Raw genomic sequence first — 115,343 nt, forward strand, 5'->3', positions numbered from 1 at the left:
GACCATCGGGCGCACGCCGGGGTCGATCACCGCGATCCGGCCGCTGCGGGACGGCGTGATCAGCGACTACGAGGCGGCCGAGGCGATGATCCGGCACTTCGTCCGCAAGGCGGTGCCGGGGCGGCGGCCCCGCACGCGCATGGTGGTGTGCGTGCCGAGCGGGGTCACGCCCGTGGAGCGGCGGGCCATCGAGCACGCGGCGCAGCGGGCCGGTGCGAAGGCCGTGCACCTGATCGAGGAGCCGATGGCGGCGGCGATCGGGGCGGGGCTCCCGGTCTCCGATCCGCGCGGGTCGATGGTCGTGGACATCGGCGGCGGCACGAGCGAGGTGGCCGTCATCTCGCTGGGCGGCGTGGTCACTTCGCAGTCGCTGCGGGTCGGTGGCGACCGGTTCGACGAGGCGATCACGGACTACGTGCGCAAGGAGCACGGGCTGCTGATCGGCGAGCGCACGGCCGAGGACATCAAGGTCGCGATCGGCTCGGCGTGGCCCGTACCGGGTGAGGACGCGTTCGAGATGCGGGCGTTCACCGTGCGGGGGCGGGAGAAGGTGGTGGGCCTGCCGAAGACGGTCGAGCTGACGGTGCGGGAGGTGCGGGCGGCGCTGGACGAGCCCGTGGAGTCGGTGATCGCCGCGGTGAAGGCGACGTTGGAGGAGTGTCCTCCGGAGTTGTCGGGGGACGTGATGGAGCACGGGATCGTGTTGACGGGTGGGGGTGCGTTGTTGCCGGGTCTTGATCTGCGGATTGCCTCCGGCACGGGGATTCCGGTGTTCGTGGCGGACGATCCGCTGGGCAGCGTGGCGCTCGGGTGCGGGAAGTGTGTGGACGACTTTGATGGGTTGCAGCGGATGCTTGCAGCGGCTTAGGCGGGTGTTCGTAGGGGCTGCGCCCCCTCGCCTGATTTTCGTAGGGGCTCGGTGAGCTTGGCGACCTACTGTCGCGCCGGGGTTTGCGCAGTTCCCCGCGCCCCTAAAGAAGCCCACTACGTCCTTGCCGGGAAGGTTGCTTCAACCTCGTATGTGGCCGCGTTCGTCGGGCCTGCTCGGAACGTGCCGCCCAAGGAGTCGACCCGCTCTGACATGCCGGCCGTGCCGGTGCCTGCTGAGACGGGGGCGGTCGTTGGGATGTGTGTCGGCAGCGGGTTCGTGACCGTGACGTGGAGGCGGTTTGCCGAGACCGATACCGTCACGGTCACCGGCTGGCCAGGGGCGTGTTTCGCGGCGTTCGTGAGGCACTCCTGGACGACGCGGTAGACCGCCGCCTGGCGCAGCGGGGACTGGGCGCGGGCGGCGGCGTCCACGTCGACCGTGACCTCGTTGCCGGCCGCCGCGCTCTCCTCGGCGAGCCTGGGCAGCGCGTCGAGGCCGGGGGTCGGGGCGCCGCCTCCGCTGCCGCGGCGCACGACGATCTCGTTGAGCAGCAGGTGCGCCCGCCGCGCCGTCTCGGACAGCTCGTCGAAGTCCTGCTCCCAGTGCTCACCGCGGGCCCGCCGTGACAGCACCTCCGCCCGCACCGACAGCATCGTCAGCTCGCGGCCCACGAAGTCGTGCACGTCGCCCGCGACGTCGGAGCGCTCCTGCTGCACGGCCTGGAGCAGCGCGGTCTCGGCGCCCTTGGCCTCCAGGGCGCGTACGAGGTCGATACGGCGCGCGGCGATCCCGACGCCGGTGGCGAGCACGCCTATGGGCACGGCGAGGGCGAGGAACTGGCTGACGCTCTCGCCGCCCCGGTACGCGGGCCATTCGAAGAGCGCGAACGCGGCGCAGGCCCAGACGAGGTAGGCGCCGCAGGCGAGGATGCCGGAGCCCCGGCCCCGGTAGCGGGCCACGGAGTACAGGGCGAACTGGATCAGGGTCACATCGTGCAGCCAGCCGAGGAAGGCCATCCCGACGACGAACGACAGCCAGGGCCCCCACGGCTCGCGCCTGCGCAGCAGCAGCGTCGCGGCGCCGAGGGCGAGCACGAGCGTGGCGGACGTCCCGTTGAGCGCGTTGTCCGCCCTGGCCAGGCCGGGGATGTCCAGGCCCATCAGGGCGAAGCAGCCGGCGGCCGTGACGAGGTCGACGGCGTGCGGGGTGCCGCGCCAGCGCTCCAGGCGCGACCAGAGACGGCCGGCGCGACGGCCCGCGACACCCGTCGCCGCCCCGCTCGCCGCCGCCCCGTCGGCCTCGTCGTGCATGCGCCTCATCTCCGCGTACCTGCGCCCGGTATGCCACCTTTCTTACCTTGATCCGGCGCGCCGGGCAGCACGAAGGCCCCGGACCCGAGAGCGGGTTCCGGGGCCTTCGTGGACCGCTGGTCAGGCCTGCGGCAGCCGGTCCAACTGGGCCTGGATCCGGGCGATGTCCTCGTCCGCCTTGGCGAGGCGGCCCTTGATCTTGTCGACCACGTGGTCCGGGGCCTTGGCGAGGAACGCCTCGTTGCCCAGCTTGCCCTCGGACTGCGCCTTGTCCTTCTCTGCGGCGGCGAGGTCCTTGGCGAGGCGCTTGCGCTCCGCCGCCACGTCGATCGCGCCGGACAGGTCGAGCGCCACCTCGGCGCCCGCGACCGGCAGCGTGGCGGTGGCCGCGAAGCCCTCGCCCTCCGGCTGCAGCTTGAGCAGCTGGCGGATCGCCGGCTCGTGCGCGGCGAGCGCGGTGCCGTCCAGGGAGAGGCGCGCCGGGACGCGCTGGCCCGCCTTGAGGCCCTGGTCGCCCTTGAAGCGGCGGACCTCGGTGACGACCTGCTGGAGCGTCGCGATCTCCTGCTCGGCGGCCTCGTCGCGGAAGCCGCTGTCCTTGGGCCAGTCGGCGATGACCACGGACTCGCCGCCCGTGAGCGTCGTCCACAGCGTCTCGGTGACGAACGGGACCACCGGGTGCAGCAGGCGCAGCATGACGTCCAGGACCTCGCCGAGGACCCGGCTCGACACCTTCGCCGGCTCGCCGCCCGCCATGAACGTCGTCTTCGACAGCTCGACGTACCAGTCGAAGACCTCGTCCCACGCGAAGTGGTAGAGCGCGTCGGAGAGCTTCGCGAACTGGTAGTCGTCGTAGAACGCGTCGACCTCGGCAACCGTCTTGTTGAGGCGCGACAGGATCCAGCGGTCCGTCGCCGTCATCTCGGACGGCTCCGGCAGCGGGCCCTCGACGGTCGCGCCGTTCATGAGCGCGAAGCGCGTCGCGTTCCAGATCTTGTTGGCGAAGTTGCGGGACGCCTGGACCCAGTCCTCGCCGATCGGGACGTCGATACCGGGGTTGGCGCCGCGCGCGAGCGTGAACCGCAGCGCGTCGGAGCCGTAGGTGTCCATCCAGTCCAGCGGGTTGACCGCGTTGCCGAAGGACTTCGACATCTTCTTGCCGTGCTCGTCACGGACCATGCCGTGGAACGCGATGGTCTTGAAGGGGATCTCGCCGTCCATCGCGTACAGGCCGAACATCATCATCCGGGCGACCCAGAAGAACATCAGGTCGTAGCCGGTGACCAGGGCCGAGTTCGGATAGAACTTGGCCAGGTCCTCGGTCTGCTCCGGCCAGCCCAGCGTGGAGAAGGGCCACAGGCCGGACGAGAACCAGGTGTCCAGGACGTCGGTGTCCTGGTGCCAGCCCTCGCCGCTCGGCGCCTGCTCGTCGGGGCCGACGCAGACGGTCTCGCCGTTCGGGCCGTGCCAGACGGGGATGCGGTGGCCCCACCACAACTGGCGCGAGATGCACCAGTCGTTGAGGTTGTCGACCCAGTCGAAGTAGCGCTGCGACAGGTCGGCGGGGTGGATGTTCACCCGGCCGTCGCGGACCGCGTCGCCCGCGGCCTTGGCGAGCGTCTCGACCTTCACCCACCACTGCAGCGAGAGCCTCGGCTCCAGCGTCGTCTTGCACCGCGAGCAGTGTCCGACCGAGTGCACGTACGGCCGCTTCTCGGCGACGATCCGGCCCTCGGCCCGCAGCGCGGCGACGATCGCGGAGCGCGCCTCGAAGCGGTCGAGGCCCTCGAAGGGGCCGTGGGCGGTGATGACGCCGCGCTCGTCCAGGACTTCGAGCGCCTCGAGGTCGTGGCGCTGGCCGATCGCGAAGTCGTTCGGGTCGTGGGCGGGGGTCACCTTGACGGCGCCGGTGCCGAACTCCGGGTCGACGTGCGTGTCCGCGACGACGGGGATCGTGCGCCCGGTCAGCGGCAGCTTGATCTGCTTGCCGATCAGGTGCGCGTACCGCTCGTCGTCCGGGTGCACGGCGACCGCGGTGTCGCCCAGCATCGTCTCGGCGCGTGTCGTCGCGACGACGATGGTGTCCTCGCCCTCGCCGTACTTCATGGAGACGAGCTCGCCGTCGTCGTCCTGGTAGTCCACCTCGATGTCCGAGATGGCCGTCAGGCAGCGCGGGCACCAGTTGCTGATGCGCTCGGCGCGGTAGATCAGGCCGTCGTCGAACATCTTCTTGAAGACGGTCTGGACCGCGCGGGACAGTCCCTCGTCCATCGTGAAGCGGTCGCGGCTCCACGCCACACCGTTGCCCAGGCGGCGCATCTGACCGGCGATCTGGCCGCCGGACTCGGCCTTCCACTGCCAGACGCGCTCGACGAACGCCTCACGGCCCAGGTCGTGCCGGGACAGGCCCTCCTTGGCGAGTTCGCGCTCCACCACGTTCTGCGTGGCGATGCCGGCGTGGTCCATGCCGGGCTGCCACAGCGTCTCGTAGCCCTGCATGCGCTTGCGGCGGGTGAGGGCGTCGATCAGCGTGTGCTCGAAGGCGTGGCCCAGGTGCAGGGAGCCCGTGACGTTCGGCGGCGGGATGACGATCGTGTACGGCGGCTTCTCGCTCTTGGGATCGGCATCGAAGTAACCGCGCTCTACCCAGCGCTCGTACAGCGGCCCCTCTACTTCGGCCGGCGCGTACTGGGTCGGCAGTTCGGAGGTGGGCGCTGGGGTCTGCTGCTGAGAGTTCTCGGTCACGGAGCCAGTTTAGAGGGGTTACAAGCTCGTACTGAAACCGAATCCGGTGGAACGGATCGCACCCACGTACGTCAGGATGTCGGCAGCACATAAGCAACGGGAGGGAACGCGAGTAATGAGCCACAACCAGCCGGGCCCCTATGGGAACCAGCCGCCCCAGCAGCCGGGACCCTACGGCCAGCAGCCCCAGCAGCCTGGACCCTACGGTCAGCCGCAGCAGCCGGGTCCGTACGGCCAGCCGCAGCAGGCGCCGCAGCCCGGCTACGGTTACCCGCAGCAGCCGCCCCAGCAGGCACCCCAGGGCGTTCCGCCCCAGCAGCCGCCGGGCCCGTACGGCCAGCCGCCGCAGCAGGCGCCCGGCGGTTACGGCCAGCCCCAGCAGCCGGGCCCATACGGTCAGCCGCAGCAGGCTCCGTACGGCCAGTACCCGCAGCAGCCGCCCACCGGCGGGGGCGGCAACAAGAAGGTGCTGGGCATCGTGCTCGGCGCGGTCGTCGTGGTGGCGGCTCTCGGGGTGGGGGGCTACTTCATCTTCGGCGGTGACAGCGGCAGTGGCGGCGGCAGTTCCGTGGCGGACGACGGCCAGCACAAGCTGACGACGCCGTCGACGGTCCTCGGCGAGTACCAGAAGAGCACCTCGAACACCTCCAGCAGCGGCACCTTCAGCGACAGCGACCTGGAGGAGGCCAAGAAGTGGGGCGTGACCGACCCCAAGAGCGTGAACGCCAGCTACAAGGCGGGCTCCGGCACCTCGGTCAAGGCGATCAACTTCGGTGGCGTGTACGGCAAGATCGAGGACCCGGAGAAGGTCGTCGACTCGATGTTCACCGAGATGGAGAAGAAGTCCAAGGAAGAGGCCGGCGGCGCGAGCGGCGCCAAGGTCTCCTTCGAGGGCGCGCCCCAGAAGTTCGAGCCGGCCGGCTTCAAGAACGGCGTCCTGAAGTGCCAGAACGCCAAGTACGAGATGCCCGGAGGCAGTTCATCCACCGCGGGTGTGCCGTCGAGCTTCAAGATGCCGATGTGCATCTGGGGTGACCACAGCACGGTCACGTACATCGTGTACTCCGACAGCGGCGCCATCATCTCGAAGAAGGAGCAGCCGCTGAGCGAGGCGGCCGACACGACGGCGAAGCTGCGCAACGAGGTACGCGTCAAGTCCTGACGGCGGGAACGCGCATGAGTAGGGCCCCGGTCGGAGATCCGACCGGGGCCCTACTCGTGCCGACTGGTGTGCCGCTACGCCGACTTCTGCTCGCCGCTGCCGCCACCACGGGCGTCGCGCGGGATCAGCGTCGGGTTCACGTTCGAGTGGACGGCGTCCGCAGTGATGACGACGCGGGCCACGTCCTTGCGGGACGGGACCTCGTACATCACCGACTGGAGGACCTCCTCCATGATGGCGCGCAGCCCTCGCGCGCCGGTGCGGCGCAGGATCGCCTGGTCGGCGATGGCCTCGAGCGCCTCGCGCTCGAAGTCCAGCTCCACACCGTCGAGTTCGAAGAGCCGCTCGTACTGCTTGACCAGAGCGTTCTTCGGCTCGACGAGGATCTGGAGCAGCGCCTCGCGGTCGAGGTTCTGGACCGCGGTGATGACCGGGAGCCGGCCGATGAACTCCGGGATCATCCCGAACTTCACCAGGTCCTCCGGCATGACCTCCTGGAACTGGTCCTTCTCGTCGAGCTCGCGCTTGGAGTGCAGGGTCGCGCCGAAGCCGATGCCCTTGGCGCCCGCCCGCGACTCGATGATCTTCTCGAGACCGGAGAACGCGCCGCCCACGATGAACAGCACGTTCGTCGTGTCGATCTGGATGAACTCCTGGTGCGGGTGCTTGCGTCCGCCCTGCGGCGGCACCGAGGCGCTGGTCCCCTCAAGGATCTTGAGGAGCGCCTGCTGCACACCCTCACCGCTCACATCACGCGTGATCGACGGGTTCTCCGACTTGCGGGCGACCTTGTCGATCTCGTCGATGTAGATGATCCCGGTCTCGGCCTTCTTGACGTCGTAGTCGGCCGCCTGGATCAGCTTGAGCAGAATGTTCTCGACGTCCTCGCCGACGTAGCCCGCCTCCGTCAGCGCCGTCGCGTCGGCGATGGCGAACGGGACGTTGAGCATGCGCGCCAGCGTCTGTGCGAGGAGCGTCTTGCCGGAGCCGGTCGGGCCGAGGAGCAGGATGTTGGACTTCGCGAGCTCGATCGCGTCGTCCCGCCCGTTCGCCCCGCCGTTCTCGCCGGCCTGGACGCGCTTGTAGTGGTTGTACACCGCGACGGACAGGGCCTTCTTGGCGGCTTCCTGTCCTACGACGTAGCTCTCGAGGAACTCGTAGATCTCGCGCGGCTTGGGCAGTTCCTCCCAGCGCACTTCGCTCGTCTCCGCGAGCTCTTCCTCGATGATCTCGTTGCAGAGGTCGATGCACTCGTCGCAGATGTACACACCGGGGCCTGCGATGAGCTTCTTGACCTGCTTCTGACTCTTTCCGCAGAACGAGCACTTGAGCAGATCGCCGCCGTCACCGATGCGTGCCACGAGGTGCTTCCCCTTCGCCTGGGAGACGCCACGTTCAGCGGCTCCTGGTGCCTGTATCCGACGGTACCTTGCCGGGCCCCCCGTTCGGGCCCCCCTTGGCACGGTTCACTTTGACGTGGACCGTGCCAAGGGGACGGCAGACGATACAGCGCCTACTACGCGATCGCCTCGTTGTTCATCTTGCGCGTCGAGACGACCTGGTCGACCAGGCCGTACGCGAGCGCGTCCTCGGCCGTGAGGATCTTGTCGCGCTCGATGTCGTCGCGGATCTTCTCGATCGGCGTCGTCGAGTGCTTGGCCAGCATGTCTTCCAGCTGAGCACGCATACGCATGATCTCGTTGGCCGCGATCTCCAGGTCGGAGAGCTGCTCACGGCCGGTGCCGCCGGAGGGCTGGTGGATCAGCACGCGCGCGTTGGTCAGCGCCATGCGCTTGCCCGGGGTGCCGGCGGCCAGCAGGACGGCGGCCGCGGAGGCGGCCTGGCCCATGCAGACCGTCTGGATGTCCGGCTTCACGAACTGCATCGTGTCGTAGATGGCCGTGAGGGCCGTGAACGAGCCGCCGGGGCTGTTGATGTAGATGGAGATGTCGCGGTCCGGGTCCATCGACTCCAGGCACAGCAGCTGCGCCATGACGTCGTTGGCCGACGCGTCGTCGATCTGCACGCCGAGGAAGATGATGCGCTCCTCGAAGAGCTTCGCGTACGGGTCGTACTCGCGCACGCCCTGCGAGGTGCGCTCGACGAAGCGCGGCACCACGTAGCGGTTGTCGACCTGGGGGCCCGTGTACAGGCCGCTGCCGGGGAAGTTGTTCATGGTCGGTGTTCCGTCCTGGTGAAGGTGGGCTTGGCTGGCTGTGCCGACGTGATCGCGAGGATCAGGCGCCGGTGCCGCCGCCGCCCGGAACGCCCGTAGCGGCAGTGATGATCTCGTCGATGAGGCCGTACTCCTTGGCCTCCTCGGTGGTGAACCAGCGGTCGCGGTCACCGTCACGGATGATCGTCTCGACACTCTGGCCCGAGTGGCGCGCGGTGATCTCGGCCATGCGCTTCTTCGTGCGCAGCAGGTACTCGGCCTGGATCTTCACGTCCGAAGCGGTACCGCCGATGCCGGCGGAGCCCTGGTGCATCAGGATGTCGGTGTGCGGCAGCGCGAAGCGCTTGCCCGCCGAGCCGCCGGTCAGCAGGAACTGGCCCATGGAGGCGGCCATACCCATGCCGATGGTGACGACGTCGTTCGGGATGTACTGCATGGTGTCGTAGATCGCCATGCCGGCCGTCACCGAGCCGCCGGGGCTGTTGATGTACAGGAAGATGTCCTTGTCCGGGTCTGCGGCAAGGAGCAGCATCTGTGCGGTGATCTTGTTCGCGATGTCGTCGTCGACCTGCTGGCCGAGGAAGACGATGCGCTCGCCGAGCAGCCGGTTGTAGACATGGTCGCCGAGGCCACCACCGATGGACGGCTCGCCTGCGGCGGAAGGCATCAGATTCGTCACGGATCCACCTGCTCGTCTCTGACGGCTACGCGCCGTCTCGCGTCTTTAGCTGGGGCCGGGGGTCACGCTCGCGACTCCCCTGCCCTCCTCTTCATGGACCCTAACGCGCGGCCCCCTCCGGGGAATCCCGCGAGTGGAACTGTTCGCTGTGAGCGCAGGTACGCTCCGCTCCTGTTCCGGGAGGCTGGGCACGGCTCCCTAGGGGCGCGGGGAACTGCGCAATCCCCGCGCATGACCGCAGGCGGCCACAGAAGCTCAGGCACGACGCGTCTTGCGCCCCACCGGGGCTGGGCGCGCAGTTCCCCGCGCCCCTACGGGGCACTGAGGCCCCCGGAACCGCACGGTTCCGGGGGCCTCAGTCACGTTCCTGAGCGGAGCGCTTACTTGTTCTCGGCCTCGGCGGCCTCGGTGGACTCGGCGGCGGCCTCCGCGGCCTCCTCCGTCTCCTCCTCGTCGTCCGAGAGGTCGACGATCTCGCCGTTGGTGTCCTTGACCGTGGCGGCCTCGACGACCGTGGCAAGGGCCTTTCCGCGGGCGACCTCGCCGACGAGCATCGGGACCTGGCCACCCTCGACGACGGCCTGGGCGAACTGGTCGGGGGACATGCCGGAGGAAGCGGCGCGGCGCATGAGGTGCTCGGTGAGCTCCTCCTGGCTGACGTTCAGCTTCTCCTTGTTGACGAGCTCGTCGAGGACGAACTGCGTCTTGATGCCCTTGACGGCCTGCTCGCTCGTCTCGGCGTCGAACTCCTCGACCGTCTTGCCCTGGATCTCGAGGAACTTCTCGAGGTTCAGGCCCATCTGGGCGAGCTGGTGGTTCTCGAGGTTGTGCTTGCGGGTCTGGACCTCGTCCTCGAGCAGCTTCTCCGGGACGGGAACCTCGACCAGCTCGAGCAGCTTCTCCAGGACGCGCTCCTGGGCCTGCGTGGCCTGGTCGTTCAGCTTCTGGTTCTCGAGGCGCTTGCGGCTGTCGGCCTTCAGCTCGTCGAGGGTGTCGAACTCGGAGGCGAGCTGCGCGAACTCGTCGTCCAGCTCCGGCAGTTCGCGCTTGGCGACCTGGCTCACCTTGACGGTGACCTCGGCGTCCTTGCCCTCGGCGGAGCCGCCCTTGAGCTCGGAGGTGAAGGTGGCCTCGCCACCGGCCTCCAGGCCCTTGACGGCGTCGTCGATGCCGTCGAGGAGCTCGCCCGAGCCGATGGTGTACGAGACGCCGGAGGCGACGCCGTCCTCGAGGACCTCGCCCTCGACCTTGGCCTCCAGGTCGATCGTCACGACGTCGCCGTCCTCGGCGGCGCGCTCGACCGGCGCGGTGGAGGCGAAGCGGTCGCGCAGCTGCTCGACGGCCTTGTCGACGTCCTCTTCGGTGACCTCGGTGGCGTCGACCTCGACCTCGATGCCGGAGTAGTCCGGGATCTCGATCGTCGGGCGGACGTCGACCTCAGCGGTGAAGTTCAGCGTCTCGCCGTCCTTCAGGTCCGTGATGTCGACCTCGGGCTGACCGAGGACGTTGAGCTCCGCCTCGTTGACGGCCTCGGTGTAGAACTTCGGGAGCGCGTCGTTGACAGCCTCTTCGAGGACCGCACCGCGGCCGAAGCGCTGGTCGATGACGCGGGCCGGGATCTTGCCCTTGCGGAAGCCCTTCACCGTGACCTGCTGGTTGATCTTCTTGTACGCCGCGTCGAGGCTGTCCTTGAGCTCCTCGAAGGGCACCTCAATGCTGAGCCGAACCCGGGTCGGGTTCAGGGTCTCGACGGCGCTCTTCACGGTGGGTCTCCTTGGGGGCTGACTTCTGGGATCGTGCCCGGCTTTAGAGACACACGGGCATGCAGCTTGCATAGTAACGGCACGCCGCTGCGGACCCACAATGCGATCTTGGAGAACCCCGGGGCGGCCTCGCGGCCTGCGCCCGAACGCTGGTCGGGGTGGCGGGATTTGAACCCACGGCCTTCCGCTCCCAAAGCGGACGCGCTACCAAGCTGCGCCACACCCCGTCGGTGCGACACGTAGGGTACATGCCTGCAGGCCGTGCGGCTCCCGCGCTGCGGGCCATGGGAAAGAGGGTGTGCACTCGGCGCCCTCGACCCGCTACGATGCCTGCGTGCCGCGGTCACCGACCTGCGGTGCAGCCGTGCGGGCGTAGCTCAATGGTAGAGCCCTAGTCTTCCAAACTAGCTACGCGGGTTCGATTCCCGTCGCCCGCTCTCGTGAAAAGCCTCCGGCCCGGATCCACTCCTCGTGGACCGGGCCGGAGGCTTTTTCGCGGACCTCAGCCGGGGCGTCCTGGCCGCCGCCTCAGAAATTGATCGCGCTGATGCTGTCCGCGACCGAGTTGAGGAAGTTGTTGATCGCAGGCGCCATTCCGGTCGATGCGAGGAAGAAGCCGAAGAGCACCGCCACTATGGCGGGTCCCGCTTTGAGCGAGCCGCCGCGCATGAGGACGACGAGGACGATCGCCAACAACAGCACCACTGACAGCGAAATGGCCACACTGATCACACCCTAGGTCGGTCCGCTCTCCCGGCCCGGGGGGTACAGCCCCACCCCCCGCCAGAACCATCGTGCCACCAACACGGCACCCCTATGCGGCCCGTGACGCATCGTCGGCCACGTACCGGCTGGTTTCGGCTTGATCGTTTCTATCGTCCCGGCCGCCCCACGCGCCCGCCACCACCACGACCTGCAGGCTTTCTCTCAGTTTCCCCTTGGTTTGCACACAGGAAAATCAAGGAAATGCGATGTCCAATTACTGACCAAGCCGTACGGGACGAATCGGTCATTTCACCAGGGGCGGGCAAACCAGTGGGGCACAACCGCACAAACTCCATGTCAACTTCCGCACAAACGGGGTACCTGGAAACACCAAGGAGGAAACGAGTTGATGGTTTTACGAAATCACAGGGGCCCCACTAAGGTGCCTCAGATGTTCCACACTGCCATCATCCCCACCGGCGCAGTGCGGCCCCCCACGATCTCCCCGAGTTCCTGGTGGGAGGGCCTGTGACCAACTCGCTGCACCCGCAGGGCTCGCACCGCACCCCGCTCCCACCGACCGCGCGGCCGGCCGCGGAAGCCGCTCCCCGGCCCCAGCAGAAACCGGCCACCGCTCCGGCCGACTCCCCCAAGCCCAAGCAGCGCGACGCGTTCTTCGACAACGCCAAATACCTGGCCATCGTCTTCGTCGCGATGGGCCACTCCTGGGAACCGCTGACGGACGGCAGCCGTACCGCCGAAGCGCTGTACGAGATCGTCTACACGTTCCACATGCCGGCGTTCATCATCATCTCCGGCTATTTCTCGCGCAGCTTCGACATGCGGCCCGACCGGCTGCGGCGCCTCATCACCGGCGTCGCCGTGCCGTACGTGATCTTCGAGGTCGCGTACAGCATCTTCAAGAAGTACGCGGACAACGATCCCGGCCATCCGATCAGCCTGCTCGACCCATGGTTTCTGACCTGGTTCCTCGTCGCGCTCTTCGTCTGGCGGCTCACCACGCCGCTGTGGAAGGTCGTCCGCTGGCCGATCCCGCTCTCCATCGCGATCGCCGTGCTCGCCTCGGTCTCCCCCGACATCGGCGACGACCTGGACCTCCAGCGCGTACTGCAGTTCCTGCCGTTCTTCGTGCTCGGCCTGTTCCTGAAGCCCGAGCACTTCCAGCTCGTGCGGCGCCGCGAGGTGCGGATCCTGTCCCTGCCGATCGCGGCGTGCGCCTTCCTGCTCGCCTACTGGTCGGCTCCGCGTATGACGTCGGTGTGGTTCTACCACCGCGACAGCGCGCAGGAGCTGGGCGTTCCGTGGTGGGTCGGCGTCGTCATGACGCTCGCCCTGTTCGGCTGCTCGATCGTGCTCACCGCGTGCTTCTTCGCGTGGGTGCCGGGCCGCAAGATGTGGTTCACAGTGCTCGGCGCCGGGACGCTGTACGGCTATCTGCTGCACGGGTTCCTGGCGAAGGGCTCCCGGTTCTGGGGCTGGTTCGACGCGGACTGGACCCACACCCCGTACGGCGAGGTCGCCGTCACGCTCATCGCCGGCGCGGTCGTCACCGCCCTGTGCACGCCACCGGTGCAGCGGGCGTTCCGTTTCGCCATGGAGCCGAAGATGCCGTGGGCGTTCAAGAAGGACGCCACCGAGACGGCACGGGCCAGGCAGCGCGCCTGACGTGGTTCGGGTAAGGGTGGGACGGGAACCCAACTCGCCCGCCCTTACCCGAACCACGAGGAGCCCGGCCTCATGCAGATCGATCTGACGGGACGCACCGCCCTGGTCACCGGATCCACCCAGGGCATCGGCGCCGCCATCGCGACGGGCCTGGCCCGGTCCGGGGCCCGCGTCGGCGTCAACGGCCGGACGCGGGAGCGCGTGGACGAGGCCGTCTCCCGCATCCGCGCCGAGGTACCCGACGCGGACCTGGTGCCGGTCGCCGCCGACGTCACCACGGAGGACGGCCTGCGGGACGCCGCCGAGGCGCTCCCCCACATCGACATCCTGGTCAACAACCTGGGCATCTTCGGCTCCGCCGACCCGCTGGAGATCACCGACGCCGAGTGGCGCCGCTACTTCGAGGTCAACGTGCTGGCCGCGGTCCGGCTGATCCGCCACTATCTGCCCGACATGACCGAGCGCGGCTGGGGCCGGATCCAGAACATCGCCAGCGACTCGGCCGTCGTGATCCCCGCCGAGATGATCCACTACGGGATGTCCAAGACAGCGCTGCTCTCGGTGAGCCGCGGCTTCGCGAAGCAGGCCGCAGGCAGCGGCGTGACCGTCAACTCCGTCATCGCCGGCCCCACCCACACGGGCGGCGTCGAGGACTTCGTCTACGAGCTGGTCGACCGCTCCCTGCCCTGGGACGAGGCACAGCGCGCCTTCATGCGCGAGCACCGCCCGCAGTCCCTGCTGCAACGGCTCATCGAGCCCGAGGAGATCGCGAACATGGTGGTCTACCTGGCATCCGACCTCTCCAGCGCCACGACGGGCGGCGCGCTGCGGGTGGACGGCGGTTACGTGGACTCGATCCTGCCGTAGGGCCGTTACGGCTTTACGGCCGTAAAAATCAGGCAAGCCCCAGCAGCGCGCGCATCGTCGCGTACTTCTGTGTCAGTCGATTCCGGGTCGGCTCGTCGAGGACGGCGAGGCGGCCCGGATCCGCGTTGTGGGCCAGGTCCGCCTCCTTGACCAGGCGGGCGCCGGGGGTGGCGAGGATGCGCCGCGCGTACGCCTCCGGGGGCTCGCCCTTGCGCTTGGTCAGCGCGCGGACGACCGCCTTCGTCTCCGCCGGGAGCGGGGCCGCGTCCAGCCACTCCTGCGTGAGCGCGTCGTCCTCGATCGCGTCGTGCAGCCATGCCGCGGCGATCTGGGCATCGTCGCCTCCCCTGGCGCGCGTGCCCTCGGCCACGGCCGCCAGATGCTCCGCGTACGGGCGGCCCGCCTTGTCCTTCTGGCCTTGGTGGGCCTGGCGCGCGAGGGCCTCGACTTCCTTCAGCGTGAGCATGCCGCCGACCCTCTCACACGGCTCAGGACTGGGCCCACAGGTCCTTTGGTAAGCTAAGTATTGACGTTTTCTTGACGCTCTCTTGACCAAAGCCTCTGGTCGACCCCTCGACCTTTACGTACGGCTTCAAGACCAAGGAGGAACGGGCCCATCGGACACGCAGACACCTTGATCGCCATGGGCGGCGCCTTTCTCGCGGCCGCCGTCCTCGCCCGCCTGGGAGGGCGGATAGGCCTCCCCACCATTCCCCTGTTCATCCTGGCCGGGATCCTGCTCGGCCCCCACACGCCGGGCGTCGTGCTGCTCTCCGACCCGCACGACCTGGAGATGCTCTCCGCGCTCGGCCTCGTACTTCTGCTCTTCTATCTCGGCCTCGAGTTCCACATGGACGACCTGAAGACGGGCGGCCGCAAGATGGCCCTCGCCGGCGGGACGTACCTCGCGCTGAACGTCGGCGCCGGCCTCGGTTTCGGATTCGCCCTCGGCTGGGGCACATCCGAGGCTCTGGTCCTCGCCGGGGTGCTCGGCATCTCGTCGTCCGCGATCGTCACCAAGGTCCTTGTCGACACCGGCCGGCTCGGGAATCCCGAGACCAAGCCGATCCTCGGGATCATCGTGGTCGAGGACATCTTCCTCGCCCTGTATCTGGCCGCGTTGCAGCCGATCCTGTCCGGGGCGGACTCGCTGTCGGCGGCCGTGCTCGACGGCGGCAAGGCCTTCGGGTTCCTGCTGCTGCTCGCCCTCGCGGCGCGCTTCGGCACGCGGCTCGTCGGCAAGCTGTTCAACACCAAGGACGACGAGCTCCTCGTCATCTCCTTCCTCGGTGCCGCGGTGTTCGTGGCCGGGGTCTCCGAGTGGTTCGGCGTCGCCGACGCCATCGGGGCGTTCATGGTCGGCCTGATGCTCGGGTCCACCGCCTCCGGCGAGCGGATCATGAAGCTGGTGCACCCGCTGCGGGACGCCTTCGGCGCGATCTTCTTCTTCGGGTTCGGTCTCTCCATCGACCCCGGTGACCTGCCGAGCGTGCTGTGGCCGGTGCTCGCGGCGGTCGCGCTGACGCTCGTCATGAACGTGCTCGCGGGACTCGGGGCGGCGAAGATCTACGGATTCGGGGCCGGGCCCGCCGCGAACATCTCGACCACGCTGCTCGCGCGCGGCGAGTTCGCGCTGATCCTCGCCACGATGGCCGCGGCCGCCGGGCTCGACGAGCGGCTCTCGCCGTTCATCGCGGGGTACGTGCTGCTGCTCGCGGTCCTCGGGCCGCTGGCCGCGGGCCGGTCCGGTTGGCTGGCCCGGATCCTGCCGATCAAGGAGCGGTCGCCGGTGCTCGATGAGCCACGGGTCGGCGCCGGGGTGTAGTACCCCTCACGCGTCCCGGCAGATCAGCAGCAGCGCCCGGTCGTCGTTGACGTCCTTGGCCACCGCCTCGATGAGGTGCCAGGCCGCGCCGTGGAAGCCGCCGGTCACATACCGGTCGGCTTCCCCGGTGAGGCGGTCCATGCCCTCGCTGATGTCCCGCTCGGAGGTCTCGACGAGGCCGTCCGTGAACAGCATCAGCACGTCACCGGGGCGCAACGTCCCCTTCGTGGCGTCGAATTCGGCCCCGTCGTAGACACCGAGGAGCGGGCCCTCGGCCGCCTTCTCCTCCCAGCGGCCCGTGCCCGCGCTGAGTTGCAGGCCCGGCGGGTGGCCCGCGGAGTACAGCTCGTAGTCCCCGGACTCCAGGTCCAGGACGAGGTGGATCGAGGTCGCGAAGCCCTCGTCCCAGTCCTGGCGGAGCAGGTAGCCGTTGGCCGCCGGCAGGAAGGCGTGCGGCGGCAGCGAGCCGAGCAGCCCGCTGAAGGCGCCGGCGAGCAGCAGGGCCCGGCTGGCCGCGTCCATGCCCTTGCCCGACACGTCCGTGAGGACGACCTCCAGCGTGCGGCCGTTGTTCGTACGGGCCGCGACAACGAAGTCACCGGAGAACGACTGGCCGCCCGCCGGGCGCAGCGCCATCTCGCGGTGCCAGCCCGGCGGCAGCTTGGGCAGCCGGCTCTGTGTGCGGATACGTTCGCGCAGGTCGAAGAGCATCGTTCCGCCGCGCCGCCAGGGCACGCCGACCCGGCTGCGGAACTGGGCGATGAGCAGGCCGAAGAACCCGCAGGCCGCGACCGTGAGCACGGTGCCGGGCGTGACCCCGGCCGCGCGCTGCGTGTAGGGGCCCAGCTGGAACGATTCCACGATCAGCGCCGCGGCCGCCGCCGCGTACAGGCCGAGCAGGCTGGCGGGGCGCAGCAGCAGGCCGCCCGCGACGATCGGCAGGACGAGGACGGCGGGCGCGCACCACACCGGGTTGAGGATGGTGGCGAAGGCGATCACCGGGATGGTGATGAGCAGGCCGACGAGCGCGATCCAGTCGGAGCCGTCCCCGCGGAAGTAGTCCACTCCGGATTTGCGCACGGCTGTGCGGACCCGGTGGACACGCATTCTCAACCGGGCCGGGAACGTATCGGCCTCCGCGCGCTGTTTGCGCCCGCGCCGCTCTCGTCGTAGCGCCATTGTTCGTGGACCCTATCCACCGGGTCAGGGCCTGTGCACGGGAGGTCCCACTTGTCCCCCTTTCCGGGCACCCCTGTCAGCGCCGGTACGGGAGGTAAATTCCCTCGCCCGTCGCTGCCCGCCCTGGTAGGGATGGCGTATGGCGACCGATCTGCGCACCTTGCGGGACAGCGAGTGGGACCACTGGTACGGGAAGCTGGAGCGGGCCTTCGGCGGAGTCGCCGAGGCGGCCGAGGAGCGCGGGCTCTACCGGGAGCTGACCTCCTTCGACCGCTCCCTCGGAGTGTGGGACGGGGACGAGTGCGTGGGTACGGCCGGCGCCTTCCCGTTCCGCGTCGCGGTGCCCGGCGGGGCGTTCGTGACCGCGGCGGGCGTGACGATGGTCAGCGTCGCCGCGACGCACCGCAGGCGCGGCATCCTGACCTCGATGATGCGCCGTCAACTCGACGACGTACGAAGGTGGGGCGAGCCCCTGGCGGTCCTCACGGCGTCCGAACCCGTCATCTACGGGCGGTTCGGCTACGGCATCGGGACCCGTAAGGCCGCGGTGCGCATCGAGTCCCGGCAGGTCCGGATCGACGCGCCCGCAGAGGCCGACCTGGTGCGACTGCGGTACGTGGAGCCGGCGGAGGGCGCCGAGCGGTGCGAGTCCGTGTATCTGCGGACCGTGGGGACGCGGCCCGGGATGCTCGCCCGGACGCCCGGCTGGGAGCGGCTGCCGCTGCTCGACCCGGAGCAGGACCGGGACGGGGCGTCGCCGCTGCAGTGCGTCGTGGCCGAACGCGACGGGGAGACGGTCGGGTTCACGCGCTTCCATGTCCGGCCGGACTCCGCGGAGGGGGTGGATCGCAACCGGGTCCTGGTGCGCGAGGTGACCGCGGTCGAGCCCGCGGCGTACGCGGCGCTGTGGCGGTTCCTGTGCTCCATCGACCTGACGGAGACCGTGGAGTGCGGCAACCTTCCCGTGGACGATCCGCTGTTCTCGCTGGTCTCCGACATCCGGCGGTGCGGCGTACGGGTGCGTGACTCGATGCACGTACGTCTGGTGGAGGTGGGCGAGGCGCTCGAAGCGCGTACGTATCTCACGCCCGTGGACGTCGTGTTCGAGGTCGCGGACGCCTTCTGCCCCTGGAACGAGGGGCGTTGGCGACTCACGGGCGACGCGAAGGGCGGCGCGTCCTGCAAGCGGACCGAGGAGCCGGCCGATCTCGCCCTGTCCGTACGGGAGTTGGGTGCGGCCTATCTCGGTGACGCGTCACTGATGGAGCTGGCCGGGGCCGGGCGGGTGCGGGAGCTGCGGCCCGGAGCGCTCGCGGAGGCGTCGGTGGCGTTCGGCTCGACCGTCGCGCCGTGGCTGCCGCACGGGTTCTAACGGGGCGGTTGGCACGTCGGGCACCAGAAGAGGTTGCGGGCCGCCAGTTCGGCCGTGCGGATCTCGGTGCCGCACAGGTGGCAGGGCCGGTGCGCGCGCCGGTAGACGTAGACCTCGCCGCCGTGGTCGTCGACGCGCGGCGGGCGGTTCATCGCCTCGGGGGTGTGCTCGGGGCGGACGGTGTCGATGCGGTTGGCGCGGACGCCGTCGTGCATGAGCGCCACCAAGTCGTCCCAGATGGCGTGGAGTTGGGGCTCGGTGAGGTTCCTGCCCGGGGTGTACGGGTCGATGCCGTGGCGGAAGAGGACCTCGGCGCGGTAGACGTTGCCGACGCCCGCGATCACCTTCTGGTCCATGAGGAGCGCGGCGATGGTGGTGCGGCTGCGGGAGATGCGGGTGAACGCGCGGGTGGGGTCCTCGCCGGGGCGCAGCGGGTCCGGGCCGAGGCGGTCGTGTATCGCCTGCTTCTCGGCGTCCGTGATGAGGGCGCAGGTGGTGGGGCCGCGGAGGTCCGCGTAGTGGGTGTCGTTCGCGAGGCGCAGACGGACGGTGTCCGTGGGGGGCGGGGCGGGGGTCGCGCCGAAGGTGTACTTGCCGAAGAGGCCGAGGTGGATGTGGATCCAGGCGCCCTCGTCGCCGAAGCCGAGGAAGAGGTGCTTGCCGATGGCCTCGGTGCGGGTGAGTTCTTGGCCGGTGAGGAGCGCTGCCGCGTCGGAGAACTTGCCCTGGGGGCTGGTCACGGTGGCCTTGCGGCCGGCGAAGCGGGTGGCGTGGTCCTGGGCGAGGCGGTGGATCGTGTGGCCTTCGGGCACGCCGGTTCCTTTCGGCTGGCCGTGGTTGACGTCACGGGGCGCTGCCCCGGACCCCGCGGGCTCTCGTCACCAGAGCGGGGCTGATCTGGGGCTCTGCCCCATACCCCGCTGGCTCTCGTCACCAGAGCGGGGCTCAAAATACCCATCCGCCGCTGGGCTCGAATGGCTCCGCCCCGGGGGCGTAACCCCGGGGCGGGTGCGGACCCGGAGGGGCTAGTCCTGCTGCGGGTGGTGCGCGGGGATCGCGGGGAGCACGCCCGACGTCTCGTAGGCCGAGAGCATGTCGATGCGGCGCTGGTGGCGCTCCTCGTTGGAGTACGGCGTCGCCAGGAAGATCTCGACGAACTTCGTCGCCTCCTCCTCCGTGTGCATCCGCCCACCGATGGAGATCACGTTCGCGTTGTTGTGCTCACGGCCCAGCGCAGCGGTCTGCTCGCTCCAGGCGAGGGCCGCACGGACGCCCTTCACCTTGTTCGCGGCGATCTGCTCACCGTTGCCGGAGCCGCCGATCACGACGCCGAGGGCGTCCGGGTCACCGGCCGTCCGCTCCGCGGCGCGGAGGCAGAACGGCGGGTAGTCGTCCTGGGCGTCGTAGATGTGGGGCCCGCAGTCGACGGGCTCGTGGCCGTGGGCCTTGAGCCATTCGACCAGGTGGTTCTTGAGTTCGTAGCCGGCATGATCCGAGCCGAGGTACACGCGCATGGGTCCGAGTGTGGCACGACGCGCGCCGGGTAGCCGCCTCCGGGTGCCCGCCGGGGCGCCTCGTCGTGGCCTTGACAACAATCCGGACTCAAAGCTTCCGCACGGGCGACCTGGTGCGTTGAATGCGAACCCACGTTTACCGCAAACGTAAGGACCCAGTGCATGACCACGCAGTCGCCCCCCACCACCGGGGCCTCTTCCGGTACGCCGCCCACCGGCGGCGACGGTGACGGACTCAAGGCAGGGCTGAAGAACCGGCACCTGTCCATGATCGCCATCGGCGGTGTCATCGGAGCCGGTCTGTTCGTCGGCTCCGGCTCCGGCATCGCCGCCGCGGGACCCGCCATCCTCGTCTCGTACGCCCTCGTCGGCGCGATGGTCGTCTTCGTGATGCGGATGCTGGGCGAGATGGCCGCCGCACGGCCGTCGTCCGGTTCCTTCTCCGCCTACGCCGACCAGGCCCTGGGCCGCTGGGCCGGCTTCTCCATCGGCTGGCTCTACTGGTTCTTCTGGGTCGTGGTGCTCGCCGTGGAGGCGACCGCCGGGGCGAAGATCCTCAACGGCTGGATACCGGGCGTCCCGCAGTGGGGGTGGGCGCTGATCGTGATGGTCGTGCTCACCGTCGTGAACCTTGCGGCCGTCGGCAGTTACGGAGAGTTCGAGTTCTGGTTCGCCGGGATCAAGGTCGTCGCGATCGCGGCGTTCGTGATCGTGGGAATGCTCGCCGTGTTCGGGCTGCTGCCCGGCTCCGACAACCCGGGCTCCGGGCTCGGACACCTCACCGACTCCGGCGGCTTCTTCCCCAAGGGGCCCGGAGCGATCCTCACCGGTGTCCTGATGGTCGTCTTCTCCTTCATGGGCTCCGAGATCGTCACGCTCGCCGCCGGTGAGTCCGAGGACCCGCAGAAGGCCGTCACCAAGGCCACGAACTCCGTGATCTGGCGTATCGGCATCTTCTACCTGGGCTCGATCTTCGTCGTGCTGACCCTGCTGCCGTGGAACGATCCGTCGATCGTCAAGGAGGGGTCCTACGTGGCCGCTCTGAACTCCATCGGCATCCCGCACGCCGGGCAGGTCATGGACGTCATCGTGCTGACGGCCGTGCTGTCGTGTCTGAACTCGGGGCTCTACACCGCTTCCCGTATGGCCTTCTCGCTCGGGCAGCGCGGTGACGCGCCGAAGGCGTTCGCGAAGACCACGTCGAGTGGTGTGCCGCGGGTCGCGATCCTCGGGTCCGTCGTCTTCGGGTTCCTCGCGGTCTGGTTCAACTACCAGTGGCCGGACACCGTCTTCAACTTCCTGCTGAACTCCTCCGGAGCCGTCGCGCTGTTCGTGTGGCTCGTCATCTGCTTCACGCAGTTGAAGATGCGCGGGATGATTCTGCGGGACCAGCCGGAGAAGCTGGTCGTCAAGATGTGGCTGTTCCCGTATCTGACGTGGGCGACGATCGCGATGATCTCGTTCGTGCTTGTGTACATGTTGACGGATGACGCGGGGCGGGAGCAGGTTCTGCTGTCGCTGCTCGTTGCGGCGTTCGTCGTGGGGTTCGCGCTCGTACGCGAGCGCCTGCAGCGGCGCGGGTAACTGTTCCGGTGGTCCGGGGTCGGCGTCACGGGGCGCTGCCCCGGACCCCGCTGCTCAATCGCCGCAGGGGCTTAAATTTGCTGGTCCGGGCCTGACGCTGCCCGGATTTCAGCCGTCAGAAGTACCGAGCGGAGTGAATGTCGACTTCACGCGCTCGTACGTCTTCCGCGCCTGCCCCTCCACCTCCGGGCGGTACCACGTCCCCACCTGGAAGGACCGGCTTCCGCGGTCGAAGCCAAGGAGTTCCGCGTGCCAGCGGGCGCCCTTCAGAGTGAAGAGGTACTCCCAGACCACCGCGGGGCGGCCGCGGAACGTGGTGCGGGTCAGGCGGAGCTTTTCGTAGTCCTGGCCCTGGTGGGCGGCGCGTTCGGACTTCTGCCACGTGGCCAGGAGGTCGTCCTTCGCGAGGGCCGACTGGGCGACGAGTTCCTGGGTGCCGTCCGGTGACGTGTAGTGCACCTCGGACGCCGTCTTCACCACCCGCTCCCAGCCCTTCGGCGGCACCCATGCGTACCCCGCCTCCCGCCGCGCGCCGGCAGGGAGGCTCTCGGTCGGCGGCCGGGACGTGCCCTCGACGGTGGGCGGGCGGGACGTCGTGGGTGTCGAGCCGCCCGCCTTCGGGTCCCCGTTCGGCAGTGTGAGGGCGAGGGCCGCCGCGAGGCCCACGGTCAGCGCTCCCCCGGTCGCGACGAGCGTGATCCGGCGGCGATTCGGGCCGGGAGGCCGCTGGGGTGAGGGCGGGGGCGGCGCCGGGGGCTCGACCGGTGGTGGCGGCGCCGGAGTCGTGACCGGCGTCGATGACGGCGTCCGTGTCGGCAGCAGTGTCAGCGCCCACGTCACCTGGTCCAGGTCCGCGCGCTCCGCCGGTTCCTTCGTCAGCAGGGCCGCCAGGAGCGGCTCCAGGTCCCCGGCCGCGTACGGCAGTTGTGGTTCCTCGTGGAGGACGGCGTGCAGGGTCGCGAGGGTCGTCTCCCGGGAGAACGGCGAGCTGCCGCCGAGCGCCGCGCAGAGTGTCGCCCCGAGCGACCAGAGGTCGGACGGCGGGCCCTGCGGCCGGCCCGAGACCCGCTCCGGGGCCATGTAGTCGGGCGAGCCGACCAGCATCCCGACCATGGTGAGCGCCTTGGCGTCCTGCATCGCGGCGATGCCGAAGTCCGTGAGCATGACGCGACGCTGCCCCACGCGCTCCATCAGTACGTTGCCGGGCTTGATGTCCCGGTGCAGCACGCCGCCCGCGTGCACCTGGCGCAGCGCTCCGGCCAGGCTCAGACCGATCCGCGCGACCTCGTCCGCCGGCAACGGCCCGTCGTCGACGAGCAGCTGCTCCAGGGAGCGGCCGTCGACCAGCTCCATGACGATCCACAGACGTTCGCCCTCGTCGACGACGTCATAGACGCGCACCACGCCCGGGTGGTCGATGCGGGCGGTGGCGCGGGCCTCGCGCAGCGTGCGCTCGCGGCGGGTGCGGGCGTCCTCGGGGTCGAGGCCGTCGACGCGCATTTCCTTGACGGCGACCCGGCGGTCGAGCATTTCGTCCACCGCGCGCCACACGCGCCCCATTCCACCCTGGCCTATGGATTCGTCCAGGCGGTAGCGGGACGCCACCAGTAATCCCTGAACGCCTCCGCTTGTATTTCCAGGCAATCGACTGCACCCCCGGCACACAACGTCGACACTTCACGCCGCCCCAGCATAGTGCGGAGAAATCTTGTGGTACCTCTTCAAGTGCCGCGAATTCGGCCGCGGTTGGGGGAAGCGGAAATACCTAGGGGGACGATGAGCATGGGTTCACGACGTCAGGTCAAAATCGCCGGGTCGCTGTGCGCGGCCGCCGTGACGGCGTTCATGGTGCTGCCGGGGGCCGCGCTCGCGGACGACGGGCCTGGTCCGGGCAGTGGTGAGGGGGGAAAGCCGGTGGACGCGGCGCCCTCGGGCGTGAAGCTGACCACGGCGCTGCCGAAGCAGATCTCGGCCGACAACTCGACCGGCGAGACGCAGAATCTGATCGCGAGCGTCAGCAATCAGGGCAGCAAGGGAAGCGGCCGGATATTCCTGGCCGTGGTGGGGTTCGACGGGCTCGTGGTGAAGGATGTTCCGAACTGCACCGCGATTCCGGAGAACAAGCTGCCGAAGGGTTCCAACAGCGGATTCTCCTGCCCCATCGACAACCTCAAGGCGGGAAAGACACAGTCGTACAAGGTCGCCGCGACATTCGATCTCGAAAAGACCGGGAAGATCTGTCTGCCGGTGCAGAGCGGGGACACGAAGAAGACGTTCTGGCAGCAGGGCCCGGTGCCGTTCGGCACGACGAGCCCCTCGCCGAACGCGCCCGTCACACCGCTGCTGCTCAACACGGAGAACAAGCCGGCCGCCCCCGCGGGCGACAACAGCGACAAGGGCGGGGGCGGCGGGGGCGACGATCAGGAGAACCTGCCGTCGACCGGCGTCGGTGACGCCGCGCTGCCGCTGGGCGCGGTCGGCGCGGCTCTGATGGCCGCCGGCGGGGCGGGCCTGTGGTGGACCCGCAGGACCGACCCGGGCGCGGGCTAGGTGCTTACTTGTCGGCGAGCTTCCAGGCGGCGGGCAGCGCGCCCATCGCCAGGGCCGCCTTCAGGACGTCGCCGATCAGGAACGGGGTGAGGCCCGCGGCGATCGCGGCCGTGAGGCCCATCCCGGTGGACAGCGCCAGGTACGGGACGCCGACCGCGTAGACGATGGCCTCGCCGAGCAGGAACGTGCCTGCGGTGCGCAGCATCGAGCGGTCCGCGCCGCGCCGGGCGAGCGCGCCGACCGCGGCCGAGGCCAGCATCAGACCGATGACGTAACCGAACGAGGCCATCGCCATGCCCGAGCCGCCCTCCGCGAACCACGGCACGCCGGCCATGCCCGCGAGCGCGTAGACGGCGAGCGCGAGGAAGCCGCGGCGGGCGCCGAGCGCGGTGCCGACGAGCAGCGCGGCGAAGGTCTGACCGGTCACCGGCACCGGCGAGCCCGGGACCGGGAGCGCGATCTGCGCGGCGATGCCGGTGAGGGCGGCGCCACCGAGGACAAGCGCCGTGCTCTTCAAGGCCACGGCGGACTTCGTGCGGGAGGCGGGCAGGAGGTCGGCCAGGACCTTGCCCGGACGGGCGGTCGTGACAGCGGCGGTGCTCATGGGGACTCCGCGTTCAGTTAAGAGACCTTGCGGTCGGGCAGGGCAGGACTTTGTGACGCTATCCCAGGGGAGTTGAGGCGATCACGGTCGCCGGTCGACAAAGGCCCCCGCATCGGGTTGGTGGGCTCTGAACAAACAACGGCAGCTACACCTCGTACAAGGTGATGCTCGTCACTGGGAGAGTCCGTTTTGCGTGCGGAGGTGCTTGAACGGGAGACTGTAGGTTCCCGCCAAACCGCGCACGCCCGCGCGACCCGCACATCCGAGAACGGCTGAAGCCCCATGCAAGACGAACCACTCTCCGCCGGGCTGAAGCAGCGCCACCTCACGATGCTCGGCCTCGGCGGGGTCATCGGCGCGGGCCTGTTCGTCGGCTCGGGAGCCGGTATCGCGGTCGCGGGGCCCGGCATCGTCGTCTCGTACCTGATCGCGGGCGCGCTCGCGATGCTGGTGATGCGGATGCTCGGCGAGATGTCCGCCGCGATGCCCGCGTCCGGTTCCTTCTCGGTGCACGCGGAGCGGGCGCTCGGCCGGTGGGCCGGGTTCACCGCCGGATGGCTCTACTGGTTCATGCTCGTGGTGGTGCTCGCCGTCGAGGCGACGGGCGCGGCGCAGATCGCGAACGGGTGGGTGCCGGGCGTCCCGCAGTGGGCGTGGGTGCTGCTCTTCATGGTCGTGTTCACCGTCGCCAACCTGACGGCGGTGAAGAACTTCGGCGAGTTCGAGTTCTGGTTCGCGGCCCTCAAGGTCTTCGCGATCATCGCGTTCCTGGTGCTCGGCGCCCTCGCGATCTTCGGGATCCTCCCCGACACCGATCCAGTCGGTCTCACCCATCTGACCGGCGACGGCGGGTTCCTGCCGCACGGCTGGGAGGGTGTCATCTCCGGTGTCCTCGCGGTCGTCTTCGCGTTCGGCGGCCTGGAGGTCGTCACGATCGCGGCCGCCGAGTCCGAGGACCCGGCCCGCTCGGTGGCGCGCGCGGTGCGCAGCGCGGTGTTCCGGATCCTGTTCTTCTACGTCGGTTCGATGCTGGTCATCGTGACCGTGCTGCCCTGGACGGAGCAGAAGGCGGGGATCAGCCCGTACGTCACCGTGCTCGACTCGATCGGCGTCCCGTCGGCGGCGCAGATCATGAACATCGTGGTGTTCGTGGCGCTGCTCTCCGCGCTGAACGCCAACCTCTACGGCTCCTCGCGCATGATCTTCTCGCTGGCCGAGCGCGACGAGGCGCCGAAGTCGCTGCTGAAGGTGAGCGGTGGCGGGGTGCCGCGCCGCGCGGTCCTGGCCTCGGTGGCCTTCGGCTTCATCTCGGTCCTGCTCAACCTGGAGTGGCCGGACACGATCTTCCTCTACATGCTCAACTCGGTCGGCGCGGTGCTGCTGTTCGTGTGGGCGCTGATCGCCGTGTCGCAGCTGCGGCTGCGGCGGCGCATCGAGCAGGAGGCCCCCGAGCGCCTCGTGTTGAGGATGTGGGCGTTCCCCTGGCTGACCTGGGTGGCGATCGCCGCGATGGCCGCGGTCTTCGGCCTGATGCTGACCGACGACACGGCGCGGCCGCAGCTGATGTGGTCGACCGGGGCGACGCTGCTGGTCCTCGCGGTCGCGGGCGTACGGGAGTTGCGCGCACGGCGTGCCTGAGTGGTGTTCGTGCGTTCACCGAACGTCGACATGATCATTGCGGCGTGTGAGCGTCGTGTCCGTATACCGGAAACCTATTCCCTCTGAGCGGGCCGCGCCCTGACACTGTGGCGGTTTTACGCACCGTTTACGCCAGGACCGTCAGGACCTTCAGGACCGTCACCGCTACTGAACAGGGCACACCCATGTCTGGGAACTCAGCGCAGTCCACCGCAGAGAGTGCGGACGCGCGGCCGGACGAGCAGGCGCCGGCCGAGCCGTCGCTGTCGCACGGCCTCAAGCAGCGCCATCTTTCCATGATCGCGCTCGGCGGCGTGATCGGCGCGGGCCTCTTCGTCGGCTCCGGCACCGCGATCGCCGCCGCGGGCCCCTCGATCATCCTCGCCTACGCGATATCCGGCGCGCTCGTCATGCTCGTGATGCGCATGCTGGGCGAGATGTCGGCCGCTTACCCGGCTTCCGGATCGTTCTCCGTGCATGCCGAGCGGGGCATCGGGCCGTGGGCCGGATTCACCGCGGGCTGGTCCTTCTGGTTCCTGCTCTGCGTGGCCGTCGGCCTGGAGGGCATCGGCGCGGCGGGCATCGTGCACGGCTGGGTGCCGGGCGTGCCCGAGTGGGCCTGGGTCGCCCTCTTCATGCTGCTGTTCACGATCACGAACCTGTCGGCCGTGAAGAACTTCGGCGAGTTCGAGTTCTGGTTCGCCGCGCTCAAGGTCGGCGCGATCGTGCTCTTCCTCGTCATCGGCGTCCTCGCCATCCTCGGCGTGCTGCCCGACGTCGACGCCCCCGGCATGTCCAACCTCACCGGCCACGGCGGCTTCATGCCGAACGGCACGGAGGGGTTGATCGTCGGCCTGCTCGCGTCGGTCTTCGCGTACGGCGGTCTGGAGACGGTGACGATCGCCGCCGCCGAGTCCGAGCACCCGGTGCAGGGCGTCGCGAAGGCGGTCCGCACCGCAATGTGGCGCATCGCCCTCTTCTACGTCGGCTCGATGGCGGTCGTCGTGGTCCTGCTGCCGTGGACCGCGAAGGAGATCCCGACCAAGGGTCCGTACGTCGCCACGCTCGACTACCTGGGCGTGCCCGCGGCCGGCCAGATCATGAACGTGGTCATCCTCGTCGCGCTGCTCTCCGCCATGAACGCCAACATCTACGGCGCCTCCCGCATGGCCGCCTCGCTGGTCGCCCGCGGCATGGGCCCGAAGGTCATCGGCAAGGTCACGAACGGGGTGCCGCGGTTCGCGGTGCTGCTGTCGGCGGTCTTCGGCTTCGTGTGCGTGCTGCTCAGCTACTGGCGTCCGGACGACGTCTTCGCCTGGCTGCTCAACACCATCGGCGCGATCATCCTCGTCGTCTGGTTCTTCATCGCCGTCTCCCAGCTGGTGCTGCGCCGCAAGCTGGAGCGGGAGGCGCCGGAGAAGCTGGTCGTGAAGATGTGGGCGTACCCCTACCTCACGATCATCGCGCTCGTCGGCATGGTCGCCGTCTTCGTCCTGATGGCCCGCGAGCACGACACGCGGATCCAGCTGTACTTCTCGGGCGGCCTGGCGGTCATCCTCGCGGCGGTCGGGTACGCGCGGCAGAAGCTGGCGGAGAAGAAGTAGCCGCACCGAGTTCAACGTGAAGGGCCCCCGGACCACTTGGTCCGGGGGCCCTTCGCGTTGCACCCGACCTTCCTGCTGTTAGCCTGCACTTGCAATAGAATTGCAATAAGCAGTCGGAGGGCACGGAGAGACATGGCCACGTACACGCTTCCTGAGCTTCCGTACGACTACGCGGCGCTTGAGCCGGTCATCAACCCGCAGATCATCGAGCTGCACCACGACAAGCACCACGCGGCGTACGTGAAGGGCGCGAACGACACCCTGGAGCAGCTGGCCGAGGCGCGCGACAAGGAACAGTGGGGGTCGATCAACGGCCTGGAGAAGAACCTGGCCTTCCACCTCTCCGGCCACATCCTGCACAGCATCTACTGGCACAACATGACGGGTGACGGTGGCGGCGAGCCGCTCGCGGCGGACGGCGTGGGCGAGTTGGCCGACGCGCTCACCGAGTCCTTCGGCTCCTTCGCCGGGTTCAAGGCGCAGCTGACGAAGGCCGCGGCCACCACGCAGGGATCCGGCTGGGGCGTCCTCGCGTACGAGCCGGTGAGCGGGCGGCTCATCGTCGAGCAGATCTACGACCACCAGGGCAACGTCGGCCAGGGCTCGACCCCGATCCTCGTCTTCGACGCGTGGGAGCACGCGTTCTACCTGCAGTACAAGAACCAGAAGGTCGACTTCATCGAGGCGATGTGGCGGGTCGTCAACTGGCAGGACGTGGCCAAGCGGTACGCGGCCGCGAAGGAGCGGGCGTACAACCTGCTGCTGGTGCCGTGACGCCGTGAAGCGTCCCGCCTCGTGATCGTCTTCTCAACCTTCACGTCGGCGGGCGGTGGAAACGACGGACCCCCGTGAGGATGTGACTCACGGGGGTCTGTCGGTACGGGCGGTTCCGGGGGAACGTGGGTGCATGGCGACGGAGGTTGAGCGGCACTGCCCCACGTGCAAGTCCGACGAGCAGCACCGGCATGTGACCTCGAAGGAGAGCGACTGGCTCCGGACGGAGCACGACGTGACCTTCACCAACGACTGGTGGAGGTGCAAGCGCGAGGGCTGTCGCACCATCCGGTACTACCACGCCGAAAGCCAGAATCATCAGCTCCCAGAGGGCTTCGACGACGACTAGATCAGTCGAAGATCGGGCCCACCGTGCGCGTGCGCTTGATTTCGTAGAAGCCCGGGACCGAGGCCACGAGGAGCGTGCCGTCCCAGAGCTTGGCCGCCTCCTCGCCCTTGGGCGCCGGGGTGACGACGGGGCCGAAGAAGGCGATCTGGTTGCCGTCGGCTCCCGGCACCGCGATGACCGGCGTGCCGACGTCCTGGCCGACCTTGTCGATGCCCTCCTTGTGCGAGGCGCGGAGCTCGTCCTCGTACTTGGTGGCGTCCCAGTGGTCGAGGAGCGAGGCGGGCAGGCCGACCTCGTCCAGGGCGCCGGCGACGGCCTCCTTCGTGGGGCCCTCGCCGCGGTTGTGGATACGCGTGCCGAGCGCGGTGTAGAGGTCGCCGAGGACCTCCGCGCCGTGCTCCTGCTGCGCGGCGATGACGACACGGACCGGGCCCCAGGCCTGGGTGCGCATCATCTCCTGGTACTCCTCGGGCAGCTCGTCGAGGCGCGGCTCGTTGAGCACCGCGAGGCTCATCACGTGCCAGCGGACCTTGATGTCGCGGACCTTCTCGACCTCCAGGACCCAGCGCGAGGTCATCCAGGCCCAGGGGCACAGGGGGTCGAACCAGAAGTCGACGGGGGTCTTCTCGGACATGGTTCTCCTCAAGATTCACCGGGTGGTCTCGGCAGCGGCAACGCGGCCCGTGCCCGGTCCATTCCCCGATGTCCGGTGTCACAGCCGCGTGCGAGGATCGTAGGCGGCTGAACAGTTACGTCACAAAGGAGTGCCGCCGTGCCCGGTGAGAATCTGTCCCGCGACGAGGCCCGCGAGCGGGCGGGTCTGCTGTCCGTCGACGGGTACGAGGTGTCGCTCGACCTGCGCTCCGCGGTCGGCGACTTCGCCGGCGACGGGCCGCGCACCTTCCGTTCCGTGACCACGATCCGGTTCCGGTCGAACGAGGCGGGGGCGGCCACGTTCGTCGACCTCATCGCCCCGTCCGTGACGGCCGTGTCGCTGAACGGCGAGGACCTCGACCCGGCGGCCGTGTTCGACGGCAACCGCATCCACCTGGAGAGCCTGGCGGAGGACAACGAGCTGGTGGTCGACGCCCAGTGCGCGTACTCGCGTACGGGTGAGGGCATGCACCGCTTCGTCGACCCCGAGGACGGCGAGGTCTACCTCTACACGCAGTACGAGCCCGCCGACGCGCGCCGCGTGTTCGCGAACTTCGAGCAGCCCGACCTGAAGGCGCCGTACCGCTTCAGCGTGCAAGCCCCGGAGGGCTGGACCGCGTGGTCGAACGGCGTCGGTGAACTGGTCGACGGCGTCTGGCAGTTCGCCGAGACCAAGCCGATCTCGACGTACATCACGGCGGTCGTCGCCGGGCCGTACCACTACGTGACGGATTCGTACGAGCGGACCTTCGAGGACGGGTCGAAGCTCGTCGTCCCGCTCGGCGCGATGTGCCGCAAGGGGCTCGCCCCGTACTTCGACGCCGACGACGTCTTCACGGTGACCAAGCAGGGCCTCGACTTCTTCCACGACAACTTCGACTACCCGTACCCCTTCGGGAAGTACGACCAGGCGTTCGTGCCCGAGTACAACCTGGGCGCCATGGAGAACCCGGGGATGGTGACCTTCCGCGAGGAGTTCATCTTCCGCGGGAAGGTCACGCAGGCGTCCTACGAGCGGCGCGCGAACGTGATCCTCCACGAGATGGCCCACATGTGGTTCGGCGACCTCGTCACCATGCGCTGGTGGGACGACCTGTGGCTGAAGGAGTCCTTCGCGGACTTCATGGGCGCGTTCTCGATGGTGGAGGCGACGCGGTTCACGGACGGCTGGATCACCTTCGCCAACAACCGGAAGTCGTGGGCGTACCGGGCGGACCAGCTGCCGAGCACGCACCCGATCACGGCCGACATCCGGGACCTGGAGGACGCGAAGCTCAACTTCGACGGCATCACGTACGCCAAGGGCGCGTCGGTGCTGAAGCAGCTCGTCGCGTACGTCGGGCGGGACGCGTTCCTGGAAGGCGCGCGGCGGTACTTCAAGCGGCACGCCTACGGGAACACCGAGCTGGGCGATCTGCTGTCGGCCCTCGAGGAGACGAGCGGGCGCGACCTGGCGACCTGGTCGCGGTCCTGGCTTCAGACCGCGGGCGTCAACTCCCTTACGCCGCAGGTCATTTTGAACGCCGAGGGGCGGATCACCGAGCTGGCGGTCGTACAGGAGGCCGCCGAGTCGCACCCCGAGCTGCGGCCGCACCGGGTGGCCGTGGGCCTGTACCGGCGTGCGGCCGGCGGCGCCGTCGAGCGGTACGCGCGCGCGGAGGTCGACGTGGACGGGCCGCGGACGGTCGTGGGCGAGCTGGCCGGGGCCGAGGCTCCGGAGCTGGTGCTGGTCAACGACGACGACCTCACGTACTGCAAGATCCGGTTCGACGAGGGTTCGCTGGCGACGCTGCGGAACCACCTCGGGGACATCTCCGACCCGCTGGCCCGGGCCCTGTGCTGGTCGGCGCTGTGGAACGCGACGCGGGACGCGTTGATGCCCGCGCGTGACTTCATCGATCTCGTGCTGCGGTTCGCGGGCCGCGAGTCCGACATCGGCGTGCTCCAGATGCTGCACGCGTGGGCGCGCTCCGCGCTCGTGCACTACGCGGTGCCCGAGTGGCGCGAGACCGGCGGGCGGCTGCTCGCCGAGGGCGCGCTCAAGGAGCTGCGGATCGCGGAGCCGGGGAGCCAGCACCAGTTGACGTGGGCGCGCTTCTTCGGTGCGGTCGCCTCCAGCGAGGCCGATCTGCAGCTGTTGCAGGGGCTGTTGGACGTTTCCGGCGGCGCGAAGATCGACGGGCTCGACGTCGACCAGGAGCTGCGGTGGGCGTTCCTGGAGACGCTCGCGACGTACGGGGCCGCGGACGAGCGCGTACTGGCGGCGGAACTGGCGCGGGACGACACCGCCTCCGGCAAGCGGCACCAGGTGCGGTGCCTCGCGGCGCGGCCGTCGGAGGCCGTGAAGGCGCAGGCCTGGGCGCAGGTCGTGGAGTCGGACGCGCTGAGCAACGCGCTGGTGGAGGCCACGATTTCGGGGTTCCAGCAGCCGTCGCAGCGGGCGCTCACCGCGGGGTACGCGGAGAAGTACTTCGCGGTGATCGAGCGGGTGTGGGGCGAGCGGTCGATCCAGATCGGGATGGATGTGGTGCGGGGGCTGTTCCCCGGGTTGCAGGACTCGCAGGCGACGCTGGATGCGACGGATGCGTGGCTGTCCGGGCATGAGCAGGCGGCGCCGGCGTTGCGGAGGCTGGTGCTTGAGGCGCGGGACGACTTGGCGCGGGCGCTGCGGGGGCAGGCGTGTGACGGGGCTGCGGGCAGGTAGTCGCTGCGGGCAGGTAGTCGAGCGGTTGCGGTACCCCGGGGTTTCGGCCTCGGGGCTCTGCCCCGGACCCCGCGCCTCAATCGCCGGCGGGGCTTAAGTGGTGTTACTGAACGCTGGCAAACGGGGCCGTAACCCCCGGTGCCGCCTGGTCTTTTCGGCAGATCGGCGGGGGACCTTTAGGGCGACGATGTCCGGAGTTTTCTACGGGGGTGTAACAGCGGTTAGTGGGGGGTTCTTGGGCGGGAATGGCCGGGTCATGAACCAGAACACCCCCGCCCCGCTGTCGCCCCGCCCCCTGCGCCACCTCGACCAGAACCAGCGGCAGCTGATGAGCGCCGCGCAGCTGAAGGCTCACGGTGTGGGCGCCGCCGCCGTGTCAGAGCAGTGCCGGGCCGGTGGGGCCTGGCAGCAGTTGCTGCCAGGTGTGTACTTGTTGCACCCCGGCCCGGCCGGCGACGAGGAGCGGCTGCACGCCGTGCTGATGTACTCGGGGCGGGCCCCCGAGCGGCGCGGGCGCCCGGACGGGGTGCCCACGCAGCACGCCCCCGGCCGCCCGGCGTACTCCGACACCATGGTCACCGGGCTCGCCGCCCTCACGCTGCACGGCTTCTCCGCCGCTCCCCCGCTGTCCGCGCTCGACCACATCGACGTGCTCGTCCCGCGCACCCGGCGGCTGCGCTCCACCGCCTTCGCGCGGCTGATCCGCACCACTGCCCTGCCGACTCCCGTACAGCTGAACGGAGTTCCGGTCGTCCCCGTGCCGCGGGCCCTCGCCGACGCGGTGGCCCGGCTGTCCGACGCGAGCGCCGTGCGGCGGCTGCTCACCGAGGCCGTACGCGGCGGGCACTGCGAACCGGCCGCCGTCGTACGGGAGTTGTCCCAGGCCCGGCTGCTGACCAGGCCGCACGTCATCGACGCCGTCGACTCGCTGCTCGCCGAGGGGCGGACCATCGCCGAGGACCGGCTGTACGCGATGGTGCGCGAGCACGGGCTGCCCGACCCCGTGTGGAACGTGGATCTGCGGCTGCCGGGCGGCCCGCACCTCGGCGGCGTCGACGCCTTCTGGCCCGACCACTCCGTCGCCGTGGAGCTGGACACCCGGGCGCCGCGCCAGGACGACGACGCGCTGTGGAGCGAGTACGCCCGTAAGCGGGAGCACCTGGAGCGGCTCGGGATCACCGTCGTGCACATCTCCCCGAAGAAGCTGCGCGAGTCGATCGAGCAGCAGGCCGCCATCGTGCGGACCGCGTTGATGGCTTCCGGTGACCGGGACCCGGCGGCGTACGTCGTGGTCCTGCCTCGATGAGCGGACGGGCTACTTGGGGCAGAACTCCGCCTGGGCGACCTTCATCATGTCGCCCGCCCAGTCGCCGTTGAAGTTGAGGGCGAGGGAGTGGCCGCCGTCGGGCGTCGTCAGGACGAGCGACTCCGAACCGTGGATGCCGCCGCCGTGGCCCCACACGACGGTGCCGCACTCCAGCTTCATGCGTTGCAGGCCGAGGCCGTAGGCGGAGTCCGGTCCATGGGTGCCGCCCGGCGCCGTGGTCCGCATCTCCTTCATCTGCTCGGGCGGCAGCAACTTGCCGCGTACCAGGGCGGTGTAGAAGCGGTTCAGGTCGGCGGAGTCGGAGATGATCTCGCCGGATCCGAAGGAGCCGCTCGGATTGAACTCGGTGACCTCGTACGTCGGCCCGGCGCTGTCGCGCAGTTTGGAGTACGCCAGGGAGGCGGGGCGCGGCACGTGCGGGTCGGTGCCGGGGACCTTCGTGGCGTGCAGGTTCAGGGGCTCGATGATGCGGCGTTCGATCTCGTCCCCGTACGGGTGGCCCGTCGCCTTCTCGATGACCATGGCGGCGAGCGTGTAGTTGGTGTTGGAGTAGTCCCAGCCGCCTCCCGGGTCGAAGCGCGCCTTGTTGCGCACGCCGACGCGTACGAGGTCCTCCGGCGCGAAGGTGACGTCGCGGTGATGGAGGAAGTTCTTGGTCATGTACGTCTCGTAGAACCGCTCGTCCTCCAGGTAGTCGGCGATGCCGCTGGTGTGGTTGAGCAGATGGCGCAGGGTGATGCGGTCGGCGTCGTATCCGTCGCCCCTGACGAGTCCGGGCAGCCAGTGCTCGACGCTGTCGTCGAGGTCCAGCTCCCCTTCGGCCTCCAGCTGGAGGAGGACCGTGGCGACGAACGTCTTGGTGACGGAGCCGACGCGGTAGTGGTCGTGGGCGCCGCGCGGCTTGTTCGTGGCGACGTTTCCGACGCCCGAAGTCCCCTTCCACGTACGGCCTTTGTCGCGGACCTGAGCGGTGACGCCGGGGACGCCCTCGCGTACGGCGGCGTCCATGGCCCGCTGGGTGGCTCGGTGGTCGTCGCGGGCCGGGCCCGATGCGAGGGTCGGCGTGGCGAGCGCCCCGGTCGTCATCGCCAGTACCGTCGCCGCCCCCAGCAGGGCCGTGCGCTTCAGCATGTGTCTCCTCCGTTGCGGTGCCGTGGGATCGCGTTCGAGCGGAGGGACTTCGGGGGTGAGTGCGGGAGTTGAGCGGGTGTCGGACGGTTGGGCCGTAATCAGCCCTTCCTGAGGACGAGTTCGGTGTTGCGGTCGCCCGGGGTGCCGGAGAGCGTGGCGCGCGAGCCGGGCGCGTTGAAGGAGAGCTCGCGGTAGAGGCCGGCGAGGCCCGTCTGCGTGAGGTCCGTGAAGTCGGTGCGGTGCGGGGCCGAGGACTCGATGAGCGTCGTGAAGACGGACAGCGTGCCGTCGCGGTTGTCGGCGACCTCGATGATGCGGGCGAGCTGCGGGAAGTCGACGTGGGACGCGGTGGAGATCTCCCAGAAGCCGGTGCCGTCGCCGGTGCCCGCATGTGGCGTGATGTCGTTCTTGTGGCTGTGGCCGTTCACCCAGGCGAGGACGGGGCGGTGGGCGGCGAGCAGGGCGGTCAACTCCTCGCCGCCGTGCCGCGCTTCGCCGGGGCGGTCCGGGTCCTCGCGGAGGTTGCGCATCGTCTTTGAGGTGTGGTGGGAGAAGACGAGGACGTGGTCGCCGCGCCGCTCGGCGGCCTTCAACTCGCGCTTCAGCCAGTCCAGTTGGGACGAGCCGATCGAGCCCTCGTAGTGGCCGGCCGGGTCCGTGGTGTCGAGGCTGATGCCGAGGACGTCGTCGGAGATCCGGAACACGTAGTGCTGCGTCGCGTCGGCCAGGTTGGCCTGGGTGTAGCCGTGGCCGATCGGGCCAGGACCCATGTGCGCGGGGTCGAGGTGGGCCGCGACGTACTCGACCGGCGTGAACGGGGCGCGCGACTCGTCGGGCGTCACCCGGCGCATCTTCCGCTTGTGCGAGACGAGCAGCTCCTTGAACGCCTTGCCCTTCGGGTCCCCGCCGTTCTGTACGTTGTCCCAGATCGCCTTGCCCGTGGCGGTGTCGAGGTCCATCAACTTGCGGTCGCCCACAGCGAATTCGGCGAAGTACGGGTCGGCGGGCGCGTAGCAGCCGCCGGGCAGCGAGTCGTGGTTGCCGACCGTGGAGTACCAGGGGACGTTCAGGCCGGGACTCTGCAGTTCGGAGATCGCGGCGTCCAGGAAGCCGGGAATGCGGGGGAAGCCGTGGTCCCGCTTGTCGCCGTCCCGAAAGGCCGCGTCCGGCTGCCAGTAGAGGGGAAGCCCGCTGTTCTGGACGCCCTCGTAGTGGCGGGGGTCGCCGGTGTTGGGGCTGATGCGGCCGCCGCTCATCGCCTTGAGGAACCAGTCGAGTTCGGAGCGGGCGTTGTTGTCGGTGTTGTCGCCCGTCGTCATCACGAAGTGCAGCGGCGAGGCGGTGACGGGGGCGCCGCGCAGGGCGTTCACCCGCTCCACGAGGGCGACGGCCCCGGCGACGCTCAGCGCCTCCTGCGGTCGCCAGGCGCTCGCGGTCTGCGACCTCAAGTACTCGTACCGCAGGGGGTGTTGTACGTCGACCAGGTGGAGGTCGGTGAACTGGACGAACGCGGCGAGCGGCTTCCGCTTGGCCTCGCGGTCGCCCCGGGCTGAGCCGAGTTCGGTGCGGACGACGCGGGTCCAGGCCGGGCCGTCGCCCAGGCGGCGGTAGCCGGTGCCTGCTGCGGCGGCGGTTGCGACGGCGGCGAGGGTGGTGCCGCGGGTGTAGGGGGCGAGGGGGGCGGCGGGCGCCTTGCGGGACATCGCCCGTGCGGGGGCGGCGGCCGGGTGGGCAGCGGCCTGGTGGGCGGCGGCGCTGGTGCCGCCCGCGGGGCCGAGGGCGTATCCGATGCCGGCAGAGAGGGTCACCGCGCCGGTCGCGGTCAGGAATGCGCGGCGGTCGATCTCTGCGGCGGCTGTGGTGACAGAGCGTATGCGCGGCATGGCGCGGTCTCCCCGAGTACGAACGCGTCGACAGTGACGGCCGGGCCGGTCCGGTCGAACGGCCCTTCCGTACTGGATCGTTGGCAGTGGGGGTGACCTGCGCGTGAACGGCGACGCAACGCGTAGCGCCGATCACCGTACGTGGATCTCGGGGTGGGTGGGCGAGCGCCGCATGGTCACACGAGGGTGGGCCCGGGGCGCCCTACCGGTCACGCGGTGTTCACCTTTCGGGGAAGGGTCCGGGCCCGCCGTCCGGGGTGCGCCGCATCGGGGGAGGCGTTACGGGGAAACGTGGCCCGATGGTGGGCGGGTGCGCCAGAGGTGGAGGCCCACGTCCACCAGTTCCACCCTCGGGAGGTCCTGGACCGCCGTGAGGTCGTGCCATGCCGCCATGTCGGTCGAGCCGTTCTCCTCGTGGCGCAGGGAACCTCCCGTGATCACCCCCTCGTAGACGAGACGCAGACCGTGGAAGTCGGCCATCTTGCCGAGCTTGCGCGGGTAGCGTCGCAGCACGGAGTGGACGCCGAGGAGGACGACCGGGTCGACGACGTAGCCGGTCTCCTCGTCGACCTCGCGGATCACCGTGTCGTAGGGGTCCTCGCCGTGGTCCATGCCGCCGCCGGGCAGGGTCCACCGTTTACTTCCGTCCCCCGCGATCCAGCGGGCGAGCAACACCTGCCCCTCTCTGACGCACACGGCGTAGGCCGCCACCCTCAGCTCTTTGTTCATCCCCTGACGCTAGAGGCATCCGCGCCCGGGTGCAGGTGTTACGCGCGTTGCCGGACCCGTCACGGTTTGGGCGGGATGGCGCATGGCGGAAGTACGCCATGGCGAGTTCCCGGCTCGGGCAACTCTCCCCAAACTGTGGTCACTTACGTAAAGCTGAGCGGTCATCCGGCACCGAAATCCGGATTCCTTTCTCCATTTACGTACAGGGATGCAGATGACCACCGATCCCCAACGCGCCCCCATATCCGGCGCGAGACGCGCGGCCCGGCTCGCGGCGGCCGCGGGACTCGTGGCCGCGCTCACCGCGACCGGGCCGATACCCATGGCCTTCGCAGCGGACGCGGACCCCGCCCCGACACCGAAGTCCGCCAGCGACAAGCTCGGCGCGCACGACGCCGAGCTGCTCGCCGACGCCAAGGCCGACGGCACGAAGAACGTGACCATGATGGTCGCGACCACCCCCGGACAGACCGAGCAGGTCGCGGAGCAGCTCGACGCCGTCAAGGGCGGCTCCGTGGGCCGCACCTACGACAAGCTCGGCTACGTACGGGCGACCGTGCCGACGGGCCGCGCCGATTCCGCGATCCGGTCCGCCGAGAAGCTCGGCTCCGTGCGCGGCATCGACCTGCGTCAGGAGATCGCGCTCGACGATCCGACGCCGTCCGCCGACACCGCCAAGGGCGCGAAGGCCTCCGCGGCCAAGGCCACCGCCTCGTACAGCGGGCCCGGCAAGGACACCCCCGCCAAGAACCCGTACAACCCGTCCTTCGAGACGGGCGCCGTCGACTTCGTGAAGCAGCACCCGAAGGCGGACGGCCGCGGCACCACCATCGGCATCCTCGACTCGGGTGTCGACCTCGGTCACCCGGCGCTGCAGAAGACCACGACCGGCGACCGCAAGATCGTCGACTGGGTCACCGCGACCGACCCGATCGTGGACGGCGACGCGACGTGGCGCCCGATGGTCACCAACGTGAGCGGGCCGACGTTCACGTACAACGGCCGTACGTACAAGGCCGCTTCGGGCTCGTACGGGATCTCCACCTTCGCCGAGTCCGCCACGACCGGCGGCGACGCGAAGGGCGACGCGAACCGGGACGGCGACACCACCGACAAGTGGGGTGTGCTGTACGACGCCGCCAAGGGGACGGTGACCGTCGACCTCAACGACAACGCCGACTTCACCGACGACGCCCCGATGAAGCCGTACAAGGACGGCCACCAGGTCGGCTACTTCGGCAAGGACAACCCGTCCACCGATGTCGTCGAGCGCCAGCCGTTCGTGGTGGAGTTCCGCAAGGACGTCCCCATGGACCCGTACGGCGGTGACTGGGTCGGCAAGAAGGCCGACTTCGTCAACATCGGCGTCATCGAGTCCGAGCACGGCACGCACGTCGCGGGCATCACCGCGGCCAACGGCCTGCTGGGCAACAAGAACATGAACGGTGCCGCTCCCGGCGCCAAGCTGGTCTCCTCGCGGGCCTGCACCTGGACCGGCGGCTGCACCAACGTCGCGCTCACCGAGGGCATGATCGACCTCGTGACGAAGCGCGGCGTCGACATCGTCAACATGTCGATCGGCGGGCTTCCCGCGCTGAACGACGGCGCCAACGCCCGCGCGCTGCTCTACACGCGTCTCATCGACGAGTACGGCGTGCAGCTGGTGATCTCCGCGGGCAACTCGGGCCCCGGCGCGAACACCATCGGCGACCCGGGCCTCGCCGACAAGGTGCTGTCCGTCGGTGCGTCCATCTCGAAGGAGACCTGGGCCGCCAACTACGGCTCCCAGGTCGAGAAGTCGTACGCCATGATGCCGTTCTCCTCGCGCGGCCCGCGTGAGGACGGCGGCTTCGCGCCGCTCATCACGGCCCCCGGCGCGGCCATCAACTCCACCCAGACCTGGCTGCCGGGTTCGCCGACCCCGGAGGCGGGCTACTCGCTTCCCGCCGGCTACTCGATGCTCCAGGGCACCTCGATGGCCTCGCCGCAGGCGGCGGGCGCGAGCGCGCTGCTGATCTCGGCGGCCAAGCAGCAGAAGGTGTCCCTGTCGCCCGCGAAGCTGCGCACCGCGCTCACCTCGACCGCGAAGCACATCTCGGGCGAGCAGGCGTACGCGGAGGGCTCCGGCCTCATCGACATCGTCGACGCGTGGGACTCCATTGAGGACAAGGCGAGCGCCCACACGTACACGGTGAAGGCGCCCGTCGACACCGCTCTCGACGACCAGCTGAAGACGCCGGGCTTCGGCACCGGCATCTACGACCGCGAGGGCGGCCTGAAGGCCGGGCAGAAGAAGACGTACGAGGTCACCGTCACGCGTACGTCGGGCTCGTCGAAGCCGGTGGCGCACAGGCTGTCGCTGAAGAACAACTCGGGCGACACGTTCTCCGTCGTCGGTTCGAGCACCGTCTACCTGCCGCTGAACAAGCCGGTCACCGTGAAGGTCGCGGCGAAGCCGTCCTCGGCCGGGCTGCGCAGTGCGATCCTGCGCGTCGACGACCCGAAGACGGAGGGTGTCGACCAGCAGATCATGGCGACGGCCGTCGTCTCGTCGCCGGTCAAGTACACGTACCAGGCGAAGGGTTCGGTGCAGCGCAACAGCACGAAGTCGTACTTCGTGACGGTGCCGGAGGGCGCGAAGTCGCTCGAGGTGCGGATGGGCGGGCTCGCCGCGAAGAGCCAGACCCGCTTCATCTCCATCCACCCGTACGGCGTTCCGGTCGACACGACGTCGACGCCGAACTGCTACCCGAACTACGGGGACGGTTCGGGCAACGGCTGCCGTCCCGACCTGCGTTCGTACGATGCGCCGCAGGCGGGCGTCTGGGAGATCGAGGTCGAGGCGCGGCGTACGTCGCCGGTGCTCGACAACCCGTACACGCTGGACGTCGCCGTGTTCGGCGCGGACTTCGACCCGGCGGTGCAGACGCTGCCCGAGGCGAAGGTGGGCACGCCCGCCGATGTCTCGTGGAAGGTGGCGAACAAGTTCGCGGCCATCAACGGCGGCAAGCTGAAGGGCGGTGCGCTCGGTTCGTCGAAGACGGCGCGGCCGACGATCGCGAACGGGGCGTCGCAGACGTCGACGGTCGAGGTTCCCGAGGGGGCCGACAAGCTGGACGTCACCATCGGCAACGTCTCGGACCAGGCCGCCGACCTCGACCTCACGGTTCTCGACGCGGCGGGCAAGGTCGTCGGATCCTCCGCCGACGGTGACTCCGAGGAGTCCGTGAGCATCGCGAAGCCGGCCGCCGGTACGTACACGGTGCAGGTCGACGGGTACTCGGTGCCGTCCGGCTCGACGGAGTACGACTACGTCGACGTCTTCTTCGCGCCCGCGCTGGGCACGGTGAAGGTCGACGAGTCGAAGCCGGTGTCCCTGGCGACCGGCGCCTCGACCTCCGTCTCCGCACAGGTAGTCGCGGCGGCCGCGGCGCCCGAGGGGCGGGAGTTCTTCGGTCAGGTGCAGTTGCTGAACGAGCGGGGCGTTGCCGCCGGCGCGGGCAGCGTCAAGATCGAAAAGGTCACGCCGTAGCCTCCGGCTGAGCGGGATCTGGGGGGCGGCCACCTGCGGGTGACCGCCCCTTCCGCCGTCCCGGCCTCGGGGCTCCGCCCCGGCCCCCGCGCCTCAAACGCCGGCGGGGCTGAAATGGGGCACCGCCCCAAGCCCCGCGCCTCAATCGCCGGCGGGGCTGGAAAGAGCGGGGCTTTATGTGGCGCAGTCCAGCCCCCGGGCCTCCGGCAGCGCCCGCAGGATGTCCCTGCGGGTGTCGGCCACGCCCCGGCCCGTCTTCCAGTCCTGGTCATCCTCAGGGTGAACCGGGACCCGGATCAGGGTGTACGTGCCGGGCTTGAGGTCCTGGCGGGCCGAACCGTCGAGGGTGACGGTCGTCGTGGGCTCGTCCCGTGGTGACCGTTCGGGCCGGTAGTAGCGCTCGACGTCGAGGACGACCCGCACGTCGCCGTCGGCCCGCGGCGTGACACTGACCACCCGGCCCTCCACCAGGACCCGCGAACACGCGATGTGCATCGCGAGCGAGGAGGAAGAGGTGTCCGACTTACCGCCGCCGTCCTGGGCCGCCGACTTGTCGGACGCCCCCATGTCACCCCCGCCCCCCGGCGCACTCACCCCGAGCCACACAAGCCCCCCGAAGAGCGAGACGGCACAGGCCGCCACGAGCCCCCCGACCGCGACCCGCAGCGGACGCCGACGACGCACCGCCACGGGCCGCGACACCGGCCCAGACCCCGCCGCCGGCTCCGGCCCTGACCCCAGCCCCGACTCCGCACCCCGGCGGGACGCCAGCGCATCCCCCAGCCCCCGCACCTGCTCCCGCAGCAGCGCCACATCCGCCGCGACCGCCGTCGCGTCGGGGTCGTCGGGTGGCAGGGGCTCTCCGGTCACGGCCAGCATCAGCAGCCGGTCCTCGGACGCAGCGTCGTTCATGTCACACCACCTCCCCTTCGCGCAGCCGCACCCGCAGCATCCGCACCGCCGTGTGCAGGCGGCTCTTGACCGTGCCCTCGGGCACCCCCAGTTCCGCCGCGATGTCCCGCACCGGCAGATCCGCGTAGAACCGCAGCACGACCACCTGCCGCTGCTCGTCCGGCAGCTGGTCGAGCCCCTGCGCCACCGCCATCGACAGCACACGCGTGTCCGCCGCGTCCCGCCCGTCCTCCTGCCGCAGCGCCGCAAGACGCTCCCCCAGCCGCGCCTGGCGGGCCCGCGCCCGGTGCCAGTCCATGGCGAGGTTCGAGGCGACGACCGCCGCCCAGGCCGAGACGTCGCGGGGCGCCTCCTGCCCCTTCGCGGCCCGCTCCAGCAACCGCAGGCGCACCTGCTGCACGCCGTCCGGCAGATCCGCGTACGGCACCCCGCCGAGCGACAGCACGGCCCGCACCCGGTCCTCGACGGCCGCTTCCAGGGGGTCGTCCGGCCGACCCCTCGGTTTTCTGCGCAGCACAGCGCCTCCCCTCCCCCGTGTCCCGTCCTACGACGCCGGAGGAGCCGGAAACGTTCACCGACGGCCCGCGAAACTGTGGCCAGCGCCATACCGTCCCAGACCACGGACAATGGATTGGACAAGGCGGGCCTGGACAGACGCATCATGGACACACCCGCCAGGCCGGATGGCCGCTTGCACGAAAATCACGGAGGACCCTGTGAAGGTCGGAATCGTCGGAGCCACCGGTCAGGTCGGCACGGTCATGCGCAAGATCCTCGTCGAGCGGGACTTCCCGATCGACGAGCTGCGCCTGTTCGCCTCGGCCCGCAGCGCCGGCAAGGTGCTGGACGGCGTGACGATCGAGGACGCGTCGACGGCCGACTACAGCGGGCTCGACATCGTCCTGTTCTCCGCCGGTGGCGCCACCTCCAAGGCCCTCGCCGAGAAGGTCGCCTCCCAGGGCCCCGTCGTGATCGACAACTCCTCGGCCTGGCGCAAGGACCCCGAGGTCCCGCTCGTCGTCTCCGAGGTCAACCCGCACGCGATCGCGAACCGCCCCAAGGGCATCATCGCGAACCCGAACTGCACGACGATGGCCGCGATGCCGGTCCTGCGTCCGCTGCACGACGAGGCGGGCCTCGAGGCCCTGACCGTCGCCACGTACCAGGCGGTGTCCGGTTCCGGCCTCGCGGGCGTGGCCGAGCTGCACGGCCAGGCGCAGAAGGTCATCGCGGAGGCCGACAAGCTGACGCACGACGGCGAGGCCGTCGACTTCCCGGAGCCGAACGTCTACAAGCGCCCCATCGCGTTCAACGTGCTGCCGATGGCCGGCTCGATCGTCGACGACGGTCTGAACGAGACGGACGAGGAGCAGAAGCTCCGCAACGAGTCCCGCAAGATCCTGGAGATCCCGGACCTCAAGGTCTCCGGCACCTGTGTGCGTGTCCCGGTCTTCTCCGGCCACTCCCTCCAGGTCAACGCCCGCTTCGCCCGCCCGATCAGCCCGGAGCGCGCCACGGAGCTGCTCGCGAAGGCGGAGGGCGTCGAGCTCTCCGACATCCCGACGCCGCTCCAGGCGGCCGGCAAGGACCCGTCGTACGTGGGCCGCATCCGCAACGACGAGACGCTGGAGAACGGCCTGGCGCTGTTCATCTCCAACGACAACCTCCGCAAGGGCGCCGCGCTGAACGCGGTGCAGATCGCGGAACTGGTGGCCAAGGAGCTGTCGGCCAAGTAAGCCGCGTTACGTGTCGGCCAAGTAGGCCGCGTTACGTCGCCGTAGGGGCGGTCGCCGGGTTCCGGTGGCCGCCCCTCGCTCGTTTCAGGGCCTCGGCACGGCGAACTGCAGGCAGCCGTACTCGACCGCCCTGACGTGCACGAGGACCACCTCCGGGTGACCGAACGCCTCGTCGAGGGCCGCGTCGATGCCGGCCGTCGGATCGTCCGCCGGGATCTCCAGGAGCCGGCCTCCCGCGATGTGCCCGCGGGCGTCGTAGCGCCGTACAGTGCGCAGCGCGCCGGGGCGGGCGAAGGGGTAGCCGGACCGGTCGTCCGCCGGGCCGCCGCAGTCCTCGGCGTGGATGAAGACCGGGCCCTGCTCGTCGTACGCGCCGGGGGTCGCGCCCGTCCGGGCCGCCCAGCGGCGCAGCGGCGCGTACGAGACGAGGGCGATGTGCTCGCCCTCGTCGACGGGGCGCAGGCAGCAGCGCAGCGGCGAGCCGACCGAGGCGTCGCCGCTCGCGGTGTAGGGACGCATGGCGCGGCCCGCGTCGTCGGTGGCGCGGAGTTCCTTGAGGGCCGTCGGGTCGATGGGCAGTGCGGTGTACCTGGTCATGGCTCCAGGCTCGCTCCGGGCGCGGGTGTTCACCGGCGGGAAACGGACATCGCCTTCGCGTACCCCGCGTGGAAGGATGACCGGAAACGTCACAAACGTAGAACGTAGACCGCTTAATAGGAGATGACCGCGTGCCTGGCACCAATCTGACCCGTGAAGAGGCGCAGCAGCGGGCGAAGCTGCTCACCGTTGACTCGTACGAGATCGATCTCGACCTCTCCGGCGCGCAAGAGGGCGGCACGTTCCGGTCGGTGACCACCGTGCGCTTCGACAGCGCGGAGGCGGGCGCCGAGACGTTCATCGACCTCGTCGCCGACGCCGTGCACGAGGTGGTGCTCAACGGGCGGTCGTTGGACGTGGCCGCCGTCTTCCGTGACGCGCGGATCGCGCTGAAGCACCTGGAGTCGGGGCCGAACGAGCTGAAGGTCGTCGCCGACTGCGCGTACACGAACACAGGTGAGGGTCTGCACCGGTTCGTCGACCCCGTCGACCAACAGGCGTACCTGTACACGCAGTTCGAGGTTCCCGACGCCCGGCGCGTGTTCGCGTCGTTCGAGCAGCCCGACCTCAAGGGCACCTTCCAGTTCACGGTGAAGGCGCCGAGCGGCTGGACCGTGATCTCCAACTCGCCGACGCCGGAGCCGAAGGACGACGTCTGGGCCTTCGAGCCGACGCCGCGCATCTCGACGTACATCACGGCGCTGATCGTCGGCCCGTACCACAGCGTCCACTCCTCGTACGAGAACGCCGAGACCGGGCAGAGCGTGCCGCTGGGGATCTACTGCCGGCCCTCGCTCGCCGAGTACCTCGACTCGGACGAGATCTTCGCGGTGACGCGGCAGGGCTTCGACTGGTTCCAGGAGAAGTTCGACTACGCGTACCCCTTCGCCAAGTACGACCAGCTGTTCGTTCCCGAGTTCAACGCGGGCGCGATGGAGAACGCGGGCGCCGTCACCATCCGCGACCAGTACGTGTTCCGGTCGAAGGTGACCGACGCCGCGTACGAGGTGCGGGCCGCGACGATCCTGCACGAGCTGGCCCACATGTGGTTCGGCGACCTGGTCACCATGGAGTGGTGGAACGACCTGTGGCTGAACGAGTCGTTCGCGACGTTCGCCGAGGCCGCCTGCCAGGCGTACGCGCCGGGTTCGAAGTGGCCGCACTCGTGGACGACGTTCGCCAACCAGATGAAGACGTGGGCGTACCGGCAGGACCAACTGCCGTCCACGCACCCGATCATGGCGGACATCAGCGACCTCGACGACGTGCTCGTCAACTTCGACGGCATCACGTACGCGAAGGGCGCGAGCGTCCTGAAGCAGCTCGTCGCGTACGTCGGCATGGACGAGTTCTTCCAGGGCGTGCAGGCGTACTTCAAGCGCCACGCGTTCGGGAACACGCGGCTGAGCGATCTGCTCGGCGCGCTCGAGGAGACCAGCGGGCGTGACCTGAAGTCCTGGTCGAAGGCGTGGCTGGAGACGGCCGGCATCAACATCCTGCGGCCGGAGATCGAGACCGACGCGAACGGCGTCATCACCTCCTTCGCCGTACGCCAGGAGGCCCCGGCCCTCCCCGAGGGCGCCAAGGGCGAGGCGACGCTGCGGCCGCACCGCATCGCGATCGGCTTCTACGACCTCGACGACGAGTCCGGCAAGCTGCTGCGCGGCGAGCGCGTCGAACTCGACGTCACGGCAACGGAGTCGACGCAGGTGCCGCAGCTGGTCGGCAAGCGCCGCCCCGCGGTGATCCTGCTCAACGACGACGACCTCTCGTACGCGAAGGTCCGCCTCGACGAGGAGTCCCTCGCGTTCGTCACGCAGCACCTCGGCGACTTCGAGGCCTCCCTGCCGCGCGCCCTGAGCTGGGCCTCCGCCTGGGACATGACGCGTGACGCGGAGCTGTCGGCGAGCGCGTACCTGGACCTGGTGCTCAGCGGCGTCGGCAAGGAGTCCGACATCGGCGTCGTGCAGTCGCTGCACCGCCAGGTGAAGCTCGCCGTCGACCTGTACGCGGCGCCCGCCCACCGGGACGCGCTGCTTACCCGCTGGACCGAGGCGGCGCTCACCCACCTGCGGACGGCGGAGGCGGGCAGCGACCACCAGCTGGCGTGGGCCCGCGCGTTCGCGGCGAGCGCCCGTACGCCGGAGCAACTCGACCTCCTTGAGGCCCTGTTGGACGGGTCTCAGACGATCGAGGGGCTCGCCGTCGACACCGAGCTGCGCTGGGCGTTCGTGCAGCGGCTCGCGGCGGTCGGGCGCTACGACGAGGCGGAGATCGCCGCGGAGTACGAGCGGGACAGGACGGCCGCCGGTGAGCGGCACGCCGCCAGCGCCCGCGCGGCGCGACCCACCCCGGAGGCCAAGGCGGAGGCGTGGGCCTCGGTCGTCGAGAAGGACAAGCTGCCGAACGCGGTGCAGGAGGCGGTGATCGGCGGCTTCGTCCAGACCGACCAGCGCGAGCTGCTCGAGCCGTACACGCAGAAGTACTTCGCGGCGCTGAAGTCCGTCTGGGACTCCCGCTCCCACGAGATGGCGCAGCAGATCGCGATCGGCCTCTACCCGTCGATCCAGGTCTCCCAGGAGACGCTGACCGCGACGGACGAGTGGCTGTCGTCCGCCGAGCCGAGCGCGGCGCTGCGCCGCCTGGTGTCGGAGTCGCGTGCGGGCGTCGAGCGCGCACTGAAGGCGCAGGACGCGGACGCGTAACGCTCCGCGGGATACGGGAAGGGGGCGCCGGCCATGGTCTGGCCGGCGCCCCCTTCTCCGTTTCGGGCGATTCGGGCGATGATCGGACGGCAGTGAACCGTTACTGCGTGAAGCGGTCGCGCAGTGCCTGGCGGCCCGTGTCCGTCAGCGAGCCGTGGACGCGCATGCGGGCCACGCCGCCGTCGGGGAACGCGTCGAGGCGTACGTGGGTGGCCACGGCCTCCTTCGGGAGCGGGAAGCGGTGCAGGGTGTCGGGCTCCAGCTTGGTGCGGGGAATGATCTCGAACCACTCGCCGGTCTCGCCGTCACGGCCGCTCAGGGCTATCCAGCCCGCCGAGTTGCCCTTCAGATAGGCGGTGTCGATCTCGACGGCGCGGATGGTGCCCTGCGCCGCGAGGCGGAAGCGGACCCAGTCGTTGGTGCCGTGGACGCGGCGGCGGCGGTTCTCCCAGCCGTCGTCCATCTTGCGCGAGGTGCCCGGCAGGATGATCTGCGTCGGCGAGGAGTAGAACTTGTCGGACGCGTCCTCGTAGGAACCGCCGTTGAGCACCGAGGCCAGGTCGAACGTGCCGAGCAGGTCGAGCCACTCGGGGTCGGGGACGACCTCGCCGTGCACGCGGAGGCGGGCGATGCCGCCGTCGGGGTGCTGGCAGACGCGCAGGTGCGTGTAGCGGCGCTCCGACGTGACCGTGAAGGCGTTCGCCGCGTGGCCCTTGACCTGGCTCTTCGGGACGATCTCCTCCCACTTCACGTCGTCGGCGAGCAGCTCCGCGGGGCCGGGGGCGCCGGGCACGTTCGTGGCCTGGATGCTGACCTTCTGCGGGTAGTTGCCGCGGAAGTGGGCGGTGTCGACGATCACGCCGCGGACGACGCCGGGCGCGCCGAGCCGCACGATGGCCCAGTCGTGGTCCTCGGGCGCCGGGAACGGGGAGTCCGCGGTCCCCCGCCGCCTGCGGGTCTCCCAGCCGTCCATGACCTTGCCCTTGTGCCCGAAGTGCTCCGGGTCGAAGACGGCCCGCTCGCGCAGCAGCAGGTTCTCGCGCATCGCGAAGAACTCGTCGTTCGCGGCGATGACACCGCCGCCGAGCCGCCGGTCGGCGAGGTCGACGAGCTCACTGAAGGCGTCGGCGTCACCGAAGGTGCGGTAGTCGGCGTACGGGTCGCCGCCTCCGTAGGGGGCGGCGTCGTTGGCGTGCGGGTCCTGGTCCTGGTTCCGAGCGGGTGTCGTCTGGGTCATGGACCCACTGTCGGGCGCGAGGAGCCGACAGGTCCATCGAAAGTTTTCGAGGTGGCCTTTCAGTTCTGCTGAACGGTCGGCTTGTCGGTTCTGCTGAACGGTCAGGCTGTCAGTTCTGCTGAACGGTCAGCGCTTCCAGGACCCTGCGCACCGCCGCCCCCTCCTCCGACCCCTTCCGTACGGCCGCCACCACATGCCGTACGGGACGGTCCGCGCCGAGCGGGCACATCACGACGCCGTCCCGGCGCGCCGCCGCCATCCGCGGCACCAGCGCGACCCCCATCCCGGCCTCGACCATGGCGAGGATCGCGGTCCACCCGGCCGCGCTGTGCGCCTGCTCCGGCACGAACCCGGCGGCCTCGCACGCGGCCGTCGTGATCTCCGACCAGGGCCCGGACCCGCCGAAGATCCACGGCTCACCGGCGAGATCGGCGAGCCGCAGGCCCGGCTCGCCCGCCAGCGGATGGCCCACCGGCAGCGCGACGTCCAGCGGGTCGGCGAGCAGCGGCACCCGCGTGAACTTGGGGTCGCGGGGCGTCGGCGCGTGCGCGGCCAGCGACAGGGCGAGGTCCACGTCGCCGGTGGCGAGCAGCTCGTACGCCTGCCCGGCCTCCGCCTCCCGCACCCGGACGGTGATGCCGGGGTGCGCGGAGCGCAGTTGCCGCACGGCGGGCACCACGAGCGCGGGCACGGCGGTGGAGAACGCGGCGACCCGCACGGTCCCCGTCTCCCCGTGCACCCACTGCGCCAACTCGGCGTCGGCGCGCTCCAGTTGGGCGAACACGGCCTCCGCGTGCCGCAGTACGAGCTGCGCGGCGTCGGTCAGCCGCACCCGCCGCCCCTGCGCCTCCAGGAGCGGCACGCCGAGCTGCTTGGCGAGGTTGGTGAGCTGCTGCGAGACGGCGGACGGCGTCATGAGCAGCGTCTGCGCGGTGGCGGTGACGGTGCCGCACTCCCGCAGGGTGCGCAGGATCACCAGCTTCTTCACGTCCCACCGGTCAGGTCCCGGCACTCGCTTCTCACCGCTCATACGCCACAACGTATCCGCTCACGGCCGCGCCCTACGCTGACCCCATGACCCCCACTCCGCCCTCCGTACGCCTCCGCCCGGCCCGCCCCGACGAGGCGGAACCGCTGTCGGCGCTCGCGCTGCGCTCGAAGGCGCACTGGGCTCGATCCTCGGCCGCATGCTTCCGCTGATGGAACTGAGGCCTCAGGCGAGCAGCCGCGGGACGGCCCGTACGTAGACCACCATGCCGACGACCTCGACGAGCGTCTGGGTGACGACGACCACCGCGGCGACGGCCAGCGGGTCCGGCAGGGACAGGGCGAGGGGCAGGACGACGAGGGAGTTGCGGGTGGCGCCGGTGAACACGACCGCCCGTCCTGAGGGCACGTCGAGCCGGTAGAGGCGGGCCACGGCGCGCCCCGCGAACGCCATCACCAGCAGGAACAGCACGTAGAACGGCACGACGCGCGCCACGTCCCCGAGGTTGTCGTCCAGCTTGGGGATCTGGGAGGCGACGACCGTCAGCAGGGTGGCGGCCATGAGCGGCACCATCGTGATGCCCACGGTGTCGGAGAAGCGCTGCCCGGCCGGGCGGCGGGCGGCCCATGCCTGGGTGAGCCAGGCGAGGGCCAGCGGCACGACGATGAGCGTGAGGAACGCCTCGACGAACGGCCCCGCCTCGACGAGGTCGCTCAGCCCCGCGCCCATGAACAGGTACAGATACCCCGGCAGCAGCACCATCTGCGCGAGCAGCAGCAACGGCGTCGCCGCGAGCAGCCGCTGACTCGCGCCGCCCGCGAGGCCGCTGAAGACGATCACGTAGTCGACGCAGGGGCAGAGCAGCACGAGGAGCACGCCGAGGCGGACGGCCTGGGCGTCGGGGAGGAACGTGAACATCGCGGCGACGACCAGCGGGACGACGATGAAGTTGACCGTGAGGGCGGCGGCCAGGAAGCGTCCGGCGCGCAGCGAGCGGAGCAGTTCCGCGGCGGGGACCTGGAGGAATGTGACGTAGAGGAGCGCGGCGAGTACAGGGTTGATGGCACGCTCAAGGCCGGCCCCGACGCCGCTGGGCGCAACGAGCCCGACCAGGGCGCCGACCGCCAGGGCCCCCAGATAAACGGCTACCTGCCGCCGCTCCATAACCTCGCCCACCTGGGCCCTACGCATCGCACTCACGCCCCGACCGTAGCCCGCCTGCCGTGGGCCGGATCCCAGGGGCGGTTCCGTGGCCGGCGCCCTCTGTATGTGCAGCCTGCACCGGGGTGCCGCCTTGCCCACCCTGCCGCCCCAGGCGGCAGATTGCCCAAGGCGGTGGCGGCACCCCGTCGGGCCGACGCCCCCGGAGGGGGCGGGGGGGTGGGAGATGGGCGGGAGCCGGGCGATCGCCTGCGGGTGGGTAAATCAAGCCCCTGCGGCGATTGAGCAGCGGGGTCCGGGGCAGAGCCCCGCGGCCGTAACCCCGGTTCGGTGAAGTCGGCCCGGTCGGGACGGCACCCCCGGACCGCAACACCGCTTCGGCAAAATCAGCCCCGCCTTTCGAACGAGAGCCCGCGGGGTCCGGGGCGGAGCCCCGAGGCCGTAACGCCGGTCCGGCACGACCGCGGCGTCCGAGGCCGAGCCCCGATCTTTCCAGCCCCGCCTTTCGAACGGGAGCCCGCGGGGTCCGGGGCGGAGCCCCGTGGCCGGAGGGCGGTGTGGTTACCCGAGACCCCTCAGCCACTCCACCAGCAACCCGTTGACCTCCGCGGGACGCTCCTGCTGGAGCCAGTGCCCCGCCCCGGGCAACACGTGGGACCCCACAAGACCCGGCAACGTCTTCGGGTACGCGGCAATCGCCTCCGCCAGCCACGTCGTCGACGCGTCCCCACCCCCACCGATGAACAAGGACGGCTGCCCGATCGCCGCACCGTCGTACGCCTCCAGGTCCTCCCAGTCCCGGTCCATGTTCCGGTACCGGGCAAGCGCGCCCCCCATCCCCGTACGCTCGAACTCCCCCGCGTACACGTCGAGTTCATCGTCACTGAGCCACCCCGGCCGACCCCCGGGGAACCGGTCCCGCATCAGCCCGCCACGCGCAACGAAGTGCGGGTCGGGCGCACCGGCCCCCGGCATCGTGTCCGCGGAGAGCGCGGCGTAGATCCCGCCCAGCCACCTCCGCACATCCGGCTCGATCTCCCCCTCCGCGCGCCCCGGCTCCTGGAAGTACGAGACGTAGAACTCCTCCTCGCCGCCTCCCATCTGGGCGAACACCTCACTGGGCCGCGGCCCGCCCCGCGGCGCGTACGGCACGCTCAGCAGCCCCACCGCCCGGAAGACGTCCGGACGGACCAACGCGGAGGTGGCCGCGATGTTCGCACCCCAGTCGTGACCGATCACGACCGCCGACTCCTCGCCGAGGGCACGGACCACCGCGACGTTGTCCTCGACGAGCTCCAGCATCCGGTACGCGGCGATGTCGTCGGGCCGCGACGACCGCCCGTACCCCCGTACGTCGATCGCGACCGCCCGGAACCCGGCGGCGGCAAGCACCGGAAGCTGCCGCCGCCACGAATACCAGGACTCCGGGAACCCGTGCAGCAGCAGGACGAGCGGCCCCGTCCCCTGCTCCACGAGATGAGTACGGCCCGCCGGCGAGGGCACAAGGCGGTGGATCGGCTCGGGCAGGTCGGACAGGTCAGGCAGAACAGGCAGGTCCGGCATCGTTTCCTCCAGCTCCGGGGAACTCCACGTCACCCTTCGATCCTGCCGCTACGACCGCCCGGCCCCCCGCCTTGTTGCCGGTTCGGCAAATCGCGGTGAGGCCACCGACGCCAGCACCACCCCGCCCAGGATCAGCACCATGCACCCCACCTGCGCCCACCCCATCGACTCCCCGAGGACGACGTACGACAGCGCGGCCACGCACACCGGCTGGAGGTAGTACACGACGCCCGCCCGCGCCGCCCCCACCATCGCGATCGCCTTGTTCCACGCGAAGAAGGCGACGGCCGACGACACCACGCCCACGTACAGCAGCGGCAGCACCGTGCCCGCCCGCACCTCGAAGCCGCCCTGCACCGCCACGCTCGCCGCGTACACGGGCAGCAGCATCAGCGCGCCGAGCACGAAGGTCGCGAACAGGAAGGCGACACCGCCGAGTTCGCGCGGCTTGCGGCGCAGCAGCGCGCTGTACGAGCCGAAGCAGACGGCCGCGGCGACCACCCAGAGGTCGCCGGGCGCGAAGTCGGGCGTGAGGGAGCCCTTGCTGACGAGGAGGACGACCCCCGCGCAGGCGATCAGCGTTCCGGCCACCCGGCGCGGCCCCAACCGCGCCCCGCCGAGCCGCTCGTACACCGCCATGAGCACCGGCGACGCGGCCATGATCATGCCCATGTTGCCGGCGGAGGTCGTCATGCCGGCCTGGTTGACGAGGGTGTTGTAGACCGCGATGCCGAGCAGCGAGGCCAGCGCCACGAACCCCAAGTGCCGCCGCAGCAAAGCCCGTTGACACCAGGCCGCCCGCACCCCGAACGGCGCCACCGCCACGATCGCCACCACCCAGCGCCAGAACGCGTGCTGGATCGGCGGCACGCTGTCGTGCAGCCCGCGCGCGGTGACGAAGCTGCCGGACCAGACGACCGTCGCGAGCGCGGCGAGCGCGAGGCCGACGCCGAGCCCGCCGGCCGCTTTCGGCTCCACCGAGGTACGGGTGCGGGTACGGTCCAGGACTGCCATCAGGGCTGGGGCCTCTCTCGATCGGGTTCCGTTGCCCCATTACCGTCGCAGCGCCCCACCCATCACGTCCATCGAAAGTTTCCGCCGCTTACGTTCAGAATTACTGAACGAACACCAGCCCGCCAAGCCGGCCCGCCGAGCTAGCCCTCCAGGTACGCCAACACCGCCAGCACCCGCCGATTGTCGCTCTCACCCGGATACAGGCCGAGCTTGGTGAAGATGTTGCCGATGTGCTTGGTGACGGCCTTCTCCGTGACGACCAGGGTCTCGGCCACCCCCGCGTTCGACCTGCCCTGCGCGAGCAGCGCCAGCACCTCGCGCTCGCGGCCGGTCAGGGAGCCGAGCCGCCGGTCGCGGACCTTGCGGGCGAGCAGCTTCGACACCACCTCGGGGTCCATCGCCGTGCCGCCGCCCGCCACCTGCTCGATGGTGCGCAGGAACTCGGGGCCGTTCGTGACCCGGTCCTTCAGTACGTATCCGACCGCGCCCGCGCCGTCCGCCAGCAACTCCCTTGCGTACAGGGGCTCCACGTACTGCGAGAGCAGCAACACCGGTAGCCCCGGCACCTGTTCGCGCGCTTCCAGGGCCGCGCGCAGGCCCTCGTCACTGAAGTCCGGCGGCAGCCGTACGTCGACGATCGCGACGTCGGGACGCTCGGCGACGAGGGCCTTGCGCAGCTCCGGGCCGTTGTCCACGGCGGCGACGACCTCGTGCCCGTACGCGCCGAGGAGCCGCACGAGACCGTCCCTCAGCAGGAAGTGGTCTTCGGCGACGACAACGCGCACGGCACCTCCATCGAGATCTGGGTCGGGCCACCGGCCGGACTGTTGACGGCGAGGACGCCGTCGAAGGTGGCGAGCCGCCGCTCGATGCCGGCGAGGCCGCTGCCCCGGGCCGGGTCCGCGCCGCCGCGGCCGTCGTCGACGACGCCGACGCGCAGGGACCCGGTCCCCGCGTCGTAGGTGATGTCGATCCACAGGCGCTCGGCCTCCGCGTGCTTGGCCGCGTTCGTCACGGTCTCGGCGACCGCGAAGTAGACCGCCGATTCGACCGGGGCCTCCGGGCGGGCCGGCAGGTCGACCGTGACCTCCGCCGCCAACGGGCTGAGCAGCGCCAACGACCTTACGGCGTCGGCGAGTCCACGGTCGGCGAGGACCGGCGGATGGATGCCGCGGACCAGGTCGCGCAGTTCCTGGAGCGCCGCGGACGAGGAGGCGCGGGCCTCCGCGAGGAGCGCCCTGACGGCTTCCGGGTCGTCGTTCAGACGGTGCTCGGCGGCGTCCAGGGTCATGCCCATCGCGACGAGGCGGGCCTGCGCCCCGTCGTGCAGGTCCCGCTCGATACGGCGCAGTTCGGCGGCGGAGGTGTCCACGGCGTCGGTGCGGGTCGCGGACAGGTGGGCGATGCGGGCCGCCATCAGCTCCTGCCCACTCGGGGAGAGCGTCGAGCGGACGAAGCGGGCGTGGCAGTCGACGCTGCCGGGCGCGAGCCACAGGCCGACCTTGCCGACGCCGAGGCCGAGCAGGCCCGCCATCAGGCCCGTCGGGACGTCCTCGACGTGGACGAACATGTACCAGAGGCCCTCCCAGCCGGCGTCCCGCGCCAGGTAGGAGCCGAAGACGGCGAGGAAGAGGCCCCACAGTCCGTACAGGACGAGCGCGCCGGGCAGGCAGGCGATGAGGCCGCCGACGAAGGAGTACATCGTGGTCCAGCGCCACTCGCGGAACCGCTGGGCGTCCCCGAACACCCAGCGGTAGCGGGCGAGCGGCCCGAAGCTCTCCTTCTCCCTGCCGGCCGTCGGCGCGGGTGTCGCCTCGACGGCGATGCCCGACCACGCGGCCGCGAGGGCCCGTTCGCGGTCCACGACGCGGCGCATGCCCGCCGCGGCCCAGGGCAGCATGCCCGGAACGGGTGTCCACACCGCGAGGTGCACCATCGCCGACCAGTGCATCGCCACCATGGACAGCCACCACAGCCGGTTGCACCGCCTGACCGCCTCGACCCTCTTCATGTCCCGGCTCCCCCAACTCGACTGCGTCTTCGGCTACTTGCCGTTACCGCAATGAGTATCCGGCGAACACCTCGGGGACGTCGGTGGACTTAACTCCCCCATCGGCTCCCCCAATGGCGCCCTCGTCCGCTTCCTCTTCCTTGCCCGGGTCGCGGGCCCACGCCGCGTATCCGTCGGGCCGCACCAGGAGCGCGGTGCGCCGCTCGCTCGCCCAGTGGGCGACCCGCAGGCCGTCCATCTTGTCCGGCGCCCCCTGGGGCAGGATCAGGACGAACTCGCCCGCGCGCAGGGCCTCGTAGAGCCGGGTCCCACCCTGGAGCGCGACGTCGGGGACGCGCCTGCCGACGAGCGGGTGGGCGCCCCTGGGGGCCGGGTAGCGGAAGCCGATGCCGGTGATCTGGCCGACGGCGCGGGTGCGGGCGGGGCGGGCGCGGGTAACGGCGGTGGCGAGGACCGAGCGGGCCGCGAGCGTCCAGGGCCGCTTGGCCATCGCGAGCCGGACCAGGCCGCCGCTGCTGCGCAGCACCGCCTTGCCGACGGGGTGGCGCTCCGACTCGTAGGTGTCCAGGAGCTCATCGGTCGCCCGGCCGCCCGCCACCGCCGCCAGTTTCCAGCCGAGGTTCGCCGCGTCCTGAAGGCCCGTGTTCATGCCCTGGCCGCCCGCCGGGGTGTGCACGTGGGCGGCGTCCCCGGCCAGCAGCACCCGGCCCACGCGGTACTTCGGCGCCTGGCGTTCGTCGCTGTGGAAGCGGGACATCCAGCGGGCGTCGTGCATGCCGTAGTCCTGGCCGAGGGCGAGCCGGGCGGTCTCCTTGATCTCTTCGAGGTCGAGCGGGGCGTCGTCCGACACGTCGTGCGCGCGGTTCCAGGCGATCACCCGGTAGTAGCCGTCACCGAACGGGGCGATGAAGGCGAAGGCGTCGCCGACCGTGTTCACGGTGAGCACGTTGTCGGGCTGCTCGCCGAGCCGGACGTCGGCGAGGACGACCGAGCGGATGACGGACTTGCCCGGGAACGGAAGCCCCACCGCCGTGCGCACGGTGCTGCGCATTCCGTCGGTGCCGACGACGTACGCCGCACGCAGGTCCTTCGACTCCCCCTGCGTACGTACGTGGAGCGTGACGCCGTCCGCGTCCTGCGCCAGGCCCGTCACCTCGGTCTCGTACGCGAAGGTGACCCCGGCGTCGACGGCCCGCCGCTCCAGGAGCCTCTCGACCTCGTACTGCGGGACGACGAGGAGGTGGTTGAAGCGCGAGGGCAGCTCGCCCAGTTCGAGGACGAGGCTGCCGAACAGGCGCAGCCGCTGGAGCTGTTGGCCCTTCGTCTCCAGCTCGTCGGCGAGCCCCCGCGCGTCGAGCTGTTCCAGCGTGCGGGCGTGCACGGCGAAGGCGCGGGAGAGGTTGCTGATCTCGCGGGGGCGCCGCTCGACCAGGGTGACGGGAACGCCCGCGGCGGCGAGGTCCCCCGCCAGCAGCAGTCCGGTCGGGCCCGCGCCGACCACGATCACTGAGCCGGTGGTGCGGGATGAGCCTGTGCTGTCCATGAGGCCTCCAGATGCGGTGACGCCCGGATCGACCCGCCCATCCTGCCCGTACAGACGCGTCGAGGGCACCCGCCGCGAAAGAACGCGACGGGGGCCCTCGACGGGGAAACCGTGTGGAAGCCGGGCCTCAGCCCTGCTTCGGCTGCTTGCGGGACTTGTCGCCCAGCGCGACCAGTCCTGCGATCACCAGGAACAGGACGATCGGCGTCGCCACGTAGAGGCCGAGCGTCTCGATCACGCTCAGGCCGGTACCCGGGTCGTCGCCGTCGTCGCGCGTGAGCGCGAGCGCGGGGGACGACATCAGCAGCATCATCAGCGTCGTACCGGAGGCCAGGGCGCCGGCGCGCAGGGCGTTCTTCTTGTCCACGGTGCCAACGTAGCGAACGCCTAAACGGGCCGCGCGTCCGGGGGGCCTGTAAGGGGCACTTCGGCTCCCGCGGACGCCTCCGCGAACACGCCGAGCAGGGCGTGCGCGCGAGGGGACGCGGCCAGTTCCTCCAGGGTGACGGGCCGGCCCTCGGCGTCGGCGACGGGCAGCCGCCAGTTCGGGTACTCGGCCCAGGTGCCGGGCAGGTTCTGCGGGCGCCGGTCGCCCACCAGATCGGGCAGCCACACCCCCGTCATCCGGGCGGGCGTGCGCCACAGGAACCGGTGGACCGCCCGCACCGCCTCCTCCTCGTCCCGCGTCCCGTGCTCGCACAGGCCCATCCGGGCGAACAGGGCGAGCCACTCCGCCACCTCGGCCGCCGCCTCCGCCCCGCTCGCCGACGACAGGCCGAGCCGCTCGCGCAGCCGTACGTCGTCGCCGCTCAGGCGGGCGGCGGTGGACGGCAGGTCGTGGGTGGTGGCGGTGGCGACGCAGTCCGTGCGCCAGGCCTCGGCGGGGACGGGCCGTCCGTCGCCCTCCCAGTCGCGCTCGAACCACAGCACGGACGTGCCGAGCACCCCGCGCGCGTGCAGCGTCCCGCGCACGCCCGGCTCGACGGTGCCGAGGTCCTCCCCGATGACGTACGTGCCCGAGCGCGAGGCCTCCAGGAGCAGCACGGCGAGCATGGCCTCGGCGTCGTAGTGGACGTAACAGCCCTCGGTCGGGGGTTCGCCCTCCGGGATCCACCAGAGGCGGAACAGGCCCATCACGTGGTCGATGCGGATGGCGCCCGCGTGCCGCATCAGATTGCGGAGCAGGTCGCGGAAGGCGGCGTAGCCGGTCTCCGCGAGGCGGTCGGGGCGCCACGGCGGCAGGCCCCAGTCCTGGCCGCGCGCGTTGAACGCGTCCGGGGGCGCGCCCACGCTGATGCCCTGCGCGAAGATGTCGCGCTGCGCCCACGCGTCGGAGCCGCCGGGGTGCACGCCGACGGCGAGGTCGTGCACGAGCCCGATCGGCATGCCCGCCTCGCGCGCCGCACGCTGGGCCGCGGCGAGCTGCCCGTCCGTGAGCCAGGCGAGCCGGCAGTGGAAGTCGACGCGGTCCATCAGCTCCCGGCGGGCGTGACCGGTCTGCGGCGAGCGCGGGTCCTGGAGGGCGGTCGGCCAGGTGTGCCAGTCGGGGCCGTACCGCTCGGCCAGCGCGCAGTACGTGGCGTGGTCCTCCAGGGCCGTGCCCTGCGCGGCGAGGAAGTCCCAGTAGGAGGCGCGCCGGCCGGGCGTGAGCGGCACCTCGTGGATCGCTTCGAGCGCCGTCCGCTTCAGCGCCCACACCGCGTCCCGGTCGATCAGCGCGCCCTGGGTGAGCACCGCCTCGCGCAGCCGGGCGGCCTCCCTGGCGTGCTGGGGGACGTACGCGTACTCGGGGATGTCCTCGATCCGCAGATGGACGGGGTCGGGGAAGCGGCGTGAGGAGGGGCGGTACGGGGAGGGGTCCGTGCCGCCGTCGGGGCCGGCGGGGACCGCCGCGTGCAGCGGGTTGACCTGGAGGAATCCGGTGCCGTGGGTGTGGGCCGACCAGGACGCCAGGTCGGCCAGGTCCGCGAGGTCGCCCATGCCCCAGGAGCGGGTGGACAGCAGCGAGTAGAGCTGGACGAGCAGTCCGTGGGTGCGCGGCGGCGGGGCCGGGGCGGTGGGCGGCGCGGCGATGAGATGGGCCTCGGCGCGGCGCCCGTCGGGCGTGGCGACGCGCAGCCGGTGCGTGCCGGGCGGCGTCGCGGTGCCGGGGTCCCAGGGGTCGAAGCGGTCCCCGCCCTCCGGGCGCAGCCGCAGCTCGGCCCCTTCGGGCAGGCCCGTCACCCAGCGCGGGACGCTGCCGTCGGCCCACACCACCACCGTCGGCGGCAGCAGCCGCTCGGGCGGCTCGGCGGGATCGGCACTCACGTCCACGCCCAGCGCGGCGAGGGCCGCCGCCACCGCCGCGTCCGAGGCGTGGACGGTGCGGCCCGGCGCCGGGGAGTAGGAGGTGGCCACTCCGTGCAGTGCGGCGAGCCGGGCCTGCGTCATCGGCTCAGCCCGCGGCGAGACCGGTGGGGGTGGGCTCGGAAGTGAGGGGGGACTCGTCCGTCATGGGCGGCTCGGAAGTCAGGGGGGCGTAGTCCGCGAAGGCGGGTTCGCTGGTGAGGGGTGCTTCGAAGGAGCAGGTGCTGGTGACGTCGGCGTCGTCGATCATGCTGAGGTCCGCCTGTTTGGAGAGGGCCGAGAGCAGGAGCTGTGCTGATGCGGCCACGGGGGCCTCCTTCGTCGAAAGGCGTCGGGAGTCGAAAGCCCTACCCAGAAGCTACGGGCTCAGGCCTCTTTCACGGAACAACGTGTTACTGGTCACAGTGTGTACAACGAAAGGAACTTTCCCTGAGGTCCTGACCAGCCGAAAAAAATCCCGTCCGACCAGGCAACTCGTCGGTAGGGCCGGTTACCGCCCATCGACGCCTTCCTCCCTTCTATCCTTGTGCCTCTTGAGTCAGGTTCGAACCACAGGGAGTACGCCGTGCAGCTCCGGCGCAGGAAGAGGGCGGCCGCCCTCGCGGTCGCCGTCATCGCCGGGACGCTGGGCGGGGCCACGGGGGCCGTGGCCGCTCCCCCGACGCCGGGGACGACCACCGGGGACCTGAAGTCGGACGCGAAGCTGCCCGCGGTGTGGCCGCGGCCGCAGTCCCTCAAGGCTTCGGACGATGCGGACGGGGTCGCGGTCCCGGACGAGGTGACGCTCCTGGTGCCGCCGGGTTCCGACCCGTACGCCGTGGACGCGCTGAGCAAGGCACTGAAGGGCGCGGGGGCGCGGGACATCCGGCAGGTCTCCGCCGAGCACGACGTGCCTCGCGGCGCGCGGCTCGTGGTGCGGCTCGCCACCGAGTCCCCGCAGGCCAGGGCGGGCGCGGGCGACTACCGCCCCGACTCGGGAAAGGGGCGGACGGGCCCGCTCGACGCGACCCTGCGGGGCCTCGGCGCGAGCGCCCGCGGCGATCTGCCGTCCGGCGGCTACCGGCTCGCCGTGGGCCGCGCGGCGGGGACGCCGACGGTCGCCATCGAGGGCATCGGCGACGACGGCCTGTTCCACGCGGCGCAGACGTTCCGGCAGCTGATCGAGGGGCGGACCGTCGCGGGGGTTGTCGTACGGGACTGGCCGGGCACGGCCGTACGCGGTCTGACCGAGGGTTTCTACGGCACGCCGTGGACGACGGAGCAGCGCCTGGACCAGCTCGACTTCATGGGCCGCACCAAGCAGAACCGCTATCTGTACGCGCCCGGCGACGATCTGTACCGCCAGGCCCGCTGGCGCGAGACGTACCCGGCCGATCAGCGCGCCGACTTCCGCAGGCTCGCCGAGCGGGCCCGCGCCAACCATGTGACGCTCGGCTGGGCCGTGGCCCCGGGTCAGGCGATGTGCATGTCGTCGCCGGACGACATCAAGGCGCTCACCCGCAAGCTCGACGCGATGTGGGCGCTCGGGGTGCGGGCCTTCCAGCTCCAGTTCCAGGACGTGTCGTACAGCGAGTGGCACTGCGCTTCGGACGCGCGGGAGTTTGGCTCCGGCCCCGACTCCGCGGCGAAGGCGCAGGCGAAGGTCGCGAACGCGGTGGCGAAGCACCTCGCGGCCCGGCACCCGGGCGCGGGCCCGCTGTCCCTGATGCCGACCGAGTACTACCAGGACGGCACGACGGAGTACCGCACGGCGCTCGCCCGCGATCTGGACGACGCGGTGGAGGTCGCGTGGACGGGCGTCGGCGTGGTGCCGCGCACGATCACCGGCGGTGAACTGGCGGGCGTACAGGGCGCGTTCGGCGGCGGGCACAAGCTGCTCACGATGGACAACTACCCGGTCAACGACTACGCGCAGGACCGGATATTCCTGGGCCCGTACATGGGCCGGGAGCCCGCCGTGGCCTCCGGTTCCGCGGCGGTCCTCGCCACGGCGATGGAGCAGCCCGCGGCCTCCCGCATCCCGCTGTTCACGACCGCGGACTACGCCTGGAACCCGCGCGACTACCGGGCGCAGGAGTCCTGGCAGGCGGCGATCGACGATCTGGCGGACGGCGACGAGCGGACCGAGGAGGCGCTCGCCGCCCTCGCGGGCAACGACGCGTCGTCGGTGCTCGGCGCGGACGAGTCGGCGTATCTGAAGCCGCTGATCTCGGCGTTCCGGAAGGCGCGCACGACGACGGACGCGGACAGCACCAAGAAGACGGCGGTGGCCCTGCGCGACGCGTTCACCCAGATGCGGCGCACGCCGTCTGTCCTCGACGGCACGGACATCGACTCCGAAGTCCGGCCCTGGGCCGACAAGTTGGGCCGCTACGGGCAGGCGGGCGAGGCCGCGGTCGACATGCTGGAGGCGGCGAGCCGCGACGACAAGGCGGCCGCGTGGAAGGCGGCACGCCGCCTGTCGTCCCTCCGCAAGGACCTGAAAAAGTCGAACGTCACGGTCGGCAAGGGAGTGTTGGACCCCTTCCTGACGAAGGCCGAGAAGGAGTTCGCCTCCTGGTCGGGCACGGACCGCGCGGACGCGTCGAAGGGCGCGAAGGCCGAACTCCCGCGCGCCCGCGCCCTGTCCACGGTCACCGTCCTCGCCGACCCCGGCACCTCCGGCACGGTCGAGGCGCACGCCCCCGGCGAGGGCTGGAAGCGGATCGGCGCGCTCACGGACGGCGGCTTCACGGAGCTGGACGCCCACAACACCCGCGCGGACGCGGTACGCGTCACGGGCGCGTCGAGCGACGCGGTGACCCACGTGGTGCCCTGGTACGCGGACTCCCCCGCGGCCTCCGTCACCCTGGCCCGCACGGAGACCGACGCCGAAATCGGCGGCGCACCCCAGCGCCTGACGGCCCATCTGACGGCCCAACGCCCGGGCGCCGTACGCGGCCGCCTGACGACGAAGGCCCCGCACGGCATCAAGGTCGACCTCCCGCGCCAGTCCGAACTCCCGCGCGGCACACAGGTCGACGTACCCGTCGAGGTAACAGTCCCCCCGCACACCCCCGCGGGCACGTACACCATCCCCTTCACCTTCGGCGACGAGACCCGCACCCTCTCGGTCCGCGCCTACCCCCGCACGGCAGGCCCCGACCTGGCCCGCTCCGGCAAGGCCTCCTCCTCGGCGGACGAGACCCCGGACTTCCCGGCGAAGGCCGCCAACGACGGCAAGACGTCGACCCGTTGGTCCTCCCCCGTGAAGGACGGCGAATGGTGGCAGGTGGAACTCACCGAGCCCACCCGCCTCGGCCTGGTCACCCTCCACTGGCAGGACGCCTACGCCAGGCACTACCGCGTCCAGACCTCCCCCGACGGCCGCACCTGGCGCACGGCGGCGACCGTCCGGGACGGCCAGGGCGGCCACGAGTCGGTCCGCATGGACGCGAAGGACGTGCGCTTCGTGCGGGTCGTGGGGGACAAGAGGGCGACGCAGTACGGGATTTCGTTGTGGAGTGTGGGGGCGTACGGGGTGGCGGACAAGCACGAGTGAGCGGCGGCGCGTGCACCCCACGCGCCGTTGAGCCGGAACGGACCTTCCCACTTCCGGCACTTCCCGCGGCAACTATGTACTCGATACATATACGCGGTACATACTTCCTCGCATGAGCACCCGCCATGTCCTCCTTGGGCTGCTCGCCTCCGGTCCGCGCCACGGCTACGACCTCAAGCGACGCCACGACGAACGATTCCCGCAGGCCCGCCCGCTCGCCTACGCGCAGGTGTACACGACACTCCAGCGCCTGGTCCGCGACGGCCTCGTGGAGGTCGAGGGCACCGATTCCGACGGCGGGCCCGAGCGCACCCTCTACCGCGTGACGGTCGACGGGACGCGCCAACTCCTCGACTGGACAAGGGAGATCACCCCGCCCGCGCCGCACGTCACCAACGAGATCTTCGCCAAGGTCGTCGTCTCCATCCTGGTCGCGGAGCAGGGCGCCGACCCGGACACCCATCTGCACGAACAGCGCACCGCCCACATGGCACGCATGCGTGAGCTCACCGCGCTGAAGACCGACCCCGGCGCGGACCTCACCACCGTCCTGTCCGCCGACTACGCCCTGGCCCACCTCGACGCCGACCTGCGCTGGATGGCGTCCACGGCGGCCAGGCTCGCCACTTTGACCGCGGAGGTCACTGCAACATGAGCACTCCCTCCCTCCTGTCCGCCGAGGGCCTGACCAAGGCGTACGGAAAGACCCCGGCGCTGCGCAGCGTCGGCATCGACGTGCGCCCCGGCGAGTTCGTCGCCGTCACGGGCGCCAGCGGCAGCGGAAAGTCGACGCTGCTGCACTGCCTGGCCGGCATCGTGCGCCCCGACGAGGGCACGGTGACGTACGCGGGCGAACCCCTGCACCGGTTCGACGAGGAGCGGCTGAGCGAGCTGCGCCGTACCGAGTTCGGCGTCGTCTTCCAATTCGGCCAGCTCATCCCGGAGTTGACGGCGCTGGACAACGTGGCGCTGCCGCTGCTGCTCGCGGGACGACCGCGCGCCGCGGCGCAGGCGGAGGCCGACGCGTGGCTGGAGCGGTTCGGCGTACGCGGGCAGCGCGAGCTGCGGCCCGGCGCGATGAGCGGCGGACAGACCCAACGGGTCGCCCTGGCAAGGGCGTTGGTGACGGAGCCGAAGGTCGTCTTCGCCGACGAGCCGACCGGCGCGCTCGACTCGCTGGCCACCGAGCAGGTCCTCGCCTCCCTGGTCCACGCGACCCGGGAGACGCACACGGCCGTGGTCCTGGTGACGCACGAGGCGCAGGTGGCGGCGTACGCGGACCGGGAGGTGCGGCTGCTGGACGGAGCGACGCAGGACGCGTCCGCCGCGCCGGCCACCTCGGCGGAGGCGGCGCGATGAGCCTGAGATCCGATCTGCGCCTCGCGTGGCTGCTGACCCGCGGCGCGGACCGCCTGGAGCGGCGGCGGGCGGTGCTCACGGCGCTCGGCGCCACGGCGGCGACCGGGTTCGCGTGCGCGGCCGTGGCCCTCGCGAGCGTGCGCGGCCAGGTCCAGTTCCCTTATGGGAACGGCCTGTTGGACCAGCCGGGCACACGGCGGGGCGTCGTCGCCGGGCTGCTCCTGCTCCTCGTCCCGGTGCTCGGCTTCCTCGGGCAGTGCGCCCGGATCGGCGCGGTCCACCGCGACCGGCGGCTCGCCGGGCTGCGGCTCGCCGGGGCGGGCCCGAAGCAGGTGCGGCGGATCGCGGCGTTGGAGGCCGGGCTCGCGTGCCTGGCGGGGGCGCTCATCGGATACGCGGGGTTCGCGACGGCCGCCCTGAGCGTGGACCGGGCGGTGGACCCCGTCGCATGGCTGGGCGCCGCCGTCGTGACGCTCGCGGTGCCGGTGCTCGGCGTCCTGGTGAGCGCGGTGGCGCTGCGCCGGGTCATCGCCTCGCCGCTGGGGCACGTGCGGCGGGAGGGGGCGGGGCGCGGTCCCGGGCTCCTCCTCGGGCTTCTGCTGCCCGTCGTCCTCGTCATGCTCGGCGCGGGCCTGGTCCTCGTCCGCGGCAGCTCCGGTACGGCCGCGTCCCTGCCGCTGTTCGTGGTCGGCGCCGTGGTGCTGAGCGGGACGGGTGCCATCTGGGTCGCGGGGACGGCCGCCCGGCTCATCGGGCGGCGGTTCGCTCCGCGCACCGAACGTCCCGCTGTGCTGCTGGCCGCGCACCGACTGCAGGAGGACCCTTGGTCGGCGGCCCGCAGCCACGCGGCCGTCATCCTGGTCACCGTCGTCGGGGTCGGCCTGGCCGGGCTCCGTGAGGTGATGCTCGACCAACTGGCGGCGAACGAGGCCGAGACCGGCGTGCCGCAGGACGTCGGCTACTACACGTACGGCCTGAACCTCACCGCCACCGCGGTGCTGATCGCCCTGCTGATCAGCCTGGCGGCGCTCGCGGTCGGCGCCGCCGAGTCACTGTCCTCGCGGCGCCGAGCGCTCGCCGCGCAGGTCGCGGCCGGGGTGCCGCGCCGGATCCTGACGCGGGCGCTGCTCCTGGAGACGGCCCTGTCGCTGACCCCGGCCCTCGTCCTCGCGACACTCGGCGGCACGGCGATCCACACGGCGTACGCGAGGATCGCGGGGCAGTCCGTCCCCTGGGCGCTGCCGCTCCTCGTCCCGGTGGGCGTCGGCGCGGCCTGCCTGCTGGCCACCGCCACGGCGCTGCCGCTGCTGCACCGCTCGACACACCCGTCGCGGCTCAGGGTGGCGTGACGGCTCCGGATACGAGGACGGGGGCGCGGGAGAAGTTCTCCCGCGCCCCCGTCCTCGTAGGCCCGTTGGCTACTTCGAAAGATTCGCCGGCGGTATCGGCGACGCCGCCATCGACTGCGGCGACGTGGCCGACGCGTAGGCCGACGGGGCCGACACCCCGGCCGCCGGGTCGGCCACCGCCTCGCCGTCCACCTGGGCCGGGACGCCGCCGACGATGCGGATGCCCGCCTCGTCGAAGGCCCGCTTGATGCGCCAGCGCAGCTCGCGCGAGACGGTCAGGGACTTGCCGGGCATGGTCTTCGCGGAGACGCCCACCACCATGGAGTCGAGCAGCACGCTGTCCAGGCCGAGCACCTCGACCGGGCCCCACAGCATCTCGTTCCACGGCTCGGACTTGCTCATGGTCTCGGCGACCTCGGTCAGGGTCTCCTTGACCTTGTCGAGGTCCTCGTCGGCGCGGACGGTGACGTCGACGGCCGCGGTGGACCAGCCCTGGGAGAGGTTGCCGATCCGCTTGACCTCGCCGTTGCGCACGTACCAGATCTCGCCCTCGGCGCCCCGCAGCTTCGTCACGCGCAGGCCGACCTCGATGACCTCACCGGAGGCGACGCCCGCGTCGATCGTGTCCCCGACGCCGTACTGGTCCTCAAGGATCATGAAGACGCCGGAGAGGAAGTCGGTGACGAGGTTGCGCGCACCGAAACCGATCGCGACACCCGCGACACCCGCGGACGCGAGCAGCGGCGCCAGGTTGATCTTGAACGCGCCGAGCACCATGAGCGCGGCGGTGCCCAGGATCAGGAACGAGGCCACGGAGCGCAGCACGGAGCCGATGGCCTCCGAGCGCTGCCGGCGTCGCTCCGTGTTCACAAGAAGACCACCGAGCGCGGACGTCGCGCCAGCCTCGCTCCTGCGGTTCATCCGCTCGACGAACTTGGTGATGGTGCGGCGTATCACGGCACGCAGCACGAAGGCGATGACGACGATCAGCAGAATCCGCAGACCGACGCTCAGCCAGGTCGACCAGTTCTGCTCGACCCAGCCGGCGGCCTGTCCGGCCTGCTCCTGGGCGTCCTTGAGGGTGGGTTTCTCGGGGTCGGACGAGGCGTCGCTCGCCCCCGTGGCCGACAGGACGGACAAGATCACGGCAGGTACCTCCAGGCGTAGCCATCTGCCCGCCTCGGGGCGAAGCTCGGGGACAGGAGCGGGCAGAACCACCACACTAACGGGGCATTGTGTGTGGATCGTCGTCACTTTCCACGGAGAGACAGTGGTCACGTGAACCCGCGTGGCGCACCAAGGGTCTTCACCAGGTCCGGGCGGGGAATGAAGGAGTGTGTGGTCGAAAACACTCCAAGGCCGTTACGCGGACATGGTGGCGCCATGACCAGCCGTGAGGGGAGACTGGCTAGGAGATCGTCCCGGCGCGAGCCACGCGCCGCCGGCGTACAAGGAGGCATCCGTGCCGCATGTCCTGGTCCTCAACGCGTCGTACGAGCCCCTCGGCGTCGTACCGCTCCGCCGCGCGCTCGTACTCGTCCTCGAGAACAAGGCCACGTGCCTCGAGGAGTCCGGCGCCTTCATGCACAGCGCAACACGTACTGTCGCCGCTCCCAGCGTCGTCCGGCTCAAGCGATTCGTCCGGGTTCCCTACCGGGGGCCCGTTCCTCTGACCCGACGCGCACTGTTCGCCCGTGACGGCGGCCGGTGCATGTACTGCGGTGGCGTCGCAACCAGCGTCGACCACGTGATCCCGCGCAGCCGCGGGGGTCAGCACGCCTGGGAGAACGTGGTGGCGTCGTGCCGCCGCTGCAACCACACCAAGGCCGACCGCCACCTGGTGGAGATCGGCTGGCGCCTGCGCCACAAGCCGGCTCCGCCGTCGGGCCTGGCCTGGCGCATCATCGGGACCGGGCACAGGGATCCGCGCTGGCTGCCGTACTTGCAGCCGTTCGGCGCGGACGAGGCCCTGGCCCGGATCGAAGGCATCTCAGCCTGAACTTCGATCCGGGTCTTTGTCGTCCCAGCTGCCTTGAGGAGTCGAAGGGGCCGCGCACGTGAAGTGCGCGGCCCCTTCTCCTTTGGCGTCCCTGACCCAGTTGAGGGCGCTCACCTATTGACGTCCCCCACACAGGCGCCTTACGTTCCTCGCACCCCGATAGGAAAGTTTCCTAACAGTACGAGGAGGCGGGTCCCCCACGATGGCTGCCAACCCAGGCACCCCCGGCACCCCCAGCGTCCTGCGCGCCATGAACGACCGCGCCGCGCTCGACCTCCTCGTCGCCCACGGCCCGCTCACCCGCACCCGGATCGGCGAGCTGACCGGCCTCTCCAAGCCGACGACCTCGCAGCTCCTCGGCCGCCTCGAATCCGCCGGGCTCGTCCGGACCACCGGCAGCCAGACCGGCCGCCCGGGTCCCAACGCCCTGCTGTACGAGATCGACCCCGGCGCCGCGCACGTCGCCGCCCTCTCCGCGGACCCGACCGGCATCACCGCCGTCGTCGCCGACATCACCGGCGCCGAGCGCGGCCGCCGCCGCATCGAGGCCCACGCCGTGAGCGAGGATGTGCGGCACCGCACCGCCCAGCTCGTCGCCGAGGCCGTCGACGGGGCGCTGGCCCAGGCGGGGCTCGGGCACGGCGACCTGACCGCCACCGTCATCGGCACCCCCGGCGCCATCGACCCGGGCACCGGCCAGCTCCGCTACGCCCCGCACCTGCCCGGCTGGCACTCCCGCACGCTGCGCGACGACCTCGCCCAGGTGCTCGGCACGCCCGTCTCCATCGAGAACGACGTCAACCTCGCCGCGATCGCCGAGCAGTACGAGGGCGCCGCGCAGGACCACGACGACTTCGTGCTCGCCTACGTCGACGAGGGCGTGGGCGCCGCGATCGTGCTCGGCGGAACCCTGCTGCGCGGGGCCACCGGCGGCGCGGGCGAGATCGGCTACATGCCGCTGCCCGGGGCTCCCCTGGCGCGCGGCGGCACCGACGCCGTCGCCCGCTCGGACGGGGGCGGCGGGCTGCAGAGCCTCGTCGCGGCCGCCGCGATCCGCGAACTCGCCGGTGGCGTCAAGAACTTGACCGAGGCTCTCGGCCGGCAGGACGTCCTCGACGAGGTGGCCCGGCGGCTCGCCACCGGCCTCGCCGCCGTCGTCGCCGTCGTCGACCCCGAACTCGTCGTCCTGTCCGGGCAGGTCGCCCGGGCCGGCGGCGACGCCCTGCGCGACCGCGTCGAGGAACAGCTCACCGGACTCGCCCTGCCCCGCCCCCAGTTGCGCATCAGTGACCTCGCCGGCGACCCCATCCTCACCGGCGCCCTGCGCACCGCCCTCACCCAGGCCCGCGCCACCGTCTTCGACACCAGCAACGCCTGACCGCTGGACCACTCCCCCAACCCCCGTACACGTAAAGGACGTTCGCCATGCCGCGATGGCGCATACCCCTGCGCGCGCCCGTAGGGCTCGCCGCGGCCGGACTGCTGCTCGCCGGCTGCGCCAATCCGAGTACCGGCAGCTCCGCCGACGACCCGACCAGGCCCGTCACGCTGAAGTTCTGGCACGGCTGGTCGGCGCCCGGCGAGGTGAAAGCGATCAACGAGTCGATCGCCCGCTTCGAGAAGCTGCACCCGAACATCAAGGTGCGGGCCACCGGCAATGTCACGGACGCCACCACCAATCAGGCCCTGCGGGCCGGTGGCGACGAGGCACCCGACGTCGTGTCCTCCTTCACCACGAACAACGTCGGCCAGTACTGCGACTCCGGCATGTGGGTCGACCTCGACCCGTTCATGAAGAAGACGGGAATGGACAAGACGAAGGTCTTCCCCAAGTCCCTTCTCGACTACACGAGTTATCGCGGCAATCAGTGCGCCCTGCCGCTCCTCGCCGACGCCTTCGGCATGTACTACAACAAGGACGCGTTCAAGGAGGCGGGCATCGAGCGTCCGCCCCGGACCATGTCCGAGTTCATCGCCGACTCCAAGAAGCTCACCGCGCGCGAAGGGTCCTCGTACAAGCGCGTCGGCTTCATGCCGAACTTCCGGCTCTACCAGAACAGTCCGGACCGTCTTTTCGCCCAGTGGGGCCCCAAGTACTTCGACGCGAAGGGCAATTCGCGGCTCGCCGAGGAACCCGCCACGTACGACTACTTCAAGACGACGAAGAAGTTGATGGACGCGCAGGGCGGATACGGTGCCCTGGAGAAGTTCCGTACGTCGTTCGGCGACGAGATGTCGAACCAGAACGCCTTCCTCAGCGGCAAGTTGGCCATGCACATGGACGGTGAATGGCGCGGGCTCATGCTGAAGGACGCGAAGGCCAAGTTCGACTGGGGCGTCGCGCCGCTGCCCGTCCCCGACGATCAGGCCGAGACGTACGGGCGCGGCTATCTGACCGGCACCGTCACGGGTATCGCGCACAGCAGCAAGCACCAGAACGCGGCCTGGGAGCTGGTGAAGTTCCTGACCTCCGACACGGATCAGGTCGTCAGTTTCGCCAACGCCATTCACAACGTGCCGTCGACGTTCGCCGCGCTCAAGTCGCCGAAGCTGGACGCCGATCCGACGTTCCGCACCTTCCTCGGCATCGCGAAGAACAAGTACAGCCAGGTGATGCCGCCCTCCACGAACGGCGGCATGTACATCACGCAGCTGCAGGACTTCAGTTACGGCGAGGAGGCCGGCGAGGTCCATGACCTGAAGGCCGGTCTGCGGCGCCTCGACAAACTCATCGACGCCGACACCCTGCAGTCGCAGAACTGAGGAACGGGACATTCTCGTATGGCACTCACCCTTTCCAGGCCTGCCCGCCGCAGACTGCGCACCGTGGGCTTTCTCTCCCCCTGGCTGATCGGATTCAGCGCCTTCTTCGCCTATCCGCTGCTCGCCACCGTCTACTTCTCGTTCATGCACTACAACCAGATCAAGGCGCCGACCTTCGTGGGGCTGCGGAACTGGGTGTACGTGTTCCGGGACATGCCGCTGTTCGGGCCCGCCCTGTGGAACACGGTGTGGCTCGTCGTGGTCATGGTGGCGCTGCGCGTGGTGTTCGGGCTCTCGCTCGGGCTGCTCGTCACCAAGATCAAGAGCGGCGTCGGATTCTTCCGGACCGCCTTCTATCTGCCGTATCTCGCGCCGCCGGTCGCCGCGACCGTCGCCTTCGTCTTCCTGCTCAACCCGGGCAGCGGGCCGGTCAACGAGATCCTCGCCAAGGTCGGCATCGAAGGCCCCAACTGGTTCAACGACCCCACCTGGGCCAAGCCCTCGCTCGTCCTGCTGTCCCTCTGGGGCATCGGCGACCTCATGGTCATCTTCATGGCCGCACTGCTCGACGTACCCAAGGAGCAGTACGAGGCGGCCGAGTTGGACGGCGCCGGTCCCTTCGCCAAGTTCCGCTACGTGACGTGGCCCTCGATCACCCCGATCGTCATGTTCGCCGTGGTGACGGGCGTCGTGCAGACCATGCAGTACTACACGCAGGCCCTCGTCGCCGGAAAGATCGCCTCCGGCGTCTCCATCGGACCGGGCACCGTCATCCAGCCGGGATACCCCGACCACTCGACGCTCACCGTCCCCCAGCTCGTCTACTCGATGGGCTTCCAGAACTTCAACACCGGCGCGGCGTGCGTGCTCTCGCTCGTCCTGTTCGCCATTGCCATGGCCGTGACCTCGCTGCTCATGCGCAAGCGCTCGGGTCTGCTCGCGGCGGAGGACTGATCGACATGACCACTACGACACTGAGGCCCGGCCCCGCAGTCACCAGCTCTCCCGCACCCGAGAGCGGCCCCGCCGCGCGCCGCGCCCGCAGGCAGCGGATCCTGAACTGGATCGCCGTGCACAGCATCGCGATCGCGGTCGCGCTGCTCTTCGTCCTCCCCTTCGTGTTCGTCTTCCTGACGTCCGTGATGAGCGACGGGCAGGCGATGAGCGGCGATCTGTGGCCGGACTCCTGGCACTGGGAGAACTACAAGGCGGTCCTCCAGACGGACGGCTTCCTCGACTGGTGGAAGAACTCGCTGCTGTACGCGGGGCTCGGCACGTTGTTCACCGTGTGCTCGGCGATACCCGTCGCGTACGCGCTCGCCAAGTTCCGCTTCCGCGGCCGGCGCACGGCGATGCTCCTCGTCATCTCGACGATGATGCTGCCGCCGCAGGTCATCGTGATCCCGATGTACCTGGTGTGGGCCCAGCAGTTCCACCTCTCCGGAACCCTGTGGCCGCTGATCATCCCGATGGCGTTCGGCGACGCGTACTCGATCTTCCTGCTCCGTCAGTTCCTGCTGACGATCCCGAAGGAGTACATCGAGTCGGCGAAGGTCGACGGCTGCGGCGAGCTGCGCACGCTGCTGAGGATCGTGGTGCCGATGGCCAAGCCGGGCATCGCCGCCGTCGCCCTCTTCCAGTTCTTCTACTGCTGGAACGACTACTTCGGGCCGCAGATCTACGCGGCCCAGAACCCGGCTTCCTGGACGCTGAGTTACGGCCTGGAGTCCTTCAAGTCCGCGCACAGCGTCAACTGGAACCTGACGATGGCGGCCACGCTCCTGGTGATGGCGCCGGTCTGCCTCGTCTTCTTCTTCGCACAGAAGGCCTTCGTCGAAGGCGTCACCCTCACCGGAGTAAAGGGCTAAGGGATTTCTATGAAGCTCGCCGTGGTCGGCGGAGGATCGACCTACACACCCGAACTCATCGACGGGTTCGCGCGGCTGAGGGACACGCTGCCGATCGAGGAGCTCGTCCTCGTCGACCCGGCCGCCGACCGCCTCGAACTCGTCGGCGGCCTCGCCCGCCGCATCTTCGCCAAGCAGGGACACCCTGGCGTTATACGTACGACGTCCGACGTGGACGCGGGCGTCGCCGACGCCGACGCCGTCCTTCTCCAGCTGCGCGTCGGCGGGCAGGCAGCGCGCAACCAGGACGAGACGTGGCCGCTGGAGTGCGGCTGCGTCGGCCAGGAGACGACCGGCGCCGGCGGCCTCGCGAAGGCCATGCGGACCGTGCCCGTCGTCCTCGACATCGCCGAACGCGTGCGCCGCGCCAACCCGGACGCCTGGATCATCGACTTCACCAACCCGGTCGGCATCGTGACGCGGGCGCTGCTCCAGGCCGGCCACAAGGCCGTCGGCCTGTGCAACGTCGCGATCGGCTTCCAGCGGAAGTTCGCCCGGCTCCTGGACGTGACGCCGCAGGAGGTGCACCTGGACCACGTCGGCCTCAACCACCTGACGTGGGAGCTGGGCGTGCGTCTCGGCGGCCCCGACGGCGAGAACGTCCTGCCGCGCCTGATCGCCGAGCAGGGCGACGCCATCGCCGAGGACCTGCACATGCCCCGCGCGGTCGTCGACCGCCTCGGCGTCGTCCCGTCCTACTACCTGCGCTACTACTACCAGCACGACGCGGTCGTACGAGAGCTGCGCACGAAGCCGTCCCGCGCCGCTCAAGTGGCGGAGATGGAGCGCGAGTTGCTGAAGATGTACGGCGACCCCACCCTCGACGAGAAGCCGGAGCTGCTCGCGAAGCGGGGCGGCGCCTTCTACAGCGAGGCCGCGGTCGACCTGGCCGCGTCCCTGCTCGGTGGCGGCGGCAGCCCGCACCAGGTCGTGAACACGTACAACAACGGCACGCTCCCCTTCCTCCCCGACGACGCCGTCATCGAGGTCCAGGCGGCGGTCGACGGAAAGGGTGCGAAGCCCCTGCCGGTCGGGAAGCTGGACCCTCTCTACGCAGGCCTCATCGCGAACGTCACCGCCTACGAGGACCTGGCGTTGGAGGCGGCCCTCAAGGGCGGCCGGGACCGCGTCTTCAACGCGCTGCTCGCCCACCCCCTCATCGGCCAGATCGAATACGCCGACCGCCTCACGGACGAACTGATCGCGCACAACCGGGAGCATCTCGCGTGGGCATGACCGTCCTCGCCATCGACGCGGGCAACAGCAAGACCGACGTCGCGGTGGTCGCGGCCGACGGCACCGTCGTCGGCACGGCCCGCGGCGGCGGGTTCCAGCCCCACCGGGCGAACGTGCGGCCGGCCGTGGACGTCCTGGCGGAGGCGGTCGACCGCGCCTTCGCGCAGGCGGGCGTGGGCACCGTCGACCATGTATCGGCGTGCCTGGCCAACGCGGACCTGCCGGTGGAGGAACGGGAGTTGGCGCAGGCGCTCACCGAACGCCGCTGGGGCTCACGGGTCGACGTACGCAACGACACCTTCGCCGTGCTGCGCGCCGGGCTCCTGGAGGACGCCGAGCCACGCGGCGTCGCCGTCGTGTGCGGGGCGGGCGTCAACTGCGCGGGGATGCTGCCCGACGGCCGCACGGCCCGGTTCCCCGCGATCGGCCGGCTCTCCGGCGACTGGGGCGGCGGTGGCGGCCTCGCGGAGGAGGCCATCTGGTTCGCCGCACGCGCGGAGGACGGCCGCGGCGACCCGACGGCCCTGATGCACGCCCTGCCCGCCCACTTCGGCCTCGACTCCATGTACGCCCTGATCGAGGCGCTGCACCTGGGCCACATCCCGGCTGCCCGCCGCCACGAACTCACCCCGGTCCTCTTCGCCACGGCGGCGGACGAGGACCCGGTGGCCCGCTCCCTGGTCGAGCGCATGGCCGACGAGGTGGTGGCAATGGCAACAGTGGCCCTACGCCGCCTCGACCTCCTGGAGGACCCGGCCCCGGTCCTCCTGGGCGGCAGCGTCCTGGCAGCCCAACACCCCCAACTCAACGACCGCGTACGCACGCTGCTCTCCACCCAGGCGCCGCACGCAATCCCCCGCGTGGTGACAGAACGCCCGGTCCTGGGAGCAGCCCTACTGGGCCTGGACGCGGTGGGCGCCCCACCCGAGGTCCACGCCCGCACCCGGGCACATTACGCACGATCAAGCCCAAGTCCGCACAAATAAAGCCCCTGCGGCGATTGAGCAGCGGGGTCCGGGGCAGCGCCCCGCAACCTCGACCCCGTCGCCGCGGACACAACCAGGGAACCGAACCCCCCGCCCCCACGTGTTCCACAGCGGAGCGCTTCCGCACAAGATCCAGCGAATGCCCGTGCGGATGTCAGTCGCGGAAGCGATACTTGCGACCGACGTACGACCATGGGGGAGGGTCGAAGTGACATACCCGTCGAACGGGAGCGCGGCGCCGCCGGAGCGCCCCGCCGCCGCGCCGCCGATTCCGGGCGTGCCACCGCAGCCGCAGCGGGGCGGCCCACCCGGGCCACCCGGCGCACCCGTGCCCCGGCGGCGTACCGCCTGGGCGGAGGGCGTGGACCGGCTGAAGGCCGCGGCCACGACCGAGCCGGGCCGGCTGCGCATCATCGGTGCCGTCCTCGCGCTGCTCGTCGTGGCGTTCGGCGCGACGACGGCGTGGCAGATGACGGACCGCTCGGCGGCCGCGGACGACGTGCTGCACTCCAGCCAGCCGCTGAGCGCCGACGCCGCCGACATCTACCGCTCGCTCGCCGACGCCAACACCGCGGCGTCCAGCGGCTTCCTGGCGGGGGGCCAGGAACCGGCTGCGGCGCGCGACCGGTACGAGCGCGACATCAGGAACGCCGCGGACAAGCTCGTGACCGCGGCGACCAGCACCGACCCGGGCACCCGCTCGGCGGGGACGATCGCGAAGCTGAACAAGCTGCTGCCGCAGTACAAGGGCCTCATCGAGCGCGCCCGGGCCAACAACCGGCAGGGCTTCCCGCTGGGCGGCGCCTATCTGCGGTACGCGAACGAGAAGATGCAGACCGAGATGCTCCCGGCCGCCGAGGACCTCTACAAGACGGAGAACCAGCGGCTGCGCGACGACTACGACTCGGCGACGCCCTACCCGTGGATCGCCATCTTCCTCGGTGTGCTCGCCCTCGCGGGTCTCGCGTGGGCGCAGCGACGCAACTACCGTCGTACGAACCGGGTGTTCAACCAGGGGCTCGTCGCCGCCACCGCGGCGTCCACCGTGGTGCTGCTGTGGCTCGTCGTCGGTCACACCGTCGCGCGCAGCGGACTCAGTTCGTCCTACGACCATGGCGTACGGTCCTTGAACGTGTTGCACGACGCGAGCATCGCGTCCCTGAAGGCGCGGGGCAGCGAGAACCTGACACTGGTCAGCCGTGGCGCGGAGACGGTGTCCGTGAACGGCGAGACCAAGGACAAGTACGACGTCGACTTCCAGCAGGAGATGACCGCGCTCGCCGGCAAGCTGAACGCCGCGTACGCGCTCGCCGACGACGAGGGCGACACCACGGGCCGCGCGCCCGTGACCAAGGCGAACGACAGCATGAAGGAGTGGCGCAAGCGTCACCAGGACGCTCGGGAGCAGGACGACTCGGGCAACTACCAGGGCGCGCTCGACAAGATCATCGGTTCGAAGAAGGACAAGCCGACAGGTGAATGCTTCGATCTGGTGGACAAGAATCTGGACACGGCCCTCGTTCACGAGCAGCGTCAGTTCAGCGCGGATGCGGGCGGCGGTCGCGACGCGATGACCGGACTGCCCGTGGGGGCGGCGGTGTTGGCGGTGCTGGCCGCGGCCGGCGCGGTGTTCGGCATCGGACGCAGGCTTTCGGAGTACCGGTGAGAGGGGGTGCGGTGATGGACGAGCGAAGGACGGCGCGCAAGGTGACTCTGCGCGGCTGGGGCGGCGTGGCCGCCATGGCGGTGGCCTGCGCCCTGACGGCGGTGTTCGCGCTGCTGCTCCCGCTGACCCAGCAGCCCCGCCCCACGGACAGCGGCACGTCGAGCTACGCGTCCGGGGGTGTCGCCGACGGCCGGCAGGCCAGGGCGGAGGACTGCGACCCCTCGGTGAAGGGCAAGGAGCCGGAGCGCAGCCTCTCCCCCTCGAGCAGTGAGAGCGGCAGCGCGGTGCAGGCCGTCAAGGACCGCGGCTATCTCTCGGTCGGCGTCGACCAGAACAGCTACCGCTGGGGCTACCGCGATCCCAACAGCACGGCGAAGACCAGCGAGTTGGAAGGCTTTGACATCGATCTCGCGCACGAGATCGCGGGCGAGATCCTCGGCGACCGGGACGCGGTCCGCTTCCGCGCCATTCCCACCAACGAGCGGATCCCGGCGATCCAGCGCGGCGACGTCGACATGGTGGTCCGCACGATGACCATCAGCTGCGACCGCCTGAAGGACGTCGCGTTCTCCACCGGGTACTTCCAGACCGGCCAGCAGGTGCTCGCCCCGAAGGCCTCGAAGGACATCAAGGGGTACGGCGCCTCGCTCGCGAACAAGCGGGTCTGCACGGCGGCCGGTTCGACGGCGGAGTCCTCGCTGGAGGACGGCAAGAAGAAGCCGGTCGACGAGGGCGGCCTCCCGCAGAGCACCGACATCTCCACGACCGTGCCGAACCAGCTGGACTGCCTGGTGCGGCTGCAGCTCGGCGAGGTCGACGCGGTGGTCACCGACGGCGCGCTCGCCGCGAGCCAGGCCGCGCAGGACCCGACGGTGCAGCTCAAGGGCGAGCCGTACACCGAGGAGTTCTACGGCGTCGCCATGAAGAAGGGCGCGGACGACCTGGTGCGCCGGGTCAACCAGGTGCTGGTGGACTACCGCAAGTCGGACGGCTGGCAGAAGTCGTACGACCACTGGCTGAAGCCGGCGCTCGGCTCCTCTTCGGGGCCGCCCGCGCCGAAGTACCAGTAGGAGCAGGCAGGACACGCAAGGCGGCGCGGCAGGGACTTGACGGAGACTCGGAAAAGCGAGAGGTGATCGATGGGCGTCGCGGGACCCGCCGGCCCAGTGATGGACCGGGACGAGGTGGACCGTGCCCTGGCCCGGCTCGGCGCGGAGCACGAAGCGATCGAGACGTCCCTGCTCGCCCTGCAGGACCACGCGGGGCGCAGACTCCTGGAGGGCGCCCGGCTGACCGGGACGACCCAGGAGCGCTGGGCCTCGGCCGACCAGGAGATCACGCTGCTGTGGGCGTACTTCGACGCGTACGCGGACGCGCTGCGCACGGCGCGGGAGATCCGCTCGCGGCGCCGGCTGCCCAGCCGCGGCGATCTGTCGGAGCTGACGGAGCTGCTGCGCGGCGAGTCCGTCACCATCGCGCCGGGCCCCGGCGCGGGCGGCACCTCACCCTCGATCACCGGGCCCGCGAAGCTGTCCGAGCAGTTCACGCTCGCCGCGCTCGTCGACCGGATGAACACGCTGTACGCCTCGTCCCTCGACATGGTGGTGGCCGCCGACGCGGTGTGGTCGGCGCTGCCCGCCCGTATCGACATGCTCGCCGCCGAGCTGGCCCGCACCCGGCAGCTCGCGCACTCCGTAGGAGTGCGCCCCGGGGAACATCCGGCGGGCGACGACCTGGAGCGGATCACCGCCTCGCTGACCCGGATGCGCGAGGAAGTGGTGTCGGACCCGCTCGCGTACTGGCAGAAGGCCTCCGGGAGTTCGGCCCCCGGCGGCGGCCGTCCCGACACCACGGCGTACGACCGGGAGGCCCGCGCCCTGGAGGACGTACGCCGGGAGATCGAGGCCGTGCTCGGTGTGCGACAGGACGCGGAGGCGCGGCTCGGCCGGCTGCGGGACGTGCTGTCGCGCGCGGACCGCACGCTCGCGGAGGCGCGGTCGGCGCGCGGCGAGGTGCTCGCGAAGATAGCCGGTTCGGACGTGCCGGCGGTGTCGGGTCCGCCGACGGTGCTTCAGGAGCAGTTGGCGACGGCGGCCGAGTACCGCAGGCACGGCCAGTGGAACCGGCTCTCGCCCCTCCTGGAGTCCCTTGAGTCGAAGGCGGACGACGAACTGCTGCGCGCCCGTGAGTCGTTGACGGCGGTGACGGCTCCGCTGGCGATCCGCGCGGAGCTGCGCGGGCGGCTCGACGCGTACAAGGCGAAGGTGGCCAGGCTCGGTTTCGCCGAGGACCCGTTCCTGGTGGAGCGGTACGACGCGGCGCGCCGCATGCTGTGGAGCGCGCCCTGCAATCTGCGCGCCGCGGAGGCGGCGGTGCTGCGGTATCAACGGGCGGCGGCGGACACGCTGTCCGCGCCCGCCGACAGAACGGCCAGGGGGGAGACGTGAGCGTGGCGCCACAGAAGTGCGGCAGAGCAGGTTGCACGGGCACGTACGAAGACATGGGCGGCGAGCTGTACTGCAACACGTGCGGCCTGAAACCGCAGACGGACGGCGGCACCTACAGGGGCAGCGCCCCCACCCACCGGCCCGCAGCGCGCCCGGCGGCCGCCCCCGTGGCCGCGCCGGCCGCGGCGTCCTCCTGCCAGCGGCCCGGCTGTACCGGTTCGTACGAGGACATGGGCGGGGGCGAGCTGTACTGCGACATGTGCGGGCTCGCGCCGGTCGTGTCACCGAGCGGCATGGTGGCCTCACAGCCGACCGGGATCGCCGGTGGCGGGCATCGCGGCTCGCAGAGCTCCAGTTCGCGTGCCTCGGCCAGGACCTCGGCGCGCTCCTCGCAGTCCCGCAGGTCGGTGTCCGGTCGGCTCTCCCGTTCCCTGTCCGGGAGTTCGACGTCGCGCTCGGTGTCGGTGCGCAGCTCCGGGGCGGGCGCGAGCGGTTCGGGCCGGGCGCGGCTCGGCGTCGGCCTGGTCAATGTGCCGGACGTGCCGCGGCCCGATCCGCGCGCGATGGTGCAGGAGCACCCCGAGGTGCCCGAGCGGAAGCGATTCTGTTCGAGGTCCGACTGCGGTGCCCCGGTGGGCCGTTCGCGGGGCGAGCGACCGGGCCGTACGGAAGGGTTCTGCACCAAGTGCGGCCACCCGTACTCCTTCGTGCCGAAGCTCGCCACGGGCGACGTCGTGCACGGCCAGTACGAGGTCGTGGGCTGTCTGGCTCACGGCGGCCTCGGCTGGGTCTATCTCGCCGTCGACCGCGCGGTGTCCGACCGCTGGGTGGTCCTCAAGGGCCTGCTCGACACGGGCGACCAGGACGCGATGGCCGCCGCGATCTCGGAGCGCCGCTTCCTCGCGGAGATCGAGCACTCCAACATCGTCCGCATCTACAACTTCGTCGAGCACCTCGACCAGCGCACCGGCTCCCTCGACGGCTACATCGTCATGGAGTACGTGGGCGGCAAGTCCCTCAAGGAGATCGCCAACGAGCGGCGCACCCCCGAGGGCAGGCGCGACCCGCTGCCGGTGGAGCAGGCGTGCGCGTACGGCATCGAGGCGCTCGAAGCGCTCGGCCATCTGCACAGCCGCAATCTCCTCTACTGCGACTTCAAGGTCGACAACGCGATCCAGACCGAGGACCAGCTCAAGCTCATCGACATGGGCGCGGTCCGCAGGATGGACGACGACGAGAGCGCGATCTACGGGACCGTCGGCTTCCAGGCACCCGAGGTCGCCGAGGTGGGGCCCTCCATCGCCTCGGACCTCTACACCGTGGCCCGTACGCTCGCCCTGCTCACCTTCGACTTCCAGGGCTACACGAACGTGTTCGTGGACTCCCTGCCCGACCCCGACAACATCGAGGTCTTCCGTACGTACGAGTCGTTCTACCGGTTCCTCGTGCGCGCCACCGACCCGGACCCCGCCCGCCGCTTCGCCTCCGCGCAGGAGATGGCCGAGCAGCTGACGGGCGTCCTGCGCGAGGTCGTCGCGCTGCAGACGAACCGGCCGCGGCCCGCCCTGTCCACGCTGTTCGGGCCCGAGGTGAAGGTCACGGACACGGAGCTGTTCGGCCGGCTCGAAGGCGAGGTGTCGCCGCTCGGGGCGCGGGAGACCCCCGTACGCGCACGGAACGGCAAGCGCCCGGGAAAGGGGGCGGCCGCGCTGCCCCCGCCGCCCCCCGCGCCCGCACTGCCGCCCTCGTCCACCGAGATCGTCAAGCCGCTGCAGGCGCAGGGCACCGCGCTCGCGCTCCCGGTGCCGCACGTCGATCCGGGCGATCCGAACGCCGGGTTCCTCGCGGGCCTGATGGCCTCGGCCCCCGCCGAGCTGATCGCGGCCCTGCACGCGGCGCCCGCCGACTCCCTCGAACTGCGCCTGCGGGAACTGCGGGCCCGCCTCGAAATGGGCGAACTCGACTCCGCGGCACGCGGCTTGGCGGCCCTTGAGGCCGACCATCCCGACGACTGGCGTGTGGTCTGGTACCGGGGCGTCGCGGCGCTCGCGACCGGCGACCACACGAACGCGGCGCTGTCCTTCGACGCCATATACGACGCGTTCCCCGGCGAGCCCGCACCGAAGCTGGCGCTCGGCGTCTGCGCGGAGGTGCTCGGCCAGCTCGACAACGCGGCGGAGTACTACCGCCTCGTGTGGTCGACCGACCCGAGCTACGTCAGCGCGGCGTTCGGCCTCGCGCGCGTGCAGCTCGCCGCCGGTGACCGGGTCGGCGCGGTGCGCACCCTGGAGTCGGTGCCCGAGTCGTCGATCCACTACACGGCGGCGCGGGTCGCCGCGGTGCGCTCGCGGCTGCGCGGGCGGACGGCGCAGGGGGCGAACGGGGACCCGTTGCTGCACGACCTGACGGCCGCCGCGGGACAGGTCGAGGCGCTCGACGCGTTCGGCCTCGACGCGGTGCGCCGCGAGCAGTTGTCCACCGAGGTGCTCGGCACGGCTCTGGACTGGGTACTCTCCGGTAGGCAGGGTTCCGGTCCGCCGCAGGGTCCCGTGCGCACGGCGGTGCTCGGCAGCGATCTGGACGAGCGCGGTCTCCGCCTCGGTCTCGAACGCTCGTACCGGACCCTGGCCAGGCTCGCTCAGCGCGGCGAGGAGAGGATCGAACTGGTGGAGCGGGCCAACCGCTACCGCCCCCGGACGTGGGTGTGAGGATGTCGCAGACGCACAAGGCGGCCGCTATGTCAGTGTGTCCCAGCTGCGAGGAGCCTCTGGAGGAGGCCGATCGCTTCTGCGGGGCATGCGGATACGACCTTTCCTCGACCGGGCTTCCGCCGCGGTCGGGCGCGCAGGACGCCGGGCGCGATGCCGCCGAACAGCCCGCTTCCGCCTCCGTCGAGGAGCCGGCCTCCGCCGGGGAGCCCGCTTCCGTCGAGTGGCCTTCAGCCCCCGACCTGGACAGCTCGGACCTGCCCGCCCCGGTGCACCTGCCGACCGATCTGCAGGGCACGGACTCGGGCGGCTCCGAACTGCCCGCCGCCGTACGCTTCGACGGTCCGCCGTCCGAGGAGGAGTTCAGGATCGCCGCACCCGACCCGCGCACCGCGACGCCCGAGGAACTCGGCGCCGCGACCCCGCCGGCCGGCACCAAGCTGTGCGTGGCCTGCCGCTCCGGGCACGTCGACCCGGACGGCTACTGCGAGAACTGCGGGCACGCCCAGCCCCGCGAACGCGACCACATGGAGCAGGAGTTGGGCGCGGTCGCCGCGGTCAGCGACCGCGGCCTGCGCCACCACCGCAACGAGGACTCGTTCGTGATCTCCTCGGCCGCGCTGCCCGACGGCTCCGCTGCCGTCGTCGCCGTGGTCTGCGACGGGGTGTCCTCGGCGACCCGGCCCGACGACGCGTCGCTCGCCGCGTCCCGCGCGGCCACCGAGGCGCTGCACGAGGCGCTGCCGCGCGGCACGCACCCGCAGCAGGCCATGCACGAGGCGATCGTCGTGGCCGCCGAGGCGGTCAACGCCCTTGCGGACGAGCCCGAGACGGCCCGCGAGCACAAGCCGCACCAGAACGCCCCGGCGTGCACCTTCGTCGCCTCGGTCGTCACCAAGGAGCTGCTCATCGTCGGCTGGATCGGCGACTCGCGCGCCTACTGGGTGCCCGACGACCGCGAGGCGCCGGCGGCCCGGCTCACCGAGGACGACTCGTGGGCCGCGCAGATGGTCGCGGCGGGCCTGATGAGCGAGGCGGAGGCGTACGCGGACGAGCGGGCGCACGCGATCACGGGCTGGCTCGGCGCGGACGCGTACGAACTGGAGCCGCACACCGCGTCGTTCAAGCCGGACCGCCCCGGAGTGGTCGTGGTCTGCACCGACGGGCTGTGGAACTACGCGGAGTCCGCCGACGAGATGGCCCGCGTACTGCCCGCGGACGCGGCCCGCAATCCGCTGCACAGCGCACAGGTCCTGGTCGGCCACGCCCTCGACGGCGGGGGCCACGACAACGTAACAGTGGCGGTGCTGCCGTTCCCTGTGCCGCAGTCGGGGGCAGGATCGGCGTAGCGCGGGAAAGCCGCACAAATGGTCTTGTTCAGGGGGGACATGTCGCCATGGCCAATTTCTCGAAGTCGCAACGACCGCAGTTCGCCGTAGAGGTCTACCAGAACGAATTTCTGCCGGAGGGCGGCCGTGACGTCAACGCGATCGTCACGGTGACCTCCACCGGGGGCGGCACCGTGGGCGGCGCGGTCAGCGCCCCCCATCTGTTCAGCGTCGCGGGCGGGGGCACGGACGCCGCGGTCGCGCTGATGGTGGACTGCTCCGGCTCGATGGACTATCCGCCCACCAAGATGCGCGGCGCGCGCGAGGCCTCGGCCGCCGCGATCGACGCGCTGCGCGACGGCGTGCACTTCGCGGTGATCGCGGGCACCCACGTCGCCAAGGAGATCTACCCGGGCCAGGGCCGCCTCGCCGTCGCGGACCGCACCACCCGCGGGCAGGCCAAGCAGGCGCTGCGCAAGCTCTCCGCGGGCGGCGGCACCGCGATCGGCACCTGGCTGCAACTGGCCGACCGGCTCCTGGCCTCGGCGGACGTGCCGATCAGGCACGGCATCCTGCTCACCGACGGGCGCAACGAGCACGAGTCGCCGGAGGATCTGCGCGCGGCGCTGGACGCGAGCGCGGGCCGCTTCACGTGTGACGCCCGCGGCGTCGGCACGGACTGGGAGGTGAAGGAGGTAACAGGCATCGCCTCCGCGCTCCTCGGCACCGCGGACATCGTTGCCGATCCGGCCCATCTCGCCGAGGACTTCACGCAGATGATGGAGACGGCGATGGGCAAGGAGATCGCGGACGTCGCCCTGCGCCTGTGGACCCCGGTCGGCACCGAGATCAAGTTCGTGAAGCAAGTCGCGCCCACGGTCGAGGAGTTGACGGAGCGCCGCACCGAGGTGGGCCCGCGGGCGGGCGACTACCCCACCGGCTCCTGGGGCGACGAGTCCCGCGACTACCACGTGTGCGTACAGGTCCCGGAGGCCGATCTCGGCCAGGAGATGCTCGCCGCCCGCGTCTCCCTGGTGATCCCGCAGCCGGACGGCTCGGCGCAGACGCTGTCGCAGGGCCTCGTACGTGCGGTGTGGACGGACGACATGGCAGCCTCTACGTCGATCAACCCGCAGGTTGCCCACTACACGGGCCAGGCCGAACTGGCGGACGCCATCCAGCAGGGACTTGACGCCCGAAAGTCGGGCGATATGGACGGAGCGACCGCGAAGCTGGGCCGTGCGGTGCAGCTGGCGGCCCTCTCGGGGAACGCGGATACGGCCAAGCTGCTTTCGAAGGTGGTGGACGTGGTGGACGCCGCGGAAGGTACTGTTCGATTGAAAGCGAAGGTCGCGGACGCCGACGAGATGACTCTCGAGACCCGGTCGACCAAGACGGTTCGCGTCAAAAAATAACCACCCACGCACTACGGCAAGCCCTGCTTGCACTTGAAGGAGAGGGGGAAGCGCCGACATGCCGACCTGCCCGAACGGACACCAGTCGGGTTCCGAAGACTGGTGCGAGGTCTGCGGTCACCGCATGGCCGGTACCGTGCCCCCGCCGCCTCCGCCACCCCCGGCCGCCGGTTACGGCTACCCGCAGCCGGCCGCGCCTCAGACGCCGCAGGGTGGGGCCGGTGCGCCCGAACTGTGCCCGCAGTGCCGTACGCCGCGTGAGGGAGGCGCGCCGTTCTGCGAGGAGTGCCGCTGGAACTTCCTCACGAACACGGCGACGTCGTACACGCCCGCGGCCCCGAACCCGCCGCTGCCCACGTCGGGCGGCCAGGGCGGCCCCGGTTTCCCGCCGCCCCACCAGGAGCCGCAGGGCCCGAACCCGGCGCTGCACTTCCAGCAGCAGCCGCCGCCCGGCCAGGACTCGTACGAGTACCAGGGCTCGCGGCCCTCGCAGATGAACCGGCCCGCGGAGCCGATCCCGCCGCCCCCGTTCGGGAACGAGCCGTCGGGTCAGACCCCGCCGCCGCCCCCGCAGTCCTTCGACGGCTCCGGCCAGTACGAGACCGGTGGCGGCGCCCCGCAGGGCTTCCAGCAGCAGGCTCCGGCCCCCGCCCCGGCTCCGCCCGCGCAGCCGGGTCCGCCGCCGGGACCGCACGGCCAGCCCGGCCCGCCGCCCGGACCGGCGCAGCCCGTGCAGCCGGGGCCCATGCAGCCCCCGCCGCCCGGCTTCCCGCAGCACCACGACCCGCAGGGCCCGCCGCCTCCGCCGCCGAACCCGTCGTTCGGCGGTCATGGTGGTCCGGGCGGCCCTGGTGGTCCTGGTGGTCCTGGTGGTCCTGGTGGTCCCGGTGGGACGAACGGGGACGACTGGATGCTTCCGCCTCCCTCGTCGGACCCGTCGGCGCCCTCGACGACCCCGCCGCCGTTCCAGCAGCAGCCTCCGCAGCAGCCGCAGGGCCCGCTGGCGTGGTCGGCGACGATCGGCCCGGACCGCGACTACTTCATGGCGATGATGCAGCGCAGCGGCCCCGAGGCCTCGGGCCTGAACCTGCCCGCGTACTCGCCGGAGCAGCAGCGCCAGCTCACCGGTAACCAGCTGTCGATCGGCCGGCGCCGGCACTCCACCGGGGAGTCCCCCGACATCGACCTGTCGGTGCCGCCGGAGGACCCGGGCGTCTCGCACCAGCACGCGGTGCTCGTGCAGCAGCCGGACGGTACGTGGGCGGTCGTCGACCAGAACTCGACGAACGGCACGACCGTGAACGGCGGTGACGAACCGATCCAGCCGTTCGTCCCCGTGCCGCTGCAGGACGGTGACCGGGTGCACGTCGGAGCGTGGACGACGATCACGATCCGCCGCGGCTGAGCACACACAGTCATAGGACGTTGCCGGGCACCCGCTAGGTGCCCGGCAACTCCCATGTATGAGCCCCATCCGGATCGTCCAGCCAGGCCCACTGGCGGTCGCCGCGCACGGTCACCCCGAACCGCTCGCGCACGGGTCGCCCCTCGCGCTCCCACAGCGCGAGCGCGTCCCGCGGGTCCAGGTGCCCCGACGTCAGCGTCAGCAGGAACCGGAACAACTCGTCGCGCAGCACGGGATGCGGCAGCCCTCCGACCTGCGGCTCAGCCGCCCGGTCGACGCCGCCGCGCAACGCCATGAAGTACGCGGAGGTATGCAGAAACCGCCCTTCCGCGTACGGGACCTGTTCGTACGCCCCCTCCATGTCATCCACGTCCCGCACATCGAGGACCACGATCCCGGTCGACAGGGGCGCGAGGATCCGCGCGCCGGGCGCGCACTGGCCGAGCCACGCGGCCGGCACCGAGCGCAGCGCGCACGTCGCCATGATCCGGTCGTACGGCGCCCGGTCGGGCCACCCGCGCGCCCCGTCGCCCGCGACGACGGTCGGCCGATACCCGGCGGCGGCGAGGTGGGTGCGGGCGGACTCGGCGACCTCCGGATCGAGGTCCACGGACGTGACGTTCCCCGCACCGACCCGGTGCGCGAGCAGCGCCGCGTTGTATCCGGTGCCCGCACCGATCTCCAGGACCCGGTCCCCGTCCCGTACGCCCAGTTCGGCGAGCATCCGCGCCATCAGGGACGGCTGGCTGCTCGACGACACCAGCTCCCCGTCCCGCAGCCGGGTGGCCAGCGGCTCGTCGGCGTAGGCGCCGCGCAGCCAGCGCTCGCGCCGCTCCGGGTCGGGGTGCTCGCCCCACAGCCGTTCGTAGCCTCCGGGCACGCCGAGGAAGTAGTACGGCACGAAGAGGTGCCGCGGCACCTCCGCGAACGCCTCCCGCCAGACCGGGTCGGCGTCCCAGGCACCACTGTGATCGATCTCGCGCACGAGTCCGGCCCGCGCCCGTACGGCGAGCTGCTCGAGGTCTCGGGTGTGCTCTGCGCCCATATGTCCACTGTCCTGCGACAACCGGGAAACGGCGACCCCCGCTCCGGAGTCGAAGGGGTCCTAGGACCCCGGTCCCCGGCCGGTGCGTCTGAGAGCATGGAGGGGTGACTGAGATCCCGCGCGACACGCTTACGGAGCAGACGTTCTACGAGCAGGTGGGTGGCGAGGAGACGTTCCGCCGCCTCGTACACCGCTTCTACGAGGGCGTCGCACAGGACCCGCTGCTGCGCCCCATGTACCCCGAGGAGGACCTGGGCCCGGCCGAGGAGCGCCTCGCGCTGTTCCTGATGCAGTACTGGGGCGGCCCCCGCACCTACAGCGACAACCGCGGCCACCCGCGCCTGCGGATGCGCCACGCCCCGTTCCAGGTGGACCGCGCGGCACACGACGCGTGGCTGAAGCACATGCGGGTGGCGGTGGAGGACCTGAACCTCTCCGAGGAACACGAGCGCACGCTGTGGAACTACCTGACGTACGCGGCGGCTTCGATGGTGAACACGGCGGGCTGACACGACCGCATCTCTTCAAAGCCCTCCGGCGGCCAAGCTGCTCTTCAAGCCTCTGCGGCGGGTGAGCAAATCAAGCCCCGCTCTGGTGACGAGAGCCCGCGGGGTCCGGGGCGGAGCCCCGCGACCGCCACCCCGTCCCGGCCAGGGATCACGCGGGGCTGACGGACAGCCCACCCAACGTGGCGGACGCCCTCCGCAGGGCCACGGACCCGTACGCGGTGCGCAGCCGCAGCCACGCCCCGGCCGCCACCAGGTCGACCTGATCCCCCCGCAGGAAACCAAGGGACGCCGCGGCGTGCACGATCCGCACCGGGGCCCCACTCGTACCGATCTCCCGCGACCAGACCTCGTGGCCGATCCGGTCGAGTTCACCGCGCGTACGCGCGTCCGGCGCCAACTCCTCGACCCGCGCCCGGAATTCGACCACGGCCGCCTTCACGAGCCCACGCAGCGCGTCGGCGTCGGGGAACCCGGCCACCCGCTCCCAGCCACCGAGCGGCGGCAGCACACCGGCCCAGGGCGGCCCGGTGACGGCGCCGGGAATCGCGACGGTCGCGCCCGCCTCATCGATGGAGTCGAGCAACTCCCCCGCGGACACGGTCACATCGAGGGTGTCCTCGATCCCGTTCTCGTACGGCTTGAGCAGCCGCGCCGTACGCACGGCCAGCACCTCGAACGAGGGCGGCCGCCCGAACACCGCGAGCGCCGACCCACCGGCCTGCGCCCGCAGCCGCACGGCGGCCGCCTTGTCGTAGTGCAGCAGCCGGCCGAGGAAGGCGGCGAGATCCGCCGCCTCCCCCGGATCGGCGAACGACAACACGGTCGCACTCATGCGACGAGCGCCTCCGAACGGTCCGCTTCGTCGTCCCGGTACTCGCCCAGGAACTCCCGCTCCTCGGCGGTGATCCGCCGCGGCCGCTGCGCCTCGAAGTCGAACGGCACGACGACCGTCGAGGCGCGGACATACACGACGTCCTCGTCCTTCACCTCGTACGACAGCGTGAACGACGCGGCCTTTATCTCACTCACCCACAGCTCGATGTCCACGGGCCGGTGCCGATGCACCAACTGCCGCTTGTAGTCGATCTCATGGCGCGCCACGACGGACCCCTGCTGGAAGTCCTTGTCGGGCCGAAACAGGAAATCGATCCGCGCTTCCTCCAAGTACCGGAGGAAGACCACATTGTTGATGTGGCCGTACGCGTCCATGTCGGCCCAACGCAGGGGGCAGGCGTATACGTGGCGGGCCATCAGCCGCGGGTCAGCTTCTTGTACGTGGCACGGTGCGGACGCGCGGCGTCGGCGCCGAGCCGCTCGATCTTGTTCTTCTCGTAGGACTCGAAGTTGCCCTCGAACCAGAACCACTTGGACTCACCCTCGTACGCGAGGATGTGCGTGGCGACCCGGTCGAGGAACCACCGGTCGTGAGACACGACGACAGCGCAGCCGGGGAACTCAAGCAGCGCGTTCTCAAGGCTCGACAGGGTCTCAACGTCCAGGTCGTTCGTCGGCTCGTCAAGGAGCAGCAGGTTGCCGCCCTGCTTGAGGGTGAGCGCGAGGTTCAGCCGGTTGCGCTCACCACCGGACAGGACACCCGCCGGCTTCTGCTGGTCCGGCCCCTTGAACCCGAACGCGGAAACATACGCCCGCGACGGCATCTCGACCTGGCCCACATTGATGTAGTCGAGCTCATCACTCACCACGGCCCAAAGAGTCTTCTTCGGGTCGATGTTGGCGCGGTTCTGGTCGACGTACGAGATCTTGACGGTGTCGCCGACCTTGATGGAACCGGAGTCCGGCTCCTCGAAGCCCTGCAGCATCTTGAACAGAGTGGTCTTACCGGCACCGTTCGGACCGATCACACCGACGATCCCGTTACGCGGCAGCGTGAAGGAGAGATCATCGATGAGCACCTTGTCGCCGAACGCCTTGCCGAGGTTCTCGACCTCGACGACGACGTTGCCCAGACGCGGGCCCGGCGGGATCTGGATCTCCTCGAAGTCCAGCTTCCGCATCTTGTCGGCCTCGGCGGCCATCTCCTCGTACCGAGCGAGACGCGACTTGGACTTGGTCTGGCGCCCCTTGGCGTTGGACCGCACCCACTCGAGTTCTTCCTTGAGCCGCTTCTGCCGCTTCTCGTCCTTCTTGCCCTCGACCTTGAGGCGCTCGGACTTCTTCTCCAGGTACGTGGAGTAGTTGCCCTGGTAGGGGATCGCGCGCCCGCGGTCGAGCTCGAGGATCCACTCGGCGACGTTGTCCAGGAAGTACCGGTCGTGAGTAATGGCCACGACGGTGCCCTTGTACTGGGCGAGGTGCTGCTCCAGCCAGTTCACGGACTCGGCGTCGAGGTGGTTGGTGGGCTCATCGAGAAGCAGCAGGTCGGGCGCCTCGATCAGCAGCTTGCACAGCGCCACACGTCGCTTCTCACCACCGGAGAGGTTGGTGACGGGCCAGTCGCCGGGCGGGCACCCGAGGGCGTCCATGGCCTGCTCCAGCTGACCATCGAGGTCCCACGCGTCGGCGTGGTCGAGGTCCTCCTGGAGCTTGCCCATCTCCTCCATGAGCTCATCGCTGTAATCGGTGGCCATGAGCTCGGCCACCTCGTTGAAGCGCCTGAGCTTGCCCATGATCTCGGCGGCGCCGTCCTGGACGTTCTCCAGCACGGTCTTACTCTCGTCCAGCTTCGGCTCCTGCATGAGGATGCCGACGCTGTAACCGGGCATGAGGACGGCGTCACCGTTCGACGCCTGCTCGATGCCCGCCATGATCTTCAGGACAGTCGACTTACCGGCACCGTTCGGCCCGACAACGCCGATCTTCGCTCCAGGAAGAAAGTCCAGGGTGACGTCGTCGAGGATCACCTTGTCGCCGTGCGCCTTGCGCGCCTTGCGCATGGAGTAGATGAACTCAGCCAAGAGAAACCGTCCGGCAGTCGAAGTGTGTATCGCAGTAAGGGGCCCGCGTGCTGCGGCTCCACCGCGTGAGGGCAGATACACCCCATCTTGCCGTACGGCCACCGCTGGGCGAAAACGTGTATCGGTGGGTGGGCCTGAACTGGGCTTTCTTGGCGGTGGCTGGTAGCAAATCGGTCACTGTGTGTCGCGAGGGGCGTGCAGGTCTTGTGGGGGTCGGTTGAGGGACCGGATGGGGGCGATTCAGGCGTGGGTAGTCTCGCCGCGTGCTGATTCCGAGCGAGTTGTCCACTGAAGTGAACCCGCAGGACCCGCGCCTTCACTTCGCTCTGCTCGGGCCGCCCCAGGCCTGGCGCGGCGACGGCGGTCTGGAGCTCGGGCCGGTGCGGGAGCAGGCGCTCCTGGTCGCGCTGCTGTTGCGGCCCGGGAGGACGGTCAGCCGGCAGCAGCTGCTCGACGGGGTGTGGGGGACGGAGCCGCCCGGGACCGGGACCAGGGTGATCCCCGTATACGTGCATCGGTTACGCCGTCGCCTGGATGTGCACGGGGAGGCCCGCTCCGTGATCGAGACCGCGCGCGGCGGGTATCGCTTCGCTCCCGGCAGTGCGCGTGTGGATGTGGATGTGGCGCGGTGGGAGGAGGCCGTTGCCGCCGGGCATGCCGCCAAGAAGTCCGGGGATCTGGATGGCGCGGTGGATGTCTGGTCCCGTGCGTTGGAGCTCTTTCGCGGTGAGCCGCTGGCCGGGATACCCGGGCCCTTCGCGGAGGGCGAGCGGTTGCGGCTCGCCGAGCAGCGGCTCTCGGCCGTGCAGGAGAAGGCCGACTGCCAGCTCCGTTCCGGGCGGCACACCGAGGCCCTGGCCGAACTGTTCTCGCTGACGACGGCCCACCCCTACAACGAGGCCTTGGCCACCCTGCTCATGCGCGCCCTGCATTCCGCCAACCGGCAGGCCGACGCGCTGGACGTCTACGCGACCGCGCGCCGCCGCCTCGTCGACGAGCAAGGAGTGGAGCCGGGCGCCGAACTCCGACGGGTGCACGCGGCGGTGCTCCGTGGCGACGATCCGTTCCCGATCGGCGGTGCCACAGTAAGGGCAGTAAGGGAACGGGCGACAATGAAACCGCCAGCCGTAGTGCCTCAGCAGCGTACCGACGAGTCTCCTCGCAAGCACCGCGCACGCTATGAACTGCCCGTCGACACAAGCAACTTCACGGGCCGCGAGCGCCAGCACCAGCTGCTCGTCGCGCCCGCCGACACCCAGGAAGTCACCGTCCGGGCGGTCGACGGCATGGCCGGCGTCGGGAAGACCGCCCTGGTCGTGCGCGCGGCGCGGGCCCTGCGCGACCGGTACCCCGACGGCTGCCTGTTCGTGGAGCTGCACGGGCACCGCGAGGACCGCGGGGCGGTCGGACGGCAACGCGTTCTGCGCCGATTATTGCGGGCGGTCGGGGCCGGCGAGGGGCAGGACTCCGAGGACCTGGACGAGCTGGCCGCGTCATGGCGGGCGGCCACCGCTTCCCTCCGGCTGCTCCTCGTCCTCGACGACGCCGCCCGCGCCGAACAAGTGCGCCCCCTGCTGCCCGCGGGCCCCGGCACGCTGGTGATGGTGACGAGTCGTCGTCGGCTGACGGGCCTCGACGTGGACCGCAGGGTCTCGCTGTCCCCTCTCGGCATCGGCGAGGCGACCGAACTCCTGACCCGCATAGTCGGCCGTGAGGAAGAGGAGACAGGGGAAGTAGGGGGCGGCGACGGCTCCGGGCGTGAGTGCGCCGCCGTGCGTGAGCTGGCCACTTTGTGCGGGCGGCTGCCTCTGGCGTTGCGGATCGTCGGCGCGCGGATCCAGGACCGTCCGCCCTGGGCGGTGGAGGCCCTCGCGGCCCGGTTGACCGACGACGAGCGCCGCCTCGACGAACTCGCCGTGGAGGACCGCAGCGTAGAAGCCGCGTTCGGGGTCTCCTACGCCCAGCTGCCCGCCACCGAGCAGCGCGCCTTCCGCGTCCTCGGCCTCTCGCCCACCGTGCGTCTCGACCGGCTGACGCTGGCCGCCCTTCTCGACGGGACGCCGCCCGACGCCGAACGCGCCCTGGAGAACCTGGCCGACGCGAGTCTGACGCAGCGGGTGACAGTCGACCGCTACCGCCTGCACGACCTGGTGGCCGTCTACGCCCGCCGCGTCGCCGCCGCGTCGCCCGACGAGGCCTCGGCCGCGAGGGAGCGGGTGTTCCGGCTGTACGTCGCCGCCGCCCGCTGCGCCAGCGACTGGGGAACGTCGTCCACCCCGACGGGACCGCAGGGCACCGGCCCCTTCACGGGCTGGGAGGAGGCCACGGCCTGGCTGGACGAGGCGGGCGGCGAACTGGTCGACGTGATCGGCCAGGCGGTGTCCGTCGGCCGGGTCGACGAGGCCTGCTGGATCGCCGAGGGCCTGGTCGACTACCTCACCAGACAGGGCCGGTTCCACGAGTGCCGCACCGCACTGGAGCTGCTGCTCCCGCTCCTCGAACAGGCCACCGACCGCCGGATGGACTCCGCGCTGCGGATCGGCTTCGGCATCCTGTACGGGGTCCAGGGCCGGTACCGAGAGGCCCGTGCCTGGTTCACCGAAGCGCTGGACATCAGCCGCCGCGCCGGCGACCGCCACGAGCAGGCCCGCGCCTCGGCCGGTCTCGGGACCTTCGCCAACCTTGAGGGCCGGATCGCCGAGTCCATGGAGCACTTCGCCGAAGTCCTGCGCCTGGCAGGCGAGTTGACGCACGACGACTGGCTCACGGGATCGATCATGACGCGGGCCGGCGACATGCACCACCAACTCGGCGAGCACGACAAGGCGTACGACCGCTACCTGAAGGCGATCGCGCTGGCCGAGAAGGCGGGCAGCCCCCGCCTCCTCGGCAAGACCCTGCTCCGCCTCGGCGGGCTCCAACTCGACCTCGGGCGGCCCACCGAGGCCGTCGGCACCCTCGGGAAGGCGGAGAGCCTGGCCCGGCGCCTCGGCGATGTTCCGCTGTACGCCGCCGCCCTCGACAGGCTGTCCACGGCCGAGGCGGACCTGGGCAACCCGGAGGCGGCCGCCGACCTGCGGCGCCGGGCGCGCAACGTCCTGGACGAGGCGACCGACACCGCCCCGGAGATCGCGCTACGCCACCGGCTGCTCTGGCACGAGGCCGTGGGCGAGGGCCTGTCCGGCTCCCGCGACTTCTTCGAACGCGGCACCGCCCTCCCCGACACCGACGCCAACCGGGCACGGATCTCCCGCGTACTGGACGACCTCGGCGACCGAAGACAGGGAGAGGGAGGGCGACAGGACGGGGATGGTCCGGCCGGCCGGTAACCGGCCGGACCACTTCCCCGCCCTGCTCCCCCGTTCCTTCAGCAGCCCTTCGGCCCCTGAAGATCTGAAGCCCGGAGGCCTGGAGACCCGGAGGTTCTACACGGGGTCCCCGTTCCGGTTCAGCCACTGAACGCCGTTCTGGCCGGTCTGGTTGAGGCTCTTGGGGATGGCGACCGCCGGATACAACGGGTGCACGTCGAAGTACCCGGGCGCGTTCGTGATGGACCTCAAGTCGCACACCGGGTCACCGACGATGCAGAACCGCTTGACCGGAATCCCGTCGAAGTTCACCGGCCCCGCACCGGGCGCGGAGGCCACACCCGGGATGCCGAGCCCCTTGGGGACACGGGCCCCGAAACCGGTGTCGGGCTGCATCGGGTCGGCATAGAGCATGCCGTCGACCTGCGAGCGCGGGATACCGGTGTCCCCCTGCGCGATCTTCTGGAGTACGACGTCCGCCGCCTGGGCGCCCTGGGAGTAGCCGGTGATGGTGAGTTGGGCGTCGGGGTGCGCGTTATGGGTGTCCTGCGCCGCCTTCAACCCCCTCTCGATGCCCAGTTGCACGCTGGCGTCGTAGGTCGGCGAGGTGAGGGCCTCGGGGTTGACCTTCCCGGACGGCTCGATGAGTGAGCCGGAGGGGCCGATGATCGGTCCCGCGGAGGCCGGGTAGCACACCTTGATCGCGCTGGCGCCGAGGCCGAACGCGTCGTTCGCGGCGTCGTAGGACGAGTTGGTATTGGGGCAGCCGTCCTTGTTCTCCGTCGGGCCGGTGCCGCCGATCTCGATGTAGTAGTGCTCCGCGCCGTCCGCATGCGCGGCCGGCGCGAACGCGACGGCGCTGCCCGCGGCCAGTACCGCCGCCACCGCAACGGCGCGAACAGCCCCCGCCGCCCTGCTCTTCTTCGACATGTGCGTTCCCCCTCGGGTTGTGGACGTCCCGGTCAACCAACGCACTTGACGCTAGGGAGCCGTGATCACATCCCGTTGACATGTGGATGACAGCGCAGGTGGCACGGCTGCGGCGCGCCCGTTCCGAGCCGGGGAGGCCGGAGAGGCCGGGGAGGGGGACGCTCCCCGGCCACCACCGCTACTCGCCGTCGCTGCTGCCGTCGCCTGCGCCCGGCGCCTTCTTCTTACGGCCCATGACAACCGACGCCCCACCGATCAGAACCAGCAACACCGCGATACCCGCGATGATCGGCGTCGCGTTCGAACTGCCCGTCTCGGCCAGGTCCGTGTCCGCGGCGTCGGATCCCGTGCCACCGACGGAGGCAGGGCTCGGCTGCGTCGTCGCCTGGGTGCGCAGACCGCCGCCCGCCGTGGAACCCGCCGCCGAGGTCGTCGCGCAGTCGAGCACGCCCCGTATCCGCTTCTCGAAGCCGTGCGGCCCCTTGATCGTGAAGTCGTACGCCTGGTCCTCCTGCAGCGGTATCGTCACCGTCCGCGTCTGGCCGGCCGGGATCGTGTACTTGGTGCCCATGAGCGTGAACGTGTACGGCGCGTCCCCGCTGTTGGCGGCCGTGATGTCGACGCCGTCCTTCGCGCAGTTCTCCCGCGCGGACAGTGCGGGCACGGCGCCCTCGCTCGCCCAGGTCGCCGTGGCGGTCGCGGAGACCGTGGACTCGCTGGAGCCCGCGAGGATCTGCGTCTGGCTCCTGGTGTCGGAGGCGAAGGCCCGGCCGACCGGAACCGTCGTCGACGCCTGCACGGTCAGCTCCGCCGAACCCGCCTTCGCCTGCTTGGGTACGTCGAAGTAGAGCCGGCTGCCGTCCTTCGCGGTGGTGACGGGCCTGCCCTTCTCGTCGACGAGCTTCACCCCGGCCGCGGCGGCCTCGACGGGCGGCATCACCGTGACGCTGTCGGCGTTCGTGTGCACGGTGACCGGGCCGACCCTGTTGCCGGCTTCCGAGTCACCGGCTTTCAAATCCACACGGTCTCCGGCTCCCGAATCCGCACGGCCACGGGCTTCCGAGTCCGCACGGCCACGGGCTTCCGATTCCGCTCGATCCTTGGCTTCCGAATCCGTACGCGCGGCGGCTGCCGCATCGTCCGCATCATCCGGCTGCTCGGACACGGCCTGCGGCGTCAGCGTCAACGAGGCCTGCGGCTCCGCGAGGTCACGCGCGCTGCGCTGCAGATAGTCGGCGAGCTTCTCGGCGGCCGGGCTGACCGCGTCCACATCGACCTTGTCCGAGTAGCGCCAGATCGCGACCTGGGTGCCGGCCGCGGCCTCCTGCTCGGTGAGGCTCCCCGCGTGCGCCTTGCGGGCGAGCGCGGCGAGATCGTTGACCTGCGGATACGAGTTCTGCAGGATCCAGCGGATGCGCCCCGCGTTCGCGTTGTCGTGCAGCGACGTGCCGGCCCAGGACGTCTCGCGGTACTTGGCGTCCGGCTGCGTCGGGTTGTGGACGTCGACGCAGTACGTCTGGAGCGTCCCTCCGTCGTCGACGGCCATCCGGAACAGGCCCGCCGACACCTTCTCGTCCTTCCCGGCCTCGTGGATCACGGCCGTGTCGTACGTCTCCAGGCCGGCCAGAACGGCGCTCGCACCGCTCTGCTCCGTCGCACCGTCCTCGGCTTGCGCGACGCTCGCGCCGGATATCGCCCCTGTCGCCATGAGTCCCGACATCAGGGCCGCCGCGGCGAGACGGCCTGCGCCTCGTCCACGCCGCGCGGTCCGTGAGCACACAGAAAACACGAAATTCCCCTTCAGGCGGGACGGGTGGTCACATGGGGGGTGGTGTCCCGCCGGCAGAATCAACGCCAACCACAGTGATTCGGCTGGCCCTTGCACTCCCGACCCGTCGCTGCACCTGATGCGCAGAGGTCCCGACGAGCCCAGGAGTCACGCTCGGCATCCTAGGGAAATGATCTTCGGCGATCCCCGGAGCCGCCTTCCGGCAACCGATCCGAATCGCAATCGTTATCGCCAACACCGTTTCCCAGCTGGGCTTATCGACAAATCGCCAGCACGCGGGGGCCGATAAGCCGCAGTTCGGCCAGGCTTATTCGGCCAGACCTACTCGGCCGACCTCACCCCACCGGCTGCGGCTCGGCCAAATCCGGCTCGGTATCGGCCGGTTGCCCGTTCGACGCCTGGCCGGCGCCGGCCTCGGCCCCCGCCCCCGCCCCCGCCTGGCCCGGTTTCGCCGCCTCGCCCGGTTTCGCCACGTCCCACGGAGAATCGCCCTGCGGAGCACCACTCCACGGAGAATCACCCCGCGGCGCACTCTCCGAACGGACCTGCTGCGTCCGGTGGAACGCGGAGGTGCCGCGCGAAAGGTCGTGCCCGATCGCGACCGCCTCGATGTCCGCCGACGTCCAGTGCTGCCCGCCCCGCTCCTCGTCGCGCACCTTCAACTTGCCCTGCACCATGACCGGTTCACCGAGCGCCAAGGAACTCTGCACATTCGTCCCGAGCCCGCGCCAGGCCCATACCGTGAAGAAATTGGTGTGCCCGTCCACCCACACGTTCTGCACCCGGTCGAAGCGGCGGCTGTGCGCCGCGAGCCGGAACCGGGCGACCGGCCCCGTCGGCAACTCCCGGAACACCGGTGTCGTCGCCACGTTCCCCACCACGGTCACCATCGTCTCGCTGCTCATCCGGAACCCCTCCCGTTACCCCCGTCCGGCCCTGACGGCCAGGACGTCCGTGCGCGGCCCGAGCCCTTCCCGAGCCGCGATCACAGACTGCACCCGGCGCCGCGATCCCCGCCGACGCCTGTGTCCTACCCGCGGGTTGTGGACAACCCGGTCACTCCCCCGGCCACCCGTACGTACTGCTCCCGCACCTCCCGGTACCGCAGCAGCTCTGCCGCGACGGGATCCAGCACCCGCGCCCTGCCACAGGCCGCGGCCGCGTCCCTGAGCCGTCGCTCGGCCTCCTGCCCGTACCGGCGCGCCGGCCCCTTCGCCGCCATCCGGCACGACCACTCCACGCACGGCCCGCCCACGAGCCCCGTGAGCATCAGCAGCAGGGGCACGCCCAGATTCGCCGAGAAGACCCCGACGACCTGCCCCACCAGCCACAGCACCCCCAGAACTTGCAGCAGCGTCATGGCCACCTGGGCGAACACCGCGACCGGCCACCATCCGGGCCTCGGCGGCCGCCCGGCCCCGTACTCCGACTTGAGGTGCTCGGAGGCGGCATCGGACGCCAGCTCGTCGAGCGCCTCCGGCAGCCCCTCGCCGCCCCGCGTCGCGGCCTCCCGCACGGCCTGCCCCCACGCCTCGGGCAGCCCCGTCGCGGCTGCGTCACCGACCACCCGCACCGCGTGCTCGACGCGCTGCCGGGCCGTGACCTCCTCCTCGTCCGCAGGGACCGCGGGGGCCACGACGTTCGAGCCGACCGCGCGCCGGTCCTCGTACCAGCGCCAGAGCCTGAGCCACGGCGTGCCGCAGGCCCGGTTGGCGCCCCGGCTCCACTCCCGCCCGGCCGCCTGGCCCGCGGCGGCCGCGCCGACGGCCTCGGCGAGCCGGTCCGCGAACTCCTCACGGGCCTCCTCGCTCAGCCCGCTCTGCCGCCCGGTCGCGTACACCTGCTTGAGATGGTCGGCGGCGGCGTCGACGTCGGCGCCGATCCGGCGCGCGGCGGCCCGGCGTTCGGTGGTGACCTGGTCGAGGCAGTCGCGCAGATCGTCCACGCCCTCACCAGTGAGGGCGGAGAGCGGCAGCACCGTGGCACCGGGCTCGCCGTGCTCGCCGAGCGCGATGCCGTCCTCGTCGAGCAGCCTCCGTAGATCGTCCAGGACCTGCTCGACGGCCTCGCCGGGCAGCCGGTCGACCTGGTTGAGCACGACGAACATCACCTCCGCGTGCCCCGCCATCGGCCGCAGATACCGCTCGTGGAGCATCGCGTCGGCGTACTTCTCCGGGTCGACGACCCACACCACGGCGTCCACCAGGCCGAGCACCCGGTCGACCTGATCACGGTGTTCGAGGGCGGCCGAGTCGTGATCGGGCAGGTCGATCAGGACCAGCCCGTCCAGCGCCGCCTCCCCCTGCGGCCCCTGCGCGGGGCGCCTGCGCGCACGCCCGGGGATCCCGAGCCGGTCGAGCAGCCCGGCGGCCCCGTCCGTCCAACTGCACGCGATCGGCGCGGAGGTGGTGGGCCTGCGCAGCCCGGTCTCCGAGAGGGGCACGCCGGCAAGGGCGTTGAACAGCGTCGACTTGCCGCTTCCGGTGGCCCCCGCGATCGCGACGACCGTGTGCCGCGAGGAGAGCCGCCGCCGGGCCGCGGCCTCGTCGAGCACCTGCCCCGCCTCGGCGAGGGTCGTCCCGTCGAGCCGCGCGCGCGAGAGCCCGACGAGCTCCCGCAGCGCGTCGAGCCGCTGCTTCAACTGCCCGTCGTACGTACCCGATCCGGCCGGCACCGCCACCTCGCCGCCCTGCTTGGCGACGCGCCGCGCGATGAGACCGTCGTCCCAGGGGGTGGACTCCGTACGCCCTTCGGGAATCTCCACGCCTTGGGTGGACCCGGCGTCCTCTTCGGAGGAGGCGGAGGACGCGGAGGACGGTGCGGCTTCCGGTGTGGGGGCATCACCGAGCTCGTCCGCGAGATCCGTCAGTTCGGAGTCATCGACGGAACGTGTGTGATCGACGGGCCCCGTGGAATCGGCAGAGTTCGTGGAACCGTTGGGATCCCTGGGATCGGTCTGATCCGTGACGGCGGACAGCGCCCTCACCTCTCCTTCTGCAACAGCGAAAGGGCCGCGATCAACTCGGCCTGGGATTCGGGTGTGATGTCGAGCGCGTCGAGCGGCGCGAGTCGCCGCTCGCGTTCCGCACCGAGCACGGTGTCCAGATATTCACTCAGGAGCTCTCCACCGCGATCGCGCAACCGCAGTGCGCCCTGGGCACCGATCCGCTCGGCCAGGTTCTCGCCTGCGGCCTTGCCCCGGCGCCCGCCGAGCAGCCCGGTGGCGACGAGCGCCGCGACCGCCTCGGCGTCGGGCGGCGAACCGTCCATGGCCTGGGCGGCGGCCCGCGCCTCGTCCTCCGCGTACTCCTCGAGCACCCGCCGCCAGCGCCGTACGGCAAGACCGATCCGCTCCTCGACGGTCTCGGCCCCGGGATCCTGCCTACGTAGTTCCTTGGCACGCGAGCCGGGTTCGCGACGCCAGGCCTCATCAACCCGTTCATCGGCCGCAGTGACCGCACACGCCAACAAGGAGCCGAGACTCTCCACCAACGCATCAAGCAGCTCACCGGCCCCACAGTCCGCCGGATAACTCCGCCAGTGCTTCAGCGCGTTCCCGGAGAGCACACCCCCCTTCCGCAAACGCTCCAGTACGCGCGCGTGCTCGGTCTCGTACGCGTCCTCGACGGCGGAGGTGAGCCGGACCATGGCGGAGTGCTGGGCGGCGACGGCCGCGGCCAGTTCGGGCATCCGGGCGCGCAGCGAGTCGAGCGTGCCGCGGGCGGTGCGGTCGACGGCGCGGGCGCGCGCCTCGGAGTCCTGGGCGCGATGGGTCAGCCAGGCGCGGAGCGGGGCGACGGCGGTGGCGGGCAGCAGCCCCCCGTTGCCGGTCGACTCAGGCAGCTCCGGCACGGTGAACCGCGGCACCTCGCCGAGCCCGGCCTTGGCGAGCAGCGCGCCGTACTGCCGGGAGACCTCGGCGACGACCTGGTGGGGCACCCGATCGAGCACGGTCACGAGGGACGCGTCGTACTCCTTGGCGGTACGCAGCAGCCGCCACGGCACGGCGTCGGCGTAGCGGGAGGCGGTGGTGACCATGACCCACACGTCGGCGGCGCTGATGAGCCTTGCGGCGAGCACGCGATTCTCGGCGACGAGGGAGTCGATGTCGGGGGCGTCGAGCAACGCGAGCCCGCGCGGCAGCACCCCCGAGGTCTCGACGCGCAACACCCGCTCCGCCTCGTCAGGAACAGGCTCGAGCTCCCCCTCCTCCTCGCCCTCCCCTTCGAGCCCCCCATGCCCGCCACGCGCACCATGCCCGCCATGCCCGCCATCGGCCTGCTTGGGCATCCACACGCGCGTGAGGTCGGGCAGCACCCGCATCCCGGAGAACCAGTGGTGGTCATCCGGATGGCAGACGAGGACGGGAACACGTGTGGTCGGCCGCAGCACCCCGGCCTCGCTCACGACACGCCCCACGAGGGAGTTCACCAGCGTCGACTTGCCGGCGCCCGTGGAACCGCCCACCACGGCGAGCAGGGGCGCTTCGGGAGCCCGCAGGCGGGGCACCAAATAGTCGTCGAGTTGTGCGAGCAGCTCGCCGCGGTTGGCACGCGCGCGTGGCGCCCCCGCAAGCGGGAGCGGAAAGCGCGCGGCGGCGACACGGTCGCGCAGCGCGGTAATTGCGTCGAGCAGCTGAGGCCGAACGTCCAAGGTCACCACACGTGAAGAATGCCCAATTTTGGACGCTTTATGAAGCATATGACCGCGTCTGCGCGCCGATAAGTTACGCGATAAGGCACAGGAAGCACACAGCGGGACGGAAGGGGCGACTGGGGGCGCAGGCATAACGAGTGCACAACACCCGAGGCGTATGAAGCCAAAAGCGATGCAGGATTCGTACCTACCTGCGATTATCGGGACCGCTTCACTGAACCTCCACATCGTGCCGCGGAGGCGAAGCAGCAAGGGCAGGGACCCGGGAGCCCTATCCTTGTCCCCGGCAAGGTCACGGATCACCCCACATCCCCCGACCAAGCCACCGGCCACACACCGGCCCCCGTAGCTCAGTGGATAGAGCAGGCGCCTTCTAAGCGCTTGGCCGCAGGTTCGAGTCCTGCCGGGGGCGCCTTCAAAAGGCCCTACTCCGGTAGGGCCTTTTTGCTGGTCAGAGGGGGTCTACTCAGGGAAGCCAGTCATGCGGTCACGTGCGTCCCTACGGTGAGTGGGTCAACAAGCGTTGAGCGATTGGAATCCCAGTGGCGCATCTGGACACGCCTGCCGCCCGTACTCCTCATGAGGTACTGGCCCGCTACTACCAAGCCATGCTCGACAAGGCCCCGGACGATCTCAGCGATCTCTATGCCGTGGACGGGGTCCATGAGTTCCCGTTCTCGTCTCCCGGCTTTCCTCCGCGCTACGAGGGACGCGAGGCCGTGCGCGCGGGATACCGGCGGGCCTGGGGCTCGAGCCCCGTCCAGGTGCAGGAGGTCAGGAAGATCGGGGTCTATGAGACCACCGACCCGGAAGTGATCATTGCCGAGCACGTCGTGATGGGAACGCTGCCGACCAAGGACACCACCTTCACCGTCCCCGGCCTCCTGATACTGCACGTCCGCAATGGACTGATCATCCGGGTCCGCGACTACATGGACGGCTTGGGAATCCCCAGCGCCAGGGATTGAAGGCCAGATCATGACGGCGGTATACGCCGCTCTACCTGGCCGTTGCTCAGTCCAGTCCGGCCGACAGCTCCGGGAGGTCTCCTCTCGCCTCGACGCGCTCGCTTCTGCCCGTCGGTCTGCGTCGCCGCGTAGGGAGGGCGTCTGTGACGCAGGACCACGGATGTGTCGTGGTTCCGCGTCACGGTTCCACGGGTGGCGGCCCAGGCGGTCCGGTCCGGCCCGGGAGGTCAGTGCAGGGCCGCTGCGAAGGTTTTGCGGTGGGCTGGTGTGTAGGCGTGTTCCTCTTCGGACCAGTGGATGCGGTTTCGGATTTCAGCAGTGTTCGCGGTGTGTGGGCGTGGGGATGTGAGGTGGGTGCGCGACCAGGCGGCGTTGCTTGGAGTTGATGCACCAGGTCCATGCCCTGTAGCCGAGGTCCTCTAGTGGTTCGCCGGGGGACGCTGTGTCGAAGTCGATGAAGGCGGACGGGACACCGTCGGAGAACACGGTGGTGTTCGGGCCCGGGTGTTGTGGCAGACCACTGAACAGGGGCCCGCTAGGCGGCTGTTGCGGGTGGCGTCGTGGAGTGATCTCAGCAAGGTGCGTGCGGCGGCGGCCTGGTGGACGCTCCACGTCTGGAAGTGTGCGGGCACCCATCCGGGCAGGTAGTTCAGGGTCTCGCGGTCGTCCGCGTCGAACCCGAGGTGGCGTGGGGCGCCGGTGAAGCCCGGTTGTTCGTCGAGGTGAGTCAGTAGCTCCGCGACGAAACAGGACGAGTGCCGGACGGGCGTCGGACCGTATCTCCGATCCTCACCACGCCCATGGCCTCATCCTGTCCACCCCACCGGATGATCCTGAACGTCGGTCGCCTCGCCGCACCTTTCCCCAGGTCCGGCCCCCCTCCACCTTTTTCGTCACCGTTCAGCAACAGCCATGAACCGCCTCGGCGAGTGCCCCGTAGACCCCGGTGTGCGCGGATCTAGGACCGCGGGCGAATCGAGACGAGAGAAGGAACCGAGATGGCCGGCGGCAACATCAGGATCAGCCCCGACGAGATGCGCGAGGCGTCCACCTGGCTGCAGAACCAGAAGGAACTCATGCAGCAGAGCCTGCACGAGGCCAACACCAAGATGGACGAGATGGTCGAGGCGGCCTACGCGACGCCCGGCTCGGAGAGCAAGTTCCGCCCGTACTGGGAGGAGTACAAGAACGGCACCGAGAAGGCCATCGAGGGTCTGCAGGGTGTCAGTGAGTTCATCAAGCAGGTTGCCGACGCGTTCGTCGACACCGACGACCAGACCGCCGGCTCCATCGGCTGAAGCTCCCCCGCATCGCCCGGCCCCGCTCTCCCCGTGAGGGCGGGGCCGGGCGGCTGGGACAGGAGAAGGGGATACCGATGGGCAACATCAGCGTGCCTGTGCAGGACCTGAAGGACACCGCCAAGGAGCTCCAGAACATCGGGGATCTGATCGGGAACTCCGCGACGCTCTACCACGCCGCCGGCGGCGACGGGGACTTCAAGAGCCTGGCCGGCGACAGCAAGCTCGCGGACGCCCTCGACGCGTTCGACAAGGCGTGGGTGGCGGGTCACGAGCGGGTTCACGACAACGTCAAGAAGTTCTCCGACAACACGGACACGATCGCCGAGAACTTCACGCAGACCGACGACGAAACCATCAAGTCGCTGGACGAAGAGAAGCAGGACGCGTGACGGAGGAACGTCGCGAAGTGCATCGCGAAGAACCTCGCGAAGAGCGTCGCGCGGAAGGGAATAGCGCCATGACGACGGAACCGACCACGGAGCAGCCGGAGGCGGCCGCGCCCGCGGAGTACAGCCTGAGGTTCCCCGACTCGTGGTGGCACCTCGACCTCGACCCGAACACCCGGGACGCGTCGATCCGCCGCCGTATCGAGGCACAGGTGGAGAAGTCCCCGCAGCTGAGCCGCGAGCGGGTGGACGGGCTGATCCGCAGTACGCGGCGCATCGCCCGCGAGGCGCACGCGAAGGGCGCGCTGCGGGCGTCGGGCATGCTCAGGATCCTGCGCGCGGGCAGCGGCCCGCTGGTGCTCAGCGCCACCACGGTGGTGCTGCGGATCTCCGTTCCCGAGGAGGATGCGGAGGATCTGGCGGACCTCGTCATGGCCGCGGGCGTGCAGCTCGGCACCGACGCGGAGAGCAGCGGACTGCCGCCCGGCGAGGTGGAGTTCGTGGAGCTGCCGCATGTCGGGGCGGCCGGGCGGATCTCCCGTATCGAGGACATCGACTACAACGGGACGCGCGTGCCCACCGCGGTGCGGCACACCCTCGTCCAGGTGCCGAACAGCCACGACTATCTGGTGCTCGCCAGTTCCACCCCCAACGTGGATCTGGCGGAACAGTTCTACGAGGTCTTCGACGCGATCGCGGAGTCACTCCGTTTCGGCGACCCGGACGCCACGCCAAGCACGAATGCCGCACCCGCCCCCGCGGGCGTAACTGAACAGGGAAAGTGAGGTCGCGGCCATGGCGCGCCCTGCGGTGTCCGATTGGGAAGACGTCTTCGGGTTCTCGGACGACCCGACCCCGGGCGATGCGGACATGCTCGGCGATCTAGCTCGCCAGTACCGTTCCGTCGCCGACAACGCGGGCGATGCCCTGCCTCTCGTTTCCGGTCTGGAGAACAACCAGACCGGCGAGGGCAAGACGATGGACAAGCTCCGCGAGAAGCTGGGCGACCTGGCCGAGCAGGTGCGCAAGTTGCACGACTCCTACGATCAGGCGGCCGGCGCCCTCGATACGTATGTGCACTCGCTGCGTGATCAGCAGCGGAATGCCGACAACGCGCTGGAGAAGGGGCGCGAGGCCAAGGCGCGGCTCGATTCGGCCACCGACGTGGTGAGTGCGCTCACCGCCGACATCAGCCACCTCGACGGCCAGCAGCACCCGCCGGACGACAAAGAGGCGCGGGCCAGCACCCGGCGTGCTCTCGACGAGGCGCACAGCAAGCAGTCCTCCGCACAGGCGCAGGCCGACGACGCGCAGGCCGATCTGGACGCGGCCCGGATGCTCGCCGAGGACGCGCGGCAGGTGCGTGAGGAGGATGCCTCCCTAGCCGCGCAGAAGCTGGACGACGCCCGGGGCGAGTCCGTCGAGGGGTACAGCCTCTGGGACAAGATCAAGAAGGCGTTCAGCAAGGCCCTTGGCATCATCAGCGCCGTACTGGGCGTGCTCGCGCTGCTGATACCCGGCCTGCAAGGGCTGGGCATCGCGCTCACCATCGGCGCCGTCCTGACCGGTGCGGCGTCACTGGGCATCAATATGTCGATCATGGCCGAGACCGGCGACTGGAACATCGGCGAGATCGTGCTCGGCGTCGTCGGACTCGTCGCGGGCGGCGGTGCGCTCTTCAAGGGGCTCGGAAGCGTCGGCTCGGCGCTCAAGGGCCTCAAGCCCGGCGCGATGAAGAACATCGGGTCCGGCGCCACCCGTTCCGTCAGCCGGGAGGGAATCGCCAAGAAGTGCGCGGGCGACCCGGTCGACGTGGCCACCGGCGAGATGCTGCTGACGCAGACCGACCTGGAACTCCCGGGCGAACTGCCGCTGGCGCTCTCCAGGACATATCTGTCGACCTACCGCTACGGGCAGTTCTTCGGCCCCTCCTGGGCCTCCACACTGGACGAGCGCCTCGAGGTCGACGGCCGGGGCCGGGTGTGGTGGGCGCGGGAGGACGGGTCGATCCTGACCTACCCGCGGCTCCCCGAGGCCGGCTCGGTGGACGACCTGGTGTGGCCCGACGAAGGCCCCCGCCTGCCGCTGGCCGCCGGGGAGACGGCCGAGGGCGAGGTCGCCTACGTCGTCCGCGAGTCGCGCGCCGGCGTCGTCCACCACTTCGCGGACCGCGCCACGGACAGCGCCGACGACGAGACCCGCGTGCACTGGCTGGTCCGCCGGCACGACCGCAACGACAACGAGGTACGGATCGAGCGGGAGGCGGACGGCTCCCCAACGGCGATGGTGCACTCCGGCGGCTACCACGTGGAGCTGAACTGCGTCGCCGGACTGCTGCTGGACGCCTCCGTGGTCACGCCCGAGGGCCCGGTGGAGGTGATGTCCTATCAGCGCGACGCGGACGGCAACCTCAGCCACATCGTCAACTCCTCCGGCAAGGCGCTGGTGTTCGGATACGACGAGCACTCCCGCATCACCTCCTGGACCGACCGGAACAACTCCACGTACCGGTACGTCCACGACGAGCACCACCGCGTCACCGAGACCATCGGCCCCGACGGGAACCTGTCCTCGCAGTGGTCCTACGACCCGGCCGCGCAGCGCACCCACTTCACCGACTCCACCGGTGCCACCACCACTTATCAGCTCAACGATCTGCATCAGGTCGTCGCCGAGACCGACCCGTTGGGGCACACCACCCACTCCGAGTGGGACCGCTACGACAACCTCCTGTCGCGGACCGATCCGCTGGGGCGTACCACCCGCTACGAGTGGAGCCACGGCGGGGACCTCACGGCAGTCGAGCATCCCGACGGCCGCCGCACCGAGGCCGCCTTCGACGCTCGGCACCAAGCCACCGAGGTCGTACTGCCGGACGGTGCGGTGTGGCGGCAGGAGTTCGACTCCCGGGGCAACCGCACCTCGGTCACCGGCCCGGACGGGTCGGTCACCCGCTTCACCCATGCCTCGACGGGCGCCGTCGCCACCGTCACCGAGGCGGACGGCACGCAGACGCGTATCGACACCGACGATGCGGGACTGCCCGTCGGCATCACCGGTCCGCTGGGTGCGGCGACGAGGTGCGCGCGGGACGCCTTCGGCCGCCCGGTCGCGGTCACCGATGCTCTGGGCGGCGAGACGCGAATGGAGTGGACGGTCGAGGGTCTGCTCTCGCGCCGTGTGGCGATGGACGGCAGCGTGGAGGAGTGGCGCTGGGACGGGGAGGGCAACTGCCTGTCCCACACCGACCCCGCCGGCGGCACCACCGCCATGCGCTACACCCACTTCGACCTGCTGGCCGCGCGCACCACCCCGGACGGAGAGACACTCACCTTCGGCTACGACACCGAACTGCGCCTGACCAGCGTCACCAACCCGCAGAACCTGCTCTGGAACTACTTCTACGACAGTGCCGGCCGGGTCACGGGCGAGTCGGACTTCGACGACCGCACCATCAGCTACGCGTACGACGACGCCGGCCGGCTGACGTCGCACACCACGCCGCTGGGTGAGGAGATCACCTTCGAGTGGGACCTGCTGGGCCGGGTCACGGAGAAGGACGCCGCCGGTGCGGTCACCCGCTACACCCACGACGAGGCCGGGCGCCTGATCCGCGCCGAGAACCCGCAGTCCGTGCTGGAGTTGTCCTACGACGCGAGCGGCCGGCTGGAGTCGGAGACCGTCGACGGCCGCACCATGCGCTACGGCCACGACCAGGCCGGACGGCGCATCTCCCGCACCACGCCCACCGGCGCCGTCTCCTCCTACACCTACGACGTCGCAGGCAACCGCACTGGTGTGTCCACCGGCGGTCATGAACTGACCTTCGAACACGACGCGCTGGGCCGGGAGACCGAACGTCTCTTCGGCGCCGACGTCCGCCTCTCCTCCACCCGGGACGGCCTCGGCCGCCTCACCCGCCAGTCCCTGACCTCAGGGCACGAACTGCGCCGCGCCCGCTCCTACGGCTACCGCCCCGACAGCTACCTGACCTCCCTGACCGAGGAGGTCACCGGCCAGCAGCGCCGTCTGGAGCTGGACCCGGTGGGCCGTCCGCTCTCCGTCACCGCGGACGGCTGGACGGAGTCCTACGCCTACGACGCGGCCGGCAACCAGACCGCTGCCGAATGGCCCGGCCGGGCCGACGACAGGGGGTCCCGCGGAGAGCGCAGCTACCAGGGGACGAAGGTCCTGTCGGCGGGCAACGTGCGCTACGAGTACGACGCGGCGGGCCGCATGACGTTGCGTCAGAAGACGCGGCTGTCGAAGAAGCCGGACACCTGGCGCTACGAGTGGAACACCGAAGGCCGGCTGACCGCCTCCACCGGCCCCGACGGCGTCCGCTGGACCTACACCTACGATCCGATGGGCCGCCGTACCGCCAAGTACCGCATGGGCGAGGACGGAACGCCGGTCGAGGCGGTCCACTTCGCCTGGGACGGCACGCGGCTGGCGGAGGAGTCCTCCTCCCGCAATGGCGTCACACTCACCTGGGATCACGAGGGGGACCGCCCGCTGACGCAGTACGAGCGGCGTCTGACGACCGCCGACGGTGCGTCCCTGCCCCAGGACGAGGTCGACTCACGCTTCTTCGCGATGGTCACCGACCTCGTCGGCGCCCCGACGGAACTGGTCGACGAGCAGGGCCGGATCGCCTGGCACACGCGGTCGACGGTCTGGGGCACCACCACCTGGAACCGCGACGCCACCGCCTACACCCCGCTGCGCTTCCCCGGCCAGTACGCCGACCCCGAAACGGGGCTGTACTACAACTACTTCCGCCACTACGACCCCGAAACCGCCCGCTACACCAGTCCTGACCCCCTCGGGCTCGACCCGGCGCCCAACCCGGTCGCCTACGTCGACTCACCCGTCGCCAGGATCGACCCGCTCGGACTCGCTCCCTGCGACGACCTGACACAGGCCGTCAGGCAGGAGGCCGACGCGGCCTCGGTGATCAGGCCCTCCAAGGCGCGGCCCATCATGGCCGAGGGGATCAGGACCCGGGACGGGAACATCTTCACGGCGACGAGTAATCGAGGTGCCGCTCGTGAGCTTCACCCGGACGTCCAACGGGTGCTGAACGATGTTCCGGAGACAGCGCGCGGAAGGGGGCACGGACAGTGCGGGCTTCCCGAGACCTTGACCCAGGCACTCAACAAGGGGCACGACCCGAACGGATCGATGGGGGCCGCATTGATCATTCGTGGTGAGACGACGCACCCCAAGCACGGTCTCCCGGCGGACCCCTGCGCCAGTTGCCAGAATCTGGTCAACCACTACGGAATCGACTTCATCACCCGAGGAGGGGCGCAATAGTGGAGGAGTTCTCGCCGTCGCCGGAGGTGGCCGACACCCTCGTCTCGTTCGGTTGGTCGAGGGATCGGCGGGTGGACCCCGGGCCGTGGACCGCGCCCTTCGAGGAACAGGGGATCGCCGTCCACGAGCCCGTCCGCGACTTCCTCGCCCGCTTCGGTGGACTGAGCTTCGAGATTTCTGGGCCCGGTATCAACTGTGCGCGAGAACCATTCGAGATCGATCCCTCGCTGTGCCAGGGCGAAGAGGACCGGTTCTCCGAGTGGGGGGAGGAGCTGGGGATCCAGCTGTTCCCAATCGGCGAGCTCGACCATGGACGGTTCTTCCTCGGCATGGACGAACAGGGTGTCCTCTATCTGGTCGCGGACTGGGTCGCTCGCTTCGGCCCGTGGCCCGAGGCGATCGACGCCCTGGTCAGAGGAGTGAAGCCGGAAGAGATCGCCGGTTGAGAAGCCCTCACCCGGCGGCCCGGCCAAGTGCATGTCCGCCTCACCGGCGGGCACTTCGGCCGGGCCGGCCCGGCCAGCCGTGCATCGCCACGCGGTACAGCTCTGCGAGCACGTCGTCCACCGGGTGAGGCTGCGGCTCGCCGGAGGAGTCGAGCCTGTTCCAGAAGGCGCCCTGGCCGGGCACGGCCTACGGGGCATGACCGAAATCGTGTAGGAGCCCGAGCCCGGGCCCGTCGTGGAGCAGCCCCGGCGGTCGGCGCGGATCTCGGGGACTGTGACTGACGGGAAAGTGAGGTGCCGTCCATGGCGCGCCCTGCGGTGTCCGATTGGGAAGACGTCTTCGGGTTCTCGGACGACCCGACCCCCGGCGATGCGGACATGCTCGGAGACCTGGCCCGCCAGTACCGTTCCGTCGCCGACAACGCGGGTGATGCCCTGCCTCTCGTATCCGGTCTGGAGAACAACCAGACCGGCGAGGGCAAGACAATGGACAAGCTCCGCGAGAAGCTGGGCGACCTGGCCAACCAGGTGCGCAAGCTGCACAGTTCGTACGACCAGGCCGCGAGCGCGCTGGATACGTATGTGCATTCGCTGCGGGATCAGCAGCGCAATGCCGACAATGCCCTGGAGAAGGGGCGGGAGGCCAAGGAGCGGCTCGATTCGGCCACCGACGTGGTGCGTGCGGTCACCGCCGACATCAGTCATCTGGACGGGGCCAAGCATCCGCCGGACGACAAGGAAGCGCGGGCCAGCACCCGGCGCGCCCTCGACGAGGCCCACAGCAAGCAGTCCGGTGCGCAGGCGCAGGCCGACGACGCACAAGCCGACCTCGACGCGGCCCGCATGCTCGCCGAGGATGCGCGGCAGGTGCGTGAGGAGGATGCCTCCGTAGCCGCGCAGAAGTTGGATGACGCGCGCGACGAGTCCGTCGAGGGCTACAGCCTCTGGGACAAGATCAAGAAGGCGTTCAGCAAGGCCCTCGCCATCATCAGCGCCGTACTGGGCGTGCTCGCGCTGCTGATACCCGGCCTGCAAGGGCTGGGCATCGCGCTGACGATCGGCGCCGTCGTGGCCGGCGCCGCATCGCTGGGCATCAATATCTCGATCATGGCCGAGACCGGTGACTGGGACATCGGCGAGATCATCCTCGGTGTCGTGGGCCTGGTCGCGGGCGGCGGTGCGCTGCTCAAGGGGATCAAGGGACTGGGCTCGGCCCTCAAGGGCGTCAAGCCCGGCACGGCCAAGGCGAGCGACGCTCGTGGTGTGGGCAAGGGCCTGGGCAGTCGCAAGTGCGCGGGCGACCCCGTCGACGTGGCCAGCGGCGAGATGGTCATGCAGCAGACCGATCTGACGCTGCCCGGCGTGCTGCCGCTGGCGGTCACCCGTACGTATGTCTCGACCTACCGCTGCGGCCAGTTCTTCGGACCGTCCTGGGCCTCCACCCTCGACGAGCGCCTGGAGATCGACGACCGGGGGCAGGTGTGGTGGACCCGCGAGGACGGGTCGATCCTCAACTATGCGAGCCTCCCCACCTCCGAGTCCGACGGTCCGGTGTGGCCCGAGGAAGGCGACCGCCTGCCGCTGGCCTGCGCGGGGACGGACGACGCCACGGGCCGGGTCACGTACCGCGTCTCGGACCCCCACACGGGCCTCGTCCAGACCTTCGCCGATCACCCCGACGACGAGAACGGCCTTTACTGGCTCACCCATTGGCACGACCGCAACGGCAACAGCGTCACCGTCGCCCGCCTGGAAGACGGCACCCCCACCGAACTCCTCCACTCCGGCGGCTACCGCGTCGACGTCCAGTGCATCGCGGGTCTCATCACCGGTCTCTCGGTCGCCACACCCGAGGGCCCCGTCGAGGTCATGACCTACGAGCACGACGCCGACGGCAACCTCACCCACATCGTCAACTCCAGTCGCCAGGCGCTGGTGTTCGGCTACGACGACGACTCCCGCATCACCTCTTGGACCGACCGGAACAACTCCGTGTTCCGGTACGTCTACGACGATGCCCACCGCGTCACCGAGACCATCGGCCCCGACGGGTATCTGTCCTCACGCTGGTCCTACGATCCCGACCAGCTCCGCACGCACTACACCGACGCCTGCGGCGCCACGACGATCTACCAGCTCAACGACCTCTACCAAGTCGTCGCCGAGACCGACCCCTTGGGCAACACCACCACCTCCGAGTGGGACCGCTACGACAACCTCCTCGCCCGAACCGACCCGCTCGGCAACACCACCCGCTACGAGTACGACGCGGCCCACAACCCCACGGTCGTCGAACTCCCGGGCGGCAGCAGGTCCACGGCGGCGTACAACGAGTTGAATCTCCCCGTCTCCTCGACAGGGCACGACGGGACGACGTGGCACTGCGAGTACGACGAGCGGGGCAATCCCACCGTCATGACCGCCCCGGACGGGGCCGCCATTCGCTACGTCCACGACCGTGTGGGGGCCATCGCGAGCGCGGTCGACGCGGCGGGAGCGGCGGCCACCTACGACAACGACGGCGCAGGACTGCCCCTCTCCGTCACCGATGCCTCCGGTGGGACCGCCGTGATCGAACGCGACGCGTTCGGGCGGCCCACCGTCCTCACCGACCCGCTGGGCGCGATCACCCGCACGGTGTGGACGGTCGAGGGTCACGTGGCGGAGCGCACGAATCCCGACGGCCGCACCGAGCGCCTCACCTGGGACGGCGAAGGCAACTGCCGCACACACACCGACGCCGCGGGCGGCACCACGCGCTTCGAGTACACCCACTTCGACACGCTCGCGGCACGCACCGAACCCGACGGCGCCCGGTGCACCTTCGCCTACGACGGCGAGCTCCGCCTCACCCGGGTCACCAACCCGCAGGGTCTCGAGTGGGACTACACCTATGACGCCGCCGGCAACCTCATCAAGGAAGCCGACTTCGACGGCCGCGAAATCCGTTACGCCCACGACGCGTTGGGCCGAGTCACCTCCCGGACGAATCCGCTCGGCCAGGAGGTCGCCTATACGTACAACGAGCTCAGCCAGCTGACGGCCAAGGACGCGGCCGGGACACTGACCGACTACACGTATGACACCTCGGGCGCCCTGGTCCGCGCGGTGTCCCCCACCTCGACGCTCACCCTCGAGCGGGACCTCACGGGGAACCTGCTGGCGGAAACGGTCGACGGGCGCACCACCCGTTACACGTACGACCTCATGGGCCGCCGCACCTCCCGTACCACGCCCACCGGCGCGTACACCGAACTCACCTACGACGAGGCCGGCAACCGCGACTCCCTGACCTCCGACGGTCACCGGATGGAGTTCGGCCACGACCTCCTCGGCCATGAACTCGTCCGCGCTCTGGGGACGATCGCCTCCCCGGTCGCCATGACCACGAGCTGGGACATGGCCGGCCGCCCCGTCGCGCAGGGGCTGACCGCCCGGAGCGGGGGCACACGGGCCCGCAGCTACGCGTACCGGGCGGACGATTACGTCACCTCCATCACCGACGGGGCGACGGGGACGAGCCGGCGGATGGAACTGGACCGGGCAGGGCGCCCGTTGTCGGTCACCGCCGAGGGCTGGACCGAGTCCTACGCCTACGACCGGGCCGGCAACCAGACCGAGGCCACCTGGCCCGACGAGGCGCCCCGCACCGAGGCCCGGGGCTCCCGGGCCTACGCCGACACACGTCTGCTCTCCGCCGGGGGTGTCCGGTACGAGTACGACGACGCGGGCCGCATGGTGCTGCGCCAGAAGCGCCGCCTGTCGAAGAAGCCCGGCACTTGGCGCTACGAATGGGACGCCGAGGACCACCTCGTCTCCTGTGTCACCCCCGACGGCACCCGCTGGCAGTACACGTACGACCCGATGGGCCGCCGCACCGCCAAGTACCGCATGGCGGAAGACGGTTCGGTGGCCGAGGCGGTGTACTTCACCTGGGACGGCACCAGCCTCGCCGAGCAGACGGACACCGCCACCGGCGTCATCCTCACGTGGGACCACGACGGCCACCGGCCGCTCACGCAGTTGGAGCGCAAGCCGCGGAGCCAGGACGAGTTCGACTCCCGGTTCTTCGCCATCGTCACCGACCTCGTCGGTACCCCCACCGAACTCGTCGACGAGCAGGGCGACATCGCCTGGCACTCCCGGGCCACTCTGTGGGGCGTCACCACCCGCAACCGGGACGCGATCGCCCACACACCGCTGCGTTTCCCGGGGCAGTACGAGGATCCCGAGACCGGCCTGCACTACAACTTCTACCGGCACTACGACCCCGAGACCGCCCGCTACACGACTCCGGACCCCCTCGGACTCGAACCGGCCCCCAACCCCCGCACCTACCCGCACAACCCCCAGACGTGGTTCGACGCCCTCGGACTCGCACCCTGCAACGACCTGGAGAGGCTCGCGCGCGAGGTGAACAGGGTGCTGGGCAGGCGGGGCCGGGCAGGCCAGACGGTCGCCGCGGTCCGTGACCGGACCGGTGATGTCTGGGTGAGCGGCACGAGCAAGGCAAAACTGACCCCCGCACAGCGCCGCCTCGTCACTGCCCGAGGGGCCAAGTTCCTGCCCAACGACCAGTACATGCCTCCGAGACTGCTGGCCGCCCATGCGGAGGAGAACCTTCTGGCATTCCTCGACAGGGTGGGGCGGGTGCCCACGCACGGTGCGGCGAGCCGCAGCGTGTGCGCGGACATCTGCGAACCTCTCATCAGGTCCTTCGGGGGCAGGGTGGCGGGGCCCATACACTCCCGGGACGCCGGAACCAAGATCCGGCATTTTCAATTTCCAGGTTGACCGAGGAACGGGAAGCACCCATGCCCGAAGACATCACCCCTCAACTCGTCGGCGAGGAGACCGTCGAAGGAATCGCGGAGGCCTGGGCGGAACTCGACGGACGTCAGTTCCGGGACGGCACGTTGCGGCTGGTGACGCGCTCCGAGGAGCTGGTGGCCGTCAGGACGGTACGTTCGGCCACCCAGCCACCGCTCTTTTCCGACGACGCCTTCTCCGTACCCCTGGACGAGCTCGACGAGTGCCACTACGTGACACCGACCAGGAGTGGTGTCGCGGCGTCCCGGCAGGACTCGGTGTCGTACCACTCCCGTAGTGGAGCGGTGGAATGGACGTTCAGGCACTTCTCCTGGGGTGACGACGCCATCGGGAGCGGGGCCTGTGCGGAGACCCCCGACGGGCTCCACGTGCTCGCGGTCGTGCCCGGGACCCCCGACAGCACAGGGGAGTATCCGGGCGACCGGTGCGTTCTCCTCGCATCGGAAAACGGCAACGTGATCGACGAAGCGCCGCTCCCCTCGTTCTCCGGCTCCTACACCCTGGACGCCCCCTTTCCGCAGTCTTCGACGTTCTTCCTGTCCGCAGCTCAGGGCCAGGACAGCGCGTACTCCTGGAAGGCGGACATCGTGGACGGCCGGCTGCGTCTCACGGAACTCGCGTCGGGCGAGGAGCGGGTGACAGCCGGACAGGACGACAGAGTTCTGGTGCAGGATGTCGGCGGCAGCCGGCTGTGCGTGCGAAGTGTCGTACCGGAGGGGTCTTCGCCCATCGAATCCGAGGTGACACCGGAGGACTTGAGGGGCGGGCAGGAGGCGTACATCACGGGTGACTCCGGATTTGTCGACGCCTCCCGCGTCATTGTCGCCGTCGGCGAGGAATGGTGGTCCGAGGAAACCGAGCATTTCCTGCTCGACGCCGCGGACCTGACCGCTCGCCACCGGATTCGGTACCCGTTCCCGGACGGCCCGGACCCGAAGGCCCTCGGGGACGGAACGTGGATCACCGTGAACGAGGACGACGTGCAACGCTGGCGCGTCGCGCCGTAGCGAACAAACGCCGTCCGTACAGCACAGTGGGCTCCCGCCGAACCATCGGCGGGAGCCCACTGTGCTGTACGGGAATGATCAGCCCTCGGCCGCCGGCAACACCGTCTCCGGCACCTGCACCGTCCGCAACACCCCGTCCCCCAGATGCAGGATCGCCCGCCCCGCGGTGGGCGCGTTCAGGCGGCTGCGGGGGATCTTGACGCCGATCAGGTCGCCGTCGCTCATGTTCTGCGGCTTCAGGAGCAGGCCGCAGCGGTTGCGGCGGGCCTCCGTGTGCCAGCCGGAGAAGCCGGAGGAGAGGCGGTCGGTCTGGCCCGCGATGACCAGGCCGCGGCCGTTCTCCGCGCCGGACTTGGCGATCTGGGTGAGGACGGGCTCGGCCCTCGTCTTCAGCAGCAGGTCGGCGTCGTCAAGGATCACCACGGCGCCCTTCGATGCCGATGCCAGTACCTGCTCGAGCGCCGTCGGGTCGATGTCGGACTCCTCGTAGACCGCGAGGACGCCGGGCCGGCCGGCGAGCCGGCGCAGCGGTGACCTGGAGGGCGCGCCGATGACGATGGGCGCGCCGACGGAGAGCAGCGACATCGCCAGCGTCGACAGGACCGTGCTGCGTCCCGAGCGGGCGGGGCCGGAGACCATGAACGTCGGCGTGACGGAGAAGTCGGGCCCTACCGCGGCGAGTTCGTCGCCGCCGACACCGGACATGGCCCACCGCGGCGACGGCAGCGGGCGCGGCACGTACTGGATCGCCTGTTCCCAGGTGAGCCGGTCCGGGAGAGTGTCGACACGGAATGGCCGTGTAGTAGAAGGGAGCCCCGCCGACTGCGTGCGGCAGTGTTCGGCGATCTGGTGGAGTGCGCCCGCCTGCGCCTGGCCCTCCGGGTTGTCCGTGAGGAGGGCGATCTGGACCTCCGCCTTGTCGGCGGCGCGGAAGGCGCGGCCCGGCGGGATCTCGTCCGGGACGTTGCGCTGGGTGATGCCGATCTGGCCGTACTCGGACTTCTCGTTCAGCTTGAGGACGAGCTTGTCCTCGGTGGAGCCGTTGACGCGGCTGGAGAACAGCGCACGGTCGCCGGTCATCAGCAGGTGGATGCC

The 115,343-nt window shown here is 70.5% G+C and carries 88 protein-coding genes and 3 tRNA genes (2 of these 91 cut by a window edge); 48 read left to right on the forward strand and 43 right to left on the reverse strand.

Annotated elements, in window-relative coordinates; genetic code table 11:
* A protein-coding gene (locus tag ACYSUO_RS10765) for a rod shape-determining protein (RefSeq protein WP_461775839.1) crosses the window boundary here: on the forward strand, positions 1-868 show its 3' portion. The gene continues 173 nt to the left of window position 1, outside the view; the window shows 868 of its 1,041 coding nt (coding positions 174-1,041); its start codon lies off the left edge, out of view; its stop codon occupies positions 866-868.
* Between the two features lie 116 nt (positions 869-984).
* On the opposite strand, the gene ACYSUO_RS10770 is transcribed toward ACYSUO_RS10765, so the two are convergent.
* The gene (locus tag ACYSUO_RS10770; protein ID WP_461775840.1) at positions 985-2,190 is read right to left on the reverse strand and encodes a sensor histidine kinase; all 1,206 of its coding nucleotides are present in this window, start codon (positions 2,188-2,190) and stop codon (positions 985-987) included.
* A gap of 111 nt (positions 2,191-2,301) precedes the next feature.
* Entirely contained in the window at positions 2,302-4,926 is a 2,625-nt protein-coding gene (locus ACYSUO_RS10775) for a valine--tRNA ligase (RefSeq protein ID WP_461775841.1), read from the reverse strand.
* A 115-nt stretch (positions 4,927-5,041) separates the two neighbouring features.
* Here ACYSUO_RS10775 and ACYSUO_RS10780 point away from each other — a divergent pair, with 115 nt between their 5' ends.
* Entirely contained in the window at positions 5,042-6,088 is a 1,047-nt protein-coding gene (locus ACYSUO_RS10780; RefSeq protein WP_461775842.1) for a hypothetical protein, read from the forward strand.
* A gap of 74 nt (positions 6,089-6,162) precedes the next feature.
* Here ACYSUO_RS10780 and clpX read toward each other — a convergent pair whose 3' ends face one another.
* From clpX to ACYSUO_RS10805, 5 genes are all read right to left on the reverse strand, one after another.
* Positions 6,163-7,449, reverse strand: coding sequence for an ATP-dependent Clp protease ATP-binding subunit ClpX (gene clpX / locus ACYSUO_RS10785; RefSeq protein ID WP_426903647.1), 1,287 nt, complete (start codon positions 7,447-7,449; stop codon positions 6,163-6,165).
* A 155-nt stretch (positions 7,450-7,604) separates the two neighbouring features.
* Positions 7,605-8,264, reverse strand: coding sequence for an ATP-dependent Clp protease proteolytic subunit (locus ACYSUO_RS10790; RefSeq protein WP_326022560.1), 660 nt, complete (start codon positions 8,262-8,264; stop codon positions 7,605-7,607).
* 61 nt (positions 8,265-8,325) lie between these two features.
* Positions 8,326-8,931, reverse strand: a complete 606-nt coding sequence (locus tag ACYSUO_RS10795) for an ATP-dependent Clp protease proteolytic subunit (protein WP_266725478.1) — start codon at positions 8,929-8,931, stop codon at positions 8,326-8,328.
* Positions 8,932-9,323: 392 nt separating this feature from the next.
* The gene (tig, locus tag ACYSUO_RS10800; protein WP_461775843.1) at positions 9,324-10,706 is read right to left on the reverse strand and encodes a trigger factor; all 1,383 of its coding nucleotides are present in this window, start codon (positions 10,704-10,706) and stop codon (positions 9,324-9,326) included.
* A gap of 150 nt (positions 10,707-10,856) precedes the next feature.
* A tRNA-Pro gene (locus ACYSUO_RS10805) sits at positions 10,857-10,933 on the reverse strand.
* 139 nt (positions 10,934-11,072) lie between these two features.
* Between ACYSUO_RS10805 and ACYSUO_RS10810 the strand changes: the two genes are divergently transcribed.
* Positions 11,073-11,143 (forward strand) — tRNA-Gly (locus ACYSUO_RS10810).
* A 91-nt stretch (positions 11,144-11,234) separates the two neighbouring features.
* Here the strand turns inward: ACYSUO_RS10810 and ACYSUO_RS10815 are convergent.
* A complete protein-coding gene (locus ACYSUO_RS10815; protein WP_461775844.1) occupies positions 11,235-11,429 on the reverse strand; it encodes a hypothetical protein in 195 nt (64 codons plus the stop codon).
* A 510-nt stretch (positions 11,430-11,939) separates the two neighbouring features.
* Between ACYSUO_RS10815 and ACYSUO_RS10820 the strand changes: the two genes are divergently transcribed.
* Both ACYSUO_RS10820 and ACYSUO_RS10825 read left to right on the forward strand, forming a co-directional pair.
* Positions 11,940-13,097: an acyltransferase family protein gene (locus tag ACYSUO_RS10820; protein WP_461775845.1), complete on the forward strand. Its 1,158-nt coding sequence runs from the start codon at positions 11,940-11,942 to the stop codon at positions 13,095-13,097.
* A 72-nt stretch (positions 13,098-13,169) separates the two neighbouring features.
* The gene (locus ACYSUO_RS10825) at positions 13,170-13,964 is read left to right on the forward strand and encodes an SDR family NAD(P)-dependent oxidoreductase (protein WP_461775846.1); all 795 of its coding nucleotides are present in this window, start codon (positions 13,170-13,172) and stop codon (positions 13,962-13,964) included.
* 28 nt (positions 13,965-13,992) lie between these two features.
* Here the strand turns inward: ACYSUO_RS10825 and ACYSUO_RS10830 are convergent, their stop codons facing one another.
* Entirely contained in the window at positions 13,993-14,430 is a 438-nt protein-coding gene (locus tag ACYSUO_RS10830; RefSeq protein WP_461775847.1) for an HD domain-containing protein, read from the reverse strand.
* A 177-nt stretch (positions 14,431-14,607) separates the two neighbouring features.
* Here ACYSUO_RS10830 and ACYSUO_RS10835 point away from each other — a divergent pair, with 177 nt between their 5' ends.
* Positions 14,608-15,789 (forward strand): cation:proton antiporter, encoded by a 1,182-nt coding sequence (locus ACYSUO_RS10835; protein ID WP_461775848.1) that lies wholly within the window; start codon positions 14,608-14,610, stop codon positions 15,787-15,789.
* Positions 15,790-15,795: 6 nt separating this feature from the next.
* On the opposite strand, the gene ACYSUO_RS10840 is transcribed toward ACYSUO_RS10835, so the two are convergent.
* Positions 15,796-16,968, reverse strand: a complete 1,173-nt coding sequence (locus tag ACYSUO_RS10840; RefSeq protein WP_266719643.1) for a PP2C family protein-serine/threonine phosphatase — start codon at positions 16,966-16,968, stop codon at positions 15,796-15,798.
* A 139-nt stretch (positions 16,969-17,107) separates the two neighbouring features.
* Here ACYSUO_RS10840 and ACYSUO_RS10845 point away from each other — a divergent pair, with 139 nt between their 5' ends.
* Positions 17,108-18,340 (forward strand): GNAT family N-acetyltransferase, encoded by a 1,233-nt coding sequence (locus ACYSUO_RS10845; RefSeq protein ID WP_461775849.1) that lies wholly within the window; start codon positions 17,108-17,110, stop codon positions 18,338-18,340.
* Here ACYSUO_RS10845 and ACYSUO_RS10850 read toward each other — a convergent pair.
* On the reverse strand, positions 18,337-19,152 hold the full coding sequence (locus ACYSUO_RS10850) for an Fpg/Nei family DNA glycosylase (protein ID WP_461775850.1): 816 nt from the start codon (positions 19,150-19,152) through the stop codon (positions 18,337-18,339). The genes ACYSUO_RS10845 and ACYSUO_RS10850 overlap by 4 nt on opposite strands.
* A 213-nt stretch (positions 19,153-19,365) precedes the next feature.
* Positions 19,366-19,854 carry a ribose-5-phosphate isomerase gene (locus tag ACYSUO_RS10855; RefSeq protein WP_266719637.1) on the reverse strand — a complete coding sequence of 163 codons (489 nt, stop codon included), beginning with the start codon at positions 19,852-19,854 and terminating at the stop codon, positions 19,366-19,368.
* 162 nt (positions 19,855-20,016) lie between these two features.
* On the opposite strand from ACYSUO_RS10855, the gene ACYSUO_RS10860 reads away from it, so the two are divergent.
* Positions 20,017-21,438: an amino acid permease gene (locus ACYSUO_RS10860; RefSeq protein ID WP_461775851.1), complete on the forward strand. Its 1,422-nt coding sequence runs from the start codon at positions 20,017-20,019 to the stop codon at positions 21,436-21,438.
* A gap of 108 nt (positions 21,439-21,546) precedes the next feature.
* Here the strand turns inward: ACYSUO_RS10860 and ACYSUO_RS10865 are convergent, their stop codons facing one another.
* Positions 21,547-23,043, reverse strand: a complete 1,497-nt coding sequence (locus ACYSUO_RS10865) for a serine/threonine-protein kinase (RefSeq protein ID WP_461775852.1) — start codon at positions 23,041-23,043, stop codon at positions 21,547-21,549.
* A 177-nt stretch (positions 23,044-23,220) separates the two neighbouring features.
* On the opposite strand from ACYSUO_RS10865, the gene ACYSUO_RS10870 reads away from it, so the two are divergent.
* Positions 23,221-23,988 (forward strand): LPXTG cell wall anchor domain-containing protein, encoded by a 768-nt coding sequence (locus ACYSUO_RS10870; RefSeq protein WP_461775853.1) that lies wholly within the window; start codon positions 23,221-23,223, stop codon positions 23,986-23,988.
* Positions 23,989-23,992: 4 nt separating this feature from the next.
* Here ACYSUO_RS10870 and ACYSUO_RS10875 read toward each other — a convergent pair whose 3' ends face one another.
* On the reverse strand, positions 23,993-24,592 hold the full coding sequence (locus ACYSUO_RS10875) for a biotin transporter BioY (RefSeq protein WP_461775854.1): 600 nt from the start codon (positions 24,590-24,592) through the stop codon (positions 23,993-23,995).
* 282 nt (positions 24,593-24,874) lie between these two features.
* Between ACYSUO_RS10875 and ACYSUO_RS10880 the strand changes: the two genes are divergently transcribed.
* The 4 genes from ACYSUO_RS10880 to ACYSUO_RS10895 all read left to right on the forward strand — a co-directional run bounded on the left by ACYSUO_RS10880 (position 24,875) and on the right by ACYSUO_RS10895 (position 28,957).
* A complete protein-coding gene (locus ACYSUO_RS10880) occupies positions 24,875-26,230 on the forward strand; it encodes an amino acid permease (protein ID WP_461775855.1) in 1,356 nt (451 codons plus the stop codon).
* 185 nt (positions 26,231-26,415) lie between these two features.
* On the forward strand, positions 26,416-27,834 hold the full coding sequence (locus ACYSUO_RS10885) for an amino acid permease (protein ID WP_461775856.1): 1,419 nt from the start codon (positions 26,416-26,418) through the stop codon (positions 27,832-27,834).
* 132 nt (positions 27,835-27,966) lie between these two features.
* Positions 27,967-28,608 carry a superoxide dismutase gene (locus tag ACYSUO_RS10890; RefSeq protein WP_267070450.1) on the forward strand — a complete coding sequence of 214 codons (642 nt, stop codon included), beginning with the start codon at positions 27,967-27,969 and terminating at the stop codon, positions 28,606-28,608.
* A gap of 133 nt (positions 28,609-28,741) precedes the next feature.
* Positions 28,742-28,957: a hypothetical protein gene (locus ACYSUO_RS10895; protein ID WP_461775857.1), complete on the forward strand. Its 216-nt coding sequence runs from the start codon at positions 28,742-28,744 to the stop codon at positions 28,955-28,957.
* Between the two features lies 1 nt (position 28,958).
* Here ACYSUO_RS10895 and ACYSUO_RS10900 read toward each other — a convergent pair whose 3' ends face one another.
* Positions 28,959-29,591 carry a mycothiol-dependent nitroreductase Rv2466c family protein gene (locus ACYSUO_RS10900; protein ID WP_426903631.1) on the reverse strand — a complete coding sequence of 211 codons (633 nt, stop codon included), beginning with the start codon at positions 29,589-29,591 and terminating at the stop codon, positions 28,959-28,961.
* A gap of 138 nt (positions 29,592-29,729) precedes the next feature.
* Here ACYSUO_RS10900 and pepN (ACYSUO_RS10905) point away from each other — a divergent pair, with 138 nt between their 5' ends.
* Together pepN (ACYSUO_RS10905) and ACYSUO_RS10910 are read left to right on the forward strand one after the other, a co-directional pair.
* Positions 29,730-32,315 carry an aminopeptidase N gene (gene pepN, locus ACYSUO_RS10905; protein WP_461775858.1) on the forward strand — a complete coding sequence of 862 codons (2,586 nt, stop codon included), beginning with the start codon at positions 29,730-29,732 and terminating at the stop codon, positions 32,313-32,315.
* 256 nt (positions 32,316-32,571) lie between these two features.
* Positions 32,572-33,621 carry a hypothetical protein gene (locus ACYSUO_RS10910; RefSeq protein WP_461775859.1) on the forward strand — a complete coding sequence of 350 codons (1,050 nt, stop codon included), beginning with the start codon at positions 32,572-32,574 and terminating at the stop codon, positions 33,619-33,621.
* Between the two features lie 9 nt (positions 33,622-33,630).
* Here ACYSUO_RS10910 and ACYSUO_RS10915 read toward each other — a convergent pair whose 3' ends face one another.
* The 3 genes from ACYSUO_RS10915 to ACYSUO_RS10925 all read right to left on the reverse strand — a co-directional run bounded on the left by ACYSUO_RS10915 (position 33,631) and on the right by ACYSUO_RS10925 (position 37,385).
* On the reverse strand, positions 33,631-34,773 hold the full coding sequence (locus ACYSUO_RS10915; protein ID WP_461775860.1) for a serine hydrolase domain-containing protein: 1,143 nt from the start codon (positions 34,771-34,773) through the stop codon (positions 33,631-33,633).
* A gap of 98 nt (positions 34,774-34,871) precedes the next feature.
* Positions 34,872-36,656: a TIGR03767 family metallophosphoesterase gene (locus ACYSUO_RS10920; RefSeq protein WP_461775861.1), complete on the reverse strand. Its 1,785-nt coding sequence runs from the start codon at positions 36,654-36,656 to the stop codon at positions 34,872-34,874.
* 279 nt (positions 36,657-36,935) lie between these two features.
* The gene (locus ACYSUO_RS10925) at positions 36,936-37,385 is read right to left on the reverse strand and encodes an NUDIX hydrolase (RefSeq protein WP_461775862.1); all 450 of its coding nucleotides are present in this window, start codon (positions 37,383-37,385) and stop codon (positions 36,936-36,938) included.
* A 214-nt stretch (positions 37,386-37,599) separates the two neighbouring features.
* Here ACYSUO_RS10925 and ACYSUO_RS10930 point away from each other — a divergent pair, with 214 nt between their 5' ends.
* Entirely contained in the window at positions 37,600-40,917 is a 3,318-nt protein-coding gene (locus ACYSUO_RS10930; RefSeq protein ID WP_461775863.1) for a S8 family serine peptidase, read from the forward strand.
* Between the two features lie 174 nt (positions 40,918-41,091).
* Here ACYSUO_RS10930 and ACYSUO_RS10935 read toward each other — a convergent pair whose 3' ends face one another.
* Both ACYSUO_RS10935 and ACYSUO_RS10940 read right to left on the reverse strand, forming a co-directional pair.
* On the reverse strand, positions 41,092-41,829 hold the full coding sequence (locus ACYSUO_RS10935) for a hypothetical protein (RefSeq protein ID WP_461775864.1): 738 nt from the start codon (positions 41,827-41,829) through the stop codon (positions 41,092-41,094).
* Between the two features lies 1 nt (position 41,830).
* Entirely contained in the window at positions 41,831-42,346 is a 516-nt protein-coding gene (locus ACYSUO_RS10940; protein ID WP_461775865.1) for a sigma-70 family RNA polymerase sigma factor, read from the reverse strand.
* A gap of 199 nt (positions 42,347-42,545) precedes the next feature.
* Between ACYSUO_RS10940 and ACYSUO_RS10945 the strand changes: the two genes are divergently transcribed.
* Complete coding sequence (locus ACYSUO_RS10945) at positions 42,546-43,565, forward strand: aspartate-semialdehyde dehydrogenase (protein WP_461775866.1); 1,020 nt, start codon at positions 42,546-42,548, stop codon at positions 43,563-43,565.
* An 84-nt stretch (positions 43,566-43,649) separates the two neighbouring features.
* Here ACYSUO_RS10945 and ACYSUO_RS10950 read toward each other — a convergent pair whose 3' ends face one another.
* Complete coding sequence (locus ACYSUO_RS10950; RefSeq protein WP_461775867.1) at positions 43,650-44,162, reverse strand: DUF1203 domain-containing protein; 513 nt, start codon at positions 44,160-44,162, stop codon at positions 43,650-43,652.
* A gap of 131 nt (positions 44,163-44,293) precedes the next feature.
* Here ACYSUO_RS10950 and pepN (ACYSUO_RS10955) point away from each other — a divergent pair, with 131 nt between their 5' ends.
* Positions 44,294-46,867, forward strand: a complete 2,574-nt coding sequence (gene pepN, locus ACYSUO_RS10955; protein ID WP_461775868.1) for an aminopeptidase N — start codon at positions 44,294-44,296, stop codon at positions 46,865-46,867.
* Between the two features lie 100 nt (positions 46,868-46,967).
* Here pepN (ACYSUO_RS10955) and alc read toward each other — a convergent pair whose 3' ends face one another.
* Positions 46,968-48,104, reverse strand: coding sequence for an allantoicase (alc, locus tag ACYSUO_RS10960; protein ID WP_461775869.1), 1,137 nt, complete (start codon positions 48,102-48,104; stop codon positions 46,968-46,970).
* A gap of 109 nt (positions 48,105-48,213) precedes the next feature.
* Complete coding sequence (locus tag ACYSUO_RS10965; protein ID WP_461775870.1) at positions 48,214-49,134, reverse strand: LysR family transcriptional regulator; 921 nt, start codon at positions 49,132-49,134, stop codon at positions 48,214-48,216.
* 44 nt (positions 49,135-49,178) lie between these two features.
* Between ACYSUO_RS10965 and ACYSUO_RS10970 the strand changes: the two genes are divergently transcribed.
* Positions 49,179-49,304 carry a hypothetical protein gene (locus ACYSUO_RS10970; RefSeq protein ID WP_461775871.1) on the forward strand — a complete coding sequence of 42 codons (126 nt, stop codon included), beginning with the start codon at positions 49,179-49,181 and terminating at the stop codon, positions 49,302-49,304.
* Between the two features lie 13 nt (positions 49,305-49,317).
* Here the strand turns inward: ACYSUO_RS10970 and ACYSUO_RS10975 are convergent, their stop codons facing one another.
* The 9 genes from ACYSUO_RS10975 to ACYSUO_RS11015 form a co-directional block, all read right to left on the reverse strand.
* Positions 49,318-50,283 (reverse strand): arsenic resistance protein, encoded by a 966-nt coding sequence (locus tag ACYSUO_RS10975; RefSeq protein WP_461776018.1) that lies wholly within the window; start codon positions 50,281-50,283, stop codon positions 49,318-49,320.
* Between the two features lie 531 nt (positions 50,284-50,814).
* Positions 50,815-51,816 carry an alpha/beta hydrolase gene (locus ACYSUO_RS10980; RefSeq protein WP_461776019.1) on the reverse strand — a complete coding sequence of 334 codons (1,002 nt, stop codon included), beginning with the start codon at positions 51,814-51,816 and terminating at the stop codon, positions 50,815-50,817.
* Positions 51,817-51,864: 48 nt separating this feature from the next.
* On the reverse strand, positions 51,865-52,830 hold the full coding sequence (locus ACYSUO_RS10985) for a DMT family transporter (RefSeq protein WP_461775872.1): 966 nt from the start codon (positions 52,828-52,830) through the stop codon (positions 51,865-51,867).
* 140 nt (positions 52,831-52,970) lie between these two features.
* Complete coding sequence (locus tag ACYSUO_RS10990; RefSeq protein WP_461775873.1) at positions 52,971-53,615, reverse strand: response regulator; 645 nt, start codon at positions 53,613-53,615, stop codon at positions 52,971-52,973.
* Positions 53,579-54,841 (reverse strand): sensor histidine kinase, encoded by a 1,263-nt coding sequence (locus tag ACYSUO_RS10995; RefSeq protein ID WP_461775874.1) that lies wholly within the window; start codon positions 54,839-54,841, stop codon positions 53,579-53,581. Before ACYSUO_RS10995 ends, ACYSUO_RS10990 begins: the two co-directional genes overlap by 37 nt.
* A gap of 43 nt (positions 54,842-54,884) precedes the next feature.
* Complete coding sequence (locus ACYSUO_RS11000) at positions 54,885-56,384, reverse strand: FAD-dependent monooxygenase (protein ID WP_461775875.1); 1,500 nt, start codon at positions 56,382-56,384, stop codon at positions 54,885-54,887.
* Positions 56,385-56,511: 127 nt separating this feature from the next.
* Positions 56,512-56,751, reverse strand: a complete 240-nt coding sequence (locus ACYSUO_RS11005) for a hypothetical protein (protein ID WP_461775876.1) — start codon at positions 56,749-56,751, stop codon at positions 56,512-56,514.
* Positions 56,752-56,771: 20 nt separating this feature from the next.
* Positions 56,772-58,814, reverse strand: a complete 2,043-nt coding sequence (gene malQ / locus ACYSUO_RS11010) for a 4-alpha-glucanotransferase (RefSeq protein WP_461775877.1) — start codon at positions 58,812-58,814, stop codon at positions 56,772-56,774.
* A gap of 4 nt (positions 58,815-58,818) precedes the next feature.
* Positions 58,819-59,037 (reverse strand): hypothetical protein, encoded by a 219-nt coding sequence (locus tag ACYSUO_RS11015; RefSeq protein ID WP_266719575.1) that lies wholly within the window; start codon positions 59,035-59,037, stop codon positions 58,819-58,821.
* 258 nt (positions 59,038-59,295) lie between these two features.
* Between ACYSUO_RS11015 and ACYSUO_RS11020 the strand changes: the two genes are divergently transcribed.
* The 4 genes from ACYSUO_RS11020 to ACYSUO_RS11035 all read left to right on the forward strand — a co-directional run bounded on the left by ACYSUO_RS11020 (position 59,296) and on the right by ACYSUO_RS11035 (position 64,979).
* Positions 59,296-62,271, forward strand: coding sequence for a beta-N-acetylglucosaminidase domain-containing protein (locus tag ACYSUO_RS11020; protein ID WP_461775878.1), 2,976 nt, complete (start codon positions 59,296-59,298; stop codon positions 62,269-62,271).
* A 112-nt stretch (positions 62,272-62,383) separates the two neighbouring features.
* Positions 62,384-62,926, forward strand: coding sequence for a PadR family transcriptional regulator (locus tag ACYSUO_RS11025; protein ID WP_461775879.1), 543 nt, complete (start codon positions 62,384-62,386; stop codon positions 62,924-62,926).
* Positions 62,923-63,630, forward strand: a complete 708-nt coding sequence (locus ACYSUO_RS11030; protein ID WP_461775880.1) for an ABC transporter ATP-binding protein — start codon at positions 62,923-62,925, stop codon at positions 63,628-63,630. Before ACYSUO_RS11025 ends, ACYSUO_RS11030 begins: the two co-directional genes overlap by 4 nt.
* Entirely contained in the window at positions 63,627-64,979 is a 1,353-nt protein-coding gene (locus ACYSUO_RS11035; RefSeq protein WP_461775881.1) for an FtsX-like permease family protein, read from the forward strand. Before ACYSUO_RS11030 ends, ACYSUO_RS11035 begins: the two co-directional genes overlap by 4 nt.
* A gap of 69 nt (positions 64,980-65,048) precedes the next feature.
* Here the strand turns inward: ACYSUO_RS11035 and ACYSUO_RS11040 are convergent, their stop codons facing one another.
* The gene (locus ACYSUO_RS11040) at positions 65,049-66,125 is read right to left on the reverse strand and encodes a mechanosensitive ion channel family protein (RefSeq protein ID WP_461775882.1); all 1,077 of its coding nucleotides are present in this window, start codon (positions 66,123-66,125) and stop codon (positions 65,049-65,051) included.
* Between the two features lie 316 nt (positions 66,126-66,441).
* Between ACYSUO_RS11040 and ACYSUO_RS11045 the strand changes: the two genes are divergently transcribed.
* The 14 genes from ACYSUO_RS11045 to ACYSUO_RS11110 all read left to right on the forward strand — a co-directional run bounded on the left by ACYSUO_RS11045 (position 66,442) and on the right by ACYSUO_RS11110 (position 84,839).
* A complete protein-coding gene (locus ACYSUO_RS11045) occupies positions 66,442-66,978 on the forward strand; it encodes an HNH endonuclease (RefSeq protein ID WP_326023161.1) in 537 nt (178 codons plus the stop codon).
* 202 nt (positions 66,979-67,180) lie between these two features.
* Entirely contained in the window at positions 67,181-68,356 is a 1,176-nt protein-coding gene (locus tag ACYSUO_RS11050; protein WP_461775883.1) for an ROK family transcriptional regulator, read from the forward strand.
* Between the two features lie 47 nt (positions 68,357-68,403).
* Entirely contained in the window at positions 68,404-69,741 is a 1,338-nt protein-coding gene (locus tag ACYSUO_RS11055) for an ABC transporter substrate-binding protein (RefSeq protein ID WP_461775884.1), read from the forward strand.
* Between the two features lie 18 nt (positions 69,742-69,759).
* Positions 69,760-70,695 (forward strand): carbohydrate ABC transporter permease, encoded by a 936-nt coding sequence (locus tag ACYSUO_RS11060; RefSeq protein ID WP_461775885.1) that lies wholly within the window; start codon positions 69,760-69,762, stop codon positions 70,693-70,695.
* A 5-nt stretch (positions 70,696-70,700) separates the two neighbouring features.
* Complete coding sequence (locus tag ACYSUO_RS11065; RefSeq protein WP_461775886.1) at positions 70,701-71,609, forward strand: carbohydrate ABC transporter permease; 909 nt, start codon at positions 70,701-70,703, stop codon at positions 71,607-71,609.
* Positions 71,610-71,618: 9 nt separating this feature from the next.
* Positions 71,619-72,884, forward strand: coding sequence for a 6-phospho-beta-glucosidase (locus ACYSUO_RS11070; protein WP_461775887.1), 1,266 nt, complete (start codon positions 71,619-71,621; stop codon positions 72,882-72,884).
* Entirely contained in the window at positions 72,881-73,870 is a 990-nt protein-coding gene (locus ACYSUO_RS11075) for an N-acetylglucosamine kinase (protein ID WP_461776020.1), read from the forward strand. Before ACYSUO_RS11070 ends, ACYSUO_RS11075 begins: the two co-directional genes overlap by 4 nt.
* 208 nt (positions 73,871-74,078) lie before the next feature.
* Positions 74,079-75,536, forward strand: coding sequence for a hypothetical protein (locus ACYSUO_RS11080; RefSeq protein ID WP_461775888.1), 1,458 nt, complete (start codon positions 74,079-74,081; stop codon positions 75,534-75,536).
* 14 nt (positions 75,537-75,550) lie between these two features.
* On the forward strand, positions 75,551-76,606 hold the full coding sequence (locus ACYSUO_RS11085) for a glutamate ABC transporter substrate-binding protein (protein ID WP_461775889.1): 1,056 nt from the start codon (positions 75,551-75,553) through the stop codon (positions 76,604-76,606).
* 69 nt (positions 76,607-76,675) lie between these two features.
* The gene (locus ACYSUO_RS11090) at positions 76,676-77,983 is read left to right on the forward strand and encodes a coiled-coil domain-containing protein (RefSeq protein ID WP_461775890.1); all 1,308 of its coding nucleotides are present in this window, start codon (positions 76,676-76,678) and stop codon (positions 77,981-77,983) included.
* A 230-nt stretch (positions 77,984-78,213) separates the two neighbouring features.
* On the forward strand, positions 78,214-80,691 hold the full coding sequence (locus tag ACYSUO_RS11095) for a serine/threonine-protein kinase (protein WP_461776021.1): 2,478 nt from the start codon (positions 78,214-78,216) through the stop codon (positions 80,689-80,691).
* Between the two features lie 29 nt (positions 80,692-80,720).
* Complete coding sequence (locus ACYSUO_RS11100) at positions 80,721-82,040, forward strand: protein phosphatase 2C domain-containing protein (protein ID WP_461775891.1); 1,320 nt, start codon at positions 80,721-80,723, stop codon at positions 82,038-82,040.
* 47 nt (positions 82,041-82,087) lie between these two features.
* Positions 82,088-83,434 carry a vWA domain-containing protein gene (locus tag ACYSUO_RS11105; RefSeq protein WP_461775892.1) on the forward strand — a complete coding sequence of 449 codons (1,347 nt, stop codon included), beginning with the start codon at positions 82,088-82,090 and terminating at the stop codon, positions 83,432-83,434.
* Between the two features lie 58 nt (positions 83,435-83,492).
* The gene (locus ACYSUO_RS11110) at positions 83,493-84,839 is read left to right on the forward strand and encodes an FHA domain-containing protein (RefSeq protein ID WP_461775893.1); all 1,347 of its coding nucleotides are present in this window, start codon (positions 83,493-83,495) and stop codon (positions 84,837-84,839) included.
* 34 nt (positions 84,840-84,873) lie between these two features.
* Here ACYSUO_RS11110 and ACYSUO_RS11115 read toward each other — a convergent pair whose 3' ends face one another.
* Positions 84,874-85,884 (reverse strand): methyltransferase domain-containing protein, encoded by a 1,011-nt coding sequence (locus ACYSUO_RS11115; protein WP_461775894.1) that lies wholly within the window; start codon positions 85,882-85,884, stop codon positions 84,874-84,876.
* A 104-nt stretch (positions 85,885-85,988) separates the two neighbouring features.
* Here ACYSUO_RS11115 and ACYSUO_RS11120 point away from each other — a divergent pair, with 104 nt between their 5' ends.
* The gene (locus tag ACYSUO_RS11120) at positions 85,989-86,393 is read left to right on the forward strand and encodes a globin (RefSeq protein WP_266719538.1); all 405 of its coding nucleotides are present in this window, start codon (positions 85,989-85,991) and stop codon (positions 86,391-86,393) included.
* A 148-nt stretch (positions 86,394-86,541) separates the two neighbouring features.
* Here the strand turns inward: ACYSUO_RS11120 and ACYSUO_RS11125 are convergent, their stop codons facing one another.
* The 3 genes from ACYSUO_RS11125 to ettA are packed head-to-tail and all read right to left on the reverse strand — an operon-like array spanning position 86,542 to position 89,308.
* On the reverse strand, positions 86,542-87,225 hold the full coding sequence (locus ACYSUO_RS11125; RefSeq protein WP_461775895.1) for a hypothetical protein: 684 nt from the start codon (positions 87,223-87,225) through the stop codon (positions 86,542-86,544).
* Entirely contained in the window at positions 87,222-87,644 is a 423-nt protein-coding gene (locus tag ACYSUO_RS11130; protein WP_461775896.1) for an acyl-CoA thioesterase, read from the reverse strand. The genes ACYSUO_RS11125 and ACYSUO_RS11130 overlap by 4 nt, the downstream gene beginning before the upstream one ends.
* Positions 87,644-89,308, reverse strand: coding sequence for an energy-dependent translational throttle protein EttA (gene ettA, locus ACYSUO_RS11135; RefSeq protein ID WP_461775897.1), 1,665 nt, complete (start codon positions 89,306-89,308; stop codon positions 87,644-87,646). The genes ACYSUO_RS11130 and ettA overlap by 1 nt, the downstream gene beginning before the upstream one ends.
* Before the next feature lie 263 nt (positions 89,309-89,571).
* Between ettA and ACYSUO_RS11140 the strand changes: the two genes are divergently transcribed.
* Positions 89,572-92,637: an AfsR/SARP family transcriptional regulator gene (locus ACYSUO_RS11140; protein ID WP_461775898.1), complete on the forward strand. Its 3,066-nt coding sequence runs from the start codon at positions 89,572-89,574 to the stop codon at positions 92,635-92,637.
* A gap of 96 nt (positions 92,638-92,733) precedes the next feature.
* Here ACYSUO_RS11140 and ACYSUO_RS11145 read toward each other — a convergent pair whose 3' ends face one another.
* The 5 genes from ACYSUO_RS11145 to ACYSUO_RS11165 form a co-directional block, all read right to left on the reverse strand.
* On the reverse strand, positions 92,734-93,546 hold the full coding sequence (locus ACYSUO_RS11145; RefSeq protein ID WP_461775899.1) for a cutinase family protein: 813 nt from the start codon (positions 93,544-93,546) through the stop codon (positions 92,734-92,736).
* 178 nt (positions 93,547-93,724) lie between these two features.
* A complete protein-coding gene (locus tag ACYSUO_RS11150) occupies positions 93,725-95,335 on the reverse strand; it encodes a Cys-Gln thioester bond-forming surface protein (protein ID WP_461775900.1) in 1,611 nt (536 codons plus the stop codon).
* Between the two features lie 335 nt (positions 95,336-95,670).
* The gene (locus tag ACYSUO_RS11155) at positions 95,671-96,240 is read right to left on the reverse strand and encodes a single-stranded DNA-binding protein (RefSeq protein ID WP_461775901.1); all 570 of its coding nucleotides are present in this window, start codon (positions 96,238-96,240) and stop codon (positions 95,671-95,673) included.
* A gap of 125 nt (positions 96,241-96,365) precedes the next feature.
* Positions 96,366-98,099, reverse strand: coding sequence for a YfjP family GTPase (locus ACYSUO_RS11160; protein WP_461775902.1), 1,734 nt, complete (start codon positions 98,097-98,099; stop codon positions 96,366-96,368).
* A gap of 218 nt (positions 98,100-98,317) precedes the next feature.
* Positions 98,318-99,997: a dynamin family protein gene (locus ACYSUO_RS11165; protein WP_461775903.1), complete on the reverse strand. Its 1,680-nt coding sequence runs from the start codon at positions 99,995-99,997 to the stop codon at positions 98,318-98,320.
* Positions 99,998-100,330: 333 nt separating this feature from the next.
* Here ACYSUO_RS11165 and ACYSUO_RS11170 point away from each other — a divergent pair.
* From ACYSUO_RS11170 to ACYSUO_RS11210, 9 genes are all read left to right on the forward strand, one after another.
* Positions 100,331-100,403: transfer RNA gene (locus tag ACYSUO_RS11170), tRNA-Arg, on the forward strand.
* A 130-nt stretch (positions 100,404-100,533) separates the two neighbouring features.
* On the forward strand, positions 100,534-100,959 hold the full coding sequence (locus ACYSUO_RS11175; protein WP_461775904.1) for a nuclear transport factor 2 family protein: 426 nt from the start codon (positions 100,534-100,536) through the stop codon (positions 100,957-100,959).
* Positions 100,960-101,957: 998 nt separating this feature from the next.
* Positions 101,958-102,257, forward strand: coding sequence for a WXG100 family type VII secretion target (locus ACYSUO_RS11180; RefSeq protein WP_399230904.1), 300 nt, complete (start codon positions 101,958-101,960; stop codon positions 102,255-102,257).
* A 77-nt stretch (positions 102,258-102,334) separates the two neighbouring features.
* The gene (locus ACYSUO_RS11185) at positions 102,335-102,649 is read left to right on the forward strand and encodes a hypothetical protein (RefSeq protein WP_461775905.1); all 315 of its coding nucleotides are present in this window, start codon (positions 102,335-102,337) and stop codon (positions 102,647-102,649) included.
* 68 nt (positions 102,650-102,717) lie between these two features.
* Positions 102,718-103,431 (forward strand): hypothetical protein, encoded by a 714-nt coding sequence (locus ACYSUO_RS11190; RefSeq protein ID WP_461775906.1) that lies wholly within the window; start codon positions 102,718-102,720, stop codon positions 103,429-103,431.
* A 25-nt stretch (positions 103,432-103,456) separates the two neighbouring features.
* Positions 103,457-107,965: a DUF6531 domain-containing protein gene (locus ACYSUO_RS11195; RefSeq protein ID WP_461775907.1), complete on the forward strand. Its 4,509-nt coding sequence runs from the start codon at positions 103,457-103,459 to the stop codon at positions 107,963-107,965.
* Complete coding sequence (locus ACYSUO_RS11200; RefSeq protein ID WP_461775908.1) at positions 107,965-108,411, forward strand: SUKH-3 domain-containing protein; 447 nt, start codon at positions 107,965-107,967, stop codon at positions 108,409-108,411. The genes ACYSUO_RS11195 and ACYSUO_RS11200 overlap by 1 nt, the downstream gene beginning before the upstream one ends.
* A 303-nt stretch (positions 108,412-108,714) precedes the next feature.
* Positions 108,715-113,205 carry a DUF6531 domain-containing protein gene (locus ACYSUO_RS11205; protein WP_461775909.1) on the forward strand — a complete coding sequence of 1,497 codons (4,491 nt, stop codon included), beginning with the start codon at positions 108,715-108,717 and terminating at the stop codon, positions 113,203-113,205.
* A gap of 20 nt (positions 113,206-113,225) precedes the next feature.
* Complete coding sequence (locus ACYSUO_RS11210) at positions 113,226-114,248, forward strand: hypothetical protein (RefSeq protein WP_461775910.1); 1,023 nt, start codon at positions 113,226-113,228, stop codon at positions 114,246-114,248.
* Positions 114,249-114,326: 78 nt separating this feature from the next.
* Here the strand turns inward: ACYSUO_RS11210 and ACYSUO_RS11215 are convergent, their stop codons facing one another.
* Positions 114,327-115,343, reverse strand: partial view of an FtsK/SpoIIIE domain-containing protein gene (locus tag ACYSUO_RS11215; protein ID WP_461776022.1) — the final stretch only. Its footprint extends 3,375 nt past the window's final position; 1,017 of the gene's 4,392 nt are visible here — the last part of the coding sequence; the start codon falls outside the window, past its right edge; its stop codon occupies positions 114,327-114,329.

The organism is Streptomyces sp. UC4497, from assembly GCF_054871485.1.

Bases quoted from the DNA above. Each gene is read 5' to 3' on its own strand.
- ACYSUO_RS11085 (WP_461775889.1), top strand. From the start codon at position 75,551: ATGGACGAGCGAAGGACGGCGCGCAAGGTGACTCTGCGCGGCTGGGGC.
- ACYSUO_RS10835 (WP_461775848.1), top strand. From the start codon at position 14,608: ATGGGCGGCGCCTTTCTCGCGGCCGCCGTCCTCGCCCGCCTGGGAGGG.
- ACYSUO_RS10825 (WP_461775846.1), top strand. From the start codon at position 13,170: ATGCAGATCGATCTGACGGGACGCACCGCCCTGGTCACCGGATCCACC.
- ACYSUO_RS11185 (WP_461775905.1), top strand. From the start codon at position 102,335: ATGGGCAACATCAGCGTGCCTGTGCAGGACCTGAAGGACACCGCCAAG.
- ACYSUO_RS10965 (WP_461775870.1), bottom strand. From the start codon at position 49,134: ATGAGCGGTGAGAAGCGAGTGCCGGGACCTGACCGGTGGGACGTGAAG.
- ACYSUO_RS10860 (WP_461775851.1), top strand. From the start codon at position 20,017: ATGACCACGCAGTCGCCCCCCACCACCGGGGCCTCTTCCGGTACGCCG.
- ACYSUO_RS11210 (WP_461775910.1), top strand. From the start codon at position 113,226: ATGCCCGAAGACATCACCCCTCAACTCGTCGGCGAGGAGACCGTCGAA.
- ACYSUO_RS10795 (WP_266725478.1), bottom strand. From the start codon at position 8,931: ATGCCTTCCGCCGCAGGCGAGCCGTCCATCGGTGGTGGCCTCGGCGAC.
- ACYSUO_RS10950 (WP_461775867.1), bottom strand. From the start codon at position 44,162: ATGACCAGGTACACCGCACTGCCCATCGACCCGACGGCCCTCAAGGAA.
- ACYSUO_RS11060 (WP_461775885.1), top strand. From the start codon at position 69,760: ATGGCACTCACCCTTTCCAGGCCTGCCCGCCGCAGACTGCGCACCGTG.
- ACYSUO_RS11205 (WP_461775909.1), top strand. From the start codon at position 108,715: ATGGCGCGCCCTGCGGTGTCCGATTGGGAAGACGTCTTCGGGTTCTCG.
- ACYSUO_RS10770 (WP_461775840.1), bottom strand. From the start codon at position 2,190: ATGAGGCGCATGCACGACGAGGCCGACGGGGCGGCGGCGAGCGGGGCG.
- ACYSUO_RS10975 (WP_461776018.1), bottom strand. From the start codon at position 50,283: ATGCGTAGGGCCCAGGTGGGCGAGGTTATGGAGCGGCGGCAGGTAGCC.
- ACYSUO_RS10845 (WP_461775849.1), top strand. From the start codon at position 17,108: ATGGCGACCGATCTGCGCACCTTGCGGGACAGCGAGTGGGACCACTGG.
- ACYSUO_RS10915 (WP_461775860.1), bottom strand. From the start codon at position 34,773: ATGCTGAAGCGCACGGCCCTGCTGGGGGCGGCGACGGTACTGGCGATG.
- ACYSUO_RS10985 (WP_461775872.1), bottom strand. From the start codon at position 52,830: ATGGCAGTCCTGGACCGTACCCGCACCCGTACCTCGGTGGAGCCGAAA.
- ACYSUO_RS11095 (WP_461776021.1), top strand. From the start codon at position 78,214: ATGGGCGGGGGCGAGCTGTACTGCGACATGTGCGGGCTCGCGCCGGTC.
- ACYSUO_RS10885 (WP_461775856.1), top strand. From the start codon at position 26,416: ATGTCTGGGAACTCAGCGCAGTCCACCGCAGAGAGTGCGGACGCGCGG.
- ACYSUO_RS10935 (WP_461775864.1), bottom strand. From the start codon at position 41,829: ATGAACGACGCTGCGTCCGAGGACCGGCTGCTGATGCTGGCCGTGACC.
- ACYSUO_RS11000 (WP_461775875.1), bottom strand. From the start codon at position 56,384: ATGGACAGCACAGGCTCATCCCGCACCACCGGCTCAGTGATCGTGGTC.
- ACYSUO_RS11035 (WP_461775881.1), top strand. From the start codon at position 63,627: ATGAGCCTGAGATCCGATCTGCGCCTCGCGTGGCTGCTGACCCGCGGC.
- ACYSUO_RS11130 (WP_461775896.1), bottom strand. From the start codon at position 87,644: ATGGCCCGCCACGTATACGCCTGCCCCCTGCGTTGGGCCGACATGGAC.
- ACYSUO_RS10855 (WP_266719637.1), bottom strand. From the start codon at position 19,854: ATGCGCGTGTACCTCGGCTCGGATCATGCCGGCTACGAACTCAAGAAC.
- ACYSUO_RS11100 (WP_461775891.1), top strand. From the start codon at position 80,721: ATGTCAGTGTGTCCCAGCTGCGAGGAGCCTCTGGAGGAGGCCGATCGC.
- ACYSUO_RS11070 (WP_461775887.1), top strand. From the start codon at position 71,619: ATGAAGCTCGCCGTGGTCGGCGGAGGATCGACCTACACACCCGAACTC.
- ACYSUO_RS10980 (WP_461776019.1), bottom strand. From the start codon at position 51,816: ATGCCGGACCTGCCTGTTCTGCCTGACCTGTCCGACCTGCCCGAGCCG.
- ACYSUO_RS11090 (WP_461775890.1), top strand. From the start codon at position 76,676: ATGGGCGTCGCGGGACCCGCCGGCCCAGTGATGGACCGGGACGAGGTG.
- ACYSUO_RS11190 (WP_461775906.1), top strand. From the start codon at position 102,718: ATGACGACGGAACCGACCACGGAGCAGCCGGAGGCGGCCGCGCCCGCG.
- ACYSUO_RS11055 (WP_461775884.1), top strand. From the start codon at position 68,404: ATGCCGCGATGGCGCATACCCCTGCGCGCGCCCGTAGGGCTCGCCGCG.
- ACYSUO_RS10890 (WP_267070450.1), top strand. From the start codon at position 27,967: ATGGCCACGTACACGCTTCCTGAGCTTCCGTACGACTACGCGGCGCTT.
- ACYSUO_RS11065 (WP_461775886.1), top strand. From the start codon at position 70,701: ATGACCACTACGACACTGAGGCCCGGCCCCGCAGTCACCAGCTCTCCC.
- ACYSUO_RS10840 (WP_266719643.1), bottom strand. From the start codon at position 16,968: ATGGCGCTACGACGAGAGCGGCGCGGGCGCAAACAGCGCGCGGAGGCC.
- ACYSUO_RS10875 (WP_461775854.1), bottom strand. From the start codon at position 24,592: ATGAGCACCGCCGCTGTCACGACCGCCCGTCCGGGCAAGGTCCTGGCC.
- ACYSUO_RS11030 (WP_461775880.1), top strand. From the start codon at position 62,923: ATGAGCACTCCCTCCCTCCTGTCCGCCGAGGGCCTGACCAAGGCGTAC.
- ACYSUO_RS11105 (WP_461775892.1), top strand. From the start codon at position 82,088: ATGGCCAATTTCTCGAAGTCGCAACGACCGCAGTTCGCCGTAGAGGTC.
- ACYSUO_RS10995 (WP_461775874.1), bottom strand. From the start codon at position 54,841: ATGAAGAGGGTCGAGGCGGTCAGGCGGTGCAACCGGCTGTGGTGGCTG.
- ACYSUO_RS11075 (WP_461776020.1), top strand. From the start codon at position 72,881: ATGACCGTCCTCGCCATCGACGCGGGCAACAGCAAGACCGACGTCGCG.
- ACYSUO_RS10780 (WP_461775842.1), top strand. From the start codon at position 5,042: ATGAGCCACAACCAGCCGGGCCCCTATGGGAACCAGCCGCCCCAGCAG.
- ACYSUO_RS10790 (WP_326022560.1), bottom strand. From the start codon at position 8,264: ATGAACAACTTCCCCGGCAGCGGCCTGTACACGGGCCCCCAGGTCGAC.
- ACYSUO_RS10830 (WP_461775847.1), bottom strand. From the start codon at position 14,430: ATGCTCACGCTGAAGGAAGTCGAGGCCCTCGCGCGCCAGGCCCACCAA.
- malQ (WP_461775877.1), bottom strand. From the start codon at position 58,814: ATGACGCAGGCCCGGCTCGCCGCACTGCACGGAGTGGCCACCTCCTAC.
- ACYSUO_RS10900 (WP_426903631.1), bottom strand. From the start codon at position 29,591: ATGTCCGAGAAGACCCCCGTCGACTTCTGGTTCGACCCCCTGTGCCCC.
- ACYSUO_RS10925 (WP_461775862.1), bottom strand. From the start codon at position 37,385: ATGAACAAAGAGCTGAGGGTGGCGGCCTACGCCGTGTGCGTCAGAGAG.
- alc (WP_461775869.1), bottom strand. From the start codon at position 48,104: ATGACCCAGACGACACCCGCTCGGAACCAGGACCAGGACCCGCACGCC.
- ACYSUO_RS10970 (WP_461775871.1), top strand. From the start codon at position 49,179: ATGACCCCCACTCCGCCCTCCGTACGCCTCCGCCCGGCCCGCCCCGAC.
- ACYSUO_RS10880 (WP_461775855.1), top strand. From the start codon at position 24,875: ATGCAAGACGAACCACTCTCCGCCGGGCTGAAGCAGCGCCACCTCACG.
- ACYSUO_RS11050 (WP_461775883.1), top strand. From the start codon at position 67,181: ATGGCTGCCAACCCAGGCACCCCCGGCACCCCCAGCGTCCTGCGCGCC.
- ACYSUO_RS11180 (WP_399230904.1), top strand. From the start codon at position 101,958: ATGGCCGGCGGCAACATCAGGATCAGCCCCGACGAGATGCGCGAGGCG.
- ACYSUO_RS10910 (WP_461775859.1), top strand. From the start codon at position 32,572: ATGAACCAGAACACCCCCGCCCCGCTGTCGCCCCGCCCCCTGCGCCAC.
- ACYSUO_RS10870 (WP_461775853.1), top strand. From the start codon at position 23,221: ATGGGTTCACGACGTCAGGTCAAAATCGCCGGGTCGCTGTGCGCGGCC.
- ACYSUO_RS11125 (WP_461775895.1), bottom strand. From the start codon at position 87,225: ATGAGTGCGACCGTGTTGTCGTTCGCCGATCCGGGGGAGGCGGCGGAT.
- ACYSUO_RS11115 (WP_461775894.1), bottom strand. From the start codon at position 85,884: ATGGGCGCAGAGCACACCCGAGACCTCGAGCAGCTCGCCGTACGGGCG.
- ACYSUO_RS11025 (WP_461775879.1), top strand. From the start codon at position 62,384: ATGAGCACCCGCCATGTCCTCCTTGGGCTGCTCGCCTCCGGTCCGCGC.
- ACYSUO_RS10920 (WP_461775861.1), bottom strand. From the start codon at position 36,656: ATGCCGCGCATACGCTCTGTCACCACAGCCGCCGCAGAGATCGACCGC.
- ACYSUO_RS10930 (WP_461775863.1), top strand. From the start codon at position 37,600: ATGACCACCGATCCCCAACGCGCCCCCATATCCGGCGCGAGACGCGCG.
- ACYSUO_RS11110 (WP_461775893.1), top strand. From the start codon at position 83,493: ATGCCGACCTGCCCGAACGGACACCAGTCGGGTTCCGAAGACTGGTGC.
- ACYSUO_RS11155 (WP_461775901.1), bottom strand. From the start codon at position 96,240: ATGAGCAGCGAGACGATGGTGACCGTGGTGGGGAACGTGGCGACGACA.
- ACYSUO_RS11145 (WP_461775899.1), bottom strand. From the start codon at position 93,546: ATGTCGAAGAAGAGCAGGGCGGCGGGGGCTGTTCGCGCCGTTGCGGTG.
- ACYSUO_RS10895 (WP_461775857.1), top strand. From the start codon at position 28,742: ATGGCGACGGAGGTTGAGCGGCACTGCCCCACGTGCAAGTCCGACGAG.